Here is a 112,189-nt window from a genome sequence, read left to right on the forward strand (position 1 = left end):
AGCGGATCCGCTTCACGAGTCCTCATCCCGCCGCCTTCACCGACGACGTGATCGACGCGATGGCCGAGACCCCCGCCGTGATGCCGCAGCTCCACATGCCGCTGCAGTCCGGTTCGGACCGCATCCTCAAGGCGATGCGGCGCTCCTACCGCAGCGAGCGGTTCCTCGGCATCCTCGACCGCGTCCGCGAGCGGATGCCCGACGCGGCGATCACCACCGACATCATCGTCGGCTTCCCGGGTGAGACCGACGAGGACTTCGAAGACACGATGCGCGTGGTGGAGAAGGCGCGCTTCGCCAGCGCGTTCACCTTCCAGTACTCCATCCGGGAGGGGACACCGGCGGCCACCATGCCCGACCAGGTGCCCAAGGCCGTCGTGCAGGAGCGGTACGAGCGTCTCGTCGCCCTGCAGGAGCGCATCTCGCTCGAGGAGAACCAGCGGCAGGTGGGGCGCGAGGTCGAGGTGCTGGTCTCGACCGGCGAGGGCAAGAAGGACGCCGCGACCCGGCGCCTGACGGGTCGCGCCGAGGACAACCGCCTGGTGCACTTCGAGGTCCCCGACGGCTCGCCCGTGCCGAGGCCCGGCGATGCGGTGTCGGTGGTGATCACCCACGCGGCGCCCTTCCACCTCCTGGCCGACAGCCCCGATGGCGCTGCGCTGCGCATCCGTCGCACCCGCGCGGGCGATGCGTGGGACCGCGCGCAGGCGGAGTCGTGCGGTGTCCCCGCGCCGTCGGGTGCGGGGACCGGGCCGCGGGCGGTCTCGCTCGGCCTGCCCACGCTGCGTCCCCCGGGGGCGTGAGCACGTCCGGCGCGTCCGCGCCGCGGCTGTGGGCGGTCGTCGGCGCGACCGGCACCGGCAAGACCGACCTGTCTCTGCGGCTCGCGGCGTCGCTGATCGCGCGGGGACGGGCAGCGGAGATCGTCAACGCGGATGCGATGCAGCTCTACCGCGGCATGGACATCGGCACGGCGAAGCTCCCGCTCCGCGAACGACGGGGGATCGCGCATCACCTCTTCGACGAACTCGACGTGACCGAAGAGGCCGCGGTCGCCTGGTACCAGCAGCGCGCGCGAGAGACGATCGAGGACGTCTTCGCCCGCGGCGGCGATGCGATCCTCGTCGGCGGGTCCGGGCTGTACGTCTCCAGCGTGATCTTCGACTTCCGCTTCCCGCCCCGCGACGGCGCTGCGCGTGCCACCCTCGAGGGTGAGCTCCGGGCGGCCGGCCCCGAAGCGCTGTTCCGGAGGCTGCAGGCGGTGGACCCCGAGACCGCCGCGCGCATCGATCCGCGCAACGGCCGTCGGATCGTGCGCGCCCTCGAGGTGATCGCGCAGGGCGAGGCCACCCACGGGGCGTCGCTGCCGGCCGAGCCGGTCCTCTGGCACCACCCCACCACGGTGCTGGGCGTACACGTCGACCGCGCCGAGCTCGTCCACCGCCTCGACCGGCGTGTGGAGCGGATGTGGGCGGAGGGGCTGCTCGACGAGGTCCGCGTCCTGCGGGGCCAGGGGCTCGAGCACGGTCCCACCGCGGGCAGGGCCATCGGCTACGCGCAGGCGATCGAGCAGCTCGACGGCCGGCTCACGCAGGCCGAGGCGATCGCACAGACCCAGGCCCTCACCCGGCGCTTCGCCCGCCGGCAGGTCTCGTGGTTCCGCAGATATCCGGGCCTGGCGTGGCATCCGCCCGACGTCGACGCCGGGCGCCTGGCAGACTCGACCGCATGACACTCCAGATCCGGCCGTTCGACCTCGCCGACACCGAGCCCGTCGTCTCGCTCTGGCAGGAGACCGGGCTGACCCGCCCCTGGAACAACCCCTACCAGGACATCAGCCGCAAGCTGCGCGTGCAGCCCGAGCTGTTCCTGGTCGCCGTCGACGGCACCACTCTGGTGGGCACCGTGATGGCCGGCTACGACGGGCACCGCGGCTGGCTCTACTACCTGGCGAGCAGCCCCGCGCGCCGGGGCGAAGGCATCGGCCGCCGCCTCGTCGAACGCGCCGAGGAGCTGCTGATCGACATGGGATGCCCGAAGGTCCAGCTCATGGTCCGCACCGAGAACGTCGAGGTGCACGACTTCTACGCCTCGCTCGGGTTCGAGCCCTTCGAGACCTGGAACACCGGCAAGCGCCTCATCGCCGACTGACGCCGGCCGGGACAGCCGCGCCTAGACTTGCGGGGTGCCCACCATCGCGTTCACCAAAGGCCACGGCACCGGCAACGACTTCGTCATCGTGCCCGACGTCGACGGCGCGCTGAGCCTCACCGACGATCAGGTCGCCGCGCTGTGCGACCGGCGCTTCGGCATCGGCGGCGACGGCATCCTCCGCGTCGTGCGCTCCTCGGCGCTCCGCGAGGGAGCGGACACCCCCGACGCCGAGTGGTTCATGGACTACCGCAACGCCGATGGATCGGCGGCCGAGATGTGCGGCAACGGCATCCGCGTCTTCGCCCGCTACCTCGTCGACAGCGGCCTCGCCGAGCTGCCGCAGGGCGGGGTGCTGCGCATCGGCACCCGCGCGGGGACGAAGACCCTCACGCGCTCCGACGACGGGTTCGAGGTCGACCTCGGCCGGTGGCACCCGGAGGGCGACGACGTCACGGTCCGGGCACGCGGTCTCGACGTCCCCCGGCCCGGGCAGGGCATCGACGTCGGCAACCCGCACGTCGTCGTGGCCCTCTCCAGCACGGCCGAGCTCGACGGGCTCGACCTGACCGTGCAGCCGCTGCTCGCGCCCGAGCCGCCGTCCGGGGCGAACGTCGAGTTCGTCGTCCCGTCCGACCCGCTCGTCGAAGCCGGCGTCGGCGCGGTCACCATGCGCGTGTTCGAGCGCGGCGTCGGCGAGACGCTCTCGTGCGGGACCGGGGTCGCCGCGACGGCTCTCGCCGTGAGGCTGTGGGCCGGCGAGCGGGCGCCGGAGCGCTGGCGTGTCGACGTGCCCGGCGGGCGTCTCGGCGTGCGCATCACCCATCACGAGGACGGCGAGCACGTCCTCCTGTCGGGCCCTGCGACCCTCGTGTACTCCGGAGAGGTCGCCCTCGCCTGACGCGGCGCGCGCGAGGCCCCGGCGCGCTCAGACGCTGCCGGGCAGTGGGATGGCCTCGGTGGCCGGGCTCCCGTGCCGTCGCACCTTGAGCACGCGGAAGCCGCGGCCGGTCGCGGCCCGTGTGACCGTGTACCCCTTGTCGAGGGTGGCGGCGAGCCAGCGCTGCAGGGAGTCGGAGCCGAGGTTGCGCTGCACGACGAGCCACGCGTCGCTGCGCTCGTCCAGGCGCGGGATCCAGCGCTCCAGCAGGCCGTGCAGTTCGTTCTTGCCGACCCGGATCGGCGGGTTCGAGCGGATCGTGCGGAAGGTGACGTCGGCGGGAACATCCCCGGGCAGGACGGCGTTGACATTGGTGAGACCGAGTGCGTCGGCGTTTCGCCGCACGAGGTCCAGAGCACGCTCGTTGACGTCGACGGCCCACACCGTGGACCGAGGCGATTCGATCGCCAACGACAGGGCGATCGGTCCCCACCCGCTGCCCAGGTCGAGCAGATGACCACCGGGCGGCGGGGGCGGCGTGTTGGCGAGGAGCACCGCGGTGCCCGAGTCGACGTGATCCGGGCTGAAGACCCCTCCCGCCGTCGTCACCTCGACGTCGCGCCCGGCCAGCGTGACGCGGATGCGGCGGAGGTTCTCGGGACTGGCGGGGGTCGCGCTGAAGTAATGATCACTCGCCATGGCCTTCGAGCGTAGCGGAGGACCTCCCAGTGCGGGAGGCTAGAGTGCACGGGGGCCGCCTGCCACAGGCGGTCGCCACAGGAAAGGAACACATGACGGACACCACCACCCCGAAGAGCGCCGACGAGACGCCGGTGGACCCGGTGGATCGCGTGCTCGCACACGCCGACGGGCGGTCCGGGGTGCGCGTCTTCGGATCCGGGCAGGCGCTCGGGTCGGCGCAGGCCCTCCAGGACGCCGCGACCGTGGCCTACGGCGACGGGGACGGCGACCAGTGGGATCGCGAGGACCGCGCGGCACTGCGCCGGGTCGCCGGCCTGTCGACCGAGCTCGAGGACGTCACCGAGGTCGAGTATCGCCAGCTGCGACTCGAGAACGTGGTGCTCGTCGGCGTGTACGCGCAGGGCTCGCACGAGGACGCCGAGAACTCCCTCCGGGAACTCGCCGCGCTCGCCGAGACCGCCGGCGCGGTGGTCCTCGACGGTGTGCTGCAGCGGCGCCCGCACCCGGACCCGGCGACCTACATCGGCCGCGGCAAGGCGGCCGAGCTGCGCGACCTGGTCGCCGCGGTCGGCGCCGACACGGTGATCGCCGACACCGAGCTCGCCTCCAGCCAGCGTCGCGCGCTGGAGGACGTCGTGAAGGTGAAGGTCATCGACCGCACCACGGTGATCCTGGACATCTTCAGCCAGCACGCCAAGAGCCGGGAGGGCAAGGCGCAGGTCGAGCTCGCTCAGCTCGAGTACCTGCTGCCCCGCCTCCGAGGCTGGGGCGAGTCGATGTCCCGTCAGGCCGGTGGACAGGTCGGCGCCGGCGGCGCCGGCATGGGATCGCGCGGACCCGGTGAGACGAAGATCGAACTCGACCGCCGCCGCATCCGCACCCGCATGGCGCAGCTGCGCCGTCAGATCCGCGACTTCGCGCCCGCCCGCGAGGCGAAGCGCGCCGAGCGCAAACGGCACACGATCCCGTCGGTGGCCATCGCCGGCTACACCAACGCCGGCAAGTCCAGCCTGCTCAACCGGCTGACCAGCGCCGGCGTGCTCGTCGAGAACGCCCTGTTCGCCACGCTGGACGCCACGGTCCGCCGCGCGCAGGCGGCCGACGGCCGCGTCTACACGCTCACCGACACGGTCGGATTCGTCCGCAACCTCCCCCACCAGCTGGTGGAGGCGTTCCGTTCCACGCTCGAGGAGGTCGCCGACGCCGACGTGATCGTCCATGTCGTGGACGGCTCGCATCCGGATCCGGCCGCACAGCTGGCGACGGTCCGCGATGTGATGGCGGACGTCGGCGCGCGCTCGGCGCGTGAGATCGTCGTCTTCAACAAGGCGGATCTCGTCGACCCCGACACGCGTCTGGTGCTGCGGGGGCTCGAGCCGGAGGCGATGTTCGCGTCGTCGCGGACGGGCGAGGGGATCGCGGAGCTGCGCGAGGCGATCGAGGCGGCGCTTCCGCTTCCGGCCGTGGAGGTGCGCGCCCTCGTGCCGTACGACCGCGGCGACCTCGTCAACGCCGTGCACGAGTCGGGCCACATCGTCTCGACCTCGCACGAGGAGGGCGGCACCTCGGTCCACGCCCACGTCAACCCGCGGCTCGCGGCAGAGCTCGCGCCCTACGCCCTCGCCTGACCGCCGAGGTCAGTCGAGGTCGATCGCCGGCACGTCGGGGGTCTCGAAGCCGAAGACCCGGCCGAGGAAGGCCAGCTCGGTCTCCAGCGCGTGCACGATCGTCTCGGCCCGGCGGAACCCGTGCCCCTCGCCCTCGTACAGCACGTACGCGTGCGGCACACCGCGGGAGGCGAGGGCACTGCGGATGGCCTCGGACTGCGCCGGCGGGACGACGGCGTCCTCCGCGCCCTGGAGAAGGAGCAGCGGCGCACGGAACCGGTCGGCGCGTCCGAGAGGGGAGCGCTGGAGGTACAGCTCCTCGGCCTCCGGCAGGGGACCGATGAGCCCGTCCAGATAGCGCGCCTCGAAATCGTGCGTGTCGGCGGCGAGGGCGCGCGCGTCCCCGACGCCGTACCGCGAGACCCCTGCGGCGAACACGTCGCTGGCCACCAGCGCGGCCAGCACCGTCCATCCGCCCGCGGACCCGCCTTCGATCGCGAGGCGGGCGGGATCGGCGCCGCCCTCGGCGACGAGGCCCGACGCTGCGGCCACGACATCGTCGACGTCGACCACGCCCCACTGGCCCCGCAGGCGCTCGCGGTAGTCCCGGCCGTAGCCCGTGGAACCGCCGTAGTTGACGTCGAGCACCCCGATACCGCGACTGGTGAAGTACGCGATCTTCGCGTCGGCGACCCCGCCGACGTGTGCCGTGGGGCCGCCGTGGACCCAGACCAGGTACGGGGGGAGCTCGCCGTCAGGGGCGACGGCGTCCGGATGGGTGGGCGGGAAGTCGAACGCGTGCACCGGGCCGTGGGGCCCGGCGAAGGTCACCGCGCGGCCGTCGGGAAGCCAGTGTGTCCCGCCCTCGAAGCCGCCCCCACGCACGAGCTCGACCGCGCCCGACGCCACGTCGACCGACCAGATCCCCGTCACGCCCGGGGCGCTCCCGGAGATGAGCACGTGGCCGCGTGCCGCGTCCTCGATCAGCGCACGACTGCGCACCGGAACGTCCAGGGCGTGTGCGGTGCCGTCGGCGTCCAGCACGACCGCCTCGTCCGAACCCTGCGTGCGCAGCGCGACCAGCCGGCCGTCGCCCACGGGCGCGTACCAGCGGGATCCGAGCACCCAGAGGGGACCGCCCGTATCCGCGGGCGCCGCGGAGACGACCACCGGGTCGCTCCCGAGCGTGACGCGGAAGACGTTCCAGCGGCCCGAGGGGTCGTCCACGTAGAGCAGCGTCCGCTCGTCCTCCCACTCGGGCTGCAGCGCGGCGGTGGCGCCCGACGAGACGACGGTCCACTCGGCGACGGCGCCGTCGCCGATCCGTCCCACCCGCAGCTCGGTGCGATCCCAGGGCATGTCGGGATGGTTCCACGCGATCCAGGCGAGGTGGCGGCCGTCCGGCGACAGCGCGGGCTGGGCCACGAAGTCGCTGCCTGCCGCGAGTTCCCTGACCTGGCCCTCCGGCGACACCGAGACGATCGATCGGCGCGGCGTGGATGCCCCCGCCTCTGCGTGCTCCTCGCGCACCGCCAGCAGAGTGCCCGCCTGCCAGCGCAATCCGCCGTAGCGCACGTCGCCGGCGTCGGAGGTGAGCGGCACCGGCTCCGCCCCGGGCTGAAGCGCCCAGATGCGCTGGTCCGCCTTCTCGACGAAGAAGAGCCGGCCGCCGGGGTCCGCAGTCCACGCGCCGCCGCCGTACTCGTGCACCCGGGAGCGCGCGTTCCACGGAGCGGGGAGCACATCGGCCACCTCTCCGGCACCCGAACGACGGCGCACGGCCGTGCGGCCGCCCTCCGCGGCGATCGACTCGCCCCACCAGACCTCGTCGCTCACGAAGGCGGCGCCCTCGAAGCGGGGAGCGGATGCCGCCGCAGCCGAGGCGGAGAGGGGGGAGGGCCAGGATCCGTAGGGAAGGGTGACGACCATGTCTCCCACGCTACGCCGAGCGGTGCCGGGCGACGGTGAAACAGGACGTCACAGATCGAGCGGCCGTGCTCCCGCGTCCTAGAGTGGTGCCAACGATCCGGAACCTCACGGGGACGGACGGCTCGGACCACCGCACCCCCTGCGGCTCCGGGCAGGAGCGACAGCCGAGCCCGGCACCCGCCCGCAGACCGCACCCGCGTGCGGCCGCGGCCGACCGGCCCCCTGATCCACCGCCTGCCTGAACCGAGAGCTGTCATGTCGAATGCCGTCGAGGCGTCTGCATCGCCTTCCGTGCCGATCTCCTTCGAGGTCTACCCGCCCCGGACCGCCGCCGGCATGCCGGCGCTGCACGAGACCATCCGGCGTCTGGCAGAAGCCCGGCCCCAGTTCATCTCGGTGACCTTCGGAGCGGGCGGCTCCACGGGAGGACGGTCCCTCGAGGTCCTCACGCACATCCTCCGCGAGACCGCGGTGCCGCCGCTCGCGCACCTGACCTGCGTCGGAAGCACGTACGCCGACGCGGGAGCCCTCATCCGCGAGTTCCTCGACGCGGGCATCACGCGCTTCCTCGCCCTTCGTGGCGATCCGCCCGCCGGGGCGCAGGAGGGAGACGCCTTCCTCGGCGACCTCGAGAGCGCCGCCCAGCTCGTGCAGCTGATCGACCGCGTCCAGGCCGAGCGTGCGCCCTACAGCGAGGCGGACGTGCCGGGGCTGCCGGGCGCTGCCACGGTCGCGCCCCGCGAGCGCGTGCAGATCTCCGTCGCCGCCTTCCCCAACGGGCACCCGCGGTCGCGGCATCCGCACGAGCACATCGACGCGCTCCTGGCGAAGCAGGCGGCGGGGGCGACCCTCGCCATCACCCAGCTGTTCTTCGAGGCCGACGACTACCTCGGCTTCGTCGCGCGTGCCCGCCGCGCAGGCGTGCACATCCCGATCCTGCCGGGCCTCATGCCGCTGACCTCGCCCGGGAGGCTCGCCCGCGTGCTCGAGCTCACCGGCGAGGCGCGCCCGGCCGCGTTCGCCGATGCGCTCGACGCCGCCACCTCGGCCGAGGAGCAGCGCGCGATCGGGATCGCGCACGCCGCTGCGCTGGCACGCGCCGTGATCGAGGGCGGCGCGCCGGGCGTGCACCTCTACGCGTTCAACAACCACCAGACGGTGCTGACGGTCCTCCGTGAGGCCGGCATCCTCGACGACCGACAGGAGACCCCCGCATGACGTTCCCCGCCGCCACGATCCTCGGCTACCCGCGCATCGGCCGCCGCCGCGAGCTCAAGCAGGCCGTCGAGGCGCACTGGGCGGGTCGTCTCTCCGAACCGGACCTCGAGGCTGCCGCGGCCGAGCTGCGCGGACGGACGCGGGCGCGCCTGGTGGAGCTGGGCCTCGGCGCCGGCGACTCGTCGATCCCCGAGTCCTTCTCGTACTACGACCAGGTGCTCGATCTCGCCGTCGCGGTCGGAGCGATCCCGCACCGGTTCGAGGCCCTCCGCGAGCGCGACGGCAGCATTCCGCTGGCCGCATACTTCGCGATCGCCCGGGGCGACGACGAGCGACCGCCGTTGGAGATGACCAAGTGGTTCGACACCAACTACCACTACCTCGTGCCCGAGATCGGCCCCGAGACGGTCTTCTCCCCGTCCGGCGACCGGTTCGCGGCGCAGGTGCGCGAGGCCCGGAGCGCCGGGTTCGTCACCCGGCCGGTGCTCGTGGGCCCGGTGACCTTCCTCGCCCTCGCCAAGCCGTCCTCCGATGCGCCGGAGGGGTTCCGGCCGCTGGACCGGCTGGACGACCTCCTCCCCGTCTACGCGGAGATCCTCGCCGGCCTCGCCGAGGCCGGTGCGGAGTGGGTGCAGCTGGACGAGCACGCTCTGGTGAGCCAGGCGCTGGGATCGTCCGACGCCGAGCTCGCCCGCGCCGCCGAGCGCGCCTACGAGGCGCTGGGTGCGGCCCCTTCCCGCCCGCGTGTGCTCGTCGCCGCCGGTTACGCGTCGCTGTCCGACGAGGCGTGGGCCGCGCTGGCAGCCGCGCCGATCGAGGCCCTCGCCCTCGATCTGCATCGCGGCCCGGTTCCCGCACCGGTGCCGGGCCTGGCCGAGAAGGTCCTCGTCGGCGGTGTCGTCGACGGGCGGAACATCTGGCGAGGCGACCTCCGCGCGGCGTGGGAGCGGCTGCTGGAGCTGCGCTCGCTCGGTGCGCGCCAGGTGGCGGCAGGCACCTCGACGTCGCTGCAGCACGTGCCGCACGACGTCGCCGACGAGCCGGACCTGGCGCCGCGCCTGCGATCCTGGCTGGCGTTCGCCGACCAGAAGACCGCGCAGGCGGCGACGCTCGGCCGGGGCCTGACGCTCGGTGCGGAGGCGATCGCCGCCGACATCGCCGACGCCGACGCCGCACTGGCAGATCGCCGGGAGGCGCCGGGCGTGCGCGACGGACAGGTGCGGACGCGCCTTGGCCGACTGTCGCCCGGCGACCTCGCCCGGCCCTCCGACGCGGAGCGGGCCGCGGCGCAGCAGGATCTCGGGCTGCCGCTGCTTCCGACGACGACGATCGGCTCGTTCCCGCAGACCGCGGAGATCCGCCGGGCGCGCGCCCGCCACGGGCGTGGGGAGCTCGGCACGTCCGCCTACGAGAGCTACCTGCGGGACGAGATCTCCCGCGTCGTGGAGCTGCAGGAGGACCTCGGCCTCGACGTCCTCGTGCACGGAGAGGCGGAGCGCAACGACATGGTGCAGTACTTCGCCGAGCACCTCCAGGGCTTCGCGGTCACCCGCAACGGCTGGGTCCAGTCGTACGGATCGCGCGCCACGCGACCCTCGATCCTGTGGGGCGACGTCTCGCGGCCGGCACCGATCACCGTGGGATGGTCGAGCTTCGCCCAGTCCCTGACCGCCCGTCCCATGAAGGGCATGCTGACGGGGCCGGTGACGATCTTGGCCTGGTCGTTCGTCCGCGACGACCAGCCCCTCGCGGAGACGGCCGACCAGGTCGCGCTGGCGCTGCGCGACGAGATCGCCGATCTCGAGGATGCGGGGATCCGCATCATCCAGGTCGACGAGCCCGCCCTCCGCGAGCTCCTGCCCCTGAAGGCGGCGCAGCAGCCGTCGTACCTGGCGTGGTCGGTGGCTGCCTTCCGGCTCGCGACGGGCGGGGCGGCAGCGCGCACGCAGGTGCACACGCATCTCTGCTACTCGGAGTTCGACGTCGTGATCGATGCGATCGCGGCCCTCGATGCCGATGTGACCTCGATCGAGGCGGCGCGCAGCCGCGGGGAGGTGATCGACGACATCGCCGCGGCGGGGTTCTCCCATGGCGTCGGTCCGGGGGTCTACGACATCCACGCCCCCCGCGTGCCCTCCGTCGACGAGGTCGCCGAGCTGCTGGAGCGGGCGGCCGATGCGCTGCCGCTGCGGCAGGTGTGGGTCAACCCCGACTGCGGTCTGAAGACGCGTGGCTACGACGAGACCGTGGAGTCGCTGCGCAATGTGGTCGCCGCGACCGAGCGCGTCCGCGCGAAGGTGGCGGCGCTGAGCTGACGCCGCCGGGGCGGCGCGTGCCCGAGCCCGGCCCGGTCAGACCGCGCGCAGGACGGCGACGACCTTGCCGAGGACGACGGCGTCGTCGCCGAGGATCGGCTCGAAGGCCGTGTTGCGGGGGAGCAGCCAGGTGTGCCCGTCGCGCTGGCGGAAGGTCTTGACGGTCGCCTCGCCGTCGAGCATCGCCGCGACGATGTCGCCGTTGTCGGCGACGGGCTGCGAGCGCACGACCACCCAGTCGCCGTCGCAGATCGCCGCGTCGATCATCGACTCGCCGCTCACCCGGAGCATGAACAGGTCGCCCTTGCCGACGAGCTGACGGGGGAGGGGGAAGATCTCCTCGACCTGCTGGTCTGCGGTGATGGGGACGCCGGCGGCGATGCGCCCGACCAGGGGGACCATCGCGGCGTCGCCGACCGCGGGCGCCTCGTCTGCGGGGTTCTCGGCGGCGCTGCCGGGCAGGTCGATCAGCACCTCCATCGCGCGGGTCTTGCCGGGGTCGCGGCGCAGGTAGCCGCTGAGCTCGAGCTGGTTGAGCTGGTGCGTGACGCTGGAGAGCGACTTGAGTCCGACGGCGTCGCCGATCTCGCGCATGCTCGGCGGATAGCCGTGACGCGCGATCGATCGCTGGATGACCTCGAGGATCGCCAGCTGCTTGTCGCTGAGCGACTTGCGTCGACGGGTCTGGGGCTTGTCCCTGGCCGACCGGATCTCGTCCATGGCCGCGCTCCTCTCGAGTCCTCCGGAAGGTCAGCGCCTTCGAATGTCGGAGGTGGGTGATGGGGTCTAGATATCGAAACCGTATCCGGTCTCGTCGCAGCCGAGCGTGAGGCGATCGCGTGTCGCGTTCGATTCATCTGCGATGTCGGATGCCCTTGACACCATACTTGTATCGAAGATAGATTCGGAAGAGAACTTCGCACCCGGCCCTCCCGGCCGAGAGTCGGGTGCGAAGTTCCGAACTCCGAACTCGGATCCCCGGGAGGAATCATGACCACCATCGACATCGCCGCAGCATCCGCGCTGACTCCGGCGACCCGCCTGCGCCTGACGACGCGCGGTCGGCGCGTGGTCGCTTTCCTCGCAGCCCTGCCGGCGGTCGCCGCGCTGGGCATCGCGATCGTCTCCGGGGGCGCCGCCCTCGCGTCCGCCGACCGCGAGGCGGCGTCGCCCGAGTTCGCGACCGTGACCGTCCTTCCAGGCGACAGCCTGTGGTCCATCGCCCAGGAGGTCGCACCGGCGGCCGACCCCCGCGACGTGGTCGACGCGATCGTCCGTCTGAACGCCCTCGGCACCGCACAGCTCGACGCCGGCCAGGAGCTCTCGATCCCCGCGGAGTACGCGACGCAGGAGTGAGCGGTCCTAGCATGGAGGCGTGAGTTCACCCATCGACGGCCGCGTCCGTCTCGAGGACCTGCCCCTGCGCGAGGATCTGCGCGGACTGACGCCGTACGGCGCTCCGCAGGCGCCCCTTCCGGTGGCGCTCAACGTCAACGAGAACACGCACCCCGTCCCCGAGGAGGTCGCGGACGATATCCTCGACGGCATCGCCCTCGCTCTGCGCGAGGTCAACCGGTACCCCGATCGGGAGTTCACCGCGCTGCGCGAGGGGTTCGCCGACTACCTCGGACACGGCCTCGAACGTGACCAGATCTGGGCCGCCAACGGGTCGAACGAGGTGCTGCAGCACCTGCTGCAGGCGTTCGCGGGGCCGGGACGTTGTGCGTTCGGCTTCGGGCCGACCTACTCGATGTACCCCCTGCTGACGCGTGCCACGGGTGCCGAGTACGTCTCGGGCACGCGAGAGCCCGACTACACGGTGTCGCCGGAGTCGGCGGCATCGCAGATCGCGGACGCCGACCCCGACGTCGTGTTCCTCTGCGCCCCCAACAACCCGACCGGCACGCCCCTGTCGCTGGAGGTCATCGAGTCGGTGTACGAGGCCGCCCGCGGCGTCGTGATCGTGGACGAGGCCTACCAGGAGTTCGCGCCGCGCGAGGAGAGGTCCGCCCTCACGCTGCTGCCGGGCCGCGAGCGGCTGGTCGTCTCGCGGACGATGAGCAAGGCCTTCGCCTTCGCGGGGGCGCGCGTGGGCTACCTCGCGGCGGATCCCGGCGTCATCGACGCCCTGCGTCTGGTGCGGCTGCCGTATCACCTGAGCGCGCTCACGCAGGCTGCCGCCACGGCCGCCCTCCGGCACGCCCCCACGATGCTCGGCATGGTCGACGAGATCGTCGCCCAGCGCGATCGGATCTCGGCGACGCTCGACGCGCTCGGGTACACGCCGTTCGAGAGCTGGACGAACTTCGTCCTCTTCTCGGGCGTCGACGACCCGGGGGCGACCTGGCAGGGCCTCTACGATCGCGGCGTGCTGATCCGCGACGTCGGCATCCCGCACAGCCTGCGGGTCACCGCCGGCACCGAGGAGGAGTCGACGGCCTTCCTCGAGGCCCTGGCGGCGCTCTGAGAGCACCCCCAACCGCGGGGGCGGCACCGTGGCCGGTCCCGAGGGCGGCGCTCGGTAGAATCGGGCCATGAGCACCCCCCGTACGGCGACGCTGCGTCGCGCGACGAGCGAGTCCACCGTCGAGCTCGAGCTCGACCTCGACGGCACCGGCACGAGCCACATCGACACGACGGTGCCCTTCTTCGACCACCTTCTGACGGCGTTCGCCAAGCACTCCCTGACCGACCTCACGGTGCGCGCCTCCGGCGACACCGACATCGACGCGCACCACACGGTCGAGGACGTGTCGATCGTCCTGGGTCAGGCGATCCGCCAGGCGCTGGGCGATAAGGCGGGGATCTCCCGCTACGGCGACGCCCTGGTCCCCCTCGACGAGGCGCTCGCGCAGGCGGTCGTCGACATCAGCGGCCGACCCTACCTGGTGCACGCCGGCGAACCGGCGGGCTTCGAGCACCACCTCATCGGCGGCCACTTCACCGGGTCGCTCGTGCGGCACACATTCGAGGCGATCGCCTTCAACGGCGGGCTGACGATGCACGTCACCGTGCTGGGCGGTCGCGACCCGCACCACATCGCCGAGGCGGAGTACAAGGCGCTCGCGCGCGCGTTCCGGCAGGCGAAGAGCCTCGACCCGCTGGTGCGCGGCATCCCGAGCACGAAGGGCGCCCTGTGACCGACGCGCCCCTGGTCGCGGTGCTCGACTACGGTTCGGGCAACGTCCACTCCGCCGTCAAGGCGCTCGTGGCGGCGGGCGCCGACGCGCGGCTCACCTCCGACCGCGGGCTCATCCAGGACGCGGCCGGACTGCTCGTGCCCGGGGTGGGTGCCTTCCGCGCCGTGATGGAGGCGCTCCGCGCCAGTCGCGGAGACGAGGCGATCGAGCGCCGCCTGGCGGGCGGACTGCCCGTGCTCGGCATCTGCGTGGGCATGCAGGTCCTCTTCGACCAGGGCGTCGAACGCGGCGATGCGACCGAGGGCCTCGGTCAATGGCCCGGGGTCGTGCTCGAGCTCGACGCTCCGGTGCTTCCTCACATGGGATGGAACACCGTGCGGCCGGGGGAGGGGTCGACCCTCTTCCGCGGGATCGAGGACGAGCGCTTCTACTTCGTGCACTCCTACGGCGTCCAGCACTGGTCCCTCGAGGTCATGCGGCCCTTCCGTGAGCCGGCGGTGACCTGGTGCGATTACGGAGCGCCGTTCCTGGCGGCGGTGGAGAACGGACCGCTCTCGGCGACGCAGTTCCACCCGGAGAAGAGCGGAGCCGCGGGTATCCGCCTCCTCGCGAATTGGGTCGAATCGCTGCCGCGGGGCTAATCTCTCTCCTTGTGCGTGCGCGCAAGACGTGCGCCCCGACGAACCATCCGGAGCCATGAACGATTTCGCGTCCACCCCTGAACTGATCCTCCTCCCGGCCGTCGACGTCGCCGACGGCAAGGCGGTCCGCCTGACCCAGGGCGAGGCGGGCACCGAGACGAGCTACGGCGACCCCGTCGACGCGGCCCTGCAGTGGGCCCACCAGGGCGCGCAGTGGGTGCACCTCGTCGACCTGGATGCGGCGTTCGGTCGCGGCAGCAACACTCCCGTGCTGCGCAAGGTCATCAAGCAGCTGCGCGGGGTGCAGGTGGAGCTGTCCGGCGGCATCCGCGACGACGCCACCCTCGAGGCCGCACTGGAGTCCGGGGCGACCCGCATCAACCTCGGCACCGCCGCGCTGGAGAACCCCGAGTGGGCCGCCGACGTCATCGGCCGCTACGGAGACGCGATCGCCGTGGGACTCGACGTGCGCGGCACGACCCTGGCTGCGCGCGGCTGGACCCGCGAGGGCGGCGATCTGTGGGAGGTCCTCGACCGCCTCGAGGACGCCGGCTGCAGCCGCTACGTCGTCACGGACGTCACGAAGGACGGCACGCTCCGCGGCCCCAACATCGAACTCCTCCGCGAGATGGTGGCCCGCACCCCGAAGCCGGTGGTCGCCTCGGGCGGCGTCTCGAGCCTCGACGACATCGCCGCGCTGCGCGCGCTCGTCCCGCTCGGCGTCGAGGGTGCGATCGTCGGCAAGGCCCTCTACGCGGGGGCGTTCACGCTCGCCGAGGCGCTGGATGTCGCCGCAGGCTGACGACGCCAGCCACCCGGCGGGCGATTCGGCCGGTGTCCCGTGGGCGGGGCGCCGCTTCGAGGACAACCCGCACTCCGGCGACGACGGATCCGCCGATCCCGCGCTCCTCGCGGCCCTGCAGCGCTTCCGTGCGGGCGAGGGCAGTCAGGTCGAGGTGATCGATGCGCTCCGCGGTGCGCGCGTGCTGATCCCTCTGATCGCGGAGAAGGGCGAGGAGGGCGTCGCCCCGAGCGGGCTGGCGGTCGACAAGACGCAGGAGCTGTCGATCGTGACGGTCGCCGCCCCCGACGGACGCCGCGTGCAGCCGGTCTTCTCGTCGGTCTCGACGATGGCGTCGTGGGACGCCGCGGCGCGACCGATCCCGGTCGACGCGGTGCGCGTGGCGCTGTCCGCGTCGGCGGAGGACACCGACCTGATCGTGCTGGACCCGACGGCCGCGACCGAGTTCGTGGTGCGCCGTCCGGCGGTGTGGGCGATCGCCCAGGGTCTGCCGTGGGAGCCGAGCTTCCTCTCACCCGAGGTCTTCTCCGCCCTGCAGGAGAGCGTGGCGTCGGAGCTGGCCGTGATCGACGTGGCCGTCGCCGCGGGTGATCCCGACGCGCGGCTGCGCGGCCCCGAGCTCGTCGTCATGCTGGAGCTGATGGACGGGCTGGAGCGGCAGGCGCTGGACGCCGTGCTCGCGCGTCTCGCGCAGCGGTGGGCGGCCGACGACCGGATCGCCGTGCTCGCCGACTCGCTGACCGTCAAGCTGCGCCGCAGTTCCTGAGGGGCCGGCTCCGGGCCTGACGGCGGCGCAGCTCGGGGGAGGAGATGCCGGTCAGGTGACAGGACCGGTGTACTTCTCGCCCGGGCCCTTGCCGATCGGATCGGGGATCGTCGAGGTCTCCCGGAAGGCGAGCTGGAGCGAGCGCAGGCCGTCGCGCAGCGAGCGGGCGTGCATGTCGCTGATCTCGGGGGCGCCGGCGGTGATCAGCCCCGCGAGGGCGTTGATGAGCTTGCGCGCCTCGTCGAGGTCGGTCTGCGTCTCGGGGGAGTCGGCGAGGCCCACCTTCACGGCGGCGGCGCTCATCAGGTGCACGGCCGCGGTCGTGATGACCTCGACCGCCGGCACGTCGGCGATGTCGCGGGTGGCGGCCTGGGCGGCGCGCTCCTGCTCTTCCCACCGCTGGTGCCGGGCGTCCTCGTGGGGATCGTCGCCCCGATCGCTCCGCTGGTCGGCCTGGTCGCCCGGAATCGTATCCACGTGCTGCTCTCTGCTAGACTTGGTGCGCACCGGAGTGTTCTGCTCCGGATCGAAAGAGGATCACATCCCACCCGCGCTTGCCGTTCCAGGCTACCGGGTCACGCACTCCGCCCCGCTCACGCAGGGTCGTCCCCCGTGGATCAGGGTGCAGAAACACTGACAGCCGATGTGCGCATCGTGCGGGTGGACGTGATCAGCTTCCGCCCGCGACACAGCCCTGTGTCGCGGTGGCAGTCCCCGCACGAACAGGAGTTCCGCACATCAGCGATCCCCGCACCAACGACCGCATCCGCGTCCCCGAGGTCCGCCTCGTCGGACCCGCGGGTGAGCAGGTCGGCGTCGTCCGTATCGAGGTGGCGCTGCGTCTGGCTCAGGAGGCCGATCTCGATCTGGTCGAGGTGGCCCCCAACTCGAAGCCTCCCGTGGTCAAGATCATGGACTACGGGAAGTTCAAGTACGAGGCGGCGCAGAAGGCCAAGGAAGCACGTCGCAACCAGGCCAACACGATCCTCAAGGAGGTGCGCTTCCGTCTGAAGATCGAGGCGCACGACTACACGACCAAGCTCAAGCGCGCGGAGGGCTTCCTCCAGGCGGGCGACAAGGTCAAGGCGATGATCCTCTTCCGTGGTCGCGAGCAGTCGCGTCCCGAGCAGGGTGTGCGCCTGCTGCGCAAGTTCGCCGAGGACGTCGCCGAGTTCGGCACCGTGGAGTCCAACCCCACGATCGACGGCCGCAACATGGTGATGGTGATCGCGCCCCACAAGAACAAGTCCGAGGTCAAGACGGAGCAGAACGCTGCTCGCGCCGCGACCAAGCAGGCCGCTCGTGAGGCCCGCAGCGGACAGGCTCCCGCTTCCGGCGCGGAGACCGCACCCGCCGAGTAGTCCTCCGGACTGCGACGCCCCACAGACTCCCGCCCTGCGGGAACCACAACGAAGGAAGAACCATGCCGAAGCAGAAGACCCACTCGGGTGCCAAGAAGCGCTTCAAGGTCACCGGAAGCGGAAAGATCAAGAAGCAGCAGGCGAACCTCCGCCACAACTTCGAGGGCAAGCCGACCAAGCGCACGCGCCGTCTGTCGGCCGACAAGATCCTGGCCCCGGGCGACGCGAAGGTCGCCAAGAAGCTCCTCGGCATCTGACGCCGCCGCACGTAAGGAATAAGTAGAAGAAATGGCTAGAGTCAAGCGGGCCGTCAACGCCCACAAGAAGCGTCGCGTCATCCTCGAGCGCGCCTCCGGTTACCGCGGACAGCGTTCGCGCCTGTACCGCAAGGCGAAGGAGCAGGTCACCCACTCGCTCGTCTACGCGTACCGTGACCGTCGCAAGCGCAAGGGCGACTTCCGTCGTCTGTGGATCCAGCGCATCAACGCCGCGAGCCGCCAGAACGGCCTGACGTACAACCGCTTCATCCAGGGCCTCGGCCTCGCGGGTGTGCAGGTCGACCGTCGCATGCTCGCCGAGCTCGCCGTGAACGAGCCGGCCGTTTTCGCGTCGCTGGTCGAGACCGCGCGCACGGCGCTCCCGGCCGACGTCAACGCCCCCAAGGCGTAAGCGCGTCGCACGCTCTCCGACAGGGCGCTCTCCATCCGGAGGGCGCCCTGTCGTCGTTCCCGGTCGCGGCCGCGCCGTCCCCCTACACTGAGACCGTGCTCGAGAACCCCCGTTCGCCGCGTGTGCGCGCCGTCGCCAAGCTGACCAAGCGCAGCGCCCGGCAGGAGACCGGTCTGTTCCTCCTGGAGGGCCCGCAGGCGGCCCGCGAGGCGCTGGCCTACCGCCCCGACACCATCGTCGAGATCTTCGCGACGCCGACCGCGATGGAGAAGCACCAGGACGTCCGCGACGCCGCGCGCAGCGCGGGGCTCGAGATCGAGTTCACCACCGAGCCGGTGCTGGACGCGATGGCCGACACCGTCACGCCGCAGGGCATCGTCGCCGTCGCCCGGCAGTCGCCCACGGCGCTGAAGGACGTCTTCGCGGCGAAGCCCGCGCTCCTCGCGATCTGCGAGGAGGTGCGCGACCCCGGGAACCTCGGCACGATCATCCGCGCCGCCGATGCGGCAGGAGCGGATGCCGTGGTGCTCACCGGCCGGACGGTCGACCCGTACAACCCGAAGGTCGTCCGAGCGACGACCGGATCGCTCTTCCATCTGCCGATCGCCATCGGCGCCGACCTCGCCGACGTCGTCCAGCGTGCGCACGCGACGGGGCTGCGCGTCGTCGCGGCCGATGTCGGGGGAGAGGACTTCCTCGCCCACCGGCGGACTCTCGCCGAGCCGACCGCGTGGCTGTTCGGCAATGAGGCGAGGGGACTCGACGACGAGGCGCTGTCCCTCGTCGACTTGACGCTGCGCCTGCCGATCTACGGCCGCGCCGAGTCCCTGAACCTCGCGACGGCGGCGAGCGTGTGTCTGTACGAGAGCGCATTCGCCCAGCGTTCGGGTGCCGGCGCATGAGCCCGTTCTCGAAGACGAACACGCGCACCGAGGGCCCGCGCCCGCCGTGGTGGCGCCGCGTCGCCACCTGGGTGAAGTCGCTCTTCCGCCGCTCCTGACGGCCAGCCGCTCACGTCGGTCGATCAGGTTCCGCGCCTGCGGCGGGGCGGAGGTGTTCCGTCAATCCATGGGATCGAGATTCGGCAATCGAGGAGCACGCCTAGACGCCGCGCGCAAATGGTGCCAGCATGTCCGGAACCGATCAAAGGAGGATCCGGGATGGTCATGGTCTCGAGGAACTCGAAGAGGTCAGGCCGTATTCGACTTGCTGTGGTCGGCTTTTTCGCGGCAGCACTGGTGGGTTTGTCTCCGACAGTCGCCGACGCTTACACCTTCACATTCTTCAATGGGTATGTCGCCCCGGGCGTCTATAAATACGGTGCAGTTCCGCCGAGCGGGTCGATTGGCGGGGAGCTCTACGGGCTTTTTGGGCAGGGCGGAACGGGTCGCATTGAGGGCTACAAGCCGTCGACCAACACCATCATGTTCAGTACGTCAGCTCCGCATGATTCGTGGGTCTACTTGAATTATGTGCGCACCGCAAACGTGCAGAGCCGATGCAAATGGATCAAGAAGTACGCGACTACCCCAGACGATGCGAAGTATTTGCAATGCCGAGCCAAGAGATGAGGGCGAGCGAATGAAAAGATACTCGGCAATGACGGTTGTGTTCGTTGTCGGCGCGTGCAGCCTTGGTTTAGTTCTCGGAACAGCTGCGAACGCCGCCGTGCAGGCGATAACGAGCCCGGTACCGCAACCGATGGTGGCCGTCTCCAAGTCAGCAGATTATGACTTGAACGTGTTGACGTCGCCCACGTCTGAAGCTCGTCCACTCCCGAAGGATGTCGCACGGTCCGACATCGCGGGTGGCCTGGACGTGGCCACCGCCAGGTTAATCGAGGATGGGCCTGTCCAGTCCTTCGTCGTCAAGTCGAACTTGGGGCTACTTTGCCTCGTCGTTCACATCGACGACAAGGAGTGGGTCACAGGCACTGTTTGTACGACTCCAGCGAAATTTCGTGCTTCCGGGCTCGGGATGGTAGTCGAAGCGAGGGAAAGCGCGAAGGTAGCTGAGCGCTACTTGCTGTCCGACTCGTCCGTTGCGTCAAACCCAGCAGTGAGTAGCTTTCAAACTGGCGACGTAGCCAACTTGCTGGTCGTAGACGACGTCGGTTCGGTGGTCGCGAGAGATGCGTTGCGGACGCTTGGGAAGGAACTGTCGTTTGAGGTCCTTAAATGATCCACGATGACCTCAATCTCTTGAAAAGGCGTCGCGCTCGCTTTCGAGTGCGGTCTTGCGTGGCGGCGCTTGCGCTGGGAATAAGCTGTTCGCTAACAGCGTCCGCGTTCGCGGCGGACACCATTTTCAAGGACGGGTACGCAAACTCCAGCACGCCTTACACGAGCTCGTCGCAGACCAACCTCAAGGGCGGTAGGGCCGGGCCGGACGGCCAGCAATTGATCCAGTTCACGACGATGACGATCGTCGGGTCGTCCATCTACGCATCGGTTACCGCAAGTGCAGGTAATGCTGCCGACATGACTCACGCGGCAAAGAGCGGTAAGTCGAGGTGCACATTCCGCTTTATCAACGGGGTCTCTGGCACTAACTGGATCATCTGCAAGTATCGAAAGTAGCCTTGAGCGTTTACGACAGCCTGTCATCCTCGTGTGGACGTGTATTGTAACCGTTGCCCAATGTCGTATCGGGCGTGTGAGGTCCGTTTCTTGAGTGGCTTTCCGCGAGCTAGTCAGGTTCTGTAGCCCAGGAGATCATCGATCGACCCGCCCAAACGCCCGCCACATCACTCCGCGAACCGACTACCCTGCAATCGGGCGAACGTCGCTTACTGCGACTCAGAGCCAGGCATGCCGCGCTGACCGTAGACGCGGCGGTGCGGAGCCGCCGTTAGTGACGGCTTGCGGCGCGCCCAGTGACTGCCGAAGCACTAGGTAACATGCGGCCGCACCGAGGTATCGGTGTAGAGAACTTTGAAGCGCGCGGTGCGGCCGACTCCGATGGGGGCACGCTCCCACTTCCTCGTCGCCACGCGGAGTAGCCGATGCGCGTCACAATTCGGTGAAGGTGTCGTGGAAATCCACAGCAGCGAAGTCGAGTAGCGCCTACGCTGGCCGGATGACGGCTTCTGAGCACGACGCAGCACCGGCCACGTCCAACATCTCCGTCCGCCGAGGCGACCCGCTCGTGGTCGTCGAGAACGTGCAGAAGCACTACGGCGACTTCCAGGCACTCACCGACATCGACCTGACGGTCAACCGCGGCGAGGTCGTCGTGGTGATCGGGCCGTCCGGCTCGGGCAAGTCGACGCTGTGCCGCACGATCAACCGCCTGGAGACGATCACGAGCGGCCGCATCACGATCGACGGCAAGGAGCTGCCCAAGGAGGGCAAGGGACTCGCCGCGCTGCGCGCGGACGTCGGCATGGTGTTCCAGTCCTTCAATCTGTTCGCCCACCTCACGATCCTCGAAAACGTCACCCTCGGCCCGATCAAGGTCAAGGGCATGAAGCGGGCCGAGGCCGAGAAGCTCGCCAAGGAGCTCCTCGACCGCGTCGGTGTCGGTCACCAGGCGAGCAAGCTCCCTGCCCAGCTCTCGGGCGGTCAGCAGCAGCGCGTCGCCATCGCACGCGCGCTCGCGATGAAGCCCAAGGTCATGCTCTTCGACGAGCCCACGAGCGCGCTCGACCCCGAGATGATCAACGAGGTGCTCGACGTGATGGTCAGCCTCGCGCAGGACGGCATGACGATGATCGTCGTCACCCACGAGATGGGCTTCGCCCGCAAGGCCGCGGATCGCGTCGTCTTCATGGCGGAGGGGCACATCGTCGAGGAGGCGACCCCCGAGGAGTTCTTCACGAACGCGAAGAGCGATCGCGCCAAGGACTTCCTCTCCAAGCTCATCACGCATTGAGACGCGCGCGCCCTGCACCGGCGCGCGAACCCCAGAAGATACGAACGGAACCAGGAGAAACACATGCGTATCACCCGCGTCACCGGCGCACTCGCCGGAATCGCCGTCGCAGCCCTCGCGCTGACGGCCTGCAACAGCGGCACGCCCGGAGCCGACCCCAGCGAGCCCGGGGGGGAGACGGCCGAAAATCCCTGGACGGTCGCCACGGACGTGTCGCTCGAGGGGAGCCCCACGTTCGATGCCATCAGCTCGCGCGGCTCGGTGAACATCGGCGTCAAGGAGGACCAGCCCAACCTCGGATATCTCGACCCCACCACGGGTGAGCGCAGCGGATTCGACGTGGACATCGCCCGCTGGATCGCGGCCTCCCTCGGCTTCGATGAGGACAAGATCACCTACACGGTCGTGGACTCCGCCAACCGCGAGCAGGCGATCATCAACGGTCAGATCGACTACTACGTCGGCACCTACTCGATCACCGACGACCGCAAGGAACAGATCAGCTTCGCGGGGCCCTACTTCATCACCGGTCAGGGCCTGCTCGTCGCCGCCGACTCTGACCTGGCGGGCGTGGACGACCTGACGGCCGACACTGTCGTCTGCTCCGTCACTGGATCGACCTCGATCCAGCGCATCAAGGAGGAGACGCCTTCGAAGACCGTCGAGCTGAGCAAGTACTCGGAGTGCGTCGAGCAGGTCAAGAACGGACAGGCGGATGCCGTTACGACCGATGAGGCGATCCTCATCGGTTACGCGGCCAATGACCCTGACAACCTCAAGGTCGTCGGAGAGCCGTTCAGCGAGGAGCGCTACGGCGTGGGCATCGCGAAGGGCGACACGGCGTTCGTGGAGCACGTCAACACTCTCTTCACCGACGGCGGTGACGTCTGGCAGGCGATCTTCGATAAGAATCTCGGAGCGGCGGGCGTCGAGGGCACGCAGCCCGCGGTCGACCCGGCAGAGTGACGTCGACCGGAGGCGGTGATCTCGTCACCGCCTCCGGTCCTCCCGTGTTGCGCTCGGAAGGAGTGTGATGGACCAGATCTTCGAGTATCCCGAACTGTGGCAGCAGGCCCTCGTGGGAACGCTGGTGCTGTTCGTCGCCGGTGGTGCCATCGCGATCGTGTTGGGCTTCATCGTGGGCGCCATGCGGGTGTCACCGATCCCGATCGCCCGCGCGGTCGGTGCGGTCTACGTCAACACGATCCGGAACACCCCGCTGACCCTGGTCCTCTTCTTCTTCGCCTTCGCGGTCCCCATCCTCATCGAGGTGCCGCGTGGCAGCTTTCTCCTGCTGGCGATCCTCGGATTGGGTATCTACACGGCGACCTACGTCGCGGAGACCCTGCGTTCCGGGATCAACACTGTGCCCGTGGGGCAGGCGGAGGCCGCGAGGGCGCTCGGAATGGGTTTCGGGCAGGTGATGGGCTACGTGGTCCTCCCGCAGGCGGCGCGATCGGTGATTCCTCCCATGATGAGCGTCTTCATCGCGCTGCTGAAGAACACCACCGTTGCTTCCGGCTTCTCCGTGATGAACCTCGGCAGCATCCGCGCGAACATGAGCGAAAACGGTGAGAACCAGATGGTCACCATCCTCCTGGTGATGGCGATATTCGTCGCGTTGGTGCTCGTGCTCGCCGCCCTGCAGAAGTACCTCGAGAAGAAGTGGCGGATCGCACGATGAGCTCGGTTCTCTACGACGTTCCCGGCCCGCGCGCGATCGCACGCAATCGCGTCATCGGTGCCGTGACGATCCTGGTGGTCGTCGCGCTGGTCGGCTTCTTCATCTGGCGGCTCGCCGATACCGGACAGCTCTCCGCAGAGAAGTGGAGTCTGTTCACGTACACGCGCGTGTGGGAGATGATCGGGCAGGCGACACTGGCCACGGTCTCCGCTTTCGCTGCAGCCGGCGTCGGCGCCATCATCCTCGGATTCCTTCTGGCGATCGGGCGGATGTCCGACCACGCCTGGATCCGCGGCCCCTTCGCCGCGATCGTCGAGATCCTCCGTGCCGTCCCCGTTCTCGTCTTCATGATGCTGCTCTTCTACGGACTCCCGGTGATCGGTGTGCGGATGAGCAGCTACTGGGCGGTCGTCATAGCACTCATCGCGTACAACGGCTCAGTGCTCGCCGAGGTCATCCGGGCGGGTGTCGAGTCGCTGCCTCGTGGACAGAAGGAGGCAGGCTACGCGATCGGACTCCGCAAGGCGGGGGTCATGCGCCTCATCCTCCTGCCGCAGGCCATTTGGGCGATGATGCCGGTGATCATCGCGCAGCTGGTCGTCACACTCAAGGACACCGCGCTGGGCTTCATCATCACCTACCCGGAGTTGCTCTACACCGCGAAGCTCCTCGGCTCGAACGCGCAGTTCGGCTCCCCGCTGATCCCGTCGGCGATGATCGCGGGAGTCATCTACATTGCGATGTGCCTGGCGCTCAGCTATGTCGCCTACATCGTGCAGAAGCGCGTGAGACGGTCTCCGAAGGCGGTCGGCACCACGCGAGCCGATGTCACGGCGCACGCCCTCACCGACACGCAGGTCATCGGAGCTCAGAGTACGACTGACATCGCAGCGGCAAAGCGGGCTGGCGACAAGCACGAGTGACCGCGCGGGCGGGCCATCGCCCGCCGGTAGACTCGTCTCTCGTGTCTGACGCACCCGAGAACCACCCGGCCGAGATCACGCCCGAGGCCGTCGAGGCGGCCGTGGTCGCCGCACTCGCGGCGATCGATGCCGCGGCGACGACCGCCGAGCTCAAGGCCGCCCGCAGCGCCCACATGGCCGAGGCGTCTCCGCTCGCGCAGCTGAACGCGCAGCTGCGGCATGTGCCCAACGACAAGAAGGCCGAGTTCGGCAAGCTCGTCGGCCAGGCGCGCGGCCGCGTGACGCAGGCGCTCGCCGCCCGTGAGGCGGCGCTGGCCGAGGCAGAGACGGCCGCGCAGCTGGATGCCGAGCGCATCGACATCACGGCGCTCCCGCAGCGCGCCCGCGTCGGCGCGCGGCATCCGCTGACGCTCCTCCAGGACCAGATCGGCGACATCTTCGTCGGCATGGGGTGGGAGATCGCGGAGGGGCCCGAGCTCGAGCACGAGTGGTACAACTTCGACGCGCTGAACCTCGACGCCGACCACCCCGCACGCCAGATGCAGGACACGTTCTACGTCGATCCCGTCGCGGCGCACCTGCTGCTTCGCACGCAGACGAGCCCGGTCCAGATGCGATCGATGCTCACGCGCGACCTGCCGATCTACATCGTGTCGCCCGGCCGGGTGTACCGCACCGACGAGTTTGACGCGACGCACCTGCCGGTGTTCAGCCAGTTCGAAGGCCTCGTGATCGACGAGGGCATCACGATGGCGAACCTGCGCGGCACACTCGACCACGTCGCGCGGGCGCTCTTCGGCGCCGAGGCGAAGACGCGGCTCCGGGCCAACTACTTCCCCTTCACCGAGCCCTCCGCCGAGCTCGACCTCTGGCACCCGACCTTCAAGGGCGGCGCGCGCTGGATCGAGTGGGGCGGCTGCGGCATGGTCAACCCCAACGTGCTGCGCGCGGCCGGCATCGACCCCGAGGTGTACTCGGGCTTCGCCTTCGGCATGGGGATCGAGCGGACACTGATGTTCCGCTCCGATGTGAAGGACATGCGCGACATGGCCGAGGGCGATGTCCGCTTCAGCGAGCAGTTCGGAATGGTGGTCTGATGCGCGTCCCGCTTTCGTGGCTCCGCGAGTACGTCGACGTCGCGGACGGTGCCACGCCCGACGACGTCCTGGCCTCGCTCGTGTCGGTCGGCTTCGAGGAGGAGGACGTCCACGGCTTCGGGCTCACCGGCCCGATCGTCGTGGGGCAGGTCGTCGAGTTCGTCGAGGAGCCGCAGTCCAACGGCAAGACGATCCGCTGGTGCCAGGTCGACGTCGGCGCGGCGAACGGCGGCTTGCGCGGCATCGTCTGCGGCGCCCGGAACTTCTTCGCCGGCGACAAGGTCGTCGTGACCCTCCCGGGAGCCGTGCTGCCGGGACCCTTCCCGATCGCGGCGCGCAAGACCTACGGGCACGTGTCCGACGGCATGATCGCCTCGGCCAAGGAGCTCGGACTCGGTGACGAGCACGGCGGCATCCTCCGGCTCGTCGAGCTGGGCCTCGATCCCGAGGTCGGCGCCGACGCGATCGCGCTGCTCGGGCTCGATGACGTCGCCGTGGAGATCAACGTGACGCCCGACCGCGGCTACGCGCTGAGCCTCCGTGGCGTCGCCCGCGAGTACGCCCACGCCACGGGGGCGCCCTTCCGCGACCCCGCCGATCGCCCGTTCGAGGAGCTCCAGCAGCCCACGAGCGGTTTCGCGGTCACCGTCGTCGACGAGGCCCCGGTGCGCGGCCGTGTGGGGGCGAGCGAGTTCGTCGTGCGCGCCGTGCGCGACGTCGACCCGACCAAGCCCACGCCCGCCTGGATGGTGGCTCGACTGACGCTCGCCGGCATCCGCTCGCTCGGCATCCTCATCGATATCACCAACTACGTGATGCTCGAGCTCGGGAACCCGATCCACGGGTACGACCTCGACCGGCTCTCGGGCGGCATCACGGTGCGCCGCGCCCGCAGCGGCGAGAAGCTCACGACGCTCGACGGCAAGGAGCGGACGCTCCACGCCGAGGACCTGCTGATCACCGACGAGTCCGGTCCCATCGGCCTGGCCGGGGTCATGGGGGGCACGACGACCGAGATGACGACGGCGACGCGCAACGTCCTCATCGAGGCGGCGATCTTCGACACGGTGACGATCGCGCGCACGGCCCGCCGCCACAAGCTCCCGAGCGAGGCGTCCAAGCGCTTCGAGCGCGGTGTCGACCCGCTCATCCCGTTCGTGGCGGCACGCCGCGTCGCCGATCTCATGGTCGAGTACGCGGGCGGCACCCTCGACACCGAGACGGGCGGCGCCCTGTTCGCCGAGGTCTTCGTCGAGGCGGTCGAGCTGCCGCGCGGCTTCGCTTCGGGCCTCATCGGCGTCGACTACACCGACGCCGAGGTCGTCGGCGCCCTCGAGACCATCGGCGCCGAGGTGACCGAGTCGGAGGCGGTGCCGGGAACGTGGCTCGTCATCCCGCCGTCGTGGCGCCCGGACCTGACCGACAAGTGGACCCTCGTCGAGGAGGTCGCCCGGATCACCGGATACGATCGCATCCCCTCGGTCCTGCCCGTCCCGCCGTCGGGTCGGGGCTTCACCACCGCGCAGGCGGCGCGCCGCCGCGTCGCGAACGCCCTCGCGGCTGCCGGATTCGTCGAGACGCCGTCGTTCGGCTTCACCACGCAGGAGCAGAACGACCTCCACGGATCCGCATCGGGTGAGTCCCTGCCGAGCGTCAAGCTCGCCAATCCGCTCGACGGACAGGCGCCCTATCTGCGTCGCTCGCTCATCCCCGGACTCCTGCAGGTCGCGCACCGGAATCTCTCGCGCGGCCTCACCGACCTCGCCCTGTTCGAGACGGGCACGGTCTTCCTTCCCGCGCCGGGCGTGCGGTACGGCACGGCGACGGTGCCACCGGCCGCGGTGCGGCCCGACGCGGCGACGCTCGCCGCGCTCGACGCCGCCCTGCCCCCGCAGCCGCGCCACATCGCGGTCCTGCTGACCGGTCAGCGTGTGGCCAAGCAGCCGGGCGTCGCCGCCGAGCCGTTCGACGTCGCGGACGGGATCGACGCGCTGCGCACGATCGCGGGCGCGGCGGGCGTGCAGATCGAGGTCGCCCAGGGGGCCCGTGCCGCCCTGCATCCCGGTCGCACCGGCGTCGTCTCGGTGGGCGGCGCCGAGGTCGGCTACGTCGGGGAGCTCCTTCCGGCGGTGGCCGAGGCGGCCGACCTGCCCGGACGGGTGATCGTCGCCGAGCTCGACCTCGACCGCCTCATCGATGCGGCCGGTACGCGGGTCGTCGCCGAGACGCTGTCGGGCTACCCGGCGGCGACGCAGGACGTGTCGCTGGTGCTCGGTGCCGATGTGCCTGCGGGAGCGGTGCGATCCGCCCTCGTCGACGGTGCCGGCCCGCTCCTGGAGGCGCTGCGACTCGTCGACGATTATCGCGGGGCCGGCGTGCCCGAAGGGGCCAAGAGCCTGACGTTCGCGCTCCGGTTCCGTGCCGCGGACCGCACGCTGACCGCCGCCGAGGCCACCGAGGCGAAGCTCGCGGGAGTGGCCGTCGCCGCCGAGCGGTTCGGCGCGACGCTGCGCGAGTAGGTCCCGGCGCCGGCGGGCGACCCGTGCCGCGGCTCTAGCGCGTGCCCCAGTTCCATGCAGGGACATCGAGGAGGCCCTGGCCGACGACCTCTGTGCCGCCCGTGCCCGGGCGCAGCTCCACCCGCGAGGGATCGGGCAGCGAGTCAACCAGCGCGGCCGCGTGGGAGACGACGAGGACCTGGGTGCGCTCGGCGGCCGCCACGATGAGCCGCGCCAGCGGCTCGAGGAGCGACGCGTGCAGGCTCGCCTCGGGCTCGTTCAGCACCAGCAGCGGCGCGGGCCGTGCCGGCAGGAGCGCGGCGACGAGCAGCAGGTAGCGCAGCGTGCCGTCGGACAGCTCGGCGGTCTGCAGCGGACGAAGCAGGCCGGGCTGCCGGAACGACAGGCGGAACAGACCGTCGGTCGCCGTCACCGACACCTGCGCGCCCGGGAACGCCTCGTCGACCGCTCGATCGAGTGCGCTGCCATGACCGGCCTCGACCACCGTCGCCCACAGCGCTGCGAGGTTCGCCCCGTCGTGGGCGAGGGTCTGAGTGCGGGTGCCGACCTGCGCGCGCCGGGCGGGCGCATCCGCATCGACGCGGAAGTGGTCGTAGAACCGCCACCCGCCGAAGGTGCGGCGCAGCGAGAGCAGCTCGGGCGCGGTGTCGCCCTCGGCGAGGTCGGTGATGATGCTCTCGAACGGGGCGAGCTGCTGACGCAGCGACACCCACCCGTCAGCCCGCACCCGGGTGTGCTGCCGCGTGCGGTCGATGATCAGCGTGGCGGGCTTGGCGACGGCGCCGGCGAAGATCTGCTCGCGCTTGATCTCCGGATCGCGGGCGAACGGACTGCGCTGGTCGGTCTGCGGGATGCCGAGGTCCACCAGGTAGCCGAGCTCGTCCGAGGCGAAGCCGAGCTGCACGGCGACCGGCCGTGTGCGGACGGTGCCCTGATCGCCGCCGTTCTCCGGCCCCGCCCACAGCACCGACGGCAGCCCGCCCTCCCGGGCCAGTGCCCCCACGACGTCGCCTCGGCCGGCCGACGCCAGCAGCCCCAGTGCGCGGTACAGGTTCGACTTGCCGGAGCCGTTGGGGCCGGTGATCACCGTGAGGGGGCCCAGCGGCACCACCACGTCGCGGAGGGAGCGGTATCCCGACACGGCCAGGGTCTGCAGCATGCCTTCCAGCCTCTCATCCGTCCCGGACACCACCCCCGGTAGGCTCGGGCTGATGAGCGACTCCACCGCGTCCCCTCCGCCGGCCCTCCAGGTCTCCCAGCTCGTGAAGCGCTTCGGTGAGAAGGTCGCCGTGGCCGGTATCGACCTCGAGGTTCCCGCCGGCTCGTTCTTCGGGCTCGTCGGCCCCAACGGCGCGGGCAAGACGACCACGCTGTCGATGGCGACGGGGCTGCTGCGGCCCGACGCGGGTCTCGTGCGGGTCCACGGCGTGGACGTGTGGACCGAGCCGGTCGTGGCCAAGCGCATGATCGGGAACCTCGCCGACGGCGTGCGGCTGTTCGACCGGCTGACCGGCGAGCAGCTGATCACCTACACGGCCATGATGTTCGGGCTGCCGAGGCCGGAGATCGCCCCTCGGGTGGCGGACCTGATCGCGCTGATGGATCTCGGTGACGCGGCCGGCACGATCGTCGCGGACTACTCGGCGGGCATGACCAAGAAGGTCGCCCTGGCGTGCGCCCTGGTGCACGCGCCGCGCCTGCTCGTGCTCGACGAGCCGTTCGAGTCCGTGGATCCCGTGTCGGCGGCCAACATCGAGGACGTGCTGCGCGGCTATACGTCCTCCGGCGGAACGATCATCATCTCCAGCCACTCCATGGACCTCGTCCAGCGCATGTGCGATCACGTCGCCGTCATCGCCGCGGGGCGCGTGCTGGCCGCCGGAACGGTCGACGACGTCCGCGCGGGCGAGAGTCTCCAGGACCGCTTCGTCTCCCTCGTCGGCGGGCGTCACACCTCGGAGGGCCCGCAGTGGTTGCGACCGTCCTGAGGCTCCGGTACCGCATCCTCGGCAACAACCTCTCCCGCCGACCCTGGCAGCTGGTGGGCTTCTGCTTCGGCGTCCTGTGGGCGCTCGGCCTGCTGGCGCTGATCGTGGCCGGGTTCGTCGCGCTCTCCGCATCGCAGTCGCTGTCTCTCATCGCGCCTGTCCTCGTGTTCGGCGGCGGCCTGCTGCTGCTGGGCTGGCTGCTGGGGCCGCTGCTGCTGGCCGGACTGGACTCGACGGTCGACGCCTCCCGGCTCGCTCCCTTCCCACTGCGCCGCTCCCAGCTCATGTCGGCGCTCGCCGCCGTGGGGGCGACGGGCATCCCGGGGATCATCACCGCCGCGGCGGCGATCTCCTCGCTGATCCTCTGGGTGCGATGGCCTGCCGCGCTGCTCGTCGCCGTGCCCGCCGTGGTGCTGGCGGTGGCCACGTGCGTCGTCGCGACGCAGCTCATGTCGGCGCTGTCGCAGAGCTCCGGCTCGCGCCGCGGCCGGGAGATCACCGGCACGCTGGTGCTCATCGTGCTCATCCTGTCCGGTCCGATCCTCACCGGCGTCCTGTCGGTCCTCGATCGCGCGACGGGCGAGCTGTCGTCGCGCTTCGCGGACGCCGCCGCCGTGCTCGGCTGGACGCCCCTGGCGGCGGCCTGGTCGGCGCCGGTGGATGCCGCCGCCGGGTCGTGGGCCGCAGCGCTCGCGAAGCTGGCGATCGCGGCCGCGACCCTCGCGCTGCTGGTGTGGCTGTGGGACCGCGTGCTGACCGCGTCGACCGTCGCACCGGCCCGTCGGTCGGTGCGCGCGGTGCGATCGGGCGCCCTTCAGCTTTTCGGCCGCATGCCCACCGGGGGAGTCGGGGCGACGTGGGCGCGCTCGCTGACCGCGTGGCTGCGGGACCCGCGGTACCTGCGGCAGCTGATCGTCGTCCCGCTGTTCCCGATCCTCTTCGCCTTCGCGGGCGGGGTCGACGGCTGGCTCTTCGGCGCATCGGCGGTCATGGCGGCCCTGGTGCTTGCCATCGCGGGCTACGCCGACATCTCCTACGACGGGACCGCCTTCGCCTCGGTCATCTCCACCGGGATCCGGGGGCGGGATGACCGGCTCGGCCGACTGCTGGGTGCCGCCTGCATCGGCGTCCCGCTGCTGCTGGCGGTCGCGATCATCACGACCTCCGTCGCGGGCACCCAGGAGAATCTGCCGGCGCTGCTCGGCGCCGCGCTCGGTCTGCTCCTGTCGGGCTACGGGGTGACCGCGGTGTCGTCGGCGCTCATCGTCACCCCGGTGCCCTCACCGGGGGACAGCCCGTTCCGGTCCGTGCCCGGTCAGACGTTTCTGAACGGCCTGCTGGTCTTCGTCGTGTGGGGAGCCGCGCTCGTGCTGGCCTCTCCCGCCCTCGTCCTCGCCGTCGTCGCGACCGTGGGCGGGTCCGCGGCGCTGGGATGGATCGCGCTGGCCGTCGGGGTCGGGGCGGGTCTCGCCGCGATCGCCGGCGGGGTGCTGCTCGGCGGCCGCACCCTCGATCGCACGGCTCCCGACCTCCTGCAGCGCATCAAGGCCTTCCCCACCTGAGCCGTTGCGCCGACAGCGGACACGCTCGCGTCCGCGCGGCGGGCGTGCTGTGGTGAAGGGCATGACGGACGTGCTGATCCTCGGGGGGACGGGGTGGCTGAGCGGGCGTATCGCTCAGCGCTGGATCGACGAGGGCGCCTCGGTGACCTGCGTCGGACGCGGCGGCCGGCCCGCCCCGCGCGGATCGCGACTCGTCGTCGCCGACCGCGATGCGCCGGACGCGTACGCACCGGTGGTCGGCCAGGAGTGGGACGAGGTGGTCGACGTCTCCTCCCACCCGGGCCACGTCGCGCAGGCGGTCGCCGCACTCGAGGAACGGGCCGTCCACTGGAGCTACGTCTCGAGCGTGTCGGTCTACGCCGACGCCGACCGGCCCGGAGCCGACGAGACCGCCCCCCTGGCGGTTCCCGCCGACGACGGGTCGCCCGACGACTACGCGCGGGCGAAGGCGGCGGCCGAGCGCGCCGTCGGAGCGCTCGGGGACCGCGTCGCGATCAGCCGGGCGGGGCTCATCGTCGGGCCGGGCGACCCTACCGACCGCTTCGGCTACTGGCCGGCGCGCTTCGCCGCCGACGCGGACGCGCCCGTGCTGGTCGCGCCGCACGAGGGCGCGTTCGCGCAGGTGATCGACGTCGACGACCTGGCGGACTTCATCGTCCGGTCCGGTCGCCGCGGGTGGCGGGGCACGGTCAACGCCGTGGGCGTCTCCACTCCGCTGTCGTCGGTGCTCGAGACGGTGCGGACGATCGCCGGCCATCGCGGCCCGGTGGTGAGCGCACCGGCGGAGTGGCTGCGCGACCGGGGCGTCGCGCACTGGTCGGGGCCGCGCTCGCTGCCGCTGTGGCTGCCCGCCGACATGCCCGGCTTCGCCACCCGTGACGGGCGCGCCTACCGTGCCGCGGGCGGTCGGCTTCGTCCTCTCGGCGAGACCGTGGAGCGGGTGCTCGCCGATGAACGGGCGCGGGGCCTGGACCGGCCGCGGCGGGCGGGCCTGGGCCGCGCGGAGGAGGCGGAGCTGCGGGCGGCGCTCGGCGCCTGACGGCCGGAGCCCCGGATTTGGCGGATCGTGCTCGGCGGCGATATCGTCGCCGCATGTCCTCGGCGTCCGCGATCACCGTTCCCACGGTCATGCGCGCGCGTCGACGCCAGGGCGGACGCCGACTCTAGGCGACCCCGCACGCTCCCCGCTCCCGCGGGTCGAGCCGCCGGTGTCGCCGTCTTCGGCCTGAGCCCGTCCAAGGGCCCGTTCCTCAGACAATAAGGTTGGACAATGACCTACTCGGTCGCCGTTTCCGGCGCATCCGGCTATGCCGGCGGCGAGATCCTGCGCCTGCTGGCCGCCCACCCCGACATCGAGATCCGCACGGTGACGGCGCATTCGAACGCGGGGCAGCCGCTCATCGAGCAGCAGCCGCACCTGCGCTCGCTCGCACACCTCACGCTCCAGGAGACGACGCCGGAGACCCTGGCCGGTCACGACGTCGTCTTCCTCGCGCTGCCGCACGGGCAGTCCGGGCAGTACACCGAGGCCCTTGCCGGCGTGCCGCTCGTCATCGACGCCGGCGCCGACCACCGGCTCACCTCGGCCCACGCGTGGGAGGCCTTCTACGGCGGTGACTTCCACGAGCCGTGGGCGTACGGCGTCCCCGAGCTGCTCGTGGACGGTGTCAAGCAGCGCACCCACCTCGCCGGTGCGGCGCGCATCGCCGCCCCCGGCTGCAACGCCTCCACGGTCGCGCTGAGCCTCGCACCGGGCGTCGCCGCCGGCGTCATCGACCCCGGTGACATCGTCAGCGTGCTGGCGGTCGGCCCCTCCGGTGCCGGCAAGAGCGCCAAGACCCACCTGCTGGCCTCCGAGATCCTCGGGAGCGCGAACCCCTATGCGGTCGGCGGCACGCACCGCCACATCCCGGAGATCCGGCAGGCGCTCGTGGCCGCCGGCGGTCGCCGGGTGCCGCTGGCCGACGACGCGGTGGGGATCTCCTTCACCCCCGTGATCGTGCCGATGGCGCGCGGCATCCTCGCCACGAGCGTCGCGCGGATCGCGCCGGGGGCCTCGGACGCCGAGATCCGCGAGGCATGGGAGTCCGCCTACGGCGACGAGACCTTCGTCCAGCTCCTGCCCGAGGGCTCCTTCCCCCGCACCGCCGACGTGCTCGGGGCCAACACCGCGCTCATGGGCCTGGCGATCGACCGCGCCGCCGACAAGGTCGTCGTGGTCACCGCGGTGGACAACCTCGTCAAGGGCACCGCCGGTGCCGCCGTCCAGTCCATGAACATCGCCCTCGGCCTCCCCGAGGCCACGGGCCTGACCGTGAACGGAGTCGCGCCGTGAGCGTCACCGCAGCGAGGGGATTCGAGGCGGCCGGTGTCGCGGTGGGGCTGAAGTCCACCGGGGCCAAGGACGTCGCCGTCGTCGTCAACCGCGGGCCGGCCAAGGCCGCCGCGGCCGTGTTCACCAGCAACCGCGCCAAGGCCAACCCGATCCTCTGGTCGCAGCAGGCGATCGCCGACGGCGTCGCGGAGGCGGTGGTCCTGAACTCCGGAGGCGCGAACTGCTTCACCGGGAGCTTCGGATTCCAGACCACCCATCAGACCGCCGAGACCGCGGCCGGCCTGCTCGGGGTGAGCCCCGGCGACGTGCTCGTCTGCTCGACCGGGCTGATCGGGACGGGCGACGAGACGTTCCGCGCCAAGGTGCTGCAGGGCACGGCGGAAGCGATCCGCACCCTCACCGCCGACGGCGGGGACGACGCGTCGCTGGCCATCATGACGACGGACTCGAAGCCCAAGCGGGCCGTGGTCTCGCGCAGCGGCTGGACGATCGGCGGCATGGCCAAGGGCGCGGGGATGCTCGCGCCGGGACTGGCCACGATGCTCGTCGTGATCACGACCGACGCCGTCGTGGGCTCCGCCGACCTCGACACCTCGCTGCGCCGCGCGACGCGGCTGACCTTCGACAGGCTCGACTCCGACGGCTGCATGTCGACCAACGACCAGGTCACGCTCCTGGCCAGCGGGGCCAGCGGCATCGCACCGGACCTCGACGAGTTCGCCCGCGCGCTGACCGAGGTGTGCCAGGACCTCGCGCAGCAGCTGCAGGCCGACGCGGAGGGCGCCAGTCACGACATCACGATCCAGGTCGTCCACGCCGCCTCCGACGACGACGCCGTGGCGGTCGGACGGTCGGTGGCGCGCAACAACCTGTTCAAGGCCGCCGTCTTCGGCAACGACCCCAACTGGGGCCGGGTGCTCGCGGCCATCGGCACGACCGACGCGGCCTTCGACCCCTACGACGTCGACGTCTGGTTCAACGGCGTGCGCGTCTGCAGCGCGGGCGCCCCCGACCGTCCTCGCGAGGAGGTCGACCTCACGCCGCGCGCGACCGGCATCCTCATCGACCTGAAGGTCGGAGACGCCGAGGCGACGATCCTCACCAACGACCTCACCCACGACTACGTGCACGAGAACAGCGCGTACTCCTCATGAACGAGCAGGCCTCATGACCGATCTCCAGCAGACGACTCCCGAGGAGGCGGCCGAGAAGGCCGCGGTCCTGATCGAATCGCTGCCCTGGCTGCGCCGGTTCCGCGACCAGATCATCGTGATCAAGTACGGCGGCAACGCCATGGTCTCCGAGGAGCTGCAGGACGCCTTCGCGCAGGACATCGCGTACCTGCGCTTCGCGGGCGTCAAGCCGGTGGTCGTGCACGGCGGCGGGCCGCAGATCTCGAAGATGCTCGACCGGCTGTCGATCCCGAGCGAGTTCAAGGGCGGCTACCGGGTGACCTCGACGGAGGCCATCGGTGTGGTGCGGATGGTGCTGACCGGCCAGATCAACCCCCAGCTGGTGGCGAAGATCAACGCCCATGGGCCCTTCGCGACCGGCCTGTCCGGGGAGGATGCGGGGCTGTTCCGCGGTCGGCGGCGCGGGGTCGTCATCGAGGGCGTCGAGCACGACCTGGGCTTCGTGGGCGATGTCGTGGGCGTCGATCCGCAGCCCGTCCTCGATCAACTGACCGCGGGCCGGATCCCCGTCGTCTCCTCGATCGCCCCGGACCACGACAATCCCGGCCACTCGCTGAACGTCAACGCGGATGCCGCCGCCGCAGCGCTCGCGGTCGCCCTCGGCGCCACCAAGCTCGTGGTGCTCACCGACGTTCCGGGACTGTACGCCGACTGGCCCGATCGGGACTCCCTCGTCTCGCACCTGACGGCGTCCGAGCTGCGCGAGATGCTGCCGACGCTGGAGTCGGGCATGATCCCCAAGATGCAGGCCTGCCTGGATGCCGTCGAGGGCGGCGTCGACACGGCGGCGATCATCGACGGCCGCCAGCCGCACTCGGTGCTGGTGGAGATCTTCACGGAACACGGAATCGGAACAGAGGTGGTGGCGAAGTGACCGACACGACGACGCAGGCACGCTGGCAGGAGGACGCGTCGCGCGACCTGGTGCGCAACGCCGGCGCCCGACTGGCGATGTTCACGCGCGGCGAAGGCGCGTCGGTGTGGGACGACTCGGGCCGACGCTACCTGGACTTCCTCGGCGGGATCGCCGTGACCTCGCTCGGGCACGCCCACCCCGTCTTCGTCGACGCGATCGCCCGGCAGGCGGCGACCCTCGCCCACGTCTCGAACTACTTCGCGACCCCGCCCCAGCTCGAGCTGGCCGCCCTCCTCAAGGAGATCGCCGGGGCAGGGGAGGCGGGACGCGTCTACTTCGGCAACTCGGGCGCCGAGGCCAACGAGGCGGCGTTCAAGCTCGCGCGCCTCCACGGCGCCGCCGACCGCAACGCCGGCACGCCGCGCCCGCGCATCCTCGCCCTCGAGAACGCCTTCCACGGCCGGACGATGGGGACGCTCGCCCTGACGGGCAAGCCCTACATGCAGGAGCCCTTCCTCCCCATGGTCCCGGGGGTGGAGTTCCTCGACTCGACCGTCGCGGCGCTCGAGGCCGCCATGGACGACCGTGTCGCCGCCCTGTTCGTCGAGCCCATCAAGGGCGAGGCCGGGGTGGTCGAGCTGCCCGAGGGCTACCTGCGCGCGGCGCGCGAGATCACCCGGCGCCACGGCGCCCTGCTGATCGTCGACGAGATCCAGACCGGGGCGGGTCGCACGGGGGAGTGGTTCGCGTTCCAGCACGAGGGGATCACCCCCGACGCGATCACCGTCGCGAAGGGGATCGGCGGCGGTTTCCCCATCGGCGCCCTCATCACCTACGGCGAGGCGAGTGACCTGTTCTACCCCGGCACCCACGGGTCCACCTTCGGCGGCAATGCGCTGGGGACCGCGGTCGCGGTCGCCGTCCTGCGCGAGATCGAACGCGCGGGGCTCCTTGCCAACGCGGCGGAGCGGGGCGTGCAGCTGCGCACGGCGATCGAGGCGCTGGACTCGCCGCTGGTCCGCGAGACACGCGGCCGGGGCCTGCTGATCGGCGTCGGCCTGCGGCATCCGGTCGCCGGCGCCGTCGTCGCGGCCGCGCAGCAGCACGGCCTGATCGTGAACGCCGCCAACGAGGACACGGTGCGGCTGGCCCCCGCCCTCACGATCGGCGACGTCGAGGTGGACGAGTTCATCGACCTCTTCGGACGCGCACTCCACACCGTCGAGGACTCGCTGCTGCTCGAGGACCCGACCGACCACTCGAAGGAATCCGCATGACTCGCCACCTCCTCCGCGACGACGACCTCAGCCCGGCCGAGCAGGCCGAGATCCTGGACCTCGCCCTCTCGCTGAAGAAGGACCGCTGGAAGCTCAAGCCCCTCGAGGGCCCGCAGACCGTGGCGGTGATCTTCGACAAGTCGTCCACGCGCACCCGCGTGTCCTTCGCGGTGGGCATCGCCGACCTGGGCGGCTCGCCGCTGATCATCTCGACCGCCAACAGTCAGCTCGGCGGCAAGGAGACCCCTTCCGACACGGCCCGCGTGCTGGAGCGGCAGGTGGCCGCCATCGTGTGGCGCACGTACGCCCAGGCGGGGCTGGAGGAGATGGCGGCGGGCACCCGCGTCCCCGTCGTCAACGCCCTCAGCGACGACTTCCACCCGTGCCAGCTGCTCGCCGATCTCCTCACGATCCGCGAGCACAAGGGCGAGCTCGCCGGCCTGACGCTCACCTTCTTCGGCGACGGCAAGTCGAACATGGGGCACTCCTACGTTCTCGCCGGCGTCACGGCGGGCATGCACGTGCGCGTCGCCTCGCCCGAGGACTACGCGCCGCGCGAGGACGTCATCTCCGACGCCGATCGGATCGCGGCGACCACCGGGGGATCGGTGGCCCTCTACACCGACCCGGTCGAGGCGGCCGCGGGCGCCGACGTGATCGTCACCGACACGTGGGTCTCGATGGGCAAGGAGGAGGAGAAGATCGCACGCCTGCGCGATCTCGGCGCCTACAAGGTCACCCAGGAGACGATGGCGCTCGCACAGGACGACGCGATCTTCATCCACTGCCTGCCTGCCGACCGCGGCTACGAGGTGGACGCCGAGGTGATCGACGGCCCGCAGAGCGTCGTCTGGGACGAGGCGGAGAACCGTCTCCACGCCCAGAAGGCGCTGCTGGTCTGGCTGCTGCGCCAGCAGTGACGTGACCGTGGCCGGCGCCCTCGCCACGTCGCACCTGCAGACCGGCTCCCGGCTCGCGGGTGTCGATCTGGCGCGGGGTCTCGCGGTCCTCGGCATGCTCACCGCCCACCTGCTGGCGATCGAGGCATTCGACCCGAGCGCGCCGGCCACCTGGGTCGACATCGTCAACGGGCGGTCCTCGATCCTGTTCGCCGTGCTCGCCGGCGTCTCCCTCGCGCTGGTCTCCGGCGGCGCCGCTCCCGTCGCGGGCGACCGTCTGCGGCTGGTCCGGGCGCGGACCGCGGTGCGCGCGGTGGTCCTGTGGACGATCGGCATCCTGCTCATCCTCACCGGCGTTCCGGTCTACGTCATCCTCCCGGCCTACGCGGTGCTCTTCCTGCTGGCGCTTCCCTTCCTCCGGCTGCGCGCTCCGGCGCTGTGGCTGCTCGCCGCCGCGCTCGCCCTGACGATGCCGCTGCTGCAGCCGGCGCTGAATGAGATCGTCGCCCGTGCCGGATCCGACGTCGAGCTGATGCTCGGCTGGCACTACCCGTTCACGCTCTGGCTGGCCTTCGTGCTCGCGGGGCTCGCCGCCGGCCGCAGCGACCTGCGCCGGCTGCGGACGCAGCTCGCGCTGGTGGCGGTCGGCGTCGCGGCCGCCGTCGTGGGCTACGGCGCGGTCGCCCTCTGGCCCGTAGCGGACGGACCGGCATGGGTGGGGGAGGTGTGGACCGACCGGGCCCATTCCGGCGGCCTCCCCGAGGTCCTCGGCTCCGGGGGTGTCGCGCTCGCCGTCCTCGGGGCCTCGCTCCTCGTGTGCCGCACGCCGCTGGCCTGGGTCCTGATCCCGCTCCGCGCCGTCGGCTCCATGCCGCTCACGGCCTACGTGGGTCAGCTCCTGGCGTGGGCGGTCATCGCCGCGGTCGTCCTCGGGGACACCGGCGACCTCGGCGGCTTCCGCGCCCTCGACCCGCTGGGGCCGTTCATCGTCACCACCCTCGTGGCATGCACCGCCTGGGCCCTGCTGTTCGGGCGCGGTCCCCTCGAGCGCGGGGTCGCGTGGATCGTCCGCACGCTCGTGCGCGGCTGATCCCCACGACGGCGGCGGGCGCGCGGCTGGCTAGGCTGGGACGGTGACCGACTCATCCGCGCATGGCACGAACGAAGGCGCCCTCTGGGGGGCGCGCTTCGCGACCGGACCGTCTCCCGAACTGCAGGCGCTGAGCCGATCCACCCACTTCGACTGGGTCCTCGCGCTGTACGACCTGGCGGGCTCGCACGCCCACGCTGCCGCGCTCGCCGCCGCCGGGTACCTCACGCCCGACGAGGAGTCGCGGATGCACGCGGGTCTCGACGCGCTCGCGCGTGCGGTGACCGACGGGACGCTGGTCGCCCAGCCCGGCGACGAGGACGTCCATGGCGCCCTCGAGGCGGCCCTCATCGCCGCCGTCGGCCCCGAGCTGGGAGGCAAGCTCCGTGCCGGCCGCAGCCGCAACGACCAGATCGCCACTCTCGTGCGGCTCTACCTTCTCGATCACGCCCGGGTGATCGCCCGCGATCTCCTGCGCGTGATCGACGCGGTGGTCGCGCAGGCCGAGGCCCACCCGACCGCGATCATGCCGGGGCGCACCCACCTTCAGCACGCGCAGCCGATCCTCCTCGCCCACCACCTGCAGGCCCATGCCTGGCCGCTGGTGCGCGACCTGGAGCGACTGCGGGACTGGTCGGCGCGCGCGAGCGTGTCGCCGTACGGCGGTGGCGCCCTCGCGGGGGCGACGCTCGGGCTGGATCCGCAGCTGGTCGCAGCCGAGCTGGGACTGGCCCGCCCGGCGGAGAACTCGCTCGACGGCACGGCGGCCCGCGACGTGGTCGCCGAGTTCGCGTTCATCGCCGCGATGATCGGCGTCGACCTGTCGCGTTTCGCGGAGGACGTCATCATCTGGAACACGCGCGAGTTCGGCTTCGTCACCCTCGACGACGGGTACTCGACCGGCTCGAGCATCATGCCGCAGAAGAAGAACCCCGACATCGCCGAGCTCGCACGAGGAAAGGCCGGTCGGCTGATCGGCAACCTGTCGGGGCTGCTCGCGACCCTCAAGGCGCTGCCGCTCGCGTACAACCGCGATCTGCAGGAGGACAAGGAGCCCGTCTTCGACTCGGTCACCACCCTCGAGGTCGTCCTGCCGGCCTTCGCGGGGATGATCGCGACGCTGCGATTCGACACCGACCGCATGGCGTCCCTCGCTCCGGAGGGGTTCTCGCTGGCCACCGATGTGGCCGAGTGGCTGGTCCGGCAGGGCGTGCCGTTCCGGGACGCCCATGAGATCTCCGGGTCGCTGGTCCGTGCCTGCGAGGAGCGGGGGATCGGGCTGGAGGATGCCGACGACGCCCTCCTTGCGCAGGTCTCGGCCCACCTGGTGCCGGCGGTGCGCGAGGTCCTGACGATCGAGGGATCGGTCGCCAGCCGCACCGGCGCGGGAGGCACGGCGCCGATCCGCGTCGAGGAGCAGCGGCGTGAGCTCGTCGAGCGTGCGCAGGGCGCGGCGCGGGCACTCGGTCTCTGATCCGCTTATCTGCGCACCGCGATAGGTATCTGACTTATATCTCTATGAGATAAGTGCTACGCTTATTCCATGGAGCGCCGTATCGTCACCATCGCCGACATCGTCGGCTCGCGCAGCCTGCCCGACCGCAGCGCTGCCCAGCGCGCCATCGAGGATGCGGTGACCCGCGTGGAGCGCGACGCGCCGGCGGCCGAGCAGCCGCTCGTGGCGACCGTGGGCGACGAGTTCCAGGCGGTGCACACCGAGCTCTCCGCCGCGCTCCGATCGCTGCTGCTGCTGCAGCTCGCGCTTCCGGAGGGGATCGAGCTCCGATTCGGGGTGGGGGTGGGCGGTGTGCGGGCCGTGGACTCGCGCACGGAGCTGATCTCCGACGGGCCGGGGTGGTGGGCGGCGCGCGACGCGATCGAGGCGGTGCACCGCCTGCAGGATCGCGGCATGCCGAAGGCACGCATACGCGTGGTCGGAGCCCCGGAGGAAGATGCCGACATGATGTCGCAGATCCGGATGGCCAACGCCTATCTGCTTGCGCGCGACGAACTCGTCGGGGCGATGAGCTCGCGGGCGCGCCGCCTGACATACGGGCGGTGGGCCGGCCGCACGCAGCGGGAGCTCGCCGAGGAGGAGGGCATCAGCCAGCCCGCGGTCTCCCAGATGCTGGCGGCCGCCGGGTCCGCGGCGCTGCTGGCGGGACTGTCCGCGCTCGAAGGGGACGACCGGTGATCGGCACCGGGATCGTCCTGCTGGCGGTCGGGGCCGTCGACCTGCTCCGCCAGTACATGCCCCGGCGTGGACGGCCCGCCGCCTTCGCGCTCGGCGCGGTCCTGCTGCTGATCCTCTCCGCTGGCGCCGACGCCGTGGTCTGGACCTTCGTCGCGCTCGGCACGGCGACCCTGTGGGTCTGGGGCACGCCGGACCGTCGCGGCGGGCGGGCGGGTCTGTGGCCCGTCGTGCTGATCGCCGCGGTGTCGGCGATCGCGGTCTCGATCGTGGGCGTGCGCCCCCAGCAGGGACCGCTCGGCGAGCTCTGGCCGGTCGCATCGCCGCTCGGCCTGGTCAGCCTCGACGTCGCCGTCTTCACCGTCGGCGCCGTGGCCTTCCTGACCGAGTCCGGCAACGTCGTGGTGCGCGCCGCGCTGCGGGACGGCAGTGTGCCCGACGACGCGCCGGCGGCGCTGAAGGGAGGCCGGCTCATCGGTCCGCTCGAGCGCATCCTCGTGTTCGCGCTGACGCTCACCGGGGCCTTCACCCTGCTGGCGGCGGTGCTCGCCGCGAAGGGGATCGTGCGCTTCCCGGAGATCTCGCGCGACACCGAGGCGGGGACGCGCGCGGAGTACTTCCTCATCGGCAGCCTCGTGAGCTGGGTGACCGCCCTCGGGGCGGCGTTCCTCCTGTGGTGGGGGACCGGGGCCTGACGCTCGGCCGCCGCCCCGTGCGCGGGGTCGCCTCGGTCGCGCTGATAGCCTGGAACGCGTGTCTGAAACCGTCGTGAGCGCCCCGGCGCCCGCCAACGACCCCGCGTTCGAGAACGTCTGGGACGAGATCGTCTGGCGTGGCCTGGTGCACGTGTCCACCGATCAGGAAGCGCTGCGTGCGTTGCTCGGCGGGGACCCGATCACGTACTACTGCGGATTCGATCCCACGGCCCCGAGCCTCCACCTGGGAAACCTCGTCCAGCTCCTGCTGATGCGTCGCCTGCAGCTGGCGGGCCATCGCCCGCTCGGGCTGGTGGGGGGTTCCACGGGTCTCATCGGCGACCCGAAGCCCACGGCCGAGCGCACGCTGAACGACGCGACGGTGGTCGCGGAATGGGTGGGCTACCTGCAGTCGCAGGTCGCGCGCTTCCTCAGTTTCGACGGCGTGAATGCGGCGCGTCTGGTCAACAACCTCGACTGGACCCAGCCGATGAGCGCGATCACCTTCCTCCGCGACATCGGAAAGCACTACCGCGTCGGGACCATGCTGAAGAAGGACGCCGTCAGCGCACGCTTGAACTCGGAAGACGGCATCAGCTACGCCGAGTTCAGCTACCAGATCCTCCAGGGCCTCGACTACCGCGAGTTGTACCTGCAGCACGGGTGCGTCCTCCAGACCGGTGGAAGCGACCAATGGGGCAACCTGACGAGCGGGGTCGACCTCATCCGCAAGGCCGAGGGCGTCGCGGTGCATGCCATCGGCACGCCGCTGATCACGAACAGCGACGGACGCAAGTTCGGCAAGAGCGAGGGCAACGCGATCTGGCTCGATCCGGAGCTCACCAGCCCCTACGCGATGTACCAGTTCTGGCTCAACACCGACGACGCCGACGTGATCGACCGCCTCAAGGTGTTCACGTTCCTGACGCGCGCCGAGATCGAAGAGGTGGCGGCCGAGCACGAGGCCGCGCCGTTCCGCCGCGTCGGCCAGAAGCGCGTCGCGCGGGAAGTGACCACCATCGTCCACGGGGCGGAGGCGACGGCTGCGGCCATCGCGGCATCCGAGGCCCTCTTCGGTCAGGGGGATCTGTCCGCGCTCGACGCCGAGACGCTGCGCAGTGCGCTGCGAGAGCTTCCGCACGCCGAGGTGGCGCACGGCTCCCCGGTCGTGCAGGCGCTCGTCGACACCGGGCTGGTGTCGAGCCTCGGCGAGGCCCGGCGCGCGATCGCCCAGGGCGGCGTGTCGCTCGACGGCGAGAAGGTCGCCGACGAGTCCGTCGTCGTCACGGGGTCGCTCCCCGGTGGCGTCTCGGTGCTCCGCCGCGGCAAGAAGACGCTCGCGGGCCTCTTCGTCGGCTGACGCATGCCGTTCACCCCGTCGCACGCGATCGTCGCGATCCCGTTCGTCCGCACGCCGCTGCTGCCCGCGGCGATCGCGATCGGCGCGATGGCGCCCGACCTCCCGCTGTTCGTGCGCTTCCTGCCAATCAGCTACCAGGTGACCCACACCGACCTGCTCGCCTCGACGCTGCTCGCCCTCCTGCTCCTCGTGATCTGGTACGCGGTGCTGCGACCGGCGGTGCGGGAGATCTCGCCCACGTGGCTCGCGCGCCGGCTCCCGCCCGCGTGGGACGCCACCGGACGGCGCGCCTGGGAGTCCGTCCGCGCGCCGCGGCCGGGTGCACAGCGGGAGCTGTGGCGTCGCACGGGGGTGTTCGCCGTGCTCGTCGCGCTCTCCCTGCTTCTCGGGGTGATCTCGCACATCGTGTGGGACGCCTTCACGCACGAGGGGCGATGGGGGCTCGAGGTGTTCCCCTCCCTCGAGGAACCGTGGGGCCCTCTGCTCGGCTACAAGTGGCTCCAGTACGGCTCGGGCGTCCTCGGCCTGGTCGTGCTCGCCGCCTTCGGTGCGTGGTGGCTCGCGCGCGCCGGCACCGGACCCGTCGTCCGCGTCCTCCCGACGTGGGTGCGCGTGAGCTGGTGGCTCTCCCTCCCGCTCGTCCTCCTGGTCGCCTGGATCGGCGGGCTGGTCGTGCTCGGCCCCATCGAGGGCACGTTCACGGCCGCGCACCTGGCCTACCGCGTGCTTCCGCCGGCGTGCGCCGTCTGGGGCGCGGTCACCGTGGTGCTGTGCGGTGTCGTCGTCGCGCGGCGCTACTCCGGCGGGCCGGGGACGCCGAGGGTGCGCCAGGCCTGACGGCGCACCCGCTCGACGGGATCCTCGGTCAGGGCGTCGACGAGCCCGCGGGAGTCGGGCAGGTCGTGTGCGCGGATCACCTTGAGCGACATCTCCCGCACGCGCCAGTGGGGGTCGCTCAGAGCGTCGACGACGAGGCGGGGGTGGCGCGGCGGTCCGATATGCAGCAGTCCGCGGGCTCCCCAGACGCGGCGCCAGTGATCCGGCCAGCCGATCGTGCCGCCGAGCCACGCGATGTCCGGCCAGCGGCGATCCGCGTCGCCCGCCCGGCCCGACAGCAGCTGCTCGCACCAGTCGACGACGAGCTCGCGCCCGAACAGTTCGCACGCCGCCGCGGCCAGATCCTGGGGCCGGCCGCCGGGCTCAGGGAGCATCGGCGGCCTCGATCCAGGTCGGCGCATCGCGCCCCCACGGGCGCGGCGCCGCGAAGGCGGTCGGACCGCCGGCGTAGGCGATCGCCGGCGCGGACGTCGTCAGGGCCAGGCCGTCCAGGTCGAACGTCTGCAGGTGACCCGCGTCGTCCGGAGGCGCGGCGGTCCCGGGTTCCGCGCGCCGCGGCATCGCCAGCAGCTCCTGTGCCACGCGGCGCAGGCTCGTCTGGGCGAGCCAGGACCCGCCCTCCGCGGCTCGCCGGGCGAGAAGGGTCAGGATCGCTGCCGCGAGCAGATAGCCGGCGCTGTGGTCGAGGGCCTGGGCCGGGAGCACGCCCGGGGTCCGTCCGTCCGGCGACTCCACCCACGCGATCCCGGTCTCGGCCTGCACGAGGCTGTCGAAACCGCGCCGGTCGGGGGAGCCCCAGGCGGTGAGACGCGCGACGATCACGCCGGGTCGCCGCGCGGCCAGCGCCTCGGGCGACAGGCCGAGCCGCTCGAGCGCGGCCGGCCGGTACCCGAGGACGACCACATCGGCGGTCTCGAGGAGGAGCCCGAACACGGCGCGTCCCGCGGGCGCTGCGAGATCCACCCGTGCCGAGCGCTTGCCGTGGCCGGTGTCCAGATGCTGCCAGGAGATCTCGGGCGTGCGGGGCGGGTCGATCCGGAGGACATCGGCGCCCAGGAGAGCGAGGGTGCGGGTGGCGACCGGCCCGGCGATCACCCGCGTGAGGTCCAGCACGCGGACTCCCCGCAGGGGCGCGTCGACCGGACCCCCGGGAAGCGGCCGCGGGCGCGCGTCGGCGAGACGCGAGATGGCGACGGCGTCGGAGCCGGGCGCGGCCCCGTCCGCCGGGCTCTCGGCCGCGACCGGTACGCACAGCCCGCCCTCCGCCGTGACCGCTGCGGCCGCGTCGGCGCTGGTGCGCCCGCGGAGCGCCGCGGCAACGGCATCCCGGCCCGCGTCCGGCGGCACGGAGAGTCCGCGGCGCAGCGCGGCGGCGTGATGCGGGTAGGTGCCGTGCGTGCGGACCCAGCCGTCGCTCGTCGGGAAGAAGGCCGACAGCTCGCCGAAGGCGGTCGGGCGCTCTCCGCCGACGCGCAGCCACCGCTCACTGGTGAACGCGACGGCGATGCGATCGCCGTCCAGCGGTCCGGGGGTGCTTCCGGCCAGCGAGGCCGCGGCCCGCGAAGCGTCTGCGACGGCGCGTTCCGCGAGCGCCCCGACGGAGAGGCGGGCGCTGAGCGGGACGTCGACACGATCGACCATGGCCCGACGCTACGCCCCACTGAGCGGACGTGCACGTGCCCTCGCGTCCAGATCCGCGGAATTCCGCGGATCGCGGGCGCGACACGCCCGGGATGCGAGCCCGATTTGCCCAAGTGGCGGAACCCACGTAACTTATTACTTGTTCGCCCCACAGGGAAGAGCGAGAAGGCCGGAAGGCCTCGCCCCCTCAAGCGGAGAACCACCTCCAACCCAAACACCTCGTAGAGGAAGCATGACCTTCGGGTCTAGGATGGAGTTTCCACCCCGTGGACCGCGGTCATCGACTGCTCCCGTGGATCTGAATATCCCGGCGCGTCGATTTGACAGACGGAACGGGATGGATAAGATAGAGAAGTTGCCCTGCGGGGGAGGCTGAGAGGCCGAACAGCAGGAGCATCCGATCCTTGAGAACTCAACAGCGTGCACTTGTCAAATGCCAAAAAACCTCGATTCAGCTTCGGCTGAATGAGATTCCTTTGGATCAAAGTCCGGCACTTCGGTGCCGGCAACGGATAGTCAGCAATGACATCCCTTTGGTCAGATCAAACTCGCTGCTTCAGTCCATTCCGGCTGATCGCAGCAACATTTCTTTACGGAGAGTTTGATCCTGGCTCAGGATGAACGCTGGCGGCGTGCTTAACACATGCAAGTCGAACGGTGAAGGCGGAGCTTGCTCTGCTGGATCAGTGGCGAACGGGTGAGTAACACGTGAGCAATCTGCCCCTGACTCTGGGATAAGCGCTGGAAACGGCGTCTAATACCGGATACGAGCTGCGAAGGCATCTTCAGCAGCTGGAAAGAACTTCGGTCAGGGATGAGCTCGCGGCCTATCAGCTAGTTGGTGAGGTAACGGCTCACCAAGGCGTCGACGGGTAGCCGGCCTGAGAGGGTGACCGGCCACACTGGGACTGAGACACGGCCCAGACTCCTACGGGAGGCAGCAGTGGGGAATATTGCACAATGGGCGCAAGCCTGATGCAGCAACGCCGCGTGAGGGACGACGGCCTTCGGGTTGTAAACCTCTTTTAGCAGGGAAGAAGCGAAAGTGACGGTACCTGCAGAAAAAGCGCCGGCTAACTACGTGCCAGCAGCCGCGGTAATACGTAGGGCGCAAGCGTTATCCGGAATTATTGGGCGTAAAGAGCTCGTAGGCGGTTTGTCGCGTCTGCTGTGAAAACCCGAGGCTCAACCTCGGGCCTGCAGTGGGTACGGGCAGACTAGAGTGCGGTAGGGGAGATTGGAATTCCTGGTGTAGCGGTGGAATGCGCAGATATCAGGAGGAACACCGATGGCGAAGGCAGATCTCTGGGCCGTAACTGACGCTGAGGAGCGAAAGGGTGGGGAGCAAACAGGCTTAGATACCCTGGTAGTCCACCCCGTAAACGTTGGGAACTAGTTGTGGGGACCATTCCACGGTCTCCGTGACGCAGCTAACGCATTAAGTTCCCCGCCTGGGGAGTACGGCCGCAAGGCTAAAACTCAAAGGAATTGACGGGGACCCGCACAAGCGGCGGAGCATGCGGATTAATTCGATGCAACGCGAAGAACCTTACCAAGGCTTGACATATACGAGAACGCTGCAGAAATGTAGAACTCTTTGGACACTCGTAAACAGGTGGTGCATGGTTGTCGTCAGCTCGTGTCGTGAGATGTTGGGTTAAGTCCCGCAACGAGCGCAACCCTCGTTCTATGTTGCCAGCACGTAATGGTGGGAACTCATGGGATACTGCCGGGGTCAACTCGGAGGAAGGTGGGGATGACGTCAAATCATCATGCCCCTTATGTCTTGGGCTTCACGCATGCTACAATGGCCGGTACAAAGGGCTGCAATACCGCGAGGTGGAGCGAATCCCAAAAAGCCGGTCCCAGTTCGGATTGAGGTCTGCAACTCGACCTCATGAAGTCGGAGTCGCTAGTAATCGCAGATCAGCAACGCTGCGGTGAATACGTTCCCGGGTCTTGTACACACCGCCCGTCAAGTCATGAAAGTCGGTAACACCTGAAGCCGGTGGCCCAACCCTTGTGGAGGGAGCCGTCGAAGGTGGGATCGGTAATTAGGACTAAGTCGTAACAAGGTAGCCGTACCGGAAGGTGCGGCTGGATCACCTCCTTTCTAAGGAGCATCTGGCACCCTGGGTTTTCGAACACAGTGGTGTCCAGGCGCCGGATCAGGACCGAATGCGTCCTGCCGGTTAGCTCATGGGTGGAACATTTGACAAGGTGCCGGAGGGTGACCTTCGAACTCAGTACGCTGCTTGCAGCTGGAAAGGTTCGGGGCAAGCCAGCCGGCACATGCACGCTGTTGGGTCCTGAGGGACCGGATGTGCTCTTCGGAGCCAGCCAACCTCAGGACCTTTTCTGGCTGCCGAATCGGCAAGCGGGGAAGGTACCGCCCGTACTTTGAGAACTACACAGTGGACGCGAGCATCTTTGAACTGACGCAAGTCAGTTCATATAGATGATCTTAAAGATCATTAGTCAATTTCGAGTCGGACTTCGGTCCGAACCGATTCTTGATAAAACTCATGTGATTTCAAGTCTTTAAGAGCAAACGGTGGATGCCTTGGCATCTGGAGCCGAAGAAGGACGTAGCAATCTGCGATAAGCCTCGGGGAGTGGATAAGCACACTTTGATCCGAGGATTTCCGAATGGGGAAACCCCGCTGGGCGGCGTGCCGACCCAGTGACTCCCGCCTGAATATATAGGGCGGGTAGAGGGAACGTGGGGAAGTGAAACATCTCAGTACCCACAGGAAGAGAAAGCAACCGCGATTCCGTTAGTAGTGGCGAGCGAAACCGGAACAGGCTAAACCGAGTACGTGTGATATCCGGCAGGAGTTGCGTATTCGGGGTTGTGGGACTTTTCAGGCTGTTCTGCCGAGCAGCCGGCGTTACAAGAAGGTATAGACGAACTGGATTGAAAGCCAGGTCATAGAGGGTGCCAACCCCGTAGTCGAAATGCCTCCCTTGACGCGAAGAGTATCCCAAGTAGCACGGGGCCCGAGAAATCCCGTGTGAATCTGTCAGGACCACCTGATAAGCCTAAATACTCCCAGATGACCGATAGCGGACAAGTACCGTGAGGGAAAGGTGAAAAGTACCCCGGGAGGGGAGTGAAATAGTACCTGAAACCGTTTGCTTACAAACCGTTGGAGCAGCCCTAGCAGCTGTGACAGCGTGCCTTTTGAAGAATGAGCCTGCGAGTTAGCGATACGTGGCGAGGTTAACCCGAGAGGGGTAGCCGTAGCGAAAGCGAGTCTGAATAGGGCGATTCAGTCGCGTGTCCTAGACCCGAAGCGAAGTGATCTATCCATGGCCAGGCTGAAGCGACGGTAAGACGTCGTGGAGGGCCGAACCCACTTAGGTTGAAAACTGAGGGGATGAGCTGTGGATAGGGGTGAAAGGCCAATCAAACTTCGTGATAGCTGGTTCTCTCCGAAATGCATTTAGGTGCAGCGTTGCGTGTTTCTTGCCGGAGGTAGAGCTACTGGATGGCCGATGGGCCCTACAAGGTTACTGACGTCAGCCAAACTCCGAATGCCGGTAAGTGAGAGCGCAGCAGTGAGACTGTGGGGGATAAGCTTCATAGTCGAGAGGGAAACAACCCAGACCACCAACTAAGGTCCCAAAGCGCGTGCTAAGTGGGAAAGGATGTGGAGTTGCCTTGACAACCAGGAGGTTGGCTTAGAAGCAGCCACCCTTGAAAGAGTGCGTAATAGCTCACTGGTCAAGTGATTCCGCGCCGACAATGTAACGGGGCTCAAGCACGCCACCGAAGTTGTGGCATTGACATTATTGGTAGGCCTTCGTGGTCCAGCCGTGTTGATGGGTAGGAGAGCGTCGTGTGGCCAGCGAAGCGGCGGTGTGAACCAGCCGTGGAGGCTACACGAGTGAGAATGCAGGCATGAGTAGCGAAAGACGTGTGAGAAACACGTCCTCCGAAAGACCAAGGGTTCCAGGGTCAAGCTAATCTTCCCTGGGTAAGTCGGGACCTAAGGCGAGGCCGACAGGCGTAGTCGATGGACAACGGGTTGATATTCCCGTACCGGCGAAGAACCGCCCAAGCTAATCCAGTGGTGCTAAGTGCCCGAATTCCTCTGTATCGATCCCTTCGGGGTGAGAACGTTGGAGCTAGCGCACGACCCCATGCTGGTGCGGTTAGCGTATTAACAGGTGTGACGCAGGAAGGTAGCCCAAGCCAGGCGATGGTTGTCCTGGTGCAAGTGCGTAGGCCGAGAGATAGGCAAATCCGTCTCTCACATAGGCTGAGACACGATGCGGATAAAAAGTGGGTGATCCTATGCTGCCGAGAAAAGCATCGACGCGAGGTTCTAGCCGCCCGTACCCCAAACCGACTCAGGTGGTCAGGTAGAGAATACCAAGGAGATCGAGAGAATCGTGGTTAAGGAACTCGGCAAAATGCCCCCGTAACTTCGGGAGAAGGGGGGCCTTCGACGTATTAGGACTTGCTCCGAAAGCGTTTGGAGGCCGCAGAGACTAGTGGGTAGCGACTGTTTATTAAAAACACAGGTCCGTGCCAAGTCGCAAGACGATGTATACGGACTGACGCCTGCCCGGTGCTGGAAGGTTAAGAGGACCGGTTAGCCGCAAGGCGAAGCTGAGAATTTAAGCCCCAGTAAACGGCGGTGGTAACTATAACCATCCTAAGGTAGCGAAATTCCTTGTCGGGTAAGTTCCGACCTGCACGAATGGCGTAACGACTTCCCAACTGTCTCAACCGCGAACTCGGCGAAATTGCATTACGAGTAAAGATGCTCGTTACGCGCAGCAGGACGGAAAGACCCCGTGACCTTTACTACAGCTTGGTATTGGTGTTCGGTGTGGCTTGTGTAGGATAGGTGGGAGACTTTGAAGCAGGGACGCCAGTTCTTGTGGAGTCATTGTTGAAATACCACTCTGGTCACTCTGGATATCTAACTTCGAACCGTAATCCGGTTCAGGGACAGTGCCTGGTGGGTAGTTTAACTGGGGCGGTTGCCTCCCAAAAAGTAACGGAGGCGCCCAAAGGTTCCCTCAACCTGGTTGGCAATCAGGTGGCGAGTGTAAGTGCACAAGGGAGCTTGACTGTGAGACTGACAGGTCGAGCAGGGACGAAAGTCGGGACTAGTGATCCGGCAGTGGCTTGTGGAAGCGCTGTCGCTCAACGGATAAAAGGTACCTCGGGGATAACAGGCTGATCTTGCCCAAGAGTCCATATCGACGGCATGGTTTGGCACCTCGATGTCGGCTCGTCGCATCCTGGGGCTGGAGTAGGTCCCAAGGGTTGGGCTGTTCGCCCATTAAAGCGGTACGCGAGCTGGGTTTAGAACGTCGTGAGACAGTTCGGTCCCTATCCGCTGCGCGCGTAGGAAATTTGAGAGGATCTGACCCTAGTACGAGAGGACCGGGTTGGACGAACCTCTGGTGTGCCAGTTGTTCTGCCAAGAGCACCGCTGGTTAGCTACGTTCGGGATGGATAACCGCTGAAAGCATCTAAGCGGGAAGCCGGCCTCAAGATGAGATTTCCATGCCTTCGGGCGAGAGGCTCCCAGCCAGACTACTGGGTTGATAGGCCGGATGTGGAAGCGCGGTAACGCGTGAAGCTGACCGGTACTAATAAGCCGATGACTTGATAACACACCGTTTTTGGTGCTTGCGTCCACTGAGTGGTTCTCGATGTACGGTCGAGAACCGCATGACAATGACATTGTTGTGCAGACTGAAACATCAATAGTGTTTCGGCGGCCATAGCGTGAGGGAAACGCCCGGTTACATTCCGAACCCGGAAGCTAAGCCTCACAGCGCCGATGGTACTGCAGGGGGGACCCTGTGGGAGAGTAGGACACCGCCGGACTTCTTTCGTGAAATGGCCACCCAGATTTGGGTGGCCATTTCTCGTTAACGCGCAGGAAAGGAATGCTGCGATGGCAGAAGAAGAGCGACCCCACCGAGGCGACAAGCCTCGGTACGCCCCTGCCTCGGGTTCCCGTCGGCCCCGGCCGAGCCGCGACGGCGACAAGCCATATGCGAAGCGCGATGGTGACAAGCGTCCGTACGCTAAGCGCGACGGTGACAAGCCGTATGCGGAGCGCGATGGTGACAAGCGTCCGTACGCTAAGCGCGACGGTGACAAGCCGTATGCGGAGCGCGACGACAAGCCGTACGCGAAGCGCGATGGTGAGAAGCGTCCGTACGCGAAGCGCGACGGCGACAAGCCGCACGCGAAGCGCGATGGTGAGAAGCGTCCGTACGCGAAGCGCGACGGTGACAAGCCTTACGCGAAGCGCGATGGTGACAAGCGTCCCTATGAGCGGCGCGATGGTGACAAGCGCCCCTACGAGCGTCGCGATGGTGACAAGCGTCCCTTCGAGCGGCGCGACGGTGACAAGCCGTACGCGAAGCGCGATGGTGACAAGCGTCCCTATGAGCGTCGCGATGGTGACCGTCCTTACGCCAAGCGCGACGATCGCCGCCCGTCCCGCCCGCCGCAGGACGACGACCGCCGGCGCGAGCGAGGGCCCGAGATCCCCGACGACGTCACCGGGCGGGACCTCAACGGTCAGGCGCGCAACGAGCTGAAGACACTGAGCAAGGAGAACGCCGAAGAGGTCGCGCGCCACCTCGCGATGGCCGCGCGCCTCATCGACGACGATCCCACGCTCGCCCACGAGCATGCGCTGGCAGCATCGCGCCGCGCAGGCCGCATCGCGGTGGTGCGCGAAACCGTCGCGATCACGGCATATGCGACGGGGGACTTCGCCCTCGCACTGCGTGAGCTGCGCACCTACCGTCGGATCTCCGGTCGCGACGACCAGATCGCACTGATGGTGGACAGCGAGCGCGGCGTGGGACGCGCCGACCGTGCCCTCGAGGTGGGTCGCACGGTCGACCGCGCCTCGCTCCCCGTCGACGTCCGCGTCGAACTGGCGATCGCCATGTCGGGGGCACGACTCGACCTCGGTCAGACCGAGCGGGCGCTGCAGGAGCTCGACATTCCGGAACTCGACCCGGACCGGGCGTTCTCGTGGAGCCCGGCACTGTTCGCCGCGCGCGCGACCGTGCTCGAGGAGCTGGGGCGGCTCGACGAGGCGGAGCGCTGGCAGCGCCGCGCCGACATCGCGGCCGAGGCGCTCCGCGCCGTCGATGCCGACCTCGAGGAGATCGAGATCGACGAGATCGAAGAACTCGACATCGACGAGGACCTCCAGGACGAGGCGGCCCGTGCGGACGAGGGACCGGTGCCGGCGGATGTCGACGATCCCGGTCCCGAGGCCGACGAGACCGACGACGAGCAGCCGGCCGCCGCTGAGGAGCAGCCCGCTGCCCAGCCGGAGGTCGACCGCGACTGATGGCGCTGTTCTCCCGCTCGCGTCCGACGCCGCTCGACGGCGTCGACCTGCTGCTCGCCGATCTCGACGGCGTCGTCTACGCCGGTCCCGGCGCACTTCCCCACGCGATCGACAGCCTGAATCGCGCGGCGCAGGACCGACCGCTCGGATACATCACCAACAACGCATCCCGACGTGACGAGACCGTCGCCGCGCACCTGCGCGAGCTCGGTCTGCACACGAAGGCGCGCGATGTGGTCACCAGCCCGCAGGCCGCGATGCGACTGCTGCGCGACCGGGTGCCCGCGGGCGCCGTCGTGCTCGTGGTCGGGGGAGACGGGCTCGTGCACGAGCTCGAGAAGGCCGGGTACCGCGTCACGCGCAGCGCGGAAGACTCTCCCGCCGCGGTCGTCCAAGGGTTCGCGCCCGAGGTGGGATGGGCGCAACTGGCGGAAGCGGCCTATGCGCTGGCGCTCCCGGAGGACGAGGGCGGGATCCCGTGGATCGCGACCAACACGGACTGGACCATCCCACAGGCGCGGGGCATCGCGCCGGGCAACGGCACGCTCGTGTCGGCGGTGCACACCGCCGTCGGACGGCTCGCGACGGTCGCGGGCAAGCCCGAGCGCCCGATCTTCGACGAGGCCGTCGCCCGCTTCGGCGCGCAGCGGCCGCTGTTCATCGGCGACCGCCTCGACACCGACATCGCCGGCGCGCAGGCGGCGGGCATGGCATCGGCTCTCGTGCTGACCGGCATCGACAGGCCCAAGCACGTGCTGGCCGCGCCGACCCATTCGCGTCCCGATTTCATCCTGTCCGACCTGCGCGAGCTCCACGAGCCGTACCCCGAGACGATCGTGAAGGGCGACGTCACCACCGTCGGATCCGCCTCGGTGCGTATCGACGGACCGGACGTGCGGATCATCGCCGAGGGGGACCGGCCCATCGACCTGGTGCGTGCCGGCGCCGCGGCCATCTGGGCGACGGGGCGTGCGATCTACGGGTTCCGCGTTCCCGAACGCCTCTACGCCGATCCGTTCCACCGGCCCTGACCGTCACCCGCGTAGGGTGGAGGCATGTCGATGGATGCCGCTGACCGCGACGAGCGCCGCGAGGATCTCCTCTCGACCCTCGAGGTGATCGAGGAGCAGCCGCTCGCCGAGCGCGCCGCCGCGTACGCCGCCCTGCACGACGAACTCGCACGGCGGCTCGAGTCCGGTCCCCGCGACAGCCACGCATGACGAGCCGCCTCGACGCGGCTCTCGCCCAGCGCGGTCTCGCCCGGTCGCGGACCCACGCCGCCCAGCTGATCGACGCGGGGCTGGTGACCGTCGACGGTGTCGGCGTCGTGAAGGCGGCGACGAAGGTCGACGACGAGGCGCGCATCGAGGTCGCGCCGACAGACCACTACGTCAGTCGCGCCGCTCACAAGCTCATCGCCGCCCTCGATGCGTTCGGCGTGGTGGTGGATGGCCGGATCGCCCTCGACATGGGCGCGTCCACCGGCGGATTCACGCAGGTGCTGCGCGAGCGCGGCGCACAGCCCGTGCTCGCCGTCGACGTGGGCCACGGGCAGCTGTCGCGTCAGATCGCCGATGATCCCGGTGTGATCGGCGTCGAGGGGTTCAACGTGCGGCACATGACGGCCGACGCCCTGGCGGAGGCCAGCGGCGTGTCGGCGCGTCCCGAGGTCGTCACCGCCGACCTCTCGTTCATCTCGCTCGGTCACGTCCTCCCGGCCGTCGCTGAGGTGGTCGATCCCTCCGCCGACATCGTGGTCCTCGTGAAGCCTCAGTTCGAGGTGGGTCGCACCGGCGTGCGCGAGGGCGTCGTGACCGACCCGGGCAAGCGTGCCGACGCGGTCGCCGGGGTGCTGTGGCAGGCATGGGACGCCGGCCTCGGCACCGAGGGCGTCATCGCCTCGCCGATCATCGGAACGCACGGGAATGCGGAGTTCCTCGCCCACCTGCGCGTGCGCGGCTCGGACCCCGACGCCGGCAATCCGACAGAATGGTTGAGCACCGTGAACCGACTGGCGGGAATCTGATGACCACACGCGAGATCCTGGTGGTCGCGCACGCACACCGTGCCGACACCGTCGCCGCGGCCGCGCGCGTCGTCACGGCGCTGACCGCCGCGGGGGCGCACCCGGTGCTGCCCGGCGACGACGACGCGCTGATCGATGCCCTGTCGGCCACCGGCGGGTTCGGCGTGCTCGGCCGCGACGTGCAGATCGATCAGATCGAGCTCGCCATCGTTCTCGGCGGCGACGGGACGATCCTGCGCGCGGCGGAGATCGTCCGCGAGAGCACCGCCCCCGTGCTCGGCATCAACATGGGCCATGTCGGCTTCCTGGCGGAGATCGAGGCCGACGACATCGACGACGCGATGCGCCGGGTGATCGCGCGCGACTACGACGTCGAGGAGCGCATGGCGCTCTCGGTGCGCGTGAAGGACGTCGACGGCTCCGTCATCTACGAGACGTGGGCGCTCAACGAGGCCACCGTCGAGAAGGCGTCGCGCGAACGCATGATGGAGGTCGTCATCGAGATCGACGGCCGCCCGCTGTCGACCTTCGGCTGCGACGGCATGGTCGTCGCCACCCCCACGGGGTCGACGGCGTACAACTTCTCTGCCGGCGGTCCGGTCATCTGGCCCTCCGTCGAGGCGATCGCCGTCGTGCCGCTGTCGGCGCACGCGCTCTTCGCCCGGCCGCTGGTCGTGGGCCCGGAGGCTTCCGTGGCCATCGAGGTGCTGGCGCGCACCTACGGCACCGGCATCCTGTGGTGCGACGGCCGCCGCTCGCACGACCTGCCGCCCGGAGCGCGCGTGGTCGTGCGACGCTCGAGCCGGCCCGTCCGCCTCGCGCGGCTGCACCCCGCGTCGTTCACCGATCGGCTGGTGCGGAAGTTCCGCCTCCCCGTGGCGGGGTGGCGCGGCCCGGCCGGCACGGTGATGGAGGCCGAGTGATCGAGCAGATGACGCTGCGCGATCTCGGCGTGATCGCGCAGGCCACTCTTCCGATCGGACCGGGCTTCACGGCGATCACCGGCGAGACCGGCGCCGGCAAGACGATGGTCGTGACCGGACTGGGACTGCTCCTCGGGCAGCGCGCCGATTCCGGGGCCGTGCGCTCCGGCGCCGCGCAGGCGTCGGTCGAAGGCGTCTGGATCGTCCCGGCCGACGGGCCGGTCGCCGATCGCGTGCGCGAGGCGGGCGGCGACGTGGAGCCCGTGGGCTCCGGCGACGCCGAGCTCTACCTCGGGCGCACGATCTCCAGCGAGGGCCGGGGGCGAGCGACGGTGGGAGGCCGCACGGCGCCCGCCGGGGTCCTCGCCGACCTCGCCGATCAGCTCGTGGTCGTGCACGGCCAGTCCGATCAGCTGCGCCTGCGTTCGGGCGCCGCCCAGCGCGACGCCCTCGACCGGTTCGCCGGCGCTCCCGTCGCCGACGCGCTCGCGGCCTACCGCGACGCATGGGAGCGGGCGCGCTCGCTGTCGGACGAGCTGGCGGAGCTGACCGCCCACCGCGACGAGCGGGCACGCGAGGCCGACGAGCTGCGCGACGCTCTCGCCGAGATCGAGCAGCTCGACCCGCAGCCGGGCGAGGACGCCGAGCTCGCCCAGCGCGCGGAGCGGCTGGCCAACGCCGAGGAGCTGCGCCTGGCCGCCGCGACGGCCCACGACGCACTGTCGGGCGAGGACGACCGCCCCGATGTCATCGCGCTCCTCGCGGAAGCACGGCGGAGCCTGGAGCGCTCCGCGCACAGCGACGAGCGGCTCGGGGCGATCGCCGAGCAGGTCGGCGAGCTCGGCTACCGCGCCGCCGACCTGGCGGGGGAGCTGAGCGCGTATCTCGCCGACCTCGACGAGACCGGACCGCACGAGCTCGCCGCCGTCGAGGAGCGACGGGCCGCTCTTCAGGTGCTCGTCCGCCGGCACGGGTCGCTCGAGGCGGCGCTGACCCTGCAGGACCGCGGATCGGCCCGACTGCTCGAACTGGAAGACGACGGGGATCGCATCGAGCGACTCGCCTCGGAGCAGGAGGCCGCAGCTGCGCAGCTCGACGCCGCCGCCGAGGTCCTCACCCGTGCGCGGACGGAAGCCGCGGAGAGGCTGGCCGCGGCGGTCACCGAGGAGCTCCGTCACCTGGCTCTTCCCGATGCCCGCCTGACCGTGGCGGTCGCGGCCGGTGCGCACAGCGCGGCCGGTCGGGACGAGGTGACCATCCTGCTCGCCCCGCATCCCGGCGCCGAGCCGCGTCCGGTGGCCCGCGGGGCCTCGGGCGGTGAGCTCAGCCGGGTGATGCTCGCCATCGAGGTGGTGATCTCCCGCACCGATCCGGTGCCCACCTTCGTGTTCGACGAGGTGGACGCGGGCATCGGCGGCGCCGCGGCGATCGAGGTGGGGCGCCGCCTGGCGCAGCTGGCGCAGTCGAGCCAGGTCATCGCGGTCACCCATCTGGCGCAGGTGGCCGCGTTCGCGGGCAATCACCTCAGCGTCGTGAAGTCCGGAGACGGGTCGGTCACCGCCTCCAGCGTCCGCCGGCTGGACGGCGCGGAGCGCGAAGCGGAGATGGCGCGCCTGCTGTCGGGACTGGCCGATTCGGAGACCGCCCTCGAACACGCACGTGAGCTGCTGAGCCTCGGCGGCCACGGGCTGATAGGATGAAAGCCCGTGACGGACACTTCAGACGCGGGCATCATTTCGAACGACACCACCAGGCACATCTTCGTGACGGGCGGTGTCGTTTCCTCGTTGGGCAAGGGCTTGACGGCCGCCAGTCTGGGCAACCTGCTCACTGCGCGCGGCCTGCGCGTGGTGATGCAGAAGCTCGACCCCTACCTCAACGTCGACCCGGGGACGATGAACCCGTTCCAGCACGGTGAGGTCTTCGTCACCGACGACGGCGCCGAGACCGACCTCGACATCGGCCACTACGAGCGCTTCCTCGACATCGAGCTGAGCCAGGCCGCCAACGTCACGACGGGCCAGATCTACTCGCAGGTGATCGCGCGCGAGCGCCGCGGCGAGTACCTCGGCGACACGGTGCAGGTGATCCCGCACATCACGGACGAGATCAAGCGCCGCATGCGCCTGCAGGCCGACGAGTCGCCGCGGCCCGATGTGATCATCACCGAGATCGGCGGCACGGTCGGCGACATCGAGTCGCAGCCGTTCATCGAATCGGCCCGGCAGATCCGGCACGAGCTCGGGCGCAAGAACGTCTTCTTCGTCCACGTCTCGCTGGTGCCGTTCATGGGCGCCTCGGGTGAGCAGAAGACCAAGCCGACGCAGCACTCCGTCGCGGCGCTGCGCTCCATCGGCATCCAGCCCGACGCGCTGGTCCTGCGCAGCGACCGGCCGGTCACCGAGTCCAACAAGCGCAAGATCGCGCTCATGTGCGACGTGGATGAGGACGCGGTCGTGAACGCGGTCGACGTGCCGAGCATCTACGACATCCCCTCCATGCTCAACGAGCAGGGCCTCGACGCCTACATCGTCGACAAGCTCGGCCTGGGCAAGGCGGCGGAGGTCGACTGGACGCGCTGGGGGAAGGTGCTCCAGGCGGTCCACAACCCCAAGCACGAGGTCACGATCGGCCTCGTCGGCAAGTACATCGACCTGCCCGACGCGTACCTGTCGGTCACCGAGGCCCTGAAGGCCGGCGGCTTCGCGCAGGAGACCAAGGTGAAGGTCACCTGGATCCCGTCCGACCTCTGCGAGACGCCCGAGGGCGCCGAGAAGGCGCTCGCGCCGCTGGACGGCATCGTCGTCCCCGGCGGGTTCGGCATCCGCGGCATCGAGGGCAAGCTCGGCGCGCTGAAGTTCGCGCGCGAGCAGGGGATCCCGACGCTCGGGATCTGCCTGGGCCTGCAGTGCATGGTGATCGAGTACGCGCGAAACGTCGTCGGTTTGGAGGGGGCGTCGTCCAGCGAGTTCGATCCGGACACCGAGCACCCGGTCATCGCGACGATGGCCGAGCAGGTGGACATCCTCGCCGGCGGCGACCTGGGCGGCACGATGCGCCTGGGGCTCTACGAGGCGGAGCTCGCCGAGGGGTCGCTCGCCGCCGAGGTCTACGGATCGACGCGGGCGTCGGAGCGTCACCGTCACCGCTACGAGGTCAACAACAAGTACCGCGACCAGATCGCCGCGGCCGGCTTCTCGTTCTCGGGGCTCTCGCCCGACCGCAACCTCGTCGAGTACGTCGAGCTCCCGCGCGACGTGCACCCGTACTACATCGCCACACAGGCCCACCCCGAGCTGCGCTCGCGGCCCACCGAGGCCAACCCGCTGTTCCGCGGCCTCATCGCGGCGGCGCTGGAGCGTCACAGCGCGAGCGAGCTGTTCGACGTCGACAATGACTGAGCTGCGCGACGAGCCCGTCGACGCGGAGGTGATCGACAGCGACCTCGTCTACGAGGGTCGCGTGTGGGACGTGCGCAGCGACACCGTGCGCTACGGCGACGGGGAGATCGTGCGGCAGTACGTCGCCCACCCCGGCGCCGTGGCGGTCGTCGCGCTCGACGACGACGAGCGGGTCGCCCTCATCCAGCAATACCGCCACCCCATCCGGCATCGCGACTGGGAGATCCCGGCGGGGCTGCTCGATGTCGCGGGCGAGCCGCCGATCGACACCGCGCGGCGGGAGCTCGCGGAAGAGGTCGACCTCGTCGCCGAGTCGGTCGAGCCGCTCCTCAGCATCTTCACCACGCCCGGCGGCAACGACGAGACGGTGCACATCTTCCTCGCCCGCGGGCTCTCGCCCGCCCCGCATCCGCACGCACGCGAGCAGGAAGAGGCGGACATCCGGCTGGAGTGGATGCCGCTGTCCGAGGCGGTCGACGCGGTGCTGGCCGGACGCATGCGCAACGGCATCCTCGCCGCCGGCGTGCTCGCCGCCGCCGAGCGGGCGCGACGGTCATCGCAGGGATGAGATGAGGCTCGCACGCGCGGTCGAGACGTACCTGCGTCACGTCGCGATCGAGCGCGGCCTCTCCGAGCACACCGTCGCCGCCTATCGCCGCGACCTCTCCGGCTACGCGGGATGGCTGCAGGACCGGGGCGTCGAGGATGTCGGCGCCGTCACCGCCGAGCTGGTGGCGGCGTTCGTCGCCGAGCGCGCCTCGGCCGAGCCCCCGCCCGCCGCCACCTCGCTCGCCCGGCTGCAGTCGTCGGTGCGGGGGCTGCATCGCTTCCTCGCGCAGGAGGGGCTGACGGGCGACGATCCGACCAGCCGGCTGCGCCCGCCGAAGACACCGCAGCGACTCCCGAAAGCGCTCACCATCGACCAGGTCGAGACCCTGCTCGACGGCGCCGGCCCGCCCCCCGGGGATGCGGCGGGCGAGACCGGCGAGGGCGGCCTGATCCGGCTGCGCGACCGGGCGCTCCTCGAGCTGCTGTACGCGACCGGAGCCCGCGTGTCGGAGATCGTCCAGCTCGACGTGGACGATCTGGCGCACGGCGACGTGCTGCGCGTGCGCGGGAAGGGCGCGAAGGAGCGCATCGTGCCGGTCGGCTCGTACGCGCGCGCCGCGGTCGACGCCTACCTGGCGCGGGTGCGTCCCGAGCTCGCACGGCGCGGAAAGGCGACGCCGCGACTCTTCCTGGGAGTGCGCGGAGCGCCGCTGTCGCGGCAGAGCGCGTGGCTGATCATCCAGCAGGCGGCAGAGCGCGCCGCGCTGCGCGCACACGTGTCGCCGCATACGCTGCGGCACTCGTTCGCCACGCACCTTCTCCAGGGCGGCGCGGACGTGCGGGTGGTCCAGGAGCTGCTCGGCCACGCGTCGGTCGCGACCACGCAGATCTACACGCACGTCACCGTCGACGCGCTCCGCGACGTATACGTCACCTCGCACCCTCGCGCGCGCTGATCCCGCGGGTCGTCCAGCCGCGAGGGGACGGGGTTTCTCACGGCCTTTCCGGCTTCCGGCCGCGCCGCCGTGGCGGACACTGGGACCATGACCACCGACCACGCCGCGACGCCGGCCGCTCGCTTCCGGCCCGGGCGGGGGCTCGCCGTGTTCTGGATCGTCGCCGCGGTGCTCGGCTGGGTGGTGTCGTTCCTCCTCTACAAGGAGTACGTCGGGCAGCTCACGGGAGCCGACGCGATCATCTCCTGCGACATCAGCCCCATCGTCACCTGCGGGCCGAATCTGCTCACGCCCGGCGGCAATCTGCTCGGGTTCAGCAACTCGATCATCGGGATCGTGCTGTTCGTCGGTCCCGTCTACGCCGGGGTCAGCGCGCTCGCCGCCCCGGGCGGGCTGTCGGCCTGGTACTGGCGCACGTTCGCGGCGTTCGTGGGCGCGGCGTTCGTCTTCGTCCATGTGCTCGCCGCGCGCAGCGTGTTCGAGTACGGGTCGCTGTGCCCGTGGTGCATGGTGGTGTGGCTCGTGACGATCCCGCTCTTCTGGTCGGTGCTCGGCTGGACGCTCCGCGACGGCGTGTGGGGGAGAGCCCCCGCGCGGGCGGGCGCGGTCATCCTGTCCTGGCTGCCGCTGATCGTCCTCCTCGACTACCTCGTCATCGCCGTGGCGGCTCAGCTGCGGCTCGACGTGATCGGCAGCCTGTAGCCGCGTTTTTCCCGGCGGACCGGCCCCGACGGCGCCGCGATGCGAGCGGACAATGAGCCCATGGCCGCGACCGCATCCCCCCGTTCGCTCTTCGGACGCCGCCCTCGCCCGGCGGCGTCGAGCGCGCGGGACGGATTCGACTACCTCTCGGCCGACGACGTCTACCTCGACAGCGCCTGCCAGACCCTCCGGCCGCGTCCGGTGATCGATGCCCTGACCACCTACTACACCGAGTACGGGGCATGCGGTGACCGGGTGAGGTACGCGTGGGGGCGACGGGTGGAGGCCGGCGTCTCGGCGACCCGCGATCGGGTGCTCTCCGTGCTCGGGCTGCCGGCCCGCCGGTATGCGTGCGCGTTCACCCTCAACACCACCTACGGCCTGAACCTCCTGCTCCAGCAGCTGCCGGCCGGCCGCTACGGCCGCATCGTCACGACCCACACCGAGCACAATGCGGTCTTCGTGTCCACCATGACCGCGGCACGGCGGCTCGGGATCCCGCGGACGGTCGTCGACCGCGGGGCCGACGGCGCCGTGGATCTCACCGGGCACGATCTCACGGACGCGGTGGTCGTCCTGTCGGCCATGGACAACGTCACGGGCACCGTCACCGCGGACCTGGCCGACCTCGTGGCGGAGGTCCAGCGGCGGGGAGGCATCGTCATCGTCGACGCCGCTCAGGCGGCGCCCCACGCGCTCAGCCGGCTACGGGGCGTCACCGCCGACGCGGTCTGCCTCTCGGCGCACAAGATGTACGGACCGTCCCTGGGGGTGGTGGCGGCCACGACCGACCTGCTGATGTCGCTCGACGCCTCCTTCCTCGGGGGCGGCCAGGTCTCCGCGGTCACGCGGGACGACTTCACCCTGCTGAGCGAGCCCCACACGCGACTCGAGCCGGGGCTGCAGGCGTGGGGCGAGGTCATCGCGTTCGGGGCCGCGCTGGAATGGCTGGCACCGCGGCTCGCGGCGATCGAGGAGTCCGAGGCCCGCCTGGCGCAGCGGCTGTTCGACGGGCTCGCCCGGATGCCGCACCTGACCCTGTTCAACACCGCCGCCGCTCCCGTGATCTCCTTCGTCCCCGCGCGGGTCGGCGCCCACCGCCTGGCCGTCTTCCTGTCGCAGGCGGGGATCATGGTCCGCAGCGGGCACTTCTGCGCGCATCACTGGCTGGCCGACCGCCTCGGGATGGAGCCGCTCGTGCGCGTCAGCCTGGGCGCCCACAGCACGGCGGAAGACGTGGACCGCGCCCTCGACGTCACGTCGCGGATGATGCGGGGACTCTGAGATGCTGTGCGTCGTCGCGTTCGTCGTGGTGCTCGTGCTGTCGGCGGTGTCGGCGAGATACCGCAGGCTGCTGGGCAGAGCGTGGGGCTGCGCATGGCGGAAGGTCACCTTCCGGGCGTGCGACACGACGTTCCGCGACGACGTGAAGAGCTCGCTGCTGGCGCCCCTGGCCGTGCGCGCACCGCGGCTCGTCACGCCGGCGAGCATCGCGATCGAGGTGACGGCGTGGCTGATGGTCCTCTCGCTCGTGGTGAGCCTGTTCATCCTCGGCCGCAGCGGCCTCAACCTGTTCGTCTACGGCACCTGCGACAAGCAGGACGCGCAGTCCTGCTCGCTGGCGGCGGAGATGTGCTCGATCGATGCGGGGCCCATCGGCTTCTGGGAGTCGATCGGTCAAGGCGACGTGGTCGGCGCCTTCGGCAACGAGTTCGCCTCGCTCGGCGAGACGTTCGCGGCCGTCCCCAGCCGGCTGCGGGACTGGGACGCCGCGGACTACGCCGCCGCGGACGCCACCTACCTGGGCGGCTACACGAGCGGCCTGCCGACGGCGCTCGAGATCATCGACCCCGGCTGCCGCTTCTGCGCGCAGCTGTTCCGCAACATGCGCGAAGGGGGCTTCGATCGCACCCACAACGTCACCTACCTCGTGTACCCGATCGTCACCGACGATGGGCCGCGCTTCGCGAACTCCCCGCTCGTGGCGTCGTATCTGACGGCGATCCGCGCCTACGACGACGCCGCCGGCGGGCCGGCGTCCGGCGCGGACTGGGCGATCCTCGAGACGCTCTTCACACAGCAGAACGCGGACGGTCTCGACTGGCAGATCTGGCTCAACACCGCCTCGGCCACCGAGGCGCGCGCGCAGCTGCACGCCTGGCTCGGCGAGGCGGGCTACGGGCCCGGGCAGGTGGCGGAGATCGCCGCGCTCGCCGGGTCGTCCGAGACCGCGCGGACCCTGGCCGAGACGCGCGCGGTCGTGGAGGAGGAGATCCGCACCCTCGCGATCCCGTCCCTCATCGCCGGCGGGCGCCTGCGGTCCGGACTGGTCGACGCCGACACCCTGCGAGGCATCGACTGACGCCGCCGCGGCTGTGCGAGAATCGAACGCACGCATCAGAGAGCAGGAGTGTCGGTGGCGGACAAGGCGCGGGGGACGAAGAAGACGTCCACGGACGAGACCCCGATGGGTCCGACCGGCCGCCCCTATCACGGGTTCCCCACCCCGCCCCATCTCGACGGGCACGGCCCGGCGCGGATCATCGCTCTGTGCAACCAGAAGGGCGGCGTCGGCAAGACGACGACCACCATCAACCTGGCCGCCTCGCTCGCGCAGTACGGTCGCCGGGTGCTGGCCGTGGACTTCGACCCGCAGGGAGCGCTGTCGGCCGGGCTCGGCCTGCAGACCCACGACGTGCCGACGATCTACGATCTGCTGCTGGACACCAAGCGCGACCCCCACGAGGTCATCGTGTCGACGTCGGTCGACGGCCTCGACGTCATCCCCGCCAATATCGATCTGTCCGCGGCCGAGGTGCACCTTGTCAACGAGGTCGCCCGCGAGACGATCCTCGCGCGGGTGCTCCGGAAGGTCGCCGGCGAGTACGACGTCATCCTCATCGACTGCCAGCCGTCGCTGGGCCTGCTGACCGTCAACGCGCTCACCGCCAGCCACGGGGTGCTGATCCCGCTGGAGTGCGAGTTCTTCGCACTGCGCGGCGTGGCCCTGCTGATCGAGACGATCGACAAGGTGCGCGACCGGCTGAACCCGTCGATCACCCTCGACGGCGTGCTGGCGACGATGTACGACCCGCGCACGCTGCACTCGCGCGAGGTGCTCGAGCGGGTCGTGGAGGCCTTCGGCGACGACGTGCTCGAGACGGTCATCGGTCGCACCGTGAAGTTCCCCGACGCGTCGGTCTCCGGCGTGCCGATCACCAAGTTCGCGCCCGAGCACCCGGCCGCCCAGGCCTACCTGCGACTGGCGCGGGAGCTGGTCGCCCGTGGCGCCGTCGCCTGACGAGGTCGCCGAACCCGTCTCGTCCGCTGAGCCCGCCGACGCGGCGGTCCCTGAGCCTGTCGAAGGGTTCCACCTCTCGCTGTCGAACTTCGACGGGCCGTTCGACCTCCTGCTCTCGCTGATCTCCCAGCACGAGCTCGACATCACCGAGGTCTCGCTGAGCAAGGTCACCGACGAGTTCATTTCCTACCTCAAGGGCCTCGAGGCCGAGGAGGAGCTCGAGCAGGCCTCCGAGTTCCTCGTCGTCGCCGCGACCCTCCTCGACATGAAGGTCGCCGGCCTGCTGCCGCAGGGCGAGCTCGTCGACGCCGAGTCCGTGGCCCTGCTCGAAGCCCGTGACCTGCTGTTTGCCCGGCTGCTGCAGTACCGCGCGTTCAAGGAGGTCTCCGCGTGGTTCGCGCGGTGCATGCAGCGCGAGGATCGTCGCCACGTGCGGGCGGTGCGGCTCGACGAGAGGTACCGGCGTGCCGTCCCGGAGCTCGTGTGGACGCTGTCGAAGGAGGACTTCGCAGCGCTCGCGATGCTCGCCTTCGCGCCGAAGGAGATCCCGCACGTCGGCCTGGACCATCTGCACGCGCCGCTCATCTCGATCCGCGAGCAGGCCGCCGTCGTCGTGACGCTGCTGCGCAGCGCCGGACAGCTGAACTTCCGCGAGCTGATCGCCGGGGTGGACCAGACCGGAGTGGTCGTCGCCCGGTTCCTGGCGGTGCTGGAGCTCTACCGGCACGCGGCGCTCACCTTCGAGCAGCTCGAGCCACTGGGCGAGCTCACCCTGCGCTGGACCGCCGAACGGTGGTCCGAAGAGAACCTCGCCACCCTGGGAGCAGACTATGACCGATGACGTGACCGACGCCTCGACGAGCTCGGGGGGCGAGGCGGACGCGCAGAGCGAGGTGGACGTGCCGGCGCGGTCGCAGGACCCCGCCGACGTCGCCCGGCGCCTGGAGGCGATCCTCTTGGTCGTCGACGAGCCGCACAGCCTCGTGGCACTCGCCGCGGCCGTCGGCTCGCCCGTCCCGGTCGTCCGTCAGGCCGTCGAGGCGCTCGTCGCCGACTACGACGGCGAGAGCGGCGGGCCCCGCCGGGGATTCGAGCTGCGCGAGGTCGGCGGCGGCTGGCGTCTCTACGTCCGCGAGGAGCACGACGATCTGGTGAGCGAGTTCGTCAACGCGCAGGCTCCGTCGCGCCTGTCGCAGGCGGCCCTTGAGACCCTCGCGGTGATCGCGTACAAGCAGCCCGTCACCCGCAGCCAGGTGGCCTCGATCCGCGCGGTCAACGTCGACTCGGTCGTCCGCACCCTCGTCGCCCGCGGCCTCATCACCGAGCTGTACACCGATCCCGAGACCGGAGCGATCAACTACGGCACCACCGATGCGCTGCTGGTGAACCTCGGCATCAACTCCCTCGACGAGCTGCCGCACATCTCGCCACTGCTCGACGACGGCGCCGAGGGCTTCGAGAGCGAGGTGCTCCGATGAGCGACATCGATCCGACGTCCGAGGGGCGCGAGGACGGCGTCCGCCTGCAGAAGGTGCTCGCCAACGCCGGCGTCGCGTCGCGCCGGGTCAGCGAGCAGTACATCGTGGAAGGGCGCGTGCGCGTCAACGGTGTCGTCGTCACCGAGCTCGGCACACGCATCGATCCGTCGTCCGACCTCATCGACGTCGACGGCACCGCCATCCAGCTGGACGCCACCAAGCGCTACGTCGTGCTGAACAAGCCCACCGGCGTCGTGTCGTCGATGAAGGACGAGCAGGGGCGCCCGGATCTGCGCCGCTTCACCGCGGACTGGCCGGAACGGCTCTACAACGTCGGCCGGCTCGACGCCGAGACGAGCGGACTGCTCGTCCTCACCAACGACGGCGACCTCGCACACGTCCTCGCGCACCCCTCGTTCGGGGTGACGAAGGTCTACATCGCGAAGGTCGAGGGCCGTGTCACGGCGCAGACCATCGCTCGGCTGACGCGGGGGATCGACCTGGAGGACGGGCCGATCGCCGCCGACAAGGCGCGACTGCTGGATGCCAGCGGGGACACGAGCCTGGTGGAGCTCACGCTCCACTCGGGACGCAATCGCATCGTCCGGCGCATGATGGCCGCGGTCGGCCACCCGGTGCGCGAGCTCGTCCGCCGTCAGTTCGGGCCGCTGCACCTGGGCACGCTCCCAGCGGGCCGCGCACGGGAGTTGACTACGATGGAACGCGGCGCGCTGCTGACTCTCGCGCGCCAGGCGGCCCCGCCGCCCCACCCCGACGCGACATGAGACCGGAGTAGCGGTGACCGACTCGACCTCTGCGGATGCGCGCGCCCGCGCGGCGCGCACGTCGGGGACGGTCCGCATCGTCGGCGCGGGTCTGCTCGGTTCGAGCATCGGCCACGCGCTGAGCGCCCTGGGCGTCGACGTGGCACTGGCGGACGCGTCGCCCGCTCAGCTGCGTCTGGCGGTGGACTACGGGGCCGGCCGCCCCGCGCGGGACGACGACCGGCCGTCTCTGATCGTCGTCGCCGTTCCGCCGGACGTGACCGCCCACGTCATCGAGCGCGAGCTCACGTCCTTCCCGGGCGTCGTCGTCACCGACGTCGCCAGCGTGAAGCTGGAGCCGCTGCGCGCGCTCAGGGAGCGCGGCATCGACCTCACCCACTACATCGGCTCGCATCCGATGGCCGGTCGCGAGCGCGGGGGTGCGATCTCGGCCCGCGCGGACATCTTCGTCGGCCGCCCCTGGGTCGTGTGCCGCGACGGCGAGACGCCGGCGGCCGACCTCGCGCTGGTGGAGGGCCTCGCGCTCGACCTCGGCGCCACCCCGATCGAGATGACCCCCGACGAGCACGACCGGGCCGTCGCCCTCGTCTCGCACGTGCCGCAGCTGGTGGCCTCGCTCCTCGCGGGGCGCTTCGTCGATGCGCCGGACGGCTCTCTGCGTCTGGCCGGTCAGGGCGTGCGCGACACCACGCGCATCGCGGCGTCCGGCCCCGAGCTGTGGGTCCAGATCCTCGGTGCCAACGCGGCACCGGTCGTCGACGTGCTCGACGCGCTGGCAGGCGATCTCGCCGCCGTCGCCGACGCCCTCCGCGCCCCGGAGTCTCCCGGCGCCCGTCGCGCCGTGGCCGAGACGATCCGTCGCGGGAACGACGGCGTCGAGCGGCTGCCCGGCAAGCACGGACAGAACCGTCGCTTCGAGCAGCTTGTCGTGATGGTCGACGACACCCCCGGCCAGCTCGGCCGCCTCTTCGGCGAGCTGGGCGAACTCGACGTGAACGTCGAGGACCTGCGTCTGGAGCACTCTCCCGGCGCTCAGTTCGGCCTCGCCGACATCAGCGTCGATCCCGCCGTGCTGCGGCACGCGGTCGACGGCCTGGAAGCGCGCGGCTGGAAGATTGCGAGCCTCTCGAATGACTGACCCACAGACCACCGCCTCCGCCGAGGTGCGCGCCGTCGCGATCGACGGACCCGCCGGCAGCGGCAAGTCCAGCGTGTCCAAGCAGGTCGCCCGCCGGCTGGGCTACGGCTACCTCGACACCGGCGCCGCCTACCGGGCCCTGGCCTGGCACGTCCTCGAGCGCGGTGGCGACACCTCGGACGCCGAAGCGGTGCTCGCCGCCGTCGCCGACTTCGACTACGCCATCTCGCTCGACCCCGACGACTACTGGGTGCGCGTCGGCGACGTCGCGGTGACCGACGCGATCCGCGACCCGCGGGTCTCCGGTGCCGTGAGCGGAGTCGCGCGGGTGCCCGCCGTCCGCGAGTCGGTCAACGGGCTCTTCCGCACACTCGTGGCGGATGCCGCCGTCCCGGGGGTCATCGTCGAGGGCCGCGACATCACGACGGTCGTCTTCCCCGACGCACCGGTGCGGATCCTCCTCACCGCCGCGCCCGAGGTCCGTGCCGCGCGGCGCAGCGCCGAGGTCTCCAGTCAGGACGCCGCGGCCGTCGCCGCCGCGCTGCACCAGCGCGACGCGGCCGATTCGAAGGTCGTCGACTTCCTCACCGCCGCACCGGGCGTGACCGTGGTCGATTCGACCGAGTTGGACTTCGCACAGACCGTCGACGCCGTCCTGGCCGTCGTCGGCGACGGAACGGGAGCGCGCTGATGGCCGCAGTGGACGACGAGTACGAGGGCGGTCCCGACCGTCTCGAGGAGAAGCTCGCGAACCTCGACGAGGAGCTCGCCGAGCAGCGGGCGGCGGCGCTGCGCGCGTCGCTGGCCGATTACGAGCTCGACGAGGAGGACGCCGACCTGCTGGCCGGCTTCACCGCCGGCGGCGAGGTCGTCGAGGTCCTGCCCGCCCTTCCCGTCGTCGCCATCGTCGGGCGCCCCAACGTCGGCAAGTCGGCTCTCGTGAACCGCATCCTCGGACGTCGCGAGGCCGTCGTCGAGGACACCCCCGGCGTCACCCGCGACCGGGTGACGTACAAGGCCGAGTGGATGGATCGCCGGTTCACCCTCGTCGACACCGGCGGGTGGGAGCCCGACGCCCGCGGCATCGACCGCTCCGTGGCCGCGCAGGCCGAGGTCGCGATCGAGCTGTGCGACGTCGTGCTGTTCGTCGTCGACGCCATGGTCGGTGCCACCGCCACCGACGAGCAGGTCGTCCGCCTTCTGCGCAAGGCCGACAAGCCCGTCTTCCTCGTCGCCAACAAGATCGACGATGCACGGCAGGAGCCGGAGGCCGCGGCGCTGTGGAACCTCGGCCTCGGCGAGCCGCACCCCGTCTCGGCGATCCACGGCCGTGGTGTCGCCGACCTGCTCGACGAGATCATGAAGGTGCTGCCGGAGGTCTCGGCCGTCGCCAAGAACGAGCTCGGCGGTCCGCGTCGGGTGGCGATCCTCGGGCGCCCCAACGTGGGCAAGTCGTCGTTGCTGAACAAGGCCGCGGGGGAGGAGCGCGTGGTCGTCAACGATCTCGCCGGCACCACCCGCGACCCCGTCGACGAGATCGTCGAACTCGGCGGCAAGCTGTGGCGGCTGGTGGACACCGCGGGCATCCGCCGCCGCGTGCACCTGCAGCAGGGCGCCGACTTCTACGCGTCGCTGCGGACCTCCGCCGCGCTCGAGAAGGCCGAGGTCGCGGTCGTCGTCCTCGACGTGTCCGAGCCGATCAGCGAGCAGGACGTCCGCATCATCGACCTGGTGCTGGAGTCGGGCCGGGCGCTCGTGCTCGCCTACAACAAGTGGGACCGCCTGAACGACGACGACATGGAGAACATCGACCGTCGCCGCTACCTCGAGCGCGAGATCGAGCAGGATCTCGCCCACGTCGCCTGGGCGCCCCGCGTGAATCTCTCCGCCCGCACCGGACGGCACCTCGACAAGCTCGTTCCGGCGCTCGAGACCGCCCTCGAGTCGTGGGATCAGCGCATCCCCACCGGCAAGTTCAACGCCTTCCTGGCCGAACTCGTCGCCGAGCACCCGCATCCGCTCCGCGGCGGCAAGCAGCCCCGCATCCTCTTCGGGACGCAGGCCTCGACCCGCCCGCCCACCTTCGTGCTGTTCACGACGGGGTTCCTCGACCCCGGCTACCGCCGGTTCATCCAGCGGCGGCTGCGCGAGCTGTTCGGGTTCGAGGGCACGCCGATCGTCACGAACATGCGGGTGCGCGAGCGCCGTCAGCGCTGACCCAGCTGCGCTTCGTCTCGCTGCGCCCGCTCAACGACCGGCCGGCTCGCCCCCGGTCGTTGAGCGCAGCGACGAGACGAAACGTCGCCCGGTTCGCCCCTCCGGTCGTTGAGCGAGGAGCGCAGCGACGAGACGAAACGTCGTCCGCTTCGCCCGTCCGGTCGTTGAGCGAGGAGCGCAGCGACGAGACGAAACGTCGTCGCCCTCAGCGGAGCTCGAACGACGCGAAGCGCTCGACCGGCAGCCGATCGAGGTGCAGCTCCGCGGCCGCCTCCGTGACGCGGGGGAGCGGATGCCGGGTCCCCGCATCACGGAACCGCTGCACGGCCCAGCACTCCACGCCCGCGTCGGCGAGGCGGCATCCGAGCTCCTGGAGCCCGTCGTCGTCGATGGCTGCCGGGTGCACGGTGGTGCGCACCTCGTAGGCCAGCGGGTGCTTCGTGCCGGCCCGCAGCAGGTTGTGGGCCAGCACGAGTTCCAGGGACCGCCACGCGTGGTCACCGCTCGGACCCCGGCCGGTGACGCCGGCGTAGTCCTCGCGTGCCGCCTTGATGTCGAGGCCCACCCAGTCCACGTAGGGGAGTGCCTTCGCCAGCAGCGACGGATAGGCGCCGCCCGTGTGCAGGCCGACCTGGAAGCCGAGCGCCCGCGCGATCTGCATCGCCGGGACGAGACCTCTCTGCATCGTGGGCTCGCCGCCGCTGAAGACGACGCCGTCGAGCAGCCCCATGCGGTCGCAGAGGAGATCGGTGACGTCGCTCCAGCTCAGCACCGTCTCGGCGCGCGGGTCGATCAGGGCCGGGTTGTGGCAGTAGAAGCAGTCCCACGGGCAGCCCTGCAGGAACACCGTGGCGACCAGCATGTCCGGCCAGTCCACGGTCGAGAACGGTGTGAGCCCCGCGATCCTCAGATCGTAGGGAGCAGAGGGCGATCGCTCCATGATTCCTCCTCGACGGCGTCGGCGATGAAGTGGCGTCGCTCTTCAGCTTCGCCCTTCTTGCCGATGTTGAACGAGGCGATCGGCCGGAAGTAACCCATGACGCGCGTCCAGACCTCGCACTCGCGGCCGCAGTCCGGGCACACCGCGTGCTCCCCGGAGCGGTACCCGTGCGTGGGGCAGATCGAGAACGTCGGCGTGACCGTGATGTACGGCAGTCGGAACCGTTCGAGAGACCGGCGCACGAACTGCTTGCACGCGGCTGCCGACGACATCGCCTCGCCGAGGTAGAGGTGGAGGACCGTGCCGCCGGTGTACTTGGCCTGCAGCGGCTCCTGCATCTCCATCGCCAGGAACGGGTCGGAGGTGTAGCCGACCGGCAGCTGGGACGAGTTCGTGTAGTACGGCTGCGCCGGTGTTCCCGCGTGGAGGAGGCCGGCATCGCCGAACCGTGCGATGTCCTCCTTCGCGAACCGATAGGTGGTGCCCTCGGCGGGAGTGGCCTCGAGGTTGAACATGTGGCCGGTGGATTCCTGGAACTCGACCATGCGCGCGCGGACGTGGTCGAGCAGGCGGGTCGCCAGGGCGGCGCCTGCCTCGGTGGTGATGTCGTCGGCGTCGCGGGTGAGGTTGCGCACGTACTCGTTGATGCCGTTCACGCCGATCGTCGAGAAGTGGTTGTCGAAGGTGCCCAGGTAGCGCTTCGAGTAGGGGAACAGGCCGCCCTCCAGGTGCTCGGTGACGACGGCGCGCTTGGCGACCAGGCTGTCGCGCGCGATCTCGAGCAGCGCGTCGAGTCGGGCGAGCGCTGCCGTCTCGTCGCCGGAGTGCACGAAGCCGAGCCGTGCGCAGTTGATCGTGACGACGCCGATCGATCCCGTCTGCTCGGCCGAGCCGAACAGCCCGTTGCCGCGCTTGAGCAGCTCCGTGAGGTCGAGCTGCAGCCGGCAGCACATGGAGCGGATCATGTGCGGGTCGAGGTCGGAGTTGACGAAGTTCTGGAAGTAGGGGAGGCCGTACTTCGCGGTCATCGCGAAGAGCGCCTCGACGTGGGGACCGTCCCAGTCGAAGTCGCGGGTGATGTTGTACGTTGGGATGGGGAAGGTGAACGCGCGGCCGTCGGCGTCTCCCGCCGTCATCACCTCGATGAAGGCGCGGTTGATGAGTCCCATCTCCTCGGACAGGTCGCCGTACGCGAACGGCTGAACCGACCCGCCTACGAGCGGATGCTGCGCGGCGAGGTCGTCAGGGCACACCCAGTCGAAGGTGAGGTTGGTGAACGGCGTCTGCGTTCCCCACCGCGACGGGACGTTGAGGTTGAAGATGAACTCCTGCATCGCCTGGTGCACCTGCGCGTAGTCCAGTCCGTCGATGCGCACGTACGGCGCGAGGTACGTGTCGAAGGAGCTGAACGCCTGCGCGCCCGCCCATTCGTTCTGGAGGGTTCCCAGGAAGTTGACGAGCTGCCCCAGAGCGCTGGAGAAGTGCTTGGGCGGCGCGGAGGAGATCTTGCCCGCGACGCCGTTGAAGCCCTGCTCGAGCACCATGCGCAGGGACCACCCGGCGCAGTACCCCGCGAACACGTCGAGGTCGTGGATGTGGAGATCGCCGTCGCGGTGCGCGGCGCCCGCCTCCGGCGCGTAGACCTCGTCGAGCCAGTAGTTCGCGATGAGCTTGCCGGCGGAGTTGAGGATCATGCCGCCCAGCGAATAGCCCTGGTTCGCGTTGGCGTTGACGCGCCAGTCGGCGCGCGACAGGTACTCGTCGACGGTCTCGGAGACGGTGACGGTGCGCGGGGTGGGCCGGGAAGACATGGGGGTTCCTCTCTCAGAAGACGAGCGGCGATCTCTCGCCGAATGTGGTCTGACCACCATATGTAGTGGTCGGCGGCTTCGTCGAGTACACATATGGCGTGTCGCAAGGAATCTCGCTTGCCTATTGCGACACGCAGGAGGCCGGGGTCGCATCGTGTGCGAAGGTGGGGGGATGACGATCGTGCCCCCCGCACCCGGAGAGCCGCGCCGGCCCTCGGGGCCGCGCGATCCCGGCGACGCGTGGGTGGTCGCCCCGGACGGCACGCAGTACTGGGGCCGCTTCGGTGCGGCGGGGCTGCTCGCCCTCGATCCGGCACGGGGGACGCGCGGGTCCGTCCTGCTCCAGCATCGGGTCTCGTGGAGCCATCACGGCGACACCTGGGCGCTCCCGGGCGGCGCTCGTCATGAGGGCGAGTCGGCCTGCGACGGCGCACTGCGCGAGTCCGCCGAAGAAGCGGGTGTCCCGGCCGACGCCGTCCACCCGCGCCTCATCAGTGTCTTCGACGTGGGCATCTGGACGTACAGCACCGTCGTCGCCGATGTCACGACGCCCTTCGAAGCGGTGATCAGCGACCCCGAGAGCCGCGAGCTCTCCTGGGTGCCGGTGGAGTCCGTCACCGACTACCCGCTGCATCCGGGCTTCGCCGCCTCGTGGCGCAACCTGCTTCCCCTCCTCGATGTGCGGCCGGTGCTCGTCGTGGATGCCGCGAATGTCGTCGGCTCCGTCCCCGACGGCTGGTGGAAGGACCGCGCCGGCGCTGCGTCCGGTCTGCTCGCGCGATTGGCCGAACTGGCCGGAGACGGCATAGACGGCGCCGCGCTCGGGCTGCCCGAGGACCGCTGGTATCCCGAGATCGTGGCGGTGCTGGAGGGCGAGGCGAGGGCTGCCGCGGAGGTCGACGGGGTGACGGTGGTGCGCGCGGACGCGCACGGCGACGACGCGATCGTCGACCAGGCGAAGGGACTGGCGGCGGCGGGCCGCCGCGTCACCGCGGTGACGAGCGACCGCGGCCTGGCTTCGCGTCTGACCGAGGGCCCGGGCGTCGCCGTGGAGCCCGTCTCGTGGCTGCGGGCACTGCTCTGACGCCGAGACGGCGCACACGCACCCGCACGGCGACGGGGCGGCGCATCGCTGCGGCTTCCGCGCTCGCATCGGCGGTGGCGGTCGGGCTGTTCGTCCATCTGCGGCTCACGGGCGTCGGAGGCGACATCGCAGGCGACGTGCTGTACGCGGTGGCCGTCTATGCGGGACTCGTGGCGGTCGCGCCGCGGCTGTCGTCGCCGGTCGTCGCGGCGATCGCTGGGGCGTGGTGCGTCGGGGTCGAGCTGTTCCAGCTCACGGGACTGCCCGCGCAGTGGGGCGCGGGGTTCGGACCGGCCATGCTCGTGCTCGGCACCGTGTTCGACCCGCGCGACCTGGTCGTCTACGTGGCGACGGTCGCCATCGCAGCGGTGACGGATGTGGTCGCGCGCCGGGCGGCCGCACGGCCCGCTCGCGGCTGAGTCACTCGCGGCCGCGCAGGCGGTCGATGTCGCGGCGCTCGCGCTTGGTCGGGCGTCCCGCGCCGCGATCGCGCACGGCGAGCATGGCGGTGGGCTCCCGGGCGGGCGTCCGGTCTTCGGCGGCGACCGCCGCCAGCGGGGCGCCGACCCTCTTGACGATCAGCTGGCGCACGATGAGGATGCGGTCGAAGCCGGCGATCCGCACCCGCAGCTCGTCGCCGACGCGCACCGCCTGCGCCGCCTTGGCCTTCTCGCCGTTGACCCGCACATGTCCGGCGCGGCACGCGGTCGTCGCCGCCGAGCGCGTCTTGTAGACGCGGACGGCCCAGAGCCAGGAATCGACACGCACGGCTTCGCTCATCGCAGGTCCCGTCGCAGGATGCGGGCGACACCGAGCACGAGCAGCCCCTGCCCGGCGCAGTACGCCGCCATGATCCAGGGACCGGCCGCCGCTTCCGAGACACCCGGGAGGAAGAGCCGCAGGGCCAGCAGGGTGTCCGAGACCAGGAAGAGCGCGCCGCCCGCCGTCGTGAGCGTGCCGCCCCGGGTCGCGAACACGGCCGTGCCGGCGAGCACCGCGCCGTAGACGATGACCGGCACGAGCAGTCCGCCGAGATGCGGCCACAGCACGGCGATCATGACGCCCCACCACACCGCGTAGACGAGAGCCCACGGCGGCACCGGCCGTTCGCGGACCCGCCCGGCGAACAGTGCGATGTAGAGCAGGTGCGCCAGGCCGAAGCACAGCAGCATGGCCGGCAGCTCATCGGTCAGGTACGGGAAGAAGAAGGCCGCTCCGTCGCCGAGCCACGAGAAGGCGAGCGCCGCGTACAGGAGCGTCGCCGTGGGTGTGGCGGGGCTTCCGCGCAGCGCCCACACGCAGGCGAGCGCGAGCGTCGGGATCAGCATGAGCTTCGTCGGATACGTCAGCGTCTCTGCGCGGAGCACGATCGCCGCGACGTGGACGGCGGCGACCGCGGCGAAGAGCCAGAATCCCCACCAGCGGGTCGCCTCGAGGCGAGCGGATCTCGTGTCCTGCTGCGTCATCGCGGCCCTTCGCTCACCCGCCGTCCGCCGGAAGGTGGACATGGCACTCATCGTACGACGCGTCAGACCAGCACGAGCGACACGATCGGGCGGCTGGGCGTGGGGCGGGCGACCTCGACGAACCCCGCCGACACGAACGTCGACAGCGCGCCGTGGAACAGGCTGTTGGACGACGCGCGGGTGGCGTCGGTGTCGACAGGGTACCCCTCCACGACCCGGGCTCCATGCGTGCGCGCATGGGTGACTGCGGCATCGAGCAGCCGCTCCGACAGGCCCTGCTTGCGGAACTCCCGTCGCACGACGAAGCAGGTGATCGCCCACACGGCAGGGTCGTCGAACGGCTCGGGCGACTGCTGGAAGTTCCGTGTCAGCGCCAGGCGTGGCTGCTCCGGACGCGGCGACACCTTCACCCATCCGGCCGGCGTTCCATCGACGTAGACGACCAGCCCGCTCGCGGGGGAGGCGGCGACGTCCTCGCGCAGGAGAGCACGCCGCTCGTCGTTGGTCGTCGCGTCGAAGTCCTTGGCCCGCAGCATCCACCACTGACACCAGCACGAGCCGCCGTCCCCGCCTCCCGTCAGCGCATGCTCGACGTCGTCGAAGCGGTCCGCGGACGCCGGCAGGATCTCGATCTCGGCCATGTCGCGACCATACGGTCCACCACCGACACCGCCGAGCCGGTTCGCGGGGCGCGCCGCGAGCGGGTAAGATGGGGGAGTTGTCCGCGTGCGGACAGCGAACCGGGATGTGGCGCAGCTTGGTAGCGCACTTGACTGGGGGTCAAGGGGTCGCAGGTTCAAATCCTGTCATCCCGACGGTTGGGCCGTTGGCAAAACGGTCGAAAATGAGGAAGGGCACCGGCTATCAGCCGGTGCCCTTCTTCGTTTCCGTGGTGTCGATGGTCTATCGGGCGACTGGATCGGTCGTCGCCGGCTTGTGGGGCAACGCGAGGGACCGCCGGGGGTTTGCGTGACTCCTGGTCTGCGATTCCCTATCCGGACCGGGCTAGGCCCCAGTAGGCTGACCCCGCACCTGGGGTTTCGGGTGCAGCTGGCTCTGCCTCCGACCGTTGGATTCGATCATCTGGGGAGATGATGTCCATGCGCACTCGCTCGCGCTCGCTCACCGTCGCTACGAGCGTCGTGCTCGCCCTCGTTCTGTCGCTCGTCGCGGCACCTGCGATCGCGGGGAGCACCGCGTCTATCTCGGGGACCGTCGCCGTGCCTGCCGGGCACACTGTCGACGAAGACGCGATCTATGCGGTCGTCACCATGCTCGACGAGGACAGCCGCCCGATCTTCAGCAGCAGCCGACGCGTCAGCTGGGAGGATGGGACATACACCTACAGCGGGTTGGACGCCGGAACCTACCGGGTGCTGTTCTTTGCGGGACCGACCTTCGCCTCGGAATGGTGGCATGACTCACCCACACTCGGGGGAGCGACACTGATCACTCTGGCGGAGGGGGAGGCGCGCACGGGTGTCGACGCGGAGCTCGCGCTGGGGTCCACCATCACCGGGACGGTGACCTACCCCGCTGGCGCGGACGTGACCGAGATCTCCACGGATGTTTCGCTCTACCGTGTAGACGACCCGGAGGATCGGGTCGCGTCGGCTCACGCGGCGGACGACGGGACGTTCACCCTGGACGGGTTCCCGCCCGGGTCCTACAAGATCAAATATGAGAACCACGACTACTCGGAGACGGGCAACGTCGTCGTGTACCAGTGGCAGGGCGGCGCCTTCGACTTCGAGGGCGCTCACACGATCACCGTGGCGGCCCCCGGCGCGACCGTCGAGGTCACGCAGACGCTGATGGAGGGCCGGACCATCTCCGGGCGGATCAGCGGCGCCTGGTTCGAGGCGACGCGCGACGACTACTGGATGGTGTCCGCCGAGCCGAATGGGTATGGCTTCGTGCGCGTGGAGGACGACGGCACGTACACGATCCGCCGCAACGTGCCCGGCGTCTACTTCGTCCATGCCTTCAGTCGCTTCGGAGCGGGCGCCGGAACAGCATCATCCGCCGGCGAGTGGTGGAACGACTCGGTCGACCAGACGGGAGCCACTCCCGTCGATCTGACGACGAGCACCGCCGTCACGGGCGTGGACATGAACGTCGACACCGTCGGCGGTCTGCCGGCACGTCCGGTGGTCTCCGGCACCGCGGTCGTCGGGAGCACTCTCACCACCACCACAGGCGCGTGGCCCGCGGGGCTCACACTCCGCTACCAGTGGTTGGCGAACGGGGCGCGGATCACCGATGCGACCTCGTCGACCTATAAGGTCACATCGGCCGTCCTCGGCAAGAGCATCACGGTGAACGTCTGGGCCCAGCTCGCGGAGTCCCACCAGGAGTTCAAGGAGTCCGCGCCGACGCTGAAGGTGCCGCGAACGTCGGTTCCGACGATCTCGGGGACCGCGAAGGTGGGGGCGACGTTGACGGCAAAGCCGGGTGCGTGGTCTACGTCGACGACGTTCCTGTATCAGTGGTACGCGAATGGAGTGAAGATCTCAGGGGCGACCAAGGCCACGTACACGATCCCGTCGAGCCTGATGGGGAAGTCGCTCACGGTGAAGGTCGCGGGGAAGAAGTCGGGGTACACGACCGTCAGCCTCGCGTCGAAGGCGACGCTGAAGGTGCCGCGGACGGCGGTCCCGACGATCTCTGGGACGGTGAAGACCGGTGCGAAGGTGACCGCGAAGCCGGGGACGTGGAGCACGGGCACTACGTTCACGTACCAGTGGTACGCGAGCGGAAGGGCGATCAGAGGGGCGACGAAGTCCACGTACGTGATCCCGTCGTCGCTGCGGGGGAGGTACCTGACCGTGAAAGTGACCGGCAAGAAGTCCGGATACACCACGGTCGCGCGCCTGTCTGCCGCGAAGAAGGTCGCGTAGCGTGAACGCCGGCCAGGCCGAAGGGAACGGGAATCAGATGAAGTCGTTCGGTTCGAGCAGCCGCAGAGCGTGGGGTGCGGTCATCGCCGTGCTTCTCGCGGTGACACCCCTGGTCCCGGCGACCGCGGCGAACGCGGCGACACCGCCGGCGTGGGCGGCCCGGGAGGCGGCGCACGATGCCGGTCTTGCTGCGGTGGCCACGCTCGGCATAAACCCCGAAGTCGCGGTGGAGCGCACAACTGCGGAGCTCAACGTGCCCGGCCGGACGTGGTACGTCGACGGAACCGTCACGCAGACACGCACCTATTTCTACGGGGAGACCGGTAGCACGGAGTACGTCATCGCCGCACGGGAGGCTCTCCTCGCCAGTGGGTTCGTACGCGATGGTCGGATCAGCGGCATCCACGGAACCCTCAGCACGGTCAGCAACTTCGTCTCCTCGACGCTGATGTGCCAGATCGACCGCTCGTTCGCGAGGACGCAATCGCTCGCCCAGGTCTGGATCCGCTGCATCGACCGGTCCACTCTCGCAACGATCGTCGACCGCTACCGCCCGTTCCTGAAGCTCATCGCGGCGCTGAACCCTGCGCGCCTCGAGAACGCGGTCTTCCACAGCCTCAGCACCCGCTCCGGGACCCCCGGCTACGTGAGCGGACGGGTCTTCTCATGGTCGGCGCGCGTTCCGAACGCCGGCTTCTACTTCGCCAAGCCCCCGGGCGGAAAGTGGGTATACGTCACCGGGACCGCGGGGAGCCTCGTCACGTGCGCGGCGCTGGAGAAGACGACCGTGTCTCGCAAGGCGTTCGCTGGCGACCTGTGCATCAGATACGGCGAGGTGTCGACCGTACGCGGCTGAGCGTGCTGTGCGGGATCTCAACGGGAACATTTGCGCAGCGGGCGCCGATGCGCAAAGCGATGAGGTGTTCACTGGGAGTCGGTCGCTTCACGGCCATCAGTACCACGAGTGGTTCTGCCGACACCCCCACGGTCCAGTGGCCCTGCACCTGCGGGTCGGCGGCTGCACGCCAGGGCCGACCGAGCAGACGCCGCCGAGCGCGTACGAGGCTGATCACGCCGCTGGTCGGCGGGGGAGGACCGTGAGAACCATAGCTATGTAGGTGCGGAACTCGCCCATGTAGGCGCGGAGGAACTCTTCGGTGGAGTGGTTGGTGATCTTGCCGTCGTCCCGGAAGACCTCGGCGGAGTAATGGATGTACGCCTCGGGTGAGGTCATCTGACGTGCGTTGCAGAAGCTGAGCACCGCGCGCAGGCTCTGCTGACCGATCGCCGTTCCGATCTGACCGATCGAGGCTCCGATCACTGCGGCGGGAATGTGATCGAAGGAGTTCTGACCCCACGGCCGGGACGCCCAGTCGATCGCGTTCTTCAACGCACCGGGGATGGAACGCTTGTACTCGGGGGAGACGAACAGCACTGCGTCGGCGGCGTCGATGGCAGCCTTCAGCTCGCGCGCGGCGGGCGGATAGTCGGTGTCGTAGTCCGGGCTGTACAGCGGCAGGTCACCGATCGGGATCTCACTGAACTCGAGCTCGTCCGGGGCCACGCGGATGAGTGCTCTGGACAGGATGCGGTTGATCGACGTCGACGACAGACTTCCGACGAAATAGCCGACCTTGTACGTGGTCATGGGGGTCCTCCTGCATTTCCCGGCTAGGCCGGCATCTTGTCGGCGAGGATGTCGATCCGTTCGACCTGCGGCTCGCTGAACAGGACACCCGTGTTGGGGCCGAGCGCCTGACCCACACCACCGGCGAGGTGGGCGTCTCGAGCGGCATCGTCGGGAAAGACGTCGTACACACCGAACGTCGAGGGGCCGAACCGAATCGCGAACCACGCGATGGTGCCCGGCTCCTCCATGACCACCGACCGCGCACCGATCAGGAAGTCCGCCAGTTGTTCCTCTTTGCCCGGCCGCGCCTCGAGGCGAACGAGAAGAGCTTTGGTGAGCATGGTCGCACTCCTTCGCTCCTGGGCGGCGCCGTGTCCTGGCGGACACGGGTGAACGGCGCCGGGGAGCTTGTCTCCGCCCATGATGCGCGGCGGTCGGGTCGCCCCGCATCCCGTGAACGGGTGCTTCCCACCCCTCACCGTGCAGGAGGGGGTCAGCTTGGTCAGCTCAGGTCGGACGGGACGCACGAGGCTGCCAGGACGCTCCGACCGCGACGCCGGGCGGCACTCTCGCCCGTTCGGCCATACTGGGCGAATGTCTACCTACGACTTCCAGATGTCGATGTGGCCCACGCAGCGCGATCAGCGCGGCGAACTCGGTGACGTGCTCAGCGTGCCGCGCGAGGTGGAGCATTTCGCGATCTTCGCGCGTCGTGCACAGGCCGAGTCCGCAGGCGATGAGCTCGTTGCGGCGGGATTCGAGGTCGGCCTGGGCCGCCGCTGGATGAAGACCATCCTTCGAGCGGCGCGCCAGGAAGCGCTGAGCGACGACACCGTTGCGCAGTTCCTGCGCGAGGTGATCGCGATCATCGAGCGCCACGGCGGTGACTACGACGGCTGGGGAGCGGCCGTCGAGGAGCCGGCGCGCGGCTGAGCGGAGGCAGCCCGCCCGCCGGTGTCAGCGCGCGAACAGTCGCGCGAAGAAGCCGCTGGACGGGTCGGCCTGGTGCCCCGCGCAGCGCTGAGAAGCGGGAACGCGTCGCATCACCTGCTCCACGTGCTGTCCGCAACCGGACCACGTCGTCTTTCCGCACTTCCGGCAGGTCACGGCGTAACGCATCGTCTGTCTTCTCCTTCGGGGTCGTCGGCGGCGGGCGTCGCTCTCAGGCGAGCATGAGGAAGAGCTTCTCGAGCTCCTCCGTCGTGAGGCCCTGACTCTCCCGGGCCCCGTCGGGATCGGCGATGCAGTCCTTCATCGCGGTCGACACGATCGCGAAGCCGGCGCGGTCGAGGGCGCTCGAGACCGCAGACAGCTGCGTCACGACCTCGCGGCACGGCCGCTCGTTCTCCACCGCGGCGATGACGGCGTCGAGCTGGCCGCGCGCGCGGCGGAGGCGGTTGAGGATGCGCTTCTGCGCCTCGACGTCGATGGTGCTCATGCGTTCTCTCCGGATCGGTCGGTTTGGCGGTGGAAGGGGGAGTGGGCGAGGTCAGGCATGCTGGAGCACTGCCGGCGCGGTGAGGACCTCGGACTGACGCTCACCGAGCCAGGCGCGGAGGGTCAGCATGCCGCCCGACAGCGAGGCGGAGTCGAATCCCGCCTGGGTGAGCACGCGATGGGCGATGGCCGAGCGCACGCCGGACTGGCAGGTCACCCGCACCGGGCGGCCCTCGGCCGCCTCGCGGACCTCATCGATGCGCTCGCGGAGCTCGGTGTGCGGAATGTGGAGTGACCCCGGAATGGCGCCGGTGGCGTACTCGGCGGCGGTGCGCACGTCGAGGATCAGCGCGCGGTGCTGCTGCTCTTCGAGCTCGTCCGCGTACCAGAGGGTCAGCGCGCCGGTGAGGACGTTCTCGCCGACCATCCCGGCGAGGTTCACCGGGTCTTTCGCCTGTCCGTAGGGCGGGGAGTAGGCGAGGTCGAGGTCGATGAGGTCGTCGACCGTCATCCCCGCGCGGATGGCCGTGGCGAGCACGTCGATCCGCTTGTCGACGCCCTCGGTGCCCACGGCCTGCGCACCGAGGAGGAGTCCGTCGGAGGCACGCAGCTGCACGATGAGATGGATCTGCGCAGCGCCGGGGAAGTAGCCGGCGTGCTGATTGGGGTGCAGGTGGAGCGTACGGTGCGCGATGCCGGCGGTGTCGAGCGAGGAGCGGTTCGCGCCGGTGAGGGCGGCGGTCAGCGACCCGACGCGCACGATCGCGGTGCCGACGGGCTGCGGGAGGGCACGCGCAGCGCCCGGCCGCAGGATGTCGTCCGCGATGAGTCGCCCCGCACGATTGGCCGGGCCGGCGAGGGCGACGGGACGACGGCTGCCGGTCACGGCATCGACCGACACGGTCGCGTCGCCCGCGGCCCAGACGCTCTCGGCCGAGGTGCGGCCGTGCTCGTCGACGATGATGGCGCCGCGTTCGCAGGCGATGCCGGCGGCTTCGAACGGTGCCGTGTCGGGGCGGACGCCCACCGAGAGCACGACGATGTCGGCCGGGATGCGGGATCCGTCGGAGAGCACGACGATGTCGCTGTCGTCACCGTGCTCGACGCTCGCCGCCCCGATCCCGGCGCGGACGTCGACGCCGAGCGCGCCGAGCTCCTGGGCCACCAGAGACGCCAGCTCGGTCTCCAGCGGCGGCAGCACATGTGGTGCCAACTCGACGACCGACACGTCGAGCCCCTGCCCGGCCAGCGCCTCGGCCGCTTCGATGCCGATGAAGCCGGCGCCGAGGACGACGGCGCGGCGAGCGCCGCCGAGCACCGCGCCGCGCAGGGCGATCGCGTCCTCCACCGTGCGGAGCGTGCGCACGCGCGGCGAGTCGAGCCCGGGCAGGGGCGGACGCAATGCGGATGCGCCGGGGGAGAGCACGAGCGCGTCGTAGGAGAGGTCGGAGTCGCCGTCGACGGTTCGGACGCTCAGCGTCTTGGCCGTCGTGTCGACGGCGACGACATCATGGCCGGTGCGCACATCGAGGGCCAGCGCGGCGCGCAGCGTCTCCGGCGTCTGCACCAGCAGCGACTGCTCCTCGGCGATCTCGCCGCCGACGTAGTACGGCAGGCCGCAGTTGGCGAACGATACGTGCGCACCGCGCTCGAGCACGATGATCTCGGCGCTCTCGTCGAGGCGGCGGGCGCGTGCGGCGCAGCTCATCCCTCCGGCGACGCCACCGACGATGACGATGCGCATCACGCCACCGCGTCGTCGTGGCCGGGGCAGCGGTCCTCTGCCGGGATACCCCGCAGGGCGTCCTCCACGTGCTGGCCGCAGCCCGCCCATGTCGCCTTGCCGCACTCCGCGCAGGTCACTCTGCTGCACATCGGGAACTCCTCATCTCGTCGTTATACCCCAGGGGGTATCCCCAAAATACACCCGGGGGTATCGCTGCAGCAAATCCCGGACGTGCCGGCGGCGCAGCGCTCCCGGGACATCCGCGTACCGACCGTGTCGGCGGCGTGTCCTAGGCTCGACCGGTGAGCATCGGAGAGTGGGTCGCGCCACGGCGGCTGGGGCGGGACTTCCGGTGGCTGCTCGCCTCGTCGTGGACGAGCAACGTCGGCGACGGCATCGCGCTCGCCGCCTCGCCACTTCTCATCGCCTCGATGACCGACTCGCCCGTGCTCGTGGCATCGGGCGCGGTCCTCCAGTTCCTGCCCTGGCTGCTGTTCGGCCTCCACGCCGGCGCCATCGCCGACCGCGTGGACCGTCGCGTGCTGATCATGGTCGCCAACGGCATCCGTGCACTGGTGCTCGTCGCGCTGTGCGCCTTCCTGGTGACCGGCGTCGCCACCATCTGGGTGGTGCTGGTGGTGGCCTTCGTCTACGGCTGCGCGGAGGTCTTCGTCGACACGACCAGCAGCACGCTCCTGCCGATGATGGTGCGCAAGAAGGACCTCGGCATCGGCAACGCCCGACTGCAGGCGGGATTCCTCGTCGCGAACCAGTTCGGCGGCCCGCCCCTGGGCGCCTTCCTCTTCGCGCTCGGCTCCTTCTGGCCGTTCGCCGTCCAGGCGATCTGCGTCGCGCTCGCGGTGGTGCTCATCTCACGGATCGCGACCACCCGCCTCCCGTCGGCGGACGCGGCGGCATCGGCGGGTCCGCGCACGGCGGTGCACACCGACATCCTCGAGGGGATGCGGTGGCTCTGGCGTAACCCGCCGGTGCGCACCCTCGTCATCATCATCCTCACGTTCAACATCACGTGGGCAGCGCCCTGGGGTGTGCTGGTGCTCTACGCCACCGAGCACCTGCAGATGGGTCCGGTGGGCTACGGCGCGTTGACCACGGCGTCGGCGATCGGCGGCCTCCTGTCCACTCTCAGCTTCGGCTGGCTCGAGAGCCGCTTCTCGTTCAAGGCGCTCATGCGGGTGTGCCTGACAGCGGAGGTGCTCATGCACCTCGCGTTCGCGCTCACGACGTCGGGGGCGATCGCCTTCGTGATCATGTTCGCGTTCGGGGCGTACGCGTTCGTGTGGGGCACCATCTCGACGACGGTGCGTCAGCGCCTCGTGCCGCACGAGCTGCAGGGGCGCATCGCCTCGGTGAACATGGTCGGCGTCTTCGGCGGCCTCGTGATCGGCCAGGCGCTCGGTGGCGTCATCGCCCAGGTGTGGGGGCTGACGGCGCCGTGGTGGTTCGCCTTCTTCGGCGCCGCGCTCACGTTGCTTCTCGTCTGGCGGCCCATCGCGCACATCGCCGCCGCGCGCCCCGTCGAAGACGAGGACGACGCGGCGGCGGCGTGAGTCAGACGCGCTCGACCGGCGCCTGCAGTTCGGTCAGCCAGTCGGGCCCGGGAACGTGGCCGTCGGCTTCGAGGTACACCTCGCGACACGGCCCGACGACGCGGTAGCCGTCGGCGACGATCTGCTCCATGAGCGTCGACCAGGACTCGCCGATCCCGCTCATGTCACCACGGTGCTGGAGGGTCGCGGCGGTGGCGAGCTCGGGCAGCTCGACGACGTCGTAGCCGTCACCGGGAACCGGCTCCGGCTCGGCGACATAGGAGACGTGCACCGTCATGCGCTCGTCGTCCTCGGCGTCGTACCAGAAGATGCCGGGCTCGAGGAGCGGACGTCCGGCCGCCTGCAGGGCACGGTCCAGTTCCTCGATGAGCGGACCGATCGCCGGGCCGATGTTCTCGGGTCCCATGCCCGGGGCGACGGTGCGGGCGGCGTAGACGGTGACGGGCGCGATGCGCGTGTAGTGGACATCCGACATGGTGGTTCCTTCCAGAAGACGGAGGCGACGCTCGATCCGGGCGATGCGCAGGCGATCCTCGGCGACGGACGCGGCCAGGGCGCGGCGTCGTTCGACGAGCACCGTCCGCAGCGCCTCGTCCTGGTCCGCGGCGGCGGCCAGGTCGGCGATGCGGTCCAGGCCCACGCCCAGCTCCCGCAGTTCGACGATCCGCAGGAGCAGCGGCAGCTGGTCGATGGTGTACGAGCGGTAGCCCGTGCGTCCGTCGACCCTCGCCGCGACCAGCAGCCCGATCGCGTCGTAGTGCCGCAGCATGCGCACGCTCACCCGTCCCAGGGCGGCGAACTCTCCGATGGTGTACATGATGTCCACACGATCGACCCTGACACAGTGTGAGGGTCAAGCGCGTCCGACCGAAGCGCGGCGGGAGAGGTCAGTCGGAGGCGTTCAGGGCAGCGTCCAGGTCGGCGAGGATGGCGGCGCAGCGCGCGACGTCCTCCGCGGTGCCCGACAGCTCGAACTCGAACAGGATCGGCCGTCCTGACCGCTGCGCGAGCTGCCGCGCCGCCGCCTGGTAGTAGACGCCGAAGTTGCGATTGCCCGATCCGATGATCCCGATCAGACGGCGCCGGTTCATGGGGGAGCGGAGGAAGCTCCGCACGCCTGCCGGCAGGGTCACCTCGTTGGCGTTGCCCGCCTTGTACGACGGAGTCAGCAGCACCCAGGGGCCGGGTGCCTCGGTCTTCCGCACGGCCGGATCGGCGAGGTTCCGCACGGGGCGCCCGTCGGTGCGCGCGAGGCTCGCCGCGAACCGACCCGTGAGGTTCGAGGTCGACGAGTAGTAGTAGAGCGGCACCTTCGACATGACCCCAGTGTGCGCCGATCCGCGCCCCGGCGGAGCGGTCATCGGCGTGCATAACCCGTCTCCGATTTGTTCACACCTCACCCCCTTGTGTGGTCAGACCACAGTGAGGATAATGGCATCAGAAGGGCGGGGAACCATCCCGACCCGAACCAGCAAGGGTGCGGATGAAGCATCCGCGCCGGGTAGGAGACCCACAATGTCTACGTCGATCGATGCTCTGGTCGAACGGGCGCAGGTTGCCCTCGCGGAGTACGCATCATTCACGCAGGAGCAGGTCGACCACATCGTCCGCAAGGCGTCTGTGGCAGCGCTCCACCACCACGGCGACCTCGCGGTCATGGCGGTCGAGGAGACCGGCCGCGGCCTCTTCGAGGACAAAGCCGTGAAGAACATGTTCGCGTGCGAGCACGTGACGAACTCGATCATCAACCAGAAGACGGTCGGCGTCATCTCGCACGACGAGCTCACCGGCATCACGGAGATCGCCGACCCCGTAGGCGTGATCTGCGCGCTCACCCCGGTCACCAACCCGACCTCCACCGCCATCTTCAAGTCGCTCATCGCGCTGAAGACCCGCAACCCGATCGTCTTCGGCTTCCACCCGTCGGCGCAGAACTGCTCGGTCGCCGCCGCCCGCATCGTGCGCGACGCCGCGGTGGCCGCCGGCGCGCCGGCGGACTGCATCCAGTGGATCGAGGAGCCGTCGATGGAGGCGTCGGGCGAGCTCATGAACCACCCGGGCGTCGCCCTGATCCTCGCCACCGGCGGCAACGCGATGGTCCGCGCCGCCTACTCGTGCGGCAAGCCCGCGCTGGGCGTCGGCGCCGGCAACGTGCCGGCCTTCATCGAGCGCACCGCCAAGGTCGGCCGCGCCGTGAACGACATCGTGCTCTCGAAGTCCTTCGACATGGGCATGGTCTGCGCGAGCGAGCAGGCGGTCATCCTCGACGCGCCCATCGCCGAGGAAGCGCTCGCCGAGTTCGCCCGCCTGCACGCCTACATGGCGACCCCCGCCGAGAAGCGCATGCTGGAGGAGTTCATCTTCGGCGTCGCCGCCGACAGCGTGAACTGCGCCGATGCGAAGCTCAACGCGAAGGTCGTCGGCCAGTCGCCGGTGTGGATCGCCGAGCAGGCCGGCTTCACCGTCCCCGAGGACACCTCGATCATCCTCGCCGAGGTCTCGGGCGTCGGACCCCACGAGCCGCTCACGCGGGAGAAGCTCGCGCCGGTGCTCGCCGTGCTGCGCGCCGCCACCCCCGACGAGGGCATCGACCTCGCCAGGCAGATGGTCGACTTCGACGGACTCGGTCACTCGGGCGCCATCCACTCCAACGACCAGGCCGTCATCGCCAAGTTCGGCGAGGTCGTCCGGGCCGTCCGCATCATCGAGAACAGCCCGTCGGCGCTCGGCGGCATCGGCGACATCTACAACGCCTTCATGCCGTCGCTCACCCTGGGCTGCGGCTCCTACGGCCACAACTCGGTCTCCAACAACGTCTCGGCGGTGAACCTTTTGAACGTCAAGCGCATCGGTCGACGCAACAACAACCTGCAGTGGTTCAAGATCCCGGCCAAGACCTACTTCGAGCCCCACGCCATCCGATACCTGGCCGACATGCGCGGCCTCGAGCGGGTGACCATCGTGACCGACGAGACCATGACGAAGCTCGGCTACGTCGACAAGGTCATGGACGTCCTCAACCGGCGTGAGAACCGCGTCCAGGTGCAGCTGCTCAACCAGGTGCGTCCCGAGCCGAAGGTCTCCGAGGTCCGGGCGGGTGCGGAGGCGATGCGGCAGTTCAAGCCCGACACGATCATCGCGCTCGGCGGCGGTTCGCCGATGGATGCCTCGAAGGTCATGTGGCTGCTCTACGAGAACCCCGAGGTGGAGTTCTCCGACATGCGCGAGAAGTTCTTCGACGTCCGCAAGCGCGCGTTCACCTTCCCGGAGATGGGCAAGCTCGCCAAGCTCGTGTGCATCCCGACGACGTCGGGCACCGGTTCGGAGATGACGCCGTTCGCGGTCATCACCGATGACGAGAGCGGCATGAAGTACCCGCTCGCCGACTACGCGCTCACGCCGTCGGTCGCGATCATCGACCCGGAGCTCACCAAGGTGCTCCCCGGATTCCTCGTCGCCGACGCGGGCTTCGACGCCCTCACGCACGCCACCGAGGCCTATGTGTCCGTCTACGCGAACGACTACACCGACGGACTGTGCCTCCACGCGATCAAGCTCATCTTCGAGAACATCGAGCTGAGCGCCAAGGCCCAGCCGAATTCCACGGACGCCGCCGAGCTCAAGGCCCGCGAGAAGATGCACAACGCGGCATCCATCGCCGGCATGGCCTTCGGCAACGCGTTCCTCGGCATCGTCCACGCCATGGCTCACGTCACCGGTGCGACGTACCACCTCATCCACGGACGGACGAACGCGGTGTACCTGCCGCACGTGATCCGCTACAACGGCCGCATCCCCACGAAGCTCACGAGCTGGCCGAAGTACGAGCGCTACATCGCCCCCGAGCGCTTCCAGGAGATCGCCGCTCACCTCGGTCTGCCGGCGTCGACCCCGGAGGAGGGCGTGGAGAGCTACGCCCGCGCCGTTGAGGAGCTGCGCGACCGGGTCGGCATCGAGCGGTCGTTCCAGCAGCAGGGCGTGGACGAGGCGGCGTTCATCGCCGGTCTGCACGACCTGGCGATGGCCGCGTACGGCGACCAGTGCGCGCCCGCCAACCCGCGGATGCCGATGATCGCGGACATGAAGACCCTCATGGAGGCGGCCTACTACGGCACGTCGTTCGACGAGGTCCGCGCGCAGCGCTCGGGCACCCACGCCGAGAGCGACGCAGTGACCGGCACGATCAAGACCGTCAAGACGAAGGGACGCGCCAAGACGAACGCCTGATCGGAGCCGAAGCGAGGGCCGGGGGAGCATACCCGGCCCTCGCTGGCGTCCGCGGTGTGTCCGCGGTCGGCTCTAGGCTGGGCGTATGCAGCAGCGCAGCCTCGGGTCCACCGGTCGTTCCGTCTCCGCCATCGGCCTCGGCACCTGGCAGCTGGGGGCCGACTGGGGCGACGTCTCTGAGGACGACGCGCGGGCCGTGCTCGAGGCCTCGGCCGATGCGGGCGTGACGCTGTTCGACACCGCCGACGTGTACGGTGACGGGCGCAGCGAGCAGATCATCGGCCGGTTCCTGGCCGATCGGCCCGGCCATGAGATCACGGTCGCCACCAAGATGGGGCGTCGGGCGGCACAGGAGCCGGCCAACTACACACCCGAGAACTTCCGCGCGTGGACCGATCGCTCCCGCCGCAACCTCGGCGTCGAGACGCTCGATCTCGTCCAGCTCCACTGCCCGCCGTCCGAGGTGATCGACGCGGATGTCACCTATGACGCCCTCGACGACCTCGTCGCCGCAGGCGCGATCGCCGCGTACGGTGTGTCGGTCGAGACGGTGGCGCAGGCGTTGTCGGCCATCGCCCGCCCCGGGCTCACGAATGTGCAGATCATCGTGAATCCCTTCCGCCTCAAGCCCCTGGACGAGGTGCTGCCTGCAGCAGCCGAGGCGAACGTCGCGGTCTTCGCCCGCGTTCCGCTCGCGTCCGGGCTGCTGAGCGGCAAGTACTCGTCCGCGACCCGCTTCGCCGACAACGATCACCGTTCGTACAACCGGCACGGCGAGGCGTTCGACAAGGGCGAGACGTTCTCGGGCGTCGATTACGAGACCGGGCTGAGGGCCGTGGACGAGCTCGAGACCGCGCTCCCGGACGGCGTCTCGCTTCCGGCGGCCACGCTTGCCTGGATCGCGTCCCGGCCCGGAGTCACCTCGGTCATCCCGGGGGCTCGCAACGTGCGCCAGGCCGTCGCCAATGCCGCGGCGGGGGAGATGGAGGTCGACCTCAGCGGGTTCGACACCGCCGTGCACGACGTCTACGACCGTCTTCTGAAGGCCGATATCCACCCTCAGTGGTGACGTGAATCGGGCCCGAGGAGGGCTCGCGGTTCTCATTTTCGACGTCCGACGCCCTCGGGAGCGCCGGTGGAGAAGTTTTTTCGTCGTGCTCGCAGTGAGGTGACGGCGTCTCTCGCGCCGTCGCCGAAGCCGCGTCGACGGCGTCTGCGACGTGTTGGCTTACGCCTTCGCCGACCCCGCCGATAGAGGATCGGAAAGGGGTTGCCCCGGGTCGATAGTGTGGCCCTGTGATCGTCGAATTCCGCGCCGAGGCGTTCCGCTGGGACGCCCGTTCCGACGCCTGGTTCTTCGTCGCCGTGCCGGCGGATCTCTCCGCCGAAATCCGCGAGATTCCGCGGATTCCCAGGGGTTTCGGCGCCACCCGGGTGCAGGCGACGATCGGCTCGACGACGTGGCGGACGTCCATCTTCCCCGATGCCGGAAGGGGCGCCTACGTGCTTCCGCTCAAGCGTGCCGTGAGGGATGCCGAGCAGGTGTTCGAAGGGGACGAAGTGACGGTCCGTCTAGAGGTGCTCGACGGCTGACCGACCCGGGTCGGCGGCTTGCACATCGTTCGTCACATCTGTCTCACGAAACACAGAATTCACATTCCTCCCAGATTTCTCATTGACAACAACATGAGAGACCTCTAATGATTGGTGACGGAGAGGGAGACACGTCCTCGCGGCGGGCCTCTCAATCCAACCCGGCACAAGTCTCGGAGTCATCCCCCCGGATTCCGAGATCCCCCCAGTTGTGCACCTTCCCCCCGAAGTGCACTCCTACCGTGCCGGTGAACCTGTTCACCCCCTAGGAGAAGGCACGCACATGCGCACTTTCCGTAACTATGTCCAGGCTGAGAAGGCCCGCCGCGAGGAGAACGGTGACGAGGGCTTCTCGCTCATCGAACTCATCATCGTCGTGGTCATCCTCGGCATCCTCGCAGCGATCGCGATCCCGATCTTCGCGAACATCCAGGCGGATGCTCAGACGAAGGCGCTCGACGCGGCCGCCGCCAACGGCGCCACCGCCGCGGCGGTGGCCTCGGCCGACGCACCGACGAGCCCGACCGTCGCCGAGGCTGCCGCCTCCGGCGGCTCGGGCGACATCACGACCGCGCTCGTGAGCGGCACCACCACCGCCGACATCTGTGTGTCGGCGGCCAAGACCGGCGCGACCACGCGTTACGCCGGCCCGGGCGCCAAGGCTGACGGCACCGCCTGCAAGTAGGCACCGCAGCCGACGAGGCCGGCCCGCCCGAACGGGCCGGCCTCGTCGCGTTCTCTCCCTCCCCCCATCACGCCTCATTCCCCCGGAGGTGACTCGTGTTCCAGCGCTCCGACGACGGCTTCAGCCTCGTGGAGATGATCCTCGCGATGTTCCTCCTCGCCGTGCTCTCCCTCGCCGTCCTTCCGCTGCTCATCAGCGCGACGGCCCTCAGCATCGACAACCGGGATCGCGTCACGGCCACCGCCCTCGCCGATGCGCACATCTCCGCCCTCCGGGCGCAGTTCCCGGTGCAGCCCGCGACGACCACGACGTGTGCGCAGCTTCGCGACAGCGCTGTCAAGCTCGTCGACGCCGACCCGATGACCCTGCCCAACGTCGCGATTCCCGCCGGCTTCACGCGCACCGTGACGGTGGCCGCGTGCCCCACGGGAGTGGACGTGGGCAAACCCGCCGCGATCCTCGTCACCGTCAGGGTGACGCCCGCCACCGGCAAGGCTGCGGTGCTTCAGACCCGGATCGCGGTGACGGCGGGATGAGCGGCCTCTCGACAGACGACGCGGGCATGAGCCTCGTCGAGCTCATCGTCGGCATCTTCGTCGCCGGACTGTTCGCCGGACTGCTCACCCTCATGTTCGTGAACGGGTGGAATGTGCAGCAGCGCTCCGTCGCTCGCGACGTGGCCACAGGCCAGGCGTCCGTACTGAAGACCACGATGGCCGATGCCCTGCGCAACGCGTCCTCCGTCCGGGTCAGCGGCGCCGGCAGCCGGGTCGACGCTGTCGTCGCGGTGCCGAGTGCCGCCTACACCGGCACGTGGACGTGGGAGTGCCGTGCCTGGGTGTATCTCGACAACTCGATCCGATACAGCGCCGGCACCACGATGCGCAGCAGCGACGCGTCCACGTGGGCCGTGATTGCGGGGAAGAGCACGCAGCGGCCCCGCGACACCGCGACGGGGACCATCAGCGGCGCTCCGTTCGCGCTCGTCGGGTCACGCGGCGTGCAGGTGGGCGTCAACATCACGGTGATCGGCGATCGCGCCGTCACCGTCTCCGTCTCCGATGGGATGACCGCGCAGACCGTGGCGACGACGGGGGCGCCGACATGCTGGAACTGATCTCGAAGGTCCGCCGCGGTGGGGGCGACGACTCCGGCTCGTCCCTGGTCGCCGTGCTCCTCGTGATGCTCGTACTCACCATCGCCGGTCTGGCCCTGTCGTCGATCGTCGTCAACACGGCGGGGTTCACGGCGTCCGGGCGGGCGCAGGCCGAATCGCGCGCCGCCGCCGACGCCGGCCTCGCCGCCGTGTCCGCGCAGCTCAAGAAGGGCGAGATCGCCTGCCCCACCGCTCCCGCCAAGTACGTCGTGAGCAGCCCGGTCGCAGTGTCCGCCGACGCCGGGAGCCGCGGATACACCTACGCCGTGTCCTGCACGGACACCATCGCCACGGTGCGCGTGAACGCGAACGTCGACGGCGCGAGGACGGCGCTGCAGGCGGAGTTCGGCTTCTCCACATCGACCTCGCTCGGCGGCGACATGGTGTTCTTCGGCACCAACTCCATCGACTTCAACTCCAATGTCGAGGTGACCGATCCCGGTCGCCGCGTCAACATCGTCGTACCCGAGGCCACCGCCTTCAACTGCAACGCCAAGATCCCCGGGAACCTGACCGTGAAGGGGAACATCAACACGCAGTCCGGCTGCAACGTGTCCGGCACCGTCGCCGCCGGCGGCACCCTGAACATGTGCTGCGGGAGCGACACCTTCCAGGGCGACCTCACGCTCCGCGGCACCGGCTCGAGCGTCATCCGCGGCACGATCAACGGCAATATCCTCGCCAACGGCCGCCTCGAGTTCGGCTGGGAGAACAAGACGATCGGCGGGTCGGTGAGGACCACCGGCGACGTCCAGCTGGGCAGCGTGCGGATCCAGGGATCGCTCACCTTCCCTTCCGGCCGCACCTACACGCCCAACTCGGGCACGGTGGTCGGGGGAGTCCAGCGTCCCGCGAGCGTCGAGTCCGTTCCCGCTCTGACGCTTCCGACCTGGTTCGAGTACGCCTACAAGGCCTCCGACTGGCCCGGCTACAACGTCGTCACGCTCGTGAACTCCGGCAGTGGCGTCGGATCCTGCAACTACTTCAACTCATCGCCCGGCACGGGCTGGACCACCTGGCTCGGAAGCCTCGCAGCCAACACCGTGGTGGACGCGCGAGCGTGCACGGTGCTGAGCTCCGAGAACGGATCTGTGCCGGTCGTCCAGCTGAAGACCAACCTCGTGCTGCTTGCGAACTCCTTCAACTTCGGCTCCATCACCTTCCGCGCGGCGGCGTCCGCCGCCGGCAAGCCGTCGATGTACGTCATCACCGAGGACCGCACCCCCGGAGACCACAAACCCACCTGCGGAACCGGTCAGTCGAAGCTCTACATCAACGGAACGGTCGTCGAGCCCTCCGTGCGTGCCATCGGCTACACGCCGTGCTCCGTCGATGTGGGCAGCAAGGGCGTCGACCGCTGGTCCGGCACCCTGTACGGCGGGGCGTGGAGCCCCGGCGGAAAGTTCACGTTCACCGCCGATCCCATCGGGCTTCCCGGGATGGGCGCGGAGCACGGGATCAGCGTGGAGACCAAAACGGTCGGTGCACTGCAACGGCAGCGCGACGTCACTTACGCCAGCCTGGAGTCGTGGACGCCATGACCCCGCTCGCCCTCGCCCTCGCCCTCGCACTGGCCGCTCTGTTCGGCCTCGTGATCGGCTCCTTCCTCAACGTCGTCATCTATCGGGTCCCGGCGGGTATCTCCCTCCTGCGGCCCAGCCGCTGCCCCGCCTGCGACGCGCCCGTGCGCCCGTGGCAGAACGTCCCGGTGGTCTCCTGGCTGGCGCTCCGAGGACGATGCGCCTCCTGCGGTGAGCGCATCTCCGCGCGGTACCCCCTCGTCGAGCTCGCGACGGGCGCCGCCTTCGCGGCGGTGACCTGGCTGGTCCTGAGCGCCACGATGCTCCCTCCCGCGGCGACCGTCGTCGTGCTGGTCGCCTTCCTCTACCTGGCGTCCATCAGCATCGCGCTGACTCTCATCGATGTGGACACCAGGCGGCTGCCGAACGCCATCGTGCTGCCCGCCTATGTCGTGCTCCTCGCCCTCTTCGCTGTCGCGTGCGTCGTCGGCGCACCGTGGGCCGCACTTCTTCGGGCGGTCATCGGAGGCGCTGCCCTGTTCGCGCTCTACGCGCTGCTTCGTGCGGTGCGGCGTGGCGGCATGGGCGGCGGCGACGTGAAGCTGGCCGGGGTCATGGGCCTCGCCCTCGGCTGGACGGGCTGGGGTGCGCTGGCAGTGGGCGCCTTCGCCGCGTTCGTGCTCGGTGGCCTGTTCGGGCTGGCGCTCATCCTCGTGCGCCGCGCCGGGCGGAAGACCGCCATCCCCTTCGGCCCGTGGCTGCTCGCGGGCGGCTGGGTGGGGATCATCGTCGGCGAGCCCATCTCTCGCTGGTACATCGGGATGCTGACGACCGGCTGAGCCGGGCGTGGAAGGAAGGAAAAGGAGCATGGCGAAGACGATCGTCGGCCTCGAGATCACCGAGGAGGGTGTGCGCGCGGCGGAAGTGGCCCTGGGCCGCAGCCCGCGTGTGCTCGCCTTCGGATCCGTGCCGCTGCCGCCGGGCGCTGCCAAGGACTCCGAGGTGTTCGACTCGGACGCCGTCGTCCTCGCGATACGGCAGCTGTGGAGCCGCGCCGGCATCAAGAGCCGCGACGTCGTGCTGGGCATCGGCAGCCGGCGGATCCTGGTGCGCGACTACACGACCGTTGCCATGCGCCCGGAGCTCCTCGCGCAGGCGCTGCCTTATCAGGTGCAGGACCTTCTCCCGGTCCCGGCCGAGCAGGCCGTGCTCGATTTCCTCCCGGTGTCGCAGGAGGACGACCAGGTGACCGGGCTTCTCGTCGCGGCCGTCGCCGACACCGTCGACGAGCTCGTGACGGCAGTGACGAAGGCCAAGCTCAAGGTCGATGTGGTCGACCTCGCGCCGTTCGCCCTCGCCCGCGCGGTGGGCGGGCTGACCGCGGCGGGGGAGACGGTCGCGACGCTCTTCCTGGGCGACCACACGACCTATGTCGTGGTGACGCAGGACCGCGTGCCCCGGTTCGTCCGCATCATCCCGATGGAGATCGCCACAGAGGCCGTGCGCGCGCGGGTCGCCTCGGTCGAGTCCGAGGACGCATCGGTGATCGCCTTCGAGGAGGTGCTCGAGCCCGTTCCCGCCGGCGAGATGCCGACGCGGCGCCGTTCGGCGAACAGGGGCGCGGCGCGTTCGGTCACGATGACCGCAGCGGAGATCTCCGACGTCGTCGGACGCCTCGGGAGCACGCTGCGCTTCTACGCTGACCGCTCCGTCAACGCGCCGGTGACGCGCGTGCTCGTCTGCGGGTCCGGCGCTGCGGTGGATGGCATCGCGGATGCGCTGGCAGCGAGTCTGCCCATGCCCGTCCAGCTCGTCGGTGTCAGCGCCGTCGCCGAGGCGAAGACGCCCATTCCCGCCGGAGACCTCGATTTCAATCTCCTCACCACGGTCGGGCTCGCGATGAGGGGAACACGGTGATGGCTGCTCGCACATCGACGCCTGCGCTCGTCACCGGAGTCGTTCCCCAGGTGAACCTCATGCCGCGCGCGGCGATCGAGCGACGCGAACGCGCGGTCCTCCTGCGCCACTGGGCGTGGGGTCTCGCCGCCGCACTCGCCGCGGTCGCTATCGTCAGTGCGGGCGCGTTCGTCCTGCAGACGACCGCACAGGTGCGGCTGGCCGTCGAGCAGACGCGCACGTCCGACCTGCTGGGGCAGGTCGCCGAGCTGCAGCCTGTGGGCGCGAAGGTGGCCCTGCAGTCGGAGCTCGCCGACTTCCGGGCGCAGGCGATGGGCACCGATGTCACCTGGCGGCGGCTCATCGCCGAGATCGACGGCACGCTTCCGTCCGGCATCGCCGTCACGGAGTACCGGCTCGCCCCGGGTGGTCTTCCGGTCGCCGACGTCGACCCGACCACGTCGACGGGAGTGAAGGGGCTCGTCGTGCTGAGCGGCTCCTCGCCCGTCGACATCGTCGAGATCATCCGCGACGTGCGGTCGCTCGAGGACGTCCGGTTCGCGGACGGCTGGGCGCAGTCGAGCGTTGAAGACGCGTACCGGTTCGAGCTCCGGATCGAGTTCGACCAGACGGTCTACACGGGCGAGTTCGCGCCGGAGGCCGTCGAATGAACGCGAACAAGCAGCTCATCAACCTCGCGGGGATCCTCGCCGTCGTCGTGGTGCTCGTCGCAGGCATCGCCCTCATCGCGTTTCCGATGTACAGCGAGTCGCGAGCGATCGACGACCAGACCCGCACGGTCACGACCAACAACACGATCTACGAGCAGCAGGTGGCGATCCTCGCCGAAGCCGGCGCCAGGATCGACGAGATCGACGCAGATCTCGCCGCGCTGCGGGCGCAGATCGCGCCCGAGACCCAGCTCGACGACGTCCACGCGCTGATCGCCGAGGCGGCGGAGCAGTTGGACATCCGCGTCGTCTCGGTCGTCGCCGACGAAGTGGAGCCCTGGCTGCCCCGGGCGCAGGTCGACGAGGACGGCAATGTCGTCGCCGAAGCTGCGCCGGCGGCGGCGGACGGAGGGGCGACCGGCGCGGAGACCAGCGGCGCTGAGGCCACGCCCGCCGCGTCCGACGACGCAGCCGCCGCGCCGGCCACGCCCGCGCCGGCTGTCCCCGAGACCGAGGGCGTCTCGCCGCAACGGCAGGTGCTCGTCACGATCACGCTCGACCTCGCTCTGCCGTTCGCCGTCGGGGATGACGAGGGTGAGACGGAGGAGGCGGCCGTCGACGCCGAGGAGGCCACCGCCCGTGCCCTCGCGGCGTCCTCGTTCGTCGACTCCCTGGGCGGCGGACCGCGTCTGGTCCTGCCCATCGACGTCGCCTACACCGACGGGACCCTGGTCGTCTCGGCGCTCACCTACTTCCGAACGGAGGACACCCCATGAGCCTGGAGAGCACTCCGCTCCACGGTCTGCTGGCCGCGGCAGCCCGCTCGCGCGCCTCGGACGTGCATCTCACCGCGAACCACCCGCCCCAGATGCGTGTGGACGGAGAGCTGGAGTCGATCCCGGGCTACGAGGAGCCCACGACCACGAACTGGCTCGAATCGGCCATGGGCGGCATCCTGTCGAACGAGCAGATCGCGGAGTTCCGCAGCTCCGGCGAGGTGGACCTGTCCATCACCGTGCCGCAGGTCGCCCGCTTTCGAGTGAACGTCTTCCGTCAACTCGGTCAGGTCGCCGTCGCACTGCGCTTCATCCCCGACCGGATCAAGAACTTCGATGAGCTCGGCGTGCCGCAGGTGGCGGCGGAGCTGGTCACGAAGCCTCGCGGCCTGGTGCTGGTCACCGGCCCCACGGGCTCTGGCAAGTCGACGACGCTCGCCTCGATGATCGATGTGGTCAACCGCACCAGGCCCGCGCACATCGTCACCGTGGAGGATCCGGTCGAGTTCCAGCACACGAGCAAGCGGGCCCTGATCCATCAGCGCGAGATCGGCAGTGACACGGCCTCGTTCTCCGAGGCGCTGAGACGCGTGCTGCGTCAGGACCCGGACATCATCCTCATCGGCGAGCTGCGAGACCCGGAGTCGATCTCGACTGCGCTCACCGCAGCGGAGACCGGACACCTCGTGCTCTCGACGCTCCACACCCAGAGCGCCGCCAAGTCGATCAACCGCATCGTCGATGCGTTCCCGTCCGACCAGCAGAACCAGGTGCGCACCCAGCTCGGCGACACGCTGCGCGGCATCATCACGCAGACCCTGCTGCCGCGCGCGCAGTCGGAGGGTCGCGTGATCGCCACCGAGGTGCTGGTCAACACGCCCGCCATCGCGAACCTCATCCGCGAGGGCGAGATCAGCCAGATCTACTCGATGCTTCAGGCGGGCGGATCGATCGGCATGCACACGCTCGATCAGGATCTGCAGCGGCTCGTCGCCGACGGCTCCATCTCGCTGGCGCTCGCGAAGGAGATCGCCGAGGACCCGAAGGTGTTCAACGACACCCGGGTGCGGCCCGCGGACTACGACGCGGAGGCCTGGACGATGCATGCGTCCGAGCGCTCCGCGGCGGGCTGGGGGCACTGATGGCACTCGTCGAGGAGTACACGTATCGGGCTGTCGACGCGACGGGCGGCGCGGTCGTCAAGGGCGGGATGGAAGCCTCCAGCGAGAACGCCGTGGCCATCAAGCTCCGTGCGCAAGGACTGACGCCGCTGGAGATCGCGCCGGCCTCGAAGACCGGCCTCAATCGCGAGATCACGATCCCCGGATTCGCGAAGCGCGTGAAGGTGGCGACGCTCGCGGTGTTCGCGAAGCAGATGGCCGGCCTCGTCAACGCCGGCCTGCCGCTGATGCGCACGCTCTCCATCCTGGTCGAGCAGGCGGAGGACAGGAAGCTGCGCGACGCGCTGGTGAAGGTGCACGCTTCCATCGAGTCGGGGAGCTCCTTCTCCGCGGCGCTGGCCCAGCACCCGGATGTCTTCCCGCCGCTCATGATCAGCATGGTGCGGGTCGGGGAGTCCGGCGGATTCCTGGGACAGTCCCTCACGACGATCGCGGAGACCTATCAGAACGAGGCGGAGCTCCAGAACAAGATCAAGTCGGCCACGACGTACCCGCTGATCGTGCTGATCATCGCGGTCCTCGGCGTCATCGCGATGGTGACCTTCGTGGTACCGGTGTTCGAGAACATGTTCGAGAGCCTCGGATCGGAACTGCCCGTTCCGACGCAGATCATCGTCGCCATCTCCAACAACATGTTCTGGGTCCTGCCGCTGATGATCCTCGTCGGCGTCGTGGGCTGGTTCTGGTGGATCAAGAACCGCAACGAGGAGCAGGTGCGCCGGATCGTCGACCCGATCAAGCTGAAGCTGCCGGTCTTCGGGCCGCTCGCCACCAAGATCGCCGTGGCCCGGTTCAGTCGGGGGCTCTCGATGATGCTCAAGGCAGGCGTGCCTCTCGTGCAGGCGCTCGCCATCGTCGGGTCGGCGGCGAACAACCACAAGATCGAGCAGGCAGTCCGTGCCGTTCAGGAATCGGTGACCCAGGGCAAGTCGTTCTCCGCCCCCCTCGCCAAGGCCGCGGTCTTCCCGCCGATGGTCGCGCAGATGGCCGCGGTGGGCGAGGAGTCGGGCACGCTCCCCGACATGCTGGCGTCCATCGCCGACTTTTACGAGGGCGAGGTGCAGACCGCCACCGAGCAGCTCACCGCCTCGATCGAACCCATCCTCATCGTCGGCATCGGCATCATCATCGGCGGCATGGTGATCTCGCTGTACCTGCCGATCTTCTCGATCTACGGAGAGCTCGGACAATCCGGCTGACTCCGTCACAGACGGCAGGGCGCGCGGAACTGGGGAGGGACGCGCGCCCTGCTCTTTCCTCCACGTCGTGCAGCGCCGCGCGCCGTGCTCAGATCGAGACGCGCATGACCTCTTCGATGGTCGTGATGCCCTCGGCGACCTTGCTGAACCCGTCTTCGCGGAGCGAGATCATGCCTTCCTCCAGCGCGGTGGCACGCAGCTCCGTGCCGGTTGCGTGCGACACGACCAGCTGCTCGAGCTTCTCGGTGACCTCCATCACCTCGTGCAGCGCCACGCGGCCGCGGTATCCGGTGCCGGAGCATTCCTGGCAGCCGACAGCGCGGTACAGCACCGGCGGATCGAGGGGATTGTGCGGGAACTTCACCGACGTCAGCACCTCGCGCGTCTCGGTGTACGCCTCGCGGCACTTCATGCAGAGCCGGCGTGCGAGGCGCTGCGCGACGACGGCGGATAGCGCCGTTCCGACGAGGTAGGGCTCGCAGCCGACCTCCACCAGGCGGGTGAGCGCGCTCGGGGCGTCGTTGGTGTGCAGCGTCGACAGCACGAGGTGCCCGGTGAGAGCTGCTTCGATCGAGATCGTCGCCGTCTCCTCGTCGCGGATCTCGCCCACGAGCACGACGTCGGGGTCGGAGCGGAGGATCGAACGCAGCGCGGCCTGGAAGGTCATGCCTGCGCGGGCATTGACCTGCACCTGGTTGATGCCGGCGATGCGATACTCCACCGGGTCCTCGACCGTGATGACGTTGATCCGCGGATTGGCGACGGTGTTGAGCGCGGTGTAGAGCGTGGTGGACTTTCCCGAGCCGGTCGGCCCGGTGACGAGGATCATGCCGTGCGGGCGGGTGATCGCCGAGCGGAACTTCTGCTCGTTGCGGATCGAGAACCGCAGATCCGACATCGTCAGCGACTGCGCCGAGCTGTCGAGGATGCGCATGACGATCTTCTCGCCCCACACCGTCGGAAGCGTCGCCAGGCGCAGATCGATCTGCCGACCGTCGTGGTGGACCGACAGGCGGCCGTCCTGCGGCTTGCGGCGCTCGGCGATGTCGACGGACGCCATGATCTTCAGTCGCGAGATGACGCCGTCCTGGATCGCCCGGTCGGCGCGCTGCATCTCATGGAGGACGCCGTCGATGCGGTACCGGACGGTGAGGTTCTTCTCGCCGGGCTCGATGTGGATGTCGCTGGCGCGGTCGTTGATCGCCTGCGCGATGAGGAGGTTGACGAATCGGACCACCGGTGCGTCGTCGACCTGCTCCTCGATCGACTCCGTGCCCGCGCCGTCGGCGGCGGCGATCTCGCCGATCTGCTCGGAGAGATCGATCATCTCCTCGTCGGAGCGCAGGAAGCGTGCGAAGGCGGCCTCGAGGGCGTCGGCGGCCACCACCACGGGGCGGACGTTCAACTCGGTCGCCGTGGCGATGTCGTCGATGGCGATGAGGTCGGTGGGATCGACCATGCCGATGGTGAGACTCCGGCGGCCGCGCTCGATGGGGATGATCTGGTAGCGGCGGCAGAGCGCCGGCGGGACCGAGGCGATCGTCTCGGCGGTCAGCTCCTCTTCGGGCAGATCGATGAACTTCAGACCCAGCTGCCGCGCGATGCCGACGGCCAGCTGCGTCTGCGAGACGAGGTTCGCCTCGACGAGGCGTCGACGCAGCTCGGGACCCTCGCCGTACTCGGCGACGGCATCCCACATGTCGTCCGCACTGATCGCGCCCGATTGCACGAGGCTTTCCGCGAGTCCCTTCACGGCCCATCCTCTCCCCGCCGGTATTCTATTGCGCCGCGGTGCTCCTGGGGAAGAAGAAGATCAGTGGGGCGCATGTGACAGATGTTCACTCCTCGTGGGCCCCGGCCTCGCTGTCAACCCCCGGCCTGCGACGGCCGGAGTCTCGTTAGTCTGGCGCGATGGACGTCGCTCGGCTCACCGCTCGCCTGGCCGCCTGGGCGCTCGCGCGCAAGCCCGTGCGCGCCTTCCTCCGCTACAGCGAGCACCGCGGCCCGATGCTCGCCGACAGCGTGACCTACCGTGCGCTGTTCAGCATCTTCGCGGGGGTCCTGCTCGGATTCTCGGCGGCGGCGCTGTGGCTGGCGGGCAACCCCGCAGCGTGGGCGGCGCTCATCTCCGCCGTCGATCGCGCCATTCCCGGGCTGGTGGGCGAGGGAGGCCTGATCGACCCCGACGCGATCACCGCGCCCGCCGGGCTCTCGATCGCCGGCGCGGTCGCCCTCGTCGGACTGGTCGGTGCGGCGATCGGCGCCATCGGCTCGTTGCGCACGGCGCTCCACACCATCGCCGACCGACCCCTCGACGACCTGGCGTGGTACTGGGTGATCCTCCGCAACCTGGGCCTCGCGGTGGGCGTGGGCGGCGCCCTCGGGGCCTCGGCCGTCGTCACCGTGATCGGCACGGCGGGCGTCGGCACGATCGCCGGGTGGGTGGGGCTGTCCGCCGACCATCCACTGGTCGCCTTCGGCGGGCGCGCGGTCGCGATCCTCGTCACGTTCGCCCTCGACGCACTGATCCTCGTGGCGGTGTTCCGCCTCCTGTCGGGACTGCGACCGGATCGGCGTTCGCTGTGGTCCGGCGCGCTCCTGGGCGCGGCCGGGCTGACGGTCCTGCAGACGCTCTCAGGTCTCTTCGTCGGCGGCGCGACGTCCAATCCGCTCCTGGCCACTTTCGCGGCGCTCATCGCGCTCCTGCTCTGGCTCAATCTGTCGTCGCAGGTCATCCTCATCGCGTCCGCGTACGTCGTGGAGGGCGTCCGCGAGCGCCACGACGGGGTGCGTTCGCGGCACGGCGCGACGACGTTCGCCGAGCGCCGCGTGCAGCAGGCGGAGGACGCCGTCGGGGTGACGACGGCCGAGCTCCAGCGGGCCCGCGAGGCTCTGAAGGCGGAGCGGGCGGGCTGAGGCCGACGGAGCGCATCCCTCCCGAGCGTCGCTGCACCGGCAATATCCGCTGAGCGAAATGCAACGGACGTGTAAACAGTCGCCTCGAATCCGGCTGTGAGCGGTCACAGCGCAGTGGGGGAGTGTGTACGGTCGTATCGTGCCCGAGAACCAGACTTCCGCCGCAGTGACCACCCCGCGCAACGACGGTGCGCTCCCCGTGACGCATCCGCTGGCGCTCGCGCCGGTCACCGGGCCGGCGAGCACCGTCGACGGCTTCGTCCGGCAGTTCCTGCGCAACCTCAACTACGAGCGCGGCGTGCCGCTGTCCGCCTCCAGCGACAACGACCGCTACTTCGCCTTCGCCATGACCGTCCGCGACTACCTCATGGCGCGCTGGCTCGAGGATCAGCGCCGGCAGCGCGAGCAGCAGGCCAAGGGCGTCTGCTACCTGTCCGCGGAGTACCTCCTGGGCCGGCAGCTCGACAACAACCTGCTGGCGTCCGGATTGACCGACATCGCGCGCGAAGCCATGGCCTCCTGCGGCATCGACATCGACCAGCTCCGCGCGGAGGAGGTGGAGCCCGGGCTCGGCAACGGAGGACTGGGCCGGCTCGCCGCGTGCTTCATCGACTCGCTCGCCACGCTCGGCGTGCCCAACATCGGCTACGGCATCCGCTACGAGTACGGCATCTTCCGGCAGACGTTCGTCGACGAGCAGCAGGTCGAGCAGCCCGACGCGTGGCTGTCCATGGGCTCGCCGTGGGAGTTCCCGCACCCCGAGGCCGCGCAGTCCATCTCCTTCGGCGGACACACCGAGACCTACGACGACGACGGCGTCACGCGCACGCGATGGATCCCGGGCTGGAACGTCCAGGCGGTCCCGTACAACTACATGGTCCCCGGCTACCAGAACGGCCGCGTGAACACGCTGCGGCTGTGGAGCGCGAAGGCGACGAACTCGTTCGACCTGCGCGTCTTCAACTCGGGGGACTACGAGGAGGCCGTGCGGGCGCAGACGTTCGCCGAGAACATCTCGAAGGTCCTCTACCCCGAGGACTCCACGCCCCAGGGCAAGGAGCTCCGCCTCCAGCAGCAGTACTTCTTCGTGGCGGCCTCGATCGCCGACTTCTTCCAGCACCAGCTCGCGGACGACTTCGACATGACGAAGCTGCCCGAGCGCGTGATCTTCCAGCTCAACGACACCCACCCCGTCATCGGCGTGCCCGAGATGATGCGCGTGCTGGTCGACGAGCGGAAGCTCGAGTGGGACGCCGCATGGGCCATCACGCGGGAGTGCTTCGCCTACACCTGCCACACGCTCCTCCCCGAGGCGCTCGAGGTGTGGTCGGTGGAGCTGCTCGGGCGTCTGCTGCCGCGTCACCTCGAGATCATCTACCGGATCAACGAGGAGTTCCTCGCCGAGGTGCGGGAGCGCTTCGGCGACGACGAGATGCGGATCCGCAACATGTCGATCATCGGCGAGGTGCCGGTGCGGTCGGTGCGGATGGCCTACCTCGCCACCGTCGCCGGCGCGAAGGTCAACGGCGTCGCGGAGCTGCACTCGCAGCTCCTGCGCGACAAGGTGCTGCCCGACTTCAACGAGTTCTTCCCCGGCAAGTTCACCAACGTGACCAACGGCGTCACGCCGCGTCGCTTCATGCGCCTGGCCAACCCGGAGCTGTCGGGGCTCATCACCGACGCGCTCGGCGCGGGCTGGGTGACCGACCTCGAGCGGCTGCGCGAGCTGGAGGCGTACGCCGAGGACCCGGATTTCCGTGCGAGCTTCCGCGAGGTGAAGGCGGCCAACAAGCGACGGCTCTCCTCGGTGCTGCGCGAGCGCGACGGCTTCGAGGTGAGCGACGGCCACATGCTCGACGTCATGGTCAAGCGCCTCCACGAGTACAAGCGGCAGATGCTCAAGCTCCTCCACATCGTCACCGCGTACGAGGGTGTCGTGTCGGGTCGTGTACCGGCGTCCGAGCTGCAGCCGCGCACGTTCATCTTCGGGGCGAAGGCGGCGCCCGGCTACGTCATGGCCAAGCAGATCATCCACCTCATCAACGCCGTGGGCTCGGTGGTCAACGACGATCCGCGGGTCGAGGGGCGCCTCAAGGTGCTCTTCCCGCCGAACTACAACGTGACCCTCGCCGAGCGCGTCATCCCCGCCGCCGACCTGTCGGAGCAGATCTCGCTGGCGGGCAAGGAGGCCTCGGGCACCGGCAACATGAAGTTCGCGCTCAACGGCGCGCTCACGATCGGCACCGACGACGGGGCGAACGTCGAGATCCGCGAGCTCGTCGGAGACGACAACTTCTTCCTGTTCGGGATGAGCGAGCCCGAGGTCGAGGCGCTGTGGGCGCGCGGCTACAAGCCGGCCGAGTTCTACCAGGCCGACGACGATCTGCGCCGCGCCATGGACCTCATCGCCTCGGGAGCCTTCTCCGGCGGTGACAAGAGCGTCTTCGAGCCTGTCGTCTCGAATCTCCTCTACGACGACCGGTTCATGGTCCTCGCCGACTACTCGTCGTACATCGCCGCGCAGGCCGAGGTCGACGCCGCCTACCAGGACGAAGAGGCATGGACGCGCTCCGCGATCCTCAACATCGCCCGCTGCGGCTTCTTCTCCTCGGATCGCTCGATGCGCGACTACATCGACCGCATCTGGCACACGCCGCCGGTCATCTGAGGTCCGCTACCGCGCGTAGCGCTCGACGAACGCGCGCAGGATGGTGCCGGTGTGCGTCACCGGGAGCCGCCTCACCGCCGCGAGCGTGAGGTCGAGCTCATCGGCGGCGAAGTACCCGTGGTCCGCGTAGGCGTGGATGCGAGTGGTGATGCCGTCGAGGTCGAGCTCCGGGTGGAACTGGGTGGCGTAGACGTTCTGGCCGACGCGGAACATCTGCACCGGGCACGCCGCGCCGCGCACCAGCAGCGTCGCCGACGGCGGCAGCATCGAGATGGCCTCCTTGTGCCCGACGAACGCGGTGAAGGAGTCGGGGACATCCGCCAGCAGCGGGTCGGCTGCGCCGGCGGCGGTGCGCTCGACCTCGACGACACTGATCGGCTCCTGATGGGTGCGGTCGATCGTCGCGCCCTGGTGGGCCCCGAGCGTCCCCACGCCGTAGCAGGCGCCGAGGAAGGGGAAGTCCCGGGCGACGACGTCGTCGAGCAGCCGGGCGAACTCCGCCTCCACGCGGTGCTGGACAGCCGACTTGCGTTCCGGCGGATCGGAGGCGTTGAACGGCCCGCCGCCGACGAAGATGCCGGACCAGTCGTCCAGATCGATCTCTCCCAAGGGCGCGGCTTCCATCCGGACGCGCACGAGACCGTCTTCGGGCAGCCCGCTGAACCGGCGGAAGAGCGCGTACTCCTCGTCGGCGGGCAGGTCTTCGGCACGCGTGGCCAGGAGCAGGAAGGGCTTCATCGGCTGTCGAGTCTATGCGCGATCGCTTCGGCGATCGCGCCGAGGGTGCGCGCGACCGCCGCGTTCCGCCGTCCCTCGTCGCGCGCGACCGCCCAGTAGGCGAGGGGATGGGCCCAGGATCCGTCGAGTACCCGCATGAGCCGCGGGTCCGCGTCGGCGACGAAATCGGGCAGCAGCCCGATGCCGGCGCCCGCGGCGGTCGCCTCGATGTGAGCGAAGACGCTGGTGGATCGCAGGGACGGCGGTGAGGGCGGCAGCTCCTGCAGCGCGCGGTCGAGCTCGTCCACCTGGAGTGCCGACTCGACGTAGTAGACGAGGGGATGCCGCGCGAGGTCCGCCTTCTGAGCGGGAGTGCCGTGCGCGGCGAGATAGGCGGGCGTCGCGTAGAGACGCAGCGAGTAGGAGAAGACGGGGGTGGCGTATGCCCGCAGCACCCGCGGCCTCCCGGCGACGATCTCGAGGTCGACCCCCGAACGATGCTGGCGGGCCCGCTGGGTGACCGCGACCAGCTCGACCGCCAGGTTCGGGTGATCACGCCGGAGTCCGGCCATGGCCGGCGCGAGGATCGTGGCCGTGAACGCATCGGGGGCGGCGACGCGCACCACTCCGCGCAGCTCGCCGGCGGAGCCGGGAGCCTCCTCCACGAGCTCTCGCATCGAGTCCTCGATCCGTTCCGCGATGGCGACGGCCCGGCGGCCGAGCTCGGTGACCTCCCATCCGCCCGGGGTGCGGATGAGCACGCGTCCGCCGAGTGCCGCCTCGAGCCCGGCGATCCTGCGGGACACGGTCGAGTGGTTGACCCGCAGCTCGTCCGCCGCCGCGGTGTGCCGTCCCAGTCGCGCGACGGCGAGGAAGGTGAGGAGGGCATCGACGGAGGGCTCGTCGGACAGCACTGTCATCCCTCGAGTGTGCATCGGCGCACACCACGGGTGCAAGAATTCGCACTCGCTGTGCATTGATCACCTCTCCGGGCCTGCGTACCGTGGCCTTCACACGCGCTCGCGATGAAGGGGGCCGAGATGGCGACGATCGCATGGATCGGACTGGGTCACATGGGCCTCCCGATGAGCGGGCACCTCGTGCGGGCCGGCCACCGCGTCCGCGGGGTGGACGTCGATCCGGCGGCCACCGCGTCCGCCGCCTCGGCGGGGGTCGAGATCGTCCCGGCCGTCGCGGACGCGGTCGACGGCGCCGACGCCGTCTTCACGTCCCTGCCGCGGCCCGAGCACGTCCGTGCCGTCTACGGCGGGCCGGACGGGATCCTGGCCCACGCCGCGCCGCGCGCCCTGCTGCTGGACACCTCGACCGTCGACGTCGAGACCTCGCGCTGGTGCCACGACGAGGCGCTCGCCCGCGGTGCGGCGTTCGTCGATGCGCCGATCTCCGGCGGTACGGCAGGCGCCGCCGCCCACACGCTGACGTTCATGCTCGGGGGAGAGCCCGAGGCCGTGGCGCGGGCAGCCGAGCTGGTCGCTCCCATGGCAGGCGCCGTCGTCGCCTGCGGGGGGCCGACCGCAGGCATCGCCGCCAAGCTGGCGAACAACATGATGCTCTTCATCAACGTGATGGCCATGGCCGAGGGCGCCCGGCTCGCCGAGGAACTGGGGCTCGACGCGCGCACGTTCTGGGAGGTGGCGAGCGCATCGTCCGGATCCTCGTGGGCGGTGCGCACCTGGTACCCGGTGCCGGGCGTCGTCGACACGGCGGCCGCGAACCGCAACTTCGACGCCACCTTCTCGGTCGACCTCGCCCGCAAGGACTGCGCGCTGGCCGTGGCCGCGGGCGAATCGTCCGGCATGCGACTGCCGGCGGCGCGGCTCGCGCTGGCACAGCTCGATCAGCTCGTCGACGAGGGGTGGGGCGCGAAGGACTGCACCCTCGTCGCCCGCTTCCCATCACCAGACGGCACGCTGCGCGGTTTCGACCCCGCTCCGGCCACCGCTTCCGAGGAGTCCGCATGACCACGGCCACGACCGCGCCCCCCACCACCGTCCCGCACGTCATCGGCGGTGTCCGCACGACCGGCGACGGGAGGACGAGCCCGGTGTTCAACCCCGCCACCGGGCGGCAGACGGGCGCGGTCGCCCTCGCCTCGGCCGAACTCGTGCACGAGGCCGCCCGGGTCGCGCGCGAGGCGCAGCGCGGGTGGCGCGACACGGGACTCGCCCGCCGGCAGCAGATCATGTTCCGGCTGCGCGAGATCATCTCCGCGCGCGCCGAGGACCTCGCCCGCCTCATCACCGCCGAGCACGGCAAGACCGTGGCAGATGCGCTCGGCGAGGTCGCGCGCGGGCTCGAGAACGTCGAGTTCTGCACGGGCCTCATGCATCACCTCAAGGGCGACCACTCGGAGCAGGTCGCGTCGGGACTCGACGTGCATCAGCTGCGTCAGCCGGTCGGGGTGGTCGCCTGCATCACCCCGTTCAACTTCCCCGCGATGGTCCCGCTGTGGATGGTCACGACGGCGATCGCCGCGGGCAACGCGGTGATCCTCAAGCCCAGCGAGCGCGATCCCTCGGCGGCGGTGTGGCTCGCCGACGCCTTCCGGGAGGCCGGGGTGCCGGACGGCGTGCTCAACGTGGTGCACGGCGACAAGGAGGCGGTCGACGCGATCCTGGACGACCCGATCATCCGGGCGGTCTCGTTCGTCGGCTCGACACCGGTCGCGCGCCACGTCTACACCCGGGCCGCAGCGGCGGGCAAGCGGGTGCAGGCGCTCGGGGGAGCGAAGAACCACATGATCGTCATGCCGGACGCCGACCTGGAGGCCGCCGCCGACGCGGCCGTCTCGGCCGCCTACGGCTCCGCGGGCGAGCGGTGCATGGCCGTGTCGGTCGTCGTCGCGGTCGGCGCAGTCGGCGACGCGCTCGTCGAGCGGATCGCGCGCCGGCTGCCGGGGCTGGTGGTCGGAGACGGGGCCGACCCGACCACCGAGATGGGACCTCTCATCACGCGGGAGGCGCTCGAACGGGTGACCGGGTTCGTCGCCGGTGCCGAGGGGGAGGGGGCCGACCTCGTCGTGGACGGACGCCGCCCCGCCGGCGACGAGGGCTTCTTCATCGGGCCGTCGCTCGTCGACCGGGTGACGCCGGGCATGCGCGTGTACGACGAGGAGATCTTCGGCCCCGTGCTCTCGGTCGTCCGCGTCCGCGACTACGACGAAGCGGTCGCCCTCATCAACGCGAGCCGGTACGCGAACGGCACCGCGGTGTTCACCCGCGACGGCAAGACCGCGCGTCAGTTCGGGTACGACATCGAGGTCGGGATGGTGGGGGTGAACGTGCCGATCCCCGTGCCGGTGGGCGCCTACTCGTTCGGCGGGTGGAAGGAGTCGCTGTTCGGCGACACGCACATGTACGGGCCCGAGGCCTTCTCGTTCTACACGCGTCGCAAGGTGATCACGACACGATGGCCCGAGGCGAGCGAGAGTCAGATCAGCCTCGGCTTCCCGACGCACTGATCCACGTCCGCTGCGGCGCGCGACCGCCGCACTAGGCTGGAGCGGACGGGGACAAGGAGCACATCATGGCTATTGCACGACTTCACGGCGGACCGCTCGACGGCCAGGTCATCCCGCTGGACGATGCGGACCAGGATCGGCTGATCCTGCCCTACAGCGAGACCCAGGTCGTGTACGAGCGCGAGGGTGCGCCCGAGAACACCGGCGAGGGCGACGGTCCCACGTCGACCGACTTCCACTATCTCGAGGCGCAGGACGACATCGACCCCGATCCGGACGGCCGCGACGAGTGACGGCGGACGGCGCCGAGCGCTCGATCGAGATCGAGCGCAAGTACGACGCCGACGACGCCGTGTCGCTCCCTGACTGGACGAGACTTCCGGGCGTCGTGACGATCGGCGACGCCGAGGCTCGCTCGCTCGACGCACGGTACCTCGACACCGGCGACGGTGCTCTCGGACGCGCTGCCATCGCCCTGCGGCGCCGGGTCGGCGGGCCGGACGAGGGCTGGCACATCAAGCGGGCGACGGCCGAGGGCAAGCACGAGGCGCGCTGGCCGCTGGATGCTGTGGACGACGACGTGATCGTCCCGCCCGCCGTGGCCGCGGCGCTCGCGTCCGATCCCGCCCTGTCCGGCATCGACATCGGCGCCGTCTCGGTGATCGCGCGCATCCGCAACGAACGCACCGCCTACGCGCTCCGCGACGCGGACGGGATGCTCGTCGCCGAGTTCGTCGACGACCGGGTGGTCGCCATGGATCTGCGACGCGGCATCGAGACCCGCTGGCGCGAATGGGAGCTCGAACTGGGCCCCGCGGCGCCGGCCGACCCCGCGGCCCAGCAGGAGCTCTTCGCGGCGGCCGATGCCCTGGTGGCGGCCGCCGGCGGGTTGCCCTCGGCATCCGGTTCCAAGCTGGGTCGCGCCCTCGGGGTCTGACCTGCCGGGATCGCCGGCTCACATGCACTGACGCCGCCCCCGGCTTCGGCGGGGCGGCGTCAGTGATGGAAGTCCAGAGTACTCCGTGGACCTATGCAGTCAAATGGAACTCGGCGGGCGGATCAGAAGTTGATCATGTGTCCCGCGAGGCCGTGGAACGCCTCCTGGAGCGCCTCCGACAGCGTCGGGTGGGTGTGGACGTTGCGCGCCAGCTCGAGCGCCGTCAGGTCCCACTTCTGCGCGAGGGTGAGCTCGGGGAGGAGCTCCGACACATCGGGGCCGATGAGGTGGCCGCCGACGAGTTCGAGGTGCTCCGCGTCGGCGATCAGCTTCACGAAGCCGACGGGCTCGCCCAGGCCGTGGGCCTTGCCGTTGGCCATGAACGGGAAGGTCGCGACCTTGTACTCGCGTCCCGTCTCCTTGTACTGCGCCTCCGTGTAGCCGAACGAGGCGACCTGGGGCGAGCAGAAGGTGGCACGCGGCATCATCTTGTAGTCGCCCAGCGCCATCGTCTCCGCGCCGCCGATCGTCTCGGCCGCCACGACACCCTGCGCCTCCGCGACGTGCGCGAGCTGGAGCTTCGCGGTGACGTCGCCGATCGCGTAGATGCCCTCGACGTTGGTCCGCATGAAGTCGTCGATCTCGATCGCACCGCGGTCGGTCAGGGCGACCCCGGTGTTCTCCAGGCCGAATCCCTCGACGCGCGGCGCGAAGCCGATCGACATGAGCACCTTGTCGGCCTCGATCGAACCCTGCTGACCGGACTTGTTGTCCGTGTAGGTCACGGTGACCTTGTCGCCGGAGTCGACGACCGTCTCGACCTTCGTCGACACGAGCAGATCGATGCCGTAGTTCTTGTACTGCCGTGCGATCTCCTTCGAGACGTCGGCGTCCTCGTTGGGCAGGGCGCGGTCGAGGAACTCGATGATCGTCACCTTCACGCCGTAGTTCGACATGACGTAGGCGAACTCCATG

The 112,189-nt window shown here is 69.9% G+C and carries 106 protein-coding genes, 1 tRNA gene and 3 rRNA genes (2 of these 110 running past the window's edge); 87 read left to right on the forward strand and 23 right to left on the reverse strand.

The features are described from left to right. The 4 genes in view from miaB to dapF are tightly spaced (at most 34 nt apart) and all read left to right on the forward strand, a layout consistent with a single transcriptional unit that may run on beyond the window. Nucleotides 1-803: the 3' portion of a tRNA (N6-isopentenyl adenosine(37)-C2)-methylthiotransferase MiaB gene (miaB, locus tag ACPWUT_RS04935; RefSeq protein ID WP_425841241.1), read on the forward strand. The gene continues 751 nt to the left of window position 1, outside the view; 803 of the gene's 1,554 nt are visible here — the last part of the coding sequence; its start codon lies beyond the left edge, outside the window; the stop codon is at nucleotides 801-803. Further along, nucleotides 800-1,732 (forward strand): tRNA (adenosine(37)-N6)-dimethylallyltransferase MiaA, encoded by a 933-nt coding sequence (gene miaA, locus ACPWUT_RS04940; RefSeq protein WP_425841244.1) that lies wholly within the window; start codon nucleotides 800-802, stop codon nucleotides 1,730-1,732. The genes miaB and miaA overlap by 4 nt, the downstream gene beginning before the upstream one ends. Further along, on the forward strand, nucleotides 1,729-2,151 hold the full coding sequence (locus ACPWUT_RS04945; protein ID WP_284529328.1) for a GNAT family acetyltransferase: 423 nt from the start codon (nucleotides 1,729-1,731) through the stop codon (nucleotides 2,149-2,151). The genes miaA and ACPWUT_RS04945 overlap by 4 nt, the downstream gene beginning before the upstream one ends. A 34-nt stretch (nucleotides 2,152-2,185) precedes the next feature. Continuing rightward, nucleotides 2,186-3,052 carry a diaminopimelate epimerase gene (dapF, locus tag ACPWUT_RS04950; protein ID WP_425841247.1) on the forward strand — a complete coding sequence of 289 codons (867 nt, stop codon included), beginning with the start codon at nucleotides 2,186-2,188 and terminating at the stop codon, nucleotides 3,050-3,052. Between the two features lie 27 nt (nucleotides 3,053-3,079). Here dapF and ACPWUT_RS04955 read toward each other — a convergent pair whose 3' ends face one another. Next, nucleotides 3,080-3,730 (reverse strand): class I SAM-dependent methyltransferase, encoded by a 651-nt coding sequence (locus ACPWUT_RS04955; protein WP_425841250.1) that lies wholly within the window; start codon nucleotides 3,728-3,730, stop codon nucleotides 3,080-3,082. Nucleotides 3,731-3,822: 92 nt separating this feature from the next. Between ACPWUT_RS04955 and hflX the strand changes: the two genes are divergently transcribed. Beyond that, nucleotides 3,823-5,361, forward strand: a complete 1,539-nt coding sequence (hflX, locus tag ACPWUT_RS04960) for a GTPase HflX (protein WP_284529331.1) — start codon at nucleotides 3,823-3,825, stop codon at nucleotides 5,359-5,361. A gap of 9 nt (nucleotides 5,362-5,370) precedes the next feature. On the opposite strand, the gene ACPWUT_RS04965 is transcribed toward hflX, so the two are convergent. Beyond that, a complete protein-coding gene (locus ACPWUT_RS04965) occupies nucleotides 5,371-7,269 on the reverse strand; it encodes a S9 family peptidase (protein ID WP_425841254.1) in 1,899 nt (632 codons plus the stop codon). Between the two features lie 255 nt (nucleotides 7,270-7,524). Here ACPWUT_RS04965 and ACPWUT_RS04970 point away from each other — a divergent pair, with 255 nt between their 5' ends. Further along, nucleotides 7,525-8,487, forward strand: a complete 963-nt coding sequence (locus tag ACPWUT_RS04970) for a methylenetetrahydrofolate reductase (protein WP_284529333.1) — start codon at nucleotides 7,525-7,527, stop codon at nucleotides 8,485-8,487. Continuing rightward, nucleotides 8,484-10,802, forward strand: a complete 2,319-nt coding sequence (metE, locus tag ACPWUT_RS04975) for a 5-methyltetrahydropteroyltriglutamate--homocysteine S-methyltransferase (protein ID WP_425841258.1) — start codon at nucleotides 8,484-8,486, stop codon at nucleotides 10,800-10,802. Before ACPWUT_RS04970 ends, metE begins: the two co-directional genes overlap by 4 nt. Before the next feature lie 36 nt (nucleotides 10,803-10,838). Here the strand turns inward: metE and lexA are convergent, their stop codons facing one another. Beyond that, complete coding sequence (gene lexA / locus ACPWUT_RS04980) at nucleotides 10,839-11,522, reverse strand: transcriptional repressor LexA (RefSeq protein WP_284529335.1); 684 nt, start codon at nucleotides 11,520-11,522, stop codon at nucleotides 10,839-10,841. A gap of 270 nt (nucleotides 11,523-11,792) precedes the next feature. Here lexA and ACPWUT_RS04985 point away from each other — a divergent pair, with 270 nt between their 5' ends. The 6 genes from ACPWUT_RS04985 (at nucleotide 11,793) to ACPWUT_RS05010 (ending at nucleotide 16,151) form a co-directional block, all read left to right on the forward strand. Continuing rightward, nucleotides 11,793-12,158: a LysM peptidoglycan-binding domain-containing protein gene (locus ACPWUT_RS04985; protein WP_425841262.1), complete on the forward strand. Its 366-nt coding sequence runs from the start codon at nucleotides 11,793-11,795 to the stop codon at nucleotides 12,156-12,158. Between the two features lie 19 nt (nucleotides 12,159-12,177). After that, nucleotides 12,178-13,269, forward strand: a complete 1,092-nt coding sequence (locus ACPWUT_RS04990; protein WP_425841265.1) for a histidinol-phosphate transaminase — start codon at nucleotides 12,178-12,180, stop codon at nucleotides 13,267-13,269. 67 nt (nucleotides 13,270-13,336) lie between these two features. Next, on the forward strand, nucleotides 13,337-13,942 hold the full coding sequence (gene hisB / locus ACPWUT_RS04995) for an imidazoleglycerol-phosphate dehydratase HisB (protein WP_284529338.1): 606 nt from the start codon (nucleotides 13,337-13,339) through the stop codon (nucleotides 13,940-13,942). Beyond that, nucleotides 13,939-14,583, forward strand: a complete 645-nt coding sequence (gene hisH, locus ACPWUT_RS05000; protein WP_284529340.1) for an imidazole glycerol phosphate synthase subunit HisH — start codon at nucleotides 13,939-13,941, stop codon at nucleotides 14,581-14,583. The genes hisB and hisH overlap by 4 nt, the downstream gene beginning before the upstream one ends. Before the next feature lie 55 nt (nucleotides 14,584-14,638). Beyond that, on the forward strand, nucleotides 14,639-15,385 hold the full coding sequence (priA, locus tag ACPWUT_RS05005) for a bifunctional 1-(5-phosphoribosyl)-5-((5-phosphoribosylamino)methylideneamino)imidazole-4-carboxamide isomerase/phosphoribosylanthranilate isomerase PriA (protein WP_284529341.1): 747 nt from the start codon (nucleotides 14,639-14,641) through the stop codon (nucleotides 15,383-15,385). Further along, nucleotides 15,369-16,151 (forward strand): SseB family protein, encoded by a 783-nt coding sequence (locus ACPWUT_RS05010; RefSeq protein WP_425841270.1) that lies wholly within the window; start codon nucleotides 15,369-15,371, stop codon nucleotides 16,149-16,151. Before priA ends, ACPWUT_RS05010 begins: the two co-directional genes overlap by 17 nt. 51 nt (nucleotides 16,152-16,202) lie before the next feature. Here ACPWUT_RS05010 and ACPWUT_RS05015 read toward each other — a convergent pair whose 3' ends face one another. Continuing rightward, a complete protein-coding gene (locus ACPWUT_RS05015) occupies nucleotides 16,203-16,628 on the reverse strand; it encodes a DUF1844 domain-containing protein (RefSeq protein ID WP_425841273.1) in 426 nt (141 codons plus the stop codon). Between the two features lie 227 nt (nucleotides 16,629-16,855). Between ACPWUT_RS05015 and infC the strand changes: the two genes are divergently transcribed. From infC to pheT, 12 genes are all read left to right on the forward strand, one after another. Continuing rightward, a complete protein-coding gene (gene infC, locus ACPWUT_RS05020; protein ID WP_284529343.1) occupies nucleotides 16,856-17,512 on the forward strand; it encodes a translation initiation factor IF-3 in 657 nt (218 codons plus the stop codon). A 62-nt stretch (nucleotides 17,513-17,574) separates the two neighbouring features. Next, entirely contained in the window at nucleotides 17,575-17,769 is a 195-nt protein-coding gene (rpmI, locus tag ACPWUT_RS05025) for a 50S ribosomal protein L35 (protein ID WP_005048908.1), read from the forward strand. 31 nt (nucleotides 17,770-17,800) lie between these two features. Then, entirely contained in the window at nucleotides 17,801-18,181 is a 381-nt protein-coding gene (rplT, locus tag ACPWUT_RS05030) for a 50S ribosomal protein L20 (protein WP_284529348.1), read from the forward strand. Between the two features lie 95 nt (nucleotides 18,182-18,276). Beyond that, the gene (locus ACPWUT_RS05035; protein ID WP_425841279.1) at nucleotides 18,277-19,083 is read left to right on the forward strand and encodes a TrmH family RNA methyltransferase; all 807 of its coding nucleotides are present in this window, start codon (nucleotides 18,277-18,279) and stop codon (nucleotides 19,081-19,083) included. Between the two features lie 258 nt (nucleotides 19,084-19,341). Next, the gene (locus tag ACPWUT_RS05040; protein WP_425841281.1) at nucleotides 19,342-19,752 is read left to right on the forward strand and encodes a hypothetical protein; all 411 of its coding nucleotides are present in this window, start codon (nucleotides 19,342-19,344) and stop codon (nucleotides 19,750-19,752) included. A 28-nt stretch (nucleotides 19,753-19,780) separates the two neighbouring features. After that, on the forward strand, nucleotides 19,781-20,362 hold the full coding sequence (locus tag ACPWUT_RS05045; protein WP_425841283.1) for a hypothetical protein: 582 nt from the start codon (nucleotides 19,781-19,783) through the stop codon (nucleotides 20,360-20,362). A gap of 897 nt (nucleotides 20,363-21,259) precedes the next feature. Next, nucleotides 21,260-22,054, forward strand: a complete 795-nt coding sequence (locus tag ACPWUT_RS05050; RefSeq protein ID WP_425841285.1) for an amino acid ABC transporter ATP-binding protein — start codon at nucleotides 21,260-21,262, stop codon at nucleotides 22,052-22,054. 63 nt (nucleotides 22,055-22,117) lie between these two features. Continuing rightward, on the forward strand, nucleotides 22,118-23,020 hold the full coding sequence (locus ACPWUT_RS05055) for a glutamate ABC transporter substrate-binding protein (protein ID WP_425841287.1): 903 nt from the start codon (nucleotides 22,118-22,120) through the stop codon (nucleotides 23,018-23,020). Between the two features lie 67 nt (nucleotides 23,021-23,087). Beyond that, complete coding sequence (locus ACPWUT_RS05060) at nucleotides 23,088-23,738, forward strand: amino acid ABC transporter permease (protein WP_425841289.1); 651 nt, start codon at nucleotides 23,088-23,090, stop codon at nucleotides 23,736-23,738. Next, nucleotides 23,735-24,661, forward strand: coding sequence for an amino acid ABC transporter permease (locus ACPWUT_RS05065; protein ID WP_425841292.1), 927 nt, complete (start codon nucleotides 23,735-23,737; stop codon nucleotides 24,659-24,661). Before ACPWUT_RS05060 ends, ACPWUT_RS05065 begins: the two co-directional genes overlap by 4 nt. A 41-nt stretch (nucleotides 24,662-24,702) precedes the next feature. Beyond that, complete coding sequence (pheS, locus tag ACPWUT_RS05070) at nucleotides 24,703-25,758, forward strand: phenylalanine--tRNA ligase subunit alpha (protein WP_425841294.1); 1,056 nt, start codon at nucleotides 24,703-24,705, stop codon at nucleotides 25,756-25,758. Continuing rightward, on the forward strand, nucleotides 25,758-28,277 hold the full coding sequence (pheT, locus tag ACPWUT_RS05075) for a phenylalanine--tRNA ligase subunit beta (protein ID WP_425841296.1): 2,520 nt from the start codon (nucleotides 25,758-25,760) through the stop codon (nucleotides 28,275-28,277). Before pheS ends, pheT begins: the two co-directional genes overlap by 1 nt. A gap of 34 nt (nucleotides 28,278-28,311) precedes the next feature. Here the strand turns inward: pheT and ACPWUT_RS05080 are convergent, their stop codons facing one another. Next, nucleotides 28,312-29,436, reverse strand: a complete 1,125-nt coding sequence (locus ACPWUT_RS05080) for an AAA family ATPase (RefSeq protein WP_425841298.1) — start codon at nucleotides 29,434-29,436, stop codon at nucleotides 28,312-28,314. Nucleotides 29,437-29,488: 52 nt separating this feature from the next. Here ACPWUT_RS05080 and ACPWUT_RS05085 point away from each other — a divergent pair, with 52 nt between their 5' ends. The 14 genes from ACPWUT_RS05085 (at nucleotide 29,489) to ACPWUT_RS05150 (ending at nucleotide 44,560) form a co-directional block, all read left to right on the forward strand. After that, a complete protein-coding gene (locus tag ACPWUT_RS05085) occupies nucleotides 29,489-30,265 on the forward strand; it encodes an ABC transporter ATP-binding protein (protein ID WP_425841300.1) in 777 nt (258 codons plus the stop codon). Then, a complete protein-coding gene (locus ACPWUT_RS05090) occupies nucleotides 30,247-31,827 on the forward strand; it encodes a hypothetical protein (RefSeq protein WP_425841303.1) in 1,581 nt (526 codons plus the stop codon). The genes ACPWUT_RS05085 and ACPWUT_RS05090 overlap by 19 nt, the downstream gene beginning before the upstream one ends. A gap of 61 nt (nucleotides 31,828-31,888) precedes the next feature. After that, nucleotides 31,889-32,866, forward strand: coding sequence for an NAD-dependent epimerase/dehydratase family protein (locus ACPWUT_RS05095; RefSeq protein ID WP_425841306.1), 978 nt, complete (start codon nucleotides 31,889-31,891; stop codon nucleotides 32,864-32,866). A 231-nt stretch (nucleotides 32,867-33,097) separates the two neighbouring features. Next, nucleotides 33,098-34,162, forward strand: coding sequence for an N-acetyl-gamma-glutamyl-phosphate reductase (gene argC / locus ACPWUT_RS05100; RefSeq protein ID WP_425841309.1), 1,065 nt, complete (start codon nucleotides 33,098-33,100; stop codon nucleotides 34,160-34,162). Beyond that, entirely contained in the window at nucleotides 34,159-35,316 is a 1,158-nt protein-coding gene (gene argJ, locus ACPWUT_RS05105; protein ID WP_284529367.1) for a bifunctional glutamate N-acetyltransferase/amino-acid acetyltransferase ArgJ, read from the forward strand. Before argC ends, argJ begins: the two co-directional genes overlap by 4 nt. 13 nt (nucleotides 35,317-35,329) lie before the next feature. Further along, entirely contained in the window at nucleotides 35,330-36,229 is a 900-nt protein-coding gene (argB, locus tag ACPWUT_RS05110) for an acetylglutamate kinase (protein WP_425841311.1), read from the forward strand. Continuing rightward, a complete protein-coding gene (locus tag ACPWUT_RS05115) occupies nucleotides 36,226-37,488 on the forward strand; it encodes an acetylornithine transaminase (RefSeq protein WP_425841314.1) in 1,263 nt (420 codons plus the stop codon). Before argB ends, ACPWUT_RS05115 begins: the two co-directional genes overlap by 4 nt. Then, on the forward strand, nucleotides 37,485-38,408 hold the full coding sequence (gene argF / locus ACPWUT_RS05120) for an ornithine carbamoyltransferase (protein ID WP_284529371.1): 924 nt from the start codon (nucleotides 37,485-37,487) through the stop codon (nucleotides 38,406-38,408). Before ACPWUT_RS05115 ends, argF begins: the two co-directional genes overlap by 4 nt. Before the next feature lies 1 nt (nucleotide 38,409). Then, nucleotides 38,410-39,477, forward strand: a complete 1,068-nt coding sequence (locus ACPWUT_RS05125; protein WP_425841317.1) for a heparan-alpha-glucosaminide N-acetyltransferase domain-containing protein — start codon at nucleotides 38,410-38,412, stop codon at nucleotides 39,475-39,477. Between the two features lie 43 nt (nucleotides 39,478-39,520). Further along, nucleotides 39,521-40,951: an argininosuccinate lyase gene (gene argH, locus ACPWUT_RS05130; RefSeq protein WP_425841320.1), complete on the forward strand. Its 1,431-nt coding sequence runs from the start codon at nucleotides 39,521-39,523 to the stop codon at nucleotides 40,949-40,951. A 69-nt stretch (nucleotides 40,952-41,020) separates the two neighbouring features. After that, the gene (locus ACPWUT_RS05135; RefSeq protein WP_425841323.1) at nucleotides 41,021-41,671 is read left to right on the forward strand and encodes a SatD family protein; all 651 of its coding nucleotides are present in this window, start codon (nucleotides 41,021-41,023) and stop codon (nucleotides 41,669-41,671) included. Then, complete coding sequence (locus ACPWUT_RS05140) at nucleotides 41,668-42,363, forward strand: hypothetical protein (protein ID WP_425841326.1); 696 nt, start codon at nucleotides 41,668-41,670, stop codon at nucleotides 42,361-42,363. The genes ACPWUT_RS05135 and ACPWUT_RS05140 overlap by 4 nt, the downstream gene beginning before the upstream one ends. Before the next feature lie 58 nt (nucleotides 42,364-42,421). Then, nucleotides 42,422-43,723 (forward strand): tyrosine--tRNA ligase, encoded by a 1,302-nt coding sequence (tyrS, locus tag ACPWUT_RS05145; protein ID WP_284529378.1) that lies wholly within the window; start codon nucleotides 42,422-42,424, stop codon nucleotides 43,721-43,723. Nucleotides 43,724-43,726: 3 nt separating this feature from the next. Then, nucleotides 43,727-44,560, forward strand: a complete 834-nt coding sequence (locus ACPWUT_RS05150) for a DUF4184 family protein (protein ID WP_284529379.1) — start codon at nucleotides 43,727-43,729, stop codon at nucleotides 44,558-44,560. Here the strand turns inward: ACPWUT_RS05150 and ACPWUT_RS05155 are convergent. Together ACPWUT_RS05155 and ACPWUT_RS05160 are read right to left on the reverse strand one after the other, a co-directional pair. Continuing rightward, a complete protein-coding gene (locus tag ACPWUT_RS05155; RefSeq protein ID WP_284529380.1) occupies nucleotides 44,518-44,934 on the reverse strand; it encodes a HEAT repeat domain-containing protein in 417 nt (138 codons plus the stop codon). The genes ACPWUT_RS05150 and ACPWUT_RS05155 overlap by 43 nt on opposite strands. Further along, a complete protein-coding gene (locus tag ACPWUT_RS05160; RefSeq protein WP_284529381.1) occupies nucleotides 44,924-46,201 on the reverse strand; it encodes a CoA transferase in 1,278 nt (425 codons plus the stop codon). The genes ACPWUT_RS05155 and ACPWUT_RS05160 overlap by 11 nt, the downstream gene beginning before the upstream one ends. A gap of 589 nt (nucleotides 46,202-46,790) precedes the next feature. On the opposite strand from ACPWUT_RS05160, the gene ACPWUT_RS05165 reads away from it, so the two are divergent. From ACPWUT_RS05165 to der, 22 genes are all read left to right on the forward strand, one after another. Further along, nucleotides 46,791-48,314: ribosomal RNA gene (locus tag ACPWUT_RS05165) — 16S ribosomal RNA — on the forward strand. Nucleotides 48,315-48,732: 418 nt separating this feature from the next. Further along, a 23S ribosomal RNA gene (locus tag ACPWUT_RS05170) occupies nucleotides 48,733-51,838 on the forward strand. A 100-nt stretch (nucleotides 51,839-51,938) separates the two neighbouring features. Next, nucleotides 51,939-52,055, forward strand: a 5S ribosomal RNA gene (gene rrf / locus ACPWUT_RS05175). The 16S, 23S and 5S rRNA genes sit together here, the layout of an rRNA operon. Before the next feature lie 70 nt (nucleotides 52,056-52,125). Further along, nucleotides 52,126-53,550 carry a primosomal protein gene (locus ACPWUT_RS05180; RefSeq protein WP_425841331.1) on the forward strand — a complete coding sequence of 475 codons (1,425 nt, stop codon included), beginning with the start codon at nucleotides 52,126-52,128 and terminating at the stop codon, nucleotides 53,548-53,550. Further along, nucleotides 53,550-54,581: an HAD-IIA family hydrolase gene (locus ACPWUT_RS05185; RefSeq protein ID WP_425841334.1), complete on the forward strand. Its 1,032-nt coding sequence runs from the start codon at nucleotides 53,550-53,552 to the stop codon at nucleotides 54,579-54,581. The genes ACPWUT_RS05180 and ACPWUT_RS05185 overlap by 1 nt, the downstream gene beginning before the upstream one ends. A 24-nt stretch (nucleotides 54,582-54,605) precedes the next feature. Then, entirely contained in the window at nucleotides 54,606-54,770 is a 165-nt protein-coding gene (locus ACPWUT_RS05190) for a hypothetical protein (protein ID WP_284529607.1), read from the forward strand. After that, nucleotides 54,767-55,576, forward strand: a complete 810-nt coding sequence (locus ACPWUT_RS05195) for a TlyA family RNA methyltransferase (protein WP_425841337.1) — start codon at nucleotides 54,767-54,769, stop codon at nucleotides 55,574-55,576. The genes ACPWUT_RS05190 and ACPWUT_RS05195 overlap by 4 nt, the downstream gene beginning before the upstream one ends. Next, complete coding sequence (locus tag ACPWUT_RS05200; RefSeq protein WP_284529385.1) at nucleotides 55,576-56,499, forward strand: NAD kinase; 924 nt, start codon at nucleotides 55,576-55,578, stop codon at nucleotides 56,497-56,499. The genes ACPWUT_RS05195 and ACPWUT_RS05200 overlap by 1 nt, the downstream gene beginning before the upstream one ends. Beyond that, nucleotides 56,496-58,199 (forward strand): DNA repair protein RecN, encoded by a 1,704-nt coding sequence (recN, locus tag ACPWUT_RS05205; RefSeq protein ID WP_425841340.1) that lies wholly within the window; start codon nucleotides 56,496-56,498, stop codon nucleotides 58,197-58,199. Before ACPWUT_RS05200 ends, recN begins: the two co-directional genes overlap by 4 nt. A 6-nt stretch (nucleotides 58,200-58,205) precedes the next feature. After that, nucleotides 58,206-59,900, forward strand: coding sequence for a CTP synthase (locus tag ACPWUT_RS05210; RefSeq protein ID WP_284529387.1), 1,695 nt, complete (start codon nucleotides 58,206-58,208; stop codon nucleotides 59,898-59,900). Beyond that, entirely contained in the window at nucleotides 59,893-60,468 is a 576-nt protein-coding gene (locus ACPWUT_RS05215) for an NUDIX domain-containing protein (protein WP_425841343.1), read from the forward strand. Before ACPWUT_RS05210 ends, ACPWUT_RS05215 begins: the two co-directional genes overlap by 8 nt. A 1-nt stretch (nucleotide 60,469) precedes the next feature. Beyond that, on the forward strand, nucleotides 60,470-61,405 hold the full coding sequence (gene xerD / locus ACPWUT_RS05220; RefSeq protein ID WP_425841346.1) for a site-specific tyrosine recombinase XerD: 936 nt from the start codon (nucleotides 60,470-60,472) through the stop codon (nucleotides 61,403-61,405). A gap of 87 nt (nucleotides 61,406-61,492) precedes the next feature. Beyond that, nucleotides 61,493-62,107, forward strand: a complete 615-nt coding sequence (locus ACPWUT_RS05225) for a vitamin K epoxide reductase family protein (RefSeq protein WP_425841353.1) — start codon at nucleotides 61,493-61,495, stop codon at nucleotides 62,105-62,107. A gap of 60 nt (nucleotides 62,108-62,167) precedes the next feature. After that, a complete protein-coding gene (locus ACPWUT_RS05230) occupies nucleotides 62,168-63,391 on the forward strand; it encodes an aminotransferase class V-fold PLP-dependent enzyme (protein WP_425841356.1) in 1,224 nt (407 codons plus the stop codon). A 1-nt stretch (nucleotide 63,392) separates the two neighbouring features. Further along, nucleotides 63,393-64,469 (forward strand): hypothetical protein, encoded by a 1,077-nt coding sequence (locus ACPWUT_RS05235; protein WP_425841359.1) that lies wholly within the window; start codon nucleotides 63,393-63,395, stop codon nucleotides 64,467-64,469. Between the two features lie 105 nt (nucleotides 64,470-64,574). Then, nucleotides 64,575-65,408, forward strand: a complete 834-nt coding sequence (locus ACPWUT_RS05240) for a ParA family protein (RefSeq protein WP_425842191.1) — start codon at nucleotides 64,575-64,577, stop codon at nucleotides 65,406-65,408. Beyond that, the gene (locus ACPWUT_RS05245) at nucleotides 65,392-66,249 is read left to right on the forward strand and encodes a segregation and condensation protein A (RefSeq protein ID WP_425841361.1); all 858 of its coding nucleotides are present in this window, start codon (nucleotides 65,392-65,394) and stop codon (nucleotides 66,247-66,249) included. Before ACPWUT_RS05240 ends, ACPWUT_RS05245 begins: the two co-directional genes overlap by 17 nt. Beyond that, nucleotides 66,239-66,886: an SMC-Scp complex subunit ScpB gene (gene scpB, locus ACPWUT_RS05250; protein ID WP_425841364.1), complete on the forward strand. Its 648-nt coding sequence runs from the start codon at nucleotides 66,239-66,241 to the stop codon at nucleotides 66,884-66,886. The genes ACPWUT_RS05245 and scpB overlap by 11 nt, the downstream gene beginning before the upstream one ends. Continuing rightward, nucleotides 66,883-67,671 carry a pseudouridine synthase gene (locus ACPWUT_RS05255; RefSeq protein ID WP_284529396.1) on the forward strand — a complete coding sequence of 263 codons (789 nt, stop codon included), beginning with the start codon at nucleotides 66,883-66,885 and terminating at the stop codon, nucleotides 67,669-67,671. Before scpB ends, ACPWUT_RS05255 begins: the two co-directional genes overlap by 4 nt. A 13-nt stretch (nucleotides 67,672-67,684) precedes the next feature. Continuing rightward, nucleotides 67,685-68,809, forward strand: coding sequence for a prephenate dehydrogenase (locus ACPWUT_RS05260; protein ID WP_425841368.1), 1,125 nt, complete (start codon nucleotides 67,685-67,687; stop codon nucleotides 68,807-68,809). Beyond that, nucleotides 68,802-69,500: a (d)CMP kinase gene (gene cmk, locus ACPWUT_RS05265; RefSeq protein ID WP_425841371.1), complete on the forward strand. Its 699-nt coding sequence runs from the start codon at nucleotides 68,802-68,804 to the stop codon at nucleotides 69,498-69,500. The genes ACPWUT_RS05260 and cmk overlap by 8 nt, the downstream gene beginning before the upstream one ends. Beyond that, the gene (der, locus tag ACPWUT_RS05270; protein WP_284529401.1) at nucleotides 69,500-71,026 is read left to right on the forward strand and encodes a ribosome biogenesis GTPase Der; all 1,527 of its coding nucleotides are present in this window, start codon (nucleotides 69,500-69,502) and stop codon (nucleotides 71,024-71,026) included. Before cmk ends, der begins: the two co-directional genes overlap by 1 nt. Nucleotides 71,027-71,231: 205 nt before the next feature. On the opposite strand, the gene ACPWUT_RS05275 is transcribed toward der, so the two are convergent. Continuing rightward, the gene (locus tag ACPWUT_RS05275) at nucleotides 71,232-71,966 is read right to left on the reverse strand and encodes an anaerobic ribonucleoside-triphosphate reductase activating protein (RefSeq protein WP_425841375.1); all 735 of its coding nucleotides are present in this window, start codon (nucleotides 71,964-71,966) and stop codon (nucleotides 71,232-71,234) included. After that, nucleotides 71,933-73,777, reverse strand: a complete 1,845-nt coding sequence (locus ACPWUT_RS05280) for a ribonucleoside triphosphate reductase (protein WP_425841378.1) — start codon at nucleotides 73,775-73,777, stop codon at nucleotides 71,933-71,935. Before ACPWUT_RS05280 ends, ACPWUT_RS05275 begins: the two co-directional genes overlap by 34 nt. A 172-nt stretch (nucleotides 73,778-73,949) precedes the next feature. On the opposite strand from ACPWUT_RS05280, the gene ACPWUT_RS05285 reads away from it, so the two are divergent. Both ACPWUT_RS05285 and ACPWUT_RS05290 read left to right on the forward strand, forming a co-directional pair. Beyond that, nucleotides 73,950-74,861: an NUDIX domain-containing protein gene (locus ACPWUT_RS05285; protein ID WP_284529405.1), complete on the forward strand. Its 912-nt coding sequence runs from the start codon at nucleotides 73,950-73,952 to the stop codon at nucleotides 74,859-74,861. Between the two features lie 74 nt (nucleotides 74,862-74,935). Continuing rightward, complete coding sequence (locus tag ACPWUT_RS05290; RefSeq protein WP_425841382.1) at nucleotides 74,936-75,280, forward strand: DUF2809 domain-containing protein; 345 nt, start codon at nucleotides 74,936-74,938, stop codon at nucleotides 75,278-75,280. 1 nt (nucleotide 75,281) lies between these two features. Here the strand turns inward: ACPWUT_RS05290 and ACPWUT_RS05295 are convergent, their stop codons facing one another. From ACPWUT_RS05295 to ACPWUT_RS05305, 3 genes are read right to left on the reverse strand one after another with little or no spacing between them, the layout of a single operon-like run. Then, the gene (locus ACPWUT_RS05295; RefSeq protein WP_284529407.1) at nucleotides 75,282-75,641 is read right to left on the reverse strand and encodes an RNA-binding S4 domain-containing protein; all 360 of its coding nucleotides are present in this window, start codon (nucleotides 75,639-75,641) and stop codon (nucleotides 75,282-75,284) included. After that, entirely contained in the window at nucleotides 75,638-76,369 is a 732-nt protein-coding gene (locus ACPWUT_RS05300; RefSeq protein ID WP_425841385.1) for a lysoplasmalogenase, read from the reverse strand. The genes ACPWUT_RS05295 and ACPWUT_RS05300 overlap by 4 nt, the downstream gene beginning before the upstream one ends. A gap of 20 nt (nucleotides 76,370-76,389) precedes the next feature. Beyond that, nucleotides 76,390-76,968, reverse strand: coding sequence for a GNAT family N-acetyltransferase (locus ACPWUT_RS05305; protein WP_425841388.1), 579 nt, complete (start codon nucleotides 76,966-76,968; stop codon nucleotides 76,390-76,392). A 100-nt stretch (nucleotides 76,969-77,068) separates the two neighbouring features. Here ACPWUT_RS05305 and ACPWUT_RS05310 point away from each other — a divergent pair. From ACPWUT_RS05310 to ACPWUT_RS05320, 3 genes are all read left to right on the forward strand, one after another. Beyond that, nucleotides 77,069-77,142 (forward strand) — tRNA-Pro (locus tag ACPWUT_RS05310). 285 nt (nucleotides 77,143-77,427) lie between these two features. Further along, entirely contained in the window at nucleotides 77,428-79,227 is a 1,800-nt protein-coding gene (locus tag ACPWUT_RS05315; RefSeq protein ID WP_425841391.1) for a hypothetical protein, read from the forward strand. 1 nt (nucleotide 79,228) lies between these two features. Further along, a complete protein-coding gene (locus ACPWUT_RS05320; RefSeq protein ID WP_425841394.1) occupies nucleotides 79,229-80,083 on the forward strand; it encodes a hypothetical protein in 855 nt (284 codons plus the stop codon). 213 nt (nucleotides 80,084-80,296) lie between these two features. Here the strand turns inward: ACPWUT_RS05320 and ACPWUT_RS05325 are convergent, their stop codons facing one another. Both ACPWUT_RS05325 and ACPWUT_RS05330 read right to left on the reverse strand, forming a co-directional pair. After that, the gene (locus ACPWUT_RS05325; RefSeq protein WP_425841397.1) at nucleotides 80,297-80,875 is read right to left on the reverse strand and encodes an NADPH-dependent FMN reductase; all 579 of its coding nucleotides are present in this window, start codon (nucleotides 80,873-80,875) and stop codon (nucleotides 80,297-80,299) included. A gap of 23 nt (nucleotides 80,876-80,898) precedes the next feature. Continuing rightward, a complete protein-coding gene (locus tag ACPWUT_RS05330; protein WP_425841400.1) occupies nucleotides 80,899-81,198 on the reverse strand; it encodes a putative quinol monooxygenase in 300 nt (99 codons plus the stop codon). Between the two features lie 253 nt (nucleotides 81,199-81,451). Here ACPWUT_RS05330 and ACPWUT_RS05335 point away from each other — a divergent pair, with 253 nt between their 5' ends. After that, nucleotides 81,452-81,790: a ribonuclease E inhibitor RraB gene (locus tag ACPWUT_RS05335; RefSeq protein ID WP_425841403.1), complete on the forward strand. Its 339-nt coding sequence runs from the start codon at nucleotides 81,452-81,454 to the stop codon at nucleotides 81,788-81,790. Nucleotides 81,791-82,019: 229 nt separating this feature from the next. Here the strand turns inward: ACPWUT_RS05335 and ACPWUT_RS05340 are convergent, their stop codons facing one another. The 3 genes from ACPWUT_RS05340 to ACPWUT_RS05350 are packed head-to-tail and all read right to left on the reverse strand — an operon-like array spanning nucleotide 82,020 to nucleotide 84,169. Then, complete coding sequence (locus ACPWUT_RS05340) at nucleotides 82,020-82,295, reverse strand: metal-sensitive transcriptional regulator (RefSeq protein WP_284529415.1); 276 nt, start codon at nucleotides 82,293-82,295, stop codon at nucleotides 82,020-82,022. A gap of 51 nt (nucleotides 82,296-82,346) precedes the next feature. Next, a complete protein-coding gene (locus ACPWUT_RS05345) occupies nucleotides 82,347-84,038 on the reverse strand; it encodes an FAD-dependent oxidoreductase (protein WP_425841405.1) in 1,692 nt (563 codons plus the stop codon). Further along, the gene (locus tag ACPWUT_RS05350) at nucleotides 84,038-84,169 is read right to left on the reverse strand and encodes a hypothetical protein (RefSeq protein ID WP_425841408.1); all 132 of its coding nucleotides are present in this window, start codon (nucleotides 84,167-84,169) and stop codon (nucleotides 84,038-84,040) included. The genes ACPWUT_RS05345 and ACPWUT_RS05350 overlap by 1 nt, the downstream gene beginning before the upstream one ends. A gap of 153 nt (nucleotides 84,170-84,322) precedes the next feature. On the opposite strand from ACPWUT_RS05350, the gene ACPWUT_RS05355 reads away from it, so the two are divergent. After that, on the forward strand, nucleotides 84,323-85,591 hold the full coding sequence (locus ACPWUT_RS05355) for an MFS transporter (protein WP_425841411.1): 1,269 nt from the start codon (nucleotides 84,323-84,325) through the stop codon (nucleotides 85,589-85,591). 1 nt (nucleotide 85,592) lies between these two features. On the opposite strand, the gene ACPWUT_RS05360 is transcribed toward ACPWUT_RS05355, so the two are convergent. Both ACPWUT_RS05360 and ACPWUT_RS05365 read right to left on the reverse strand, forming a co-directional pair. Next, nucleotides 85,593-86,408 (reverse strand): MerR family transcriptional regulator, encoded by an 816-nt coding sequence (locus ACPWUT_RS05360; protein WP_284529421.1) that lies wholly within the window; start codon nucleotides 86,406-86,408, stop codon nucleotides 85,593-85,595. A gap of 70 nt (nucleotides 86,409-86,478) precedes the next feature. Continuing rightward, nucleotides 86,479-86,910, reverse strand: coding sequence for a ribonucleotide reductase stimulatory protein (locus ACPWUT_RS05365; protein ID WP_284529423.1), 432 nt, complete (start codon nucleotides 86,908-86,910; stop codon nucleotides 86,479-86,481). Between the two features lie 196 nt (nucleotides 86,911-87,106). Between ACPWUT_RS05365 and adhE the strand changes: the two genes are divergently transcribed. The 13 genes from adhE to ACPWUT_RS05430 all read left to right on the forward strand — a co-directional run bounded on the left by adhE (nucleotide 87,107) and on the right by ACPWUT_RS05430 (nucleotide 100,495). Further along, complete coding sequence (adhE, locus tag ACPWUT_RS05370; protein WP_425841416.1) at nucleotides 87,107-89,818, forward strand: bifunctional acetaldehyde-CoA/alcohol dehydrogenase; 2,712 nt, start codon at nucleotides 87,107-87,109, stop codon at nucleotides 89,816-89,818. A gap of 85 nt (nucleotides 89,819-89,903) precedes the next feature. Next, complete coding sequence (locus ACPWUT_RS05375) at nucleotides 89,904-90,887, forward strand: aldo/keto reductase (RefSeq protein WP_284529425.1); 984 nt, start codon at nucleotides 89,904-89,906, stop codon at nucleotides 90,885-90,887. 227 nt (nucleotides 90,888-91,114) lie between these two features. After that, complete coding sequence (locus ACPWUT_RS05380) at nucleotides 91,115-91,411, forward strand: DUF1905 domain-containing protein (protein WP_425841420.1); 297 nt, start codon at nucleotides 91,115-91,117, stop codon at nucleotides 91,409-91,411. Between the two features lie 283 nt (nucleotides 91,412-91,694). Continuing rightward, nucleotides 91,695-92,096, forward strand: coding sequence for a type IV pilin protein (locus ACPWUT_RS05385; RefSeq protein ID WP_425841423.1), 402 nt, complete (start codon nucleotides 91,695-91,697; stop codon nucleotides 92,094-92,096). A 95-nt stretch (nucleotides 92,097-92,191) separates the two neighbouring features. Continuing rightward, nucleotides 92,192-92,632: a prepilin-type N-terminal cleavage/methylation domain-containing protein gene (locus tag ACPWUT_RS05390; RefSeq protein WP_425841426.1), complete on the forward strand. Its 441-nt coding sequence runs from the start codon at nucleotides 92,192-92,194 to the stop codon at nucleotides 92,630-92,632. Nucleotides 92,633-92,658: 26 nt separating this feature from the next. After that, on the forward strand, nucleotides 92,659-93,213 hold the full coding sequence (locus tag ACPWUT_RS05395) for a hypothetical protein (RefSeq protein WP_425841429.1): 555 nt from the start codon (nucleotides 92,659-92,661) through the stop codon (nucleotides 93,211-93,213). Beyond that, a complete protein-coding gene (locus tag ACPWUT_RS05400) occupies nucleotides 93,201-94,793 on the forward strand; it encodes a hypothetical protein (protein ID WP_425841432.1) in 1,593 nt (530 codons plus the stop codon). Before ACPWUT_RS05395 ends, ACPWUT_RS05400 begins: the two co-directional genes overlap by 13 nt. Continuing rightward, complete coding sequence (locus tag ACPWUT_RS05405) at nucleotides 94,790-95,611, forward strand: prepilin peptidase (RefSeq protein WP_425842194.1); 822 nt, start codon at nucleotides 94,790-94,792, stop codon at nucleotides 95,609-95,611. The genes ACPWUT_RS05400 and ACPWUT_RS05405 overlap by 4 nt, the downstream gene beginning before the upstream one ends. A 28-nt stretch (nucleotides 95,612-95,639) precedes the next feature. Next, nucleotides 95,640-96,689 (forward strand): type IV pilus biogenesis protein PilM, encoded by a 1,050-nt coding sequence (gene pilM / locus ACPWUT_RS05410; RefSeq protein WP_425841435.1) that lies wholly within the window; start codon nucleotides 95,640-95,642, stop codon nucleotides 96,687-96,689. Further along, a complete protein-coding gene (locus ACPWUT_RS05415) occupies nucleotides 96,689-97,339 on the forward strand; it encodes a hypothetical protein (RefSeq protein WP_425841437.1) in 651 nt (216 codons plus the stop codon). Before pilM ends, ACPWUT_RS05415 begins: the two co-directional genes overlap by 1 nt. After that, nucleotides 97,336-98,115, forward strand: a complete 780-nt coding sequence (locus ACPWUT_RS05420) for a hypothetical protein (protein WP_425841440.1) — start codon at nucleotides 97,336-97,338, stop codon at nucleotides 98,113-98,115. Before ACPWUT_RS05415 ends, ACPWUT_RS05420 begins: the two co-directional genes overlap by 4 nt. Next, a complete protein-coding gene (locus ACPWUT_RS05425) occupies nucleotides 98,112-99,257 on the forward strand; it encodes a type IV pilus twitching motility protein PilT (protein WP_425841443.1) in 1,146 nt (381 codons plus the stop codon). The genes ACPWUT_RS05420 and ACPWUT_RS05425 overlap by 4 nt, the downstream gene beginning before the upstream one ends. Further along, entirely contained in the window at nucleotides 99,257-100,495 is a 1,239-nt protein-coding gene (locus ACPWUT_RS05430; RefSeq protein ID WP_425841446.1) for a type II secretion system F family protein, read from the forward strand. The genes ACPWUT_RS05425 and ACPWUT_RS05430 overlap by 1 nt, the downstream gene beginning before the upstream one ends. Nucleotides 100,496-100,583: 88 nt before the next feature. Here ACPWUT_RS05430 and ACPWUT_RS05435 read toward each other — a convergent pair whose 3' ends face one another. Further along, entirely contained in the window at nucleotides 100,584-102,248 is a 1,665-nt protein-coding gene (locus ACPWUT_RS05435; protein WP_425841449.1) for a GspE/PulE family protein, read from the reverse strand. Between the two features lie 158 nt (nucleotides 102,249-102,406). Between ACPWUT_RS05435 and ACPWUT_RS05440 the strand changes: the two genes are divergently transcribed. Continuing rightward, a complete protein-coding gene (locus tag ACPWUT_RS05440) occupies nucleotides 102,407-103,411 on the forward strand; it encodes a YihY/virulence factor BrkB family protein (RefSeq protein ID WP_425841452.1) in 1,005 nt (334 codons plus the stop codon). Nucleotides 103,412-103,610: 199 nt separating this feature from the next. After that, entirely contained in the window at nucleotides 103,611-106,079 is a 2,469-nt protein-coding gene (locus ACPWUT_RS05445; protein WP_284529599.1) for a glycogen/starch/alpha-glucan phosphorylase, read from the forward strand. Between the two features lie 6 nt (nucleotides 106,080-106,085). On the opposite strand, the gene ACPWUT_RS05450 is transcribed toward ACPWUT_RS05445, so the two are convergent. Together ACPWUT_RS05450 and ACPWUT_RS05455 are read right to left on the reverse strand one after the other, a co-directional pair. Beyond that, nucleotides 106,086-106,817 (reverse strand): glutamine amidotransferase, encoded by a 732-nt coding sequence (locus tag ACPWUT_RS05450; protein ID WP_284529445.1) that lies wholly within the window; start codon nucleotides 106,815-106,817, stop codon nucleotides 106,086-106,088. Then, nucleotides 106,814-107,716 (reverse strand): LysR family transcriptional regulator, encoded by a 903-nt coding sequence (locus tag ACPWUT_RS05455; RefSeq protein WP_284529446.1) that lies wholly within the window; start codon nucleotides 107,714-107,716, stop codon nucleotides 106,814-106,816. Before ACPWUT_RS05455 ends, ACPWUT_RS05450 begins: the two co-directional genes overlap by 4 nt. A gap of 120 nt (nucleotides 107,717-107,836) precedes the next feature. Here ACPWUT_RS05455 and ACPWUT_RS05460 point away from each other — a divergent pair, with 120 nt between their 5' ends. The 4 genes from ACPWUT_RS05460 (at nucleotide 107,837) to ACPWUT_RS05475 (ending at nucleotide 111,214) form a co-directional block, all read left to right on the forward strand. Beyond that, the gene (locus ACPWUT_RS05460; RefSeq protein ID WP_284529447.1) at nucleotides 107,837-108,778 is read left to right on the forward strand and encodes an NAD(P)-dependent oxidoreductase; all 942 of its coding nucleotides are present in this window, start codon (nucleotides 107,837-107,839) and stop codon (nucleotides 108,776-108,778) included. Next, nucleotides 108,775-110,277, forward strand: coding sequence for a CoA-acylating methylmalonate-semialdehyde dehydrogenase (locus tag ACPWUT_RS05465; RefSeq protein WP_425841457.1), 1,503 nt, complete (start codon nucleotides 108,775-108,777; stop codon nucleotides 110,275-110,277). The genes ACPWUT_RS05460 and ACPWUT_RS05465 overlap by 4 nt, the downstream gene beginning before the upstream one ends. A gap of 65 nt (nucleotides 110,278-110,342) precedes the next feature. After that, nucleotides 110,343-110,570, forward strand: a complete 228-nt coding sequence (locus tag ACPWUT_RS05470) for a response regulator (RefSeq protein ID WP_284529450.1) — start codon at nucleotides 110,343-110,345, stop codon at nucleotides 110,568-110,570. Further along, entirely contained in the window at nucleotides 110,567-111,214 is a 648-nt protein-coding gene (locus ACPWUT_RS05475) for a CYTH domain-containing protein (RefSeq protein WP_425841460.1), read from the forward strand. The genes ACPWUT_RS05470 and ACPWUT_RS05475 overlap by 4 nt, the downstream gene beginning before the upstream one ends. A gap of 122 nt (nucleotides 111,215-111,336) precedes the next feature. Here ACPWUT_RS05475 and lpdA read toward each other — a convergent pair whose 3' ends face one another. Further along, nucleotides 111,337-112,189: the 3' portion of a dihydrolipoyl dehydrogenase gene (gene lpdA / locus ACPWUT_RS05480; RefSeq protein ID WP_284529453.1), read on the reverse strand. 548 nt of this gene lie beyond the right edge of the window; only the last 853 of its 1,401 coding nucleotides appear in the window; its start codon lies beyond the right edge, outside the window; its stop codon occupies nucleotides 111,337-111,339.

The organism is Microbacterium sp. PA5 (genome assembly GCF_049860775.1).
In the GTDB taxonomy this organism is placed as follows: domain Bacteria; phylum Actinomycetota; class Actinomycetes; order Actinomycetales; family Microbacteriaceae; genus Microbacterium.

Excerpts from the sequence above, each read along its gene's own strand:
- ACPWUT_RS05235 (WP_425841359.1), top strand. The coding sequence starts at position 63,393 with ATGCTGTGCGTCGTCGCGTTCGTCGTGGTGCTCGTGCTGTCGGCGGTG.
- ACPWUT_RS05385 (WP_425841423.1), top strand. The coding sequence starts at position 91,695 with ATGCGCACTTTCCGTAACTATGTCCAGGCTGAGAAGGCCCGCCGCGAG.
- ACPWUT_RS05180 (WP_425841331.1), top strand. The coding sequence starts at position 52,126 with ATGGCAGAAGAAGAGCGACCCCACCGAGGCGACAAGCCTCGGTACGCC.
- ACPWUT_RS05345 (WP_425841405.1), bottom strand. The coding sequence starts at position 84,038 with ATGCGCATCGTCATCGTCGGTGGCGTCGCCGGAGGGATGAGCTGCGCC.
- ACPWUT_RS05040 (WP_425841281.1), top strand. The coding sequence starts at position 19,342 with ATGGTCATGGTCTCGAGGAACTCGAAGAGGTCAGGCCGTATTCGACTT.
- ACPWUT_RS05230 (WP_425841356.1), top strand. The coding sequence starts at position 62,168 with ATGGCCGCGACCGCATCCCCCCGTTCGCTCTTCGGACGCCGCCCTCGC.
- argF (WP_284529371.1), top strand. The coding sequence starts at position 37,485 with ATGACTCGCCACCTCCTCCGCGACGACGACCTCAGCCCGGCCGAGCAG.
- scpB (WP_425841364.1), top strand. The coding sequence starts at position 66,239 with ATGACCGATGACGTGACCGACGCCTCGACGAGCTCGGGGGGCGAGGCG.
- ACPWUT_RS05085 (WP_425841300.1), top strand. The coding sequence starts at position 29,489 with ATGAGCGACTCCACCGCGTCCCCTCCGCCGGCCCTCCAGGTCTCCCAG.
- ACPWUT_RS05255 (WP_284529396.1), top strand. The coding sequence starts at position 66,883 with ATGAGCGACATCGATCCGACGTCCGAGGGGCGCGAGGACGGCGTCCGC.
- ACPWUT_RS05460 (WP_284529447.1), top strand. The coding sequence starts at position 107,837 with ATGGCGACGATCGCATGGATCGGACTGGGTCACATGGGCCTCCCGATG.
- ACPWUT_RS05420 (WP_425841440.1), top strand. The coding sequence starts at position 97,336 with ATGAACGCGAACAAGCAGCTCATCAACCTCGCGGGGATCCTCGCCGTC.
- ACPWUT_RS05060 (WP_425841289.1), top strand. The coding sequence starts at position 23,088 with ATGGACCAGATCTTCGAGTATCCCGAACTGTGGCAGCAGGCCCTCGTG.
- cmk (WP_425841371.1), top strand. The coding sequence starts at position 68,802 with ATGACTGACCCACAGACCACCGCCTCCGCCGAGGTGCGCGCCGTCGCG.
- ACPWUT_RS04970 (WP_284529333.1), top strand. The coding sequence starts at position 7,525 with ATGTCGAATGCCGTCGAGGCGTCTGCATCGCCTTCCGTGCCGATCTCC.
- ACPWUT_RS05080 (WP_425841298.1), bottom strand. The coding sequence starts at position 29,436 with ATGCTGCAGACCCTGGCCGTGTCGGGATACCGCTCCCTCCGCGACGTG.
- xerD (WP_425841346.1), top strand. The coding sequence starts at position 60,470 with ATGAGGCTCGCACGCGCGGTCGAGACGTACCTGCGTCACGTCGCGATC.
- ACPWUT_RS05045 (WP_425841283.1), top strand. The coding sequence starts at position 19,781 with ATGACGGTTGTGTTCGTTGTCGGCGCGTGCAGCCTTGGTTTAGTTCTC.
- hflX (WP_284529331.1), top strand. The coding sequence starts at position 3,823 with ATGACGGACACCACCACCCCGAAGAGCGCCGACGAGACGCCGGTGGAC.
- ACPWUT_RS05285 (WP_284529405.1), top strand. The coding sequence starts at position 73,950 with ATGACGATCGTGCCCCCCGCACCCGGAGAGCCGCGCCGGCCCTCGGGG.
- ACPWUT_RS05155 (WP_284529380.1), bottom strand. The coding sequence starts at position 44,934 with ATGCTCCCTGAGCCCGGCGGCCGGCCCCAGGATCTGGCCGCGGCGGCG.
- ACPWUT_RS05350 (WP_425841408.1), bottom strand. The coding sequence starts at position 84,169 with ATGTGCAGCAGAGTGACCTGCGCGGAGTGCGGCAAGGCGACATGGGCG.
- der (WP_284529401.1), top strand. The coding sequence starts at position 69,500 with ATGGCCGCAGTGGACGACGAGTACGAGGGCGGTCCCGACCGTCTCGAG.
- ACPWUT_RS05325 (WP_425841397.1), bottom strand. The coding sequence starts at position 80,875 with ATGACCACGTACAAGGTCGGCTATTTCGTCGGAAGTCTGTCGTCGACG.
- argB (WP_425841311.1), top strand. The coding sequence starts at position 35,330 with ATGACCGATCTCCAGCAGACGACTCCCGAGGAGGCGGCCGAGAAGGCC.
- ACPWUT_RS04955 (WP_425841250.1), bottom strand. The coding sequence starts at position 3,730 with ATGGCGAGTGATCATTACTTCAGCGCGACCCCCGCCAGTCCCGAGAAC.
- ACPWUT_RS05415 (WP_425841437.1), top strand. The coding sequence starts at position 96,689 with ATGGCTGCTCGCACATCGACGCCTGCGCTCGTCACCGGAGTCGTTCCC.
- ACPWUT_RS05360 (WP_284529421.1), bottom strand. The coding sequence starts at position 86,408 with ATGTACACCATCGGAGAGTTCGCCGCCCTGGGACGGGTGAGCGTGCGC.
- adhE (WP_425841416.1), top strand. The coding sequence starts at position 87,107 with ATGTCTACGTCGATCGATGCTCTGGTCGAACGGGCGCAGGTTGCCCTC.
- ACPWUT_RS05275 (WP_425841375.1), bottom strand. The coding sequence starts at position 71,966 with ATGGAGCGATCGCCCTCTGCTCCCTACGATCTGAGGATCGCGGGGCTC.
- ACPWUT_RS05295 (WP_284529407.1), bottom strand. The coding sequence starts at position 75,641 with ATGAGCGAAGCCGTGCGTGTCGATTCCTGGCTCTGGGCCGTCCGCGTC.
- ACPWUT_RS05450 (WP_284529445.1), bottom strand. The coding sequence starts at position 106,817 with ATGAAGCCCTTCCTGCTCCTGGCCACGCGTGCCGAAGACCTGCCCGCC.
- ACPWUT_RS05300 (WP_425841385.1), bottom strand. The coding sequence starts at position 76,369 with ATGTCCACCTTCCGGCGGACGGCGGGTGAGCGAAGGGCCGCGATGACG.
- ACPWUT_RS05470 (WP_284529450.1), top strand. The coding sequence starts at position 110,343 with ATGGCTATTGCACGACTTCACGGCGGACCGCTCGACGGCCAGGTCATC.
- ACPWUT_RS04985 (WP_425841262.1), top strand. The coding sequence starts at position 11,793 with ATGACCACCATCGACATCGCCGCAGCATCCGCGCTGACTCCGGCGACC.
- metE (WP_425841258.1), top strand. The coding sequence starts at position 8,484 with ATGACGTTCCCCGCCGCCACGATCCTCGGCTACCCGCGCATCGGCCGC.
- hisB (WP_284529338.1), top strand. The coding sequence starts at position 13,337 with ATGAGCACCCCCCGTACGGCGACGCTGCGTCGCGCGACGAGCGAGTCC.
- ACPWUT_RS05395 (WP_425841429.1), top strand. The coding sequence starts at position 92,659 with ATGAGCCTCGTCGAGCTCATCGTCGGCATCTTCGTCGCCGGACTGTTC.
- ACPWUT_RS05335 (WP_425841403.1), top strand. The coding sequence starts at position 81,452 with ATGTCTACCTACGACTTCCAGATGTCGATGTGGCCCACGCAGCGCGAT.
- rpmI (WP_005048908.1), top strand. The coding sequence starts at position 17,575 with ATGCCGAAGCAGAAGACCCACTCGGGTGCCAAGAAGCGCTTCAAGGTC.
- ACPWUT_RS05425 (WP_425841443.1), top strand. The coding sequence starts at position 98,112 with ATGAGCCTGGAGAGCACTCCGCTCCACGGTCTGCTGGCCGCGGCAGCC.
- pilM (WP_425841435.1), top strand. The coding sequence starts at position 95,640 with ATGGCGAAGACGATCGTCGGCCTCGAGATCACCGAGGAGGGTGTGCGC.
- ACPWUT_RS05375 (WP_284529425.1), top strand. The coding sequence starts at position 89,904 with ATGCAGCAGCGCAGCCTCGGGTCCACCGGTCGTTCCGTCTCCGCCATC.
- priA (WP_284529341.1), top strand. The coding sequence starts at position 14,639 with ATGAACGATTTCGCGTCCACCCCTGAACTGATCCTCCTCCCGGCCGTC.
- ACPWUT_RS05405 (WP_425842194.1), top strand. The coding sequence starts at position 94,790 with ATGACCCCGCTCGCCCTCGCCCTCGCCCTCGCACTGGCCGCTCTGTTC.
- ACPWUT_RS05455 (WP_284529446.1), bottom strand. The coding sequence starts at position 107,716 with ATGACAGTGCTGTCCGACGAGCCCTCCGTCGATGCCCTCCTCACCTTC.
- ACPWUT_RS05215 (WP_425841343.1), top strand. The coding sequence starts at position 59,893 with ATGACTGAGCTGCGCGACGAGCCCGTCGACGCGGAGGTGATCGACAGC.
- ACPWUT_RS05430 (WP_425841446.1), top strand. The coding sequence starts at position 99,257 with ATGGCACTCGTCGAGGAGTACACGTATCGGGCTGTCGACGCGACGGGC.
- ACPWUT_RS05200 (WP_284529385.1), top strand. The coding sequence starts at position 55,576 with ATGACCACACGCGAGATCCTGGTGGTCGCGCACGCACACCGTGCCGAC.
- ACPWUT_RS05330 (WP_425841400.1), bottom strand. The coding sequence starts at position 81,198 with ATGCTCACCAAAGCTCTTCTCGTTCGCCTCGAGGCGCGGCCGGGCAAA.
- ACPWUT_RS05055 (WP_425841287.1), top strand. The coding sequence starts at position 22,118 with ATGCGTATCACCCGCGTCACCGGCGCACTCGCCGGAATCGCCGTCGCA.
- ACPWUT_RS05010 (WP_425841270.1), top strand. The coding sequence starts at position 15,369 with ATGTCGCCGCAGGCTGACGACGCCAGCCACCCGGCGGGCGATTCGGCC.
- ACPWUT_RS04945 (WP_284529328.1), top strand. The coding sequence starts at position 1,729 with ATGACACTCCAGATCCGGCCGTTCGACCTCGCCGACACCGAGCCCGTC.
- ACPWUT_RS05365 (WP_284529423.1), bottom strand. The coding sequence starts at position 86,910 with ATGTCGAAGGTGCCGCTCTACTACTACTCGTCGACCTCGAACCTCACG.
- ACPWUT_RS05050 (WP_425841285.1), top strand. The coding sequence starts at position 21,260 with ATGACGGCTTCTGAGCACGACGCAGCACCGGCCACGTCCAACATCTCC.
- argC (WP_425841309.1), top strand. The coding sequence starts at position 33,098 with ATGACCTACTCGGTCGCCGTTTCCGGCGCATCCGGCTATGCCGGCGGC.
- ACPWUT_RS05095 (WP_425841306.1), top strand. The coding sequence starts at position 31,889 with ATGACGGACGTGCTGATCCTCGGGGGGACGGGGTGGCTGAGCGGGCGT.
- pheT (WP_425841296.1), top strand. The coding sequence starts at position 25,758 with ATGCGCGTCCCGCTTTCGTGGCTCCGCGAGTACGTCGACGTCGCGGAC.
- ACPWUT_RS05400 (WP_425841432.1), top strand. The coding sequence starts at position 93,201 with ATGCTGGAACTGATCTCGAAGGTCCGCCGCGGTGGGGGCGACGACTCC.
- ACPWUT_RS05465 (WP_425841457.1), top strand. The coding sequence starts at position 108,775 with ATGACCACGGCCACGACCGCGCCCCCCACCACCGTCCCGCACGTCATC.
- ACPWUT_RS05305 (WP_425841388.1), bottom strand. The coding sequence starts at position 76,968 with ATGGCCGAGATCGAGATCCTGCCGGCGTCCGCGGACCGCTTCGACGAC.
- ACPWUT_RS05065 (WP_425841292.1), top strand. The coding sequence starts at position 23,735 with ATGAGCTCGGTTCTCTACGACGTTCCCGGCCCGCGCGCGATCGCACGC.
- ACPWUT_RS04965 (WP_425841254.1), bottom strand. The coding sequence starts at position 7,269 with ATGGTCGTCACCCTTCCCTACGGATCCTGGCCCTCCCCCCTCTCCGCC.
- ACPWUT_RS05240 (WP_425842191.1), top strand. The coding sequence starts at position 64,575 with ATGGGTCCGACCGGCCGCCCCTATCACGGGTTCCCCACCCCGCCCCAT.
- ACPWUT_RS05225 (WP_425841353.1), top strand. The coding sequence starts at position 61,493 with ATGACCACCGACCACGCCGCGACGCCGGCCGCTCGCTTCCGGCCCGGG.
- lexA (WP_284529335.1), bottom strand. The coding sequence starts at position 11,522 with ATGGACGAGATCCGGTCGGCCAGGGACAAGCCCCAGACCCGTCGACGC.
- ACPWUT_RS05340 (WP_284529415.1), bottom strand. The coding sequence starts at position 82,295 with ATGAGCACCATCGACGTCGAGGCGCAGAAGCGCATCCTCAACCGCCTC.
- ACPWUT_RS05315 (WP_425841391.1), top strand. The coding sequence starts at position 77,428 with ATGCGCACTCGCTCGCGCTCGCTCACCGTCGCTACGAGCGTCGTGCTC.
- ACPWUT_RS05440 (WP_425841452.1), top strand. The coding sequence starts at position 102,407 with ATGGACGTCGCTCGGCTCACCGCTCGCCTGGCCGCCTGGGCGCTCGCG.
- ACPWUT_RS05280 (WP_425841378.1), bottom strand. The coding sequence starts at position 73,777 with ATGTCTTCCCGGCCCACCCCGCGCACCGTCACCGTCTCCGAGACCGTC.
- ACPWUT_RS05185 (WP_425841334.1), top strand. The coding sequence starts at position 53,550 with ATGGCGCTGTTCTCCCGCTCGCGTCCGACGCCGCTCGACGGCGTCGAC.
- rplT (WP_284529348.1), top strand. The coding sequence starts at position 17,801 with ATGGCTAGAGTCAAGCGGGCCGTCAACGCCCACAAGAAGCGTCGCGTC.
- ACPWUT_RS05150 (WP_284529379.1), top strand. The coding sequence starts at position 43,727 with ATGCCGTTCACCCCGTCGCACGCGATCGTCGCGATCCCGTTCGTCCGC.
- ACPWUT_RS05135 (WP_425841323.1), top strand. The coding sequence starts at position 41,021 with ATGGAGCGCCGTATCGTCACCATCGCCGACATCGTCGGCTCGCGCAGC.
- ACPWUT_RS05160 (WP_284529381.1), bottom strand. The coding sequence starts at position 46,201 with ATGGTCGATCGTGTCGACGTCCCGCTCAGCGCCCGCCTCTCCGTCGGG.
- ACPWUT_RS05195 (WP_425841337.1), top strand. The coding sequence starts at position 54,767 with ATGACGAGCCGCCTCGACGCGGCTCTCGCCCAGCGCGGTCTCGCCCGG.
- ACPWUT_RS05190 (WP_284529607.1), top strand. The coding sequence starts at position 54,606 with ATGTCGATGGATGCCGCTGACCGCGACGAGCGCCGCGAGGATCTCCTC.